A 113574-nucleotide genomic window follows, 5' to 3' on the forward strand; every position below is an offset into this window, starting at 1 on the left:
GGCGCCGCGGCCACCGCGAGCGCGTGCTCTCCGCAGGCCCCGACCGGCCCGCGCGACTTCACGTTCTGGTCCTTCACCGGCATCGGGCAGAAGGCCGACGTCGAGCGCTACATGAGCGCCAACCCCGGCGTGACCATCAAGCTCACCGAGGTCGGCAGCTCCCAGGAGACCGCGCAGGCGCTCACCACCGCCATCGCCGGCGGCAAGGTGCCCGACCTCGCCCTCGTCCAGGCCGCCGACCTGCCCAAGTTCGCCCTGTCCCCGGACAACTTCGTCGACTACCGGCGCCTGGGCGGCGACGGCGTCGGCGCGCCCTACCTCGACTGGGTCATCGCGCAGGCGACCACGCGGGGCGGCCAGGTGATCGGCATCCCCACCGACGTCGGCGGGCTGGCCGTCGCCTACCGCAAGGACCTCTTCGCCGCGGCGGGGCTGCCCACCGACCGCGACGAGGTCAGCGCCCTGTGGCCGGACTGGCCGAGCTTCATCGAGACCGGCCGCCGCTACGTGGAGGCCACCGGGAACCCGTTCGTCGACAACGCCGCCACCTCGGTCTTCTACCAGGCGCTCGGGCAGGTCACCGAGCAGTTCTACGACGACGACGGGAACTACGCCTACACCAACCCGCAGGTCAGGCAGGCCTTCGACTGGTCGCTCGACGCGCTCGAGGCCGGCATCTCCGCGCGGGTGGACTCCTTCGGCAGCGCCTGGAACGCCGGCATCGGCCGCGGCGCGTTCGCCGTCACCTGCTCCCCCAGCTGGATGCTCGGCACGATCAAGTCCCAGGCGCCCGACCTCGAGGGCCAGTGGGACCTGGCCACCATCCCCAACGGCATCGGCAACTGGGGCGGCAGCTACCTGGCCATCCCCGCTGCGGCCGAGCGCAAGGAGGCGGCCTGGGAGTACGTGCGCAGCGTGCAGTCACCCGCCAGCCAGCTGCAGCACTTCATCGACGCGGGCTCGCTGCCCACCACGCCGGAGAACTACTCCAGGCCCGAGCTGACCGGCTCCACCGACCCCTACTTCTCCGACGCGCCCACCGGCGCGATCTTCACGAAGGCGGTGCTCGACATCACCCCGTTCCCCGTCGGCCGGTACACGGCCGAGATCGGCACCGAGCTGCAGAACGCCATCAAGGCCGTCGAGCTGAGCGCCGCCGACCCGGCGCAGGCGTGGGCCAAGGGCGTGCGCAACGTCGAGATCGTGGTGGGCGACCTGTGAGCGCCACCCTCACCCCGCAGGCGTCGCGCGCCACGCGCGGCACCACCGCCACCACGCCCGTCGAGAGCCGCTGGGAGCGCCTGGCGCCGTACGGCTACGTCGCGCCGTTCTACCTGCTGTTCGCGGTCTTCGGGCTCTTCCCGCTGCTGTTCACCTTCGTGGTGGCGCTGTTCGACTGGAACCCCATCGGTGAGCGCACGTTCGTGGGGCTGGACAACTTCGTCCGGCTCGGTGAGGACCCGCGGTTCTGGAACGCGCTGCGCAACACCTTCAGCATCTGGATCCTGTCGACGGTCCCGCAGCTGGTCATCGCCCTGGTGCTGGCGCAGGTGCTCAACAAGGCGCGGCTGCGGTGGGCGAACTTCTGGCGGATGTCGATGCTCGTCCCGTACATCACCTCGGTGGCGGCCACGACGATCGTCTTCGCGCAGCTCTTCGACCGCGACTACGGCCTGCTGAACTTCGTCATCGGCCTGCTGGGGTTCGAGCACATCGACTTCAAGAACACCGTGCTGGGCAGCCACGTGCTCATCGCCGTCATGGTGACCTGGCGCTGGTTCGGGTACACGACGCTGCTCTACCTGGCCTCCCTGCAGGCCGTGCCGCGCGACCTGTACGAGGCCGCCTCCGTGGACGGCGCCGGTGAGGTGAAGCAGTTCTTCAACATCACGCTGCCCTCCCTGCGCCCCGTGATCATCTTCACGGTCATCACCTCGACCATCGGCGGGCTGCAGATCTTCACCGAGCCGCTGCTGCTGCAGCCCACCTCGGGCACCACCTGCGGTGCGGAGCGGCAGTGCCAGACCCTCTCGCTGTTCCAGTTCGAGCAGGGCTTCGGCGTCTTCAACTTCGGCTACGGCTCCGCCATCGGCGTGGCCCTGTTCGCGATCATCGTGGTGGTCGCGCTCGTCAACTACCTGCTGTCCAGCCGTGTGGGGAGGCGTGCCTGATGGCCCAGCTCGTGGACGCTCCGGACCGCTCGTCGACCGCCGGGCGGTCCAGGGGCCCAGGACGACGGCGGGAGCCGCGCCTCGACAGGGTGGCGCGCTCGCGGCAGGTGGGGCGGGTGCGCTGGTACACCTACGCCGTCCTCACCCTGGCCGTGCTGGCGTGCCTGTTCCCGCTGTACTGGATGTTCGTCGTGGCCTCCGCCGGTACCGAGGCCGCCGCCGAGATGCCGCCGCGCGTCGTGCCGGGCGGCCGGCTGCTCGTCGTGACGCAGCTGGTCTTCGACACCATCCCGTTCCTGCGGTCGCTGTTCAACAGCCTCGTGGTGGCCGGGCTGATCGCCGTGGGGCAGGCGTTCCTGTGCGCCCTGGCGGGGTTCGCCTTCGCCAAGCTGGCGTTCAAGGGGCGCGACGCGCTGTTCCTGCTGCTGGTGCTGACCATGACCGTGCCGGCGTCGCTGTCCGTGATCCCGCAGTACATGGTCATCGCGCAGCTGGGGTGGGTCGACTCCCTGCAGGCGCTCGTCGTGCCCGGGCTCGTCAGCGCGTTCGGCATCTTCTGGATGCGCCAGCACATCTCGGCGACCATCGACGACCAGCTGCTGCAGGCCGCCCGCGTGGACGGCGCCAGCAGCTGGCAGATCTTCTCGAAGATCGCCTTTCCCATCGTGCGGCCCGCGGCGTTCGTGCTCGGGCTGCTGGGCTTCGTCAACGCCTGGAACGACTTCCTGTGGCCCTTCATCGTGCTGAAGTCGCCGGAGGTCTACACCGCGCAGATCGCCATCAAGGCGCTGCAGTCCAACCTCACGGTGGACCTGGGCCTGGCGATGGCCGGCTCCTTCCTCGTGACCGTGCCCCTGCTCGTGCTGTTCGCGTTCTTCGGCCGCCAGATGGTGTCCGGGATCATGGACGGCGCGTTCAAGGGCTGACCGACGGCGAGGCTCCCGCCTCCCGAGTCCCCGCTGCTGGAGCACCCCGGCAGCCCGCAGACGCACCACCACGGAGCACCACCATGAGCGAGAACCCCCTCTCGGCGGAGCAGGTCGAGGAGTTCCTGGCCACCGGCGTCGTCGTCGTCGAGGGCGCCTTCGACCCCGCGAGCCAGCCCCCGGGCTGGGTGTCGCGGGGGTGGCAGCGCCTCGGCGTGGACCCCGACGACCCGGGCACGTGGACGCGGCCGCGCGTGCACCTGCCGACCGAGCAGCGGGTCGACGCGGCGCAGCTGGCGCCCCGGGCGCACGCGGCGGCGCTGCAGCTGCTCGGCCACACACCCTCCGACCCGCGCGTGGACCTGCCGTGGGAGTGGGGCGACGGCTTCATCGCCAACCTGGGCGTCGGCGCCGACCGGCCGTTCGACCCGCCGACACCGCAGGTGCCGGGGTGGCACAAGGACGGCGACTTCTTCCGGCACTTCCTCGACTCCCCCGAGCAGGGGCTGCTGACGATCGTGCTGTGGACCGACGTGCTCTCCACCGGCGGCGGCACGTTCGTGGCGACCGACTCGGTCGGCGTGGTGGCGCGTCACCTCGCCGAGCACCCCGAGGGACTGCTGCCGACCGAGCTGCAGGAGACGCCGCTCATCAGCCGCTGCCGCGAGTTCACCGAGGTGACGGGGAAGGCCGGCGACGTGGTGCTCATGCACCCGTTCACGCTGCACGCGACGTCGCAGAACGTGCTGCGCGCGCAGCGGCTCATCACCAACCCGCCGATCGCGCTGGCCGAGCCGATGCGCTTCGACCGGCCCGCTGGCTCCGGACCCGGCGGGCACTCGCCCGTCGAGCAGGCGGTGCTGCGCGGGCTGGGGGTGGACTCGTACGCCTTCACGCCGACCGCTCCCCGCGAGGCCGTCGTGCCCGAGCGCCTGCGCCGGGCCTCCTGACCGGCTGCCCCGTGCCATCCAGGGAGTGGCGTGGATCCGCCCAGCGCGGAGCGGCGCGGTCAGGCGGCGGCGCTGACCTCGAGCAGGCTCTTCCACGGGTCCTCGAAGCGCAGCGTGCGCCCGTCGTCGCGGACGTCCACCCGCGCCGCGCGCAGCCGGTCGGCCAGGGCGTCGAGGTCGGAGCGCGCCGGCAGCACCAGCGAGACCTGCCCCAGCCCGAGCGTCGCGGCGCGGGCGCCGGCGCCGCGGCTCGACCACGTGTTCATGGCCATGTGGTGGTGGTAGCCGCCGGCGGCCACGAACAGCGCGCCGTGCCACTGCGCGGTCACCTCGAAGCCGAGGGCGTCCACGTAGAAGGCACGGGCGGTCTCGACGTCGCCGACCTTGAGGTGCACGTGGCCGACCTCGGCGTCGCCGCGCGCGGGCTGGTCGAGAGGTGCGGAGACGTGCTCGCGCAGGAAGGTGTTCGGGTCGAGCGGGGCGTTGTCCATGACCACGCGGCCGGCCCGCCAGTCCCACTGCTCGCGCGGTCGGTCCCAGTACAGCTCGATGCCGTTGTCCTCGGGGTCGGTGAAGTAGAACGCGTTGGACACGAGGTGGTCGGCGGAGCCGACGTAGCGCGACCGGGGGTGCTGGGCGGCGCGCGCGACGGCGTCGGCGAGCCCGGCGCGGTCGGGGAAGAGCAGCGCGGTGTGGAACAGCCCCGCCTCGCCGCGCTTCGGCGCCGGCAGCCCCGGGGTGTGCACGAGGACGACGAGCGGCGCGGTCCCCCGCCCGAGCACGGCGTGCTGCGCGCCGGCGGCGCCCGGGGTGGCCAGGTCGACAGCGGTGCGCGCCGCCGCGCCGTCGAGCTCCACCAGGCCGAGCGCGTCGCGGTAGTACGCGGCCATGCCGGGCAGGTCGGCCACGTGCAGCGTGACGGCGTCCATCGCGGTGGCGCCCGGGAGCAGCAGCTCGCTGGCGCCTGACGGGGTGGGGCTGGTCATGGCGGGTCCTCCGGGACGTCGACGAGCGGTGGAGGGTGGCCGACGTCCATGATCACGGACGGTCGTCGGTGGTCATGGGCGGCGGGCCACCTCCGGACGGGGTCAGAGCAGGCCGAGGGTGGCTCCGCCGTCCACGGCCACGGCGGTGCCGTTGACGAAGGCGGCGGGCTCGGAGCAGAGGAAGGCGACGACCTTCCCGAAGTCCTCCGGCGTCCCGGTGCGCGCGCCGGCGGGCACGCCGCGCTCGAGGAGCCGGTCGGTGGCGTGCAGGCCCGGCGCGGCGATGTTGATCGTCACGCCGCGGGCGGCGACGTCGGCGGCCGCCGTCTTGGTCCACGCCCACAGCGCGGTCCGCGCGGTGTTGGACAGCGCGAGGTCGGGGATGGGCTGCTTGACGCTGGCCGACGCGATGAACACGACCCGCCCCCAGCCGCGCTCGGCCATGGGCGGCACGGCCGCTCGGGCCAGCCGGACCGACGCCAGGGCGTTGGCCTGGAAGGCGGCGAGCAGCGCGTCGTCGTCGACGTCCAGGGCCCGCCCGGAGGGCGGACCTCCGGCGTTGCCGACCACCGCGTCGAGGCGGCCCCACCGCTCCAGCGCCGCGTCGACCAGGCGCTGCGGCGCGGCGGGGTCGGTCATGTCAGCGGGCACCGCGATCGCCTCGCCGCCGGAGGCGGTGACCTCGCCGACCACCTCGTCGAGGAGGTCGGCGGTCCGGGCGGAGACGAGCACGCGCGCGCCCTCCGCGGCCAGGGCCAGCGCGCTGGCGCGGCCCAGCCCCTTGGAGGCGGCGGTGACGACGGCGACGCGGCCGGAGAGTCCGAGGTCCATCAGGCGAGGCTCCCCTGCAGCACGGCGGCGGTCCAGCGGTGGAGGGCGACGACGACGTCGGCGGTCAGGCCGTGGCCACCGGGCGTGCGCACGGCGGTGAGGTCGGCGCCGGAGTCCTCGTGGAGGTAGCTCCAGGTGCGGCGCTGGAGCTCGGGCGGGATGACCGTGTCGGCGTCGCCCTGGGCGACGAAGACCGGGACGCCGGCGAGGTGGCCGGGCGTGGTGGGCACCCCCGCGTCGAAGGGCAGCGTGGCGAAGAGGGTGGCGAGTCCGACGTACCGGGCCGGGTCGGCCAGCAGCGCGCCGCCGGCGAAGGTCGCTCCCCCGCTGAACCCGACGAGCAGCACCTGGCGCGGGTCTGCGACGTCGAGAGGAGCCTCGGCGTCGAGCCACGCGCGGAACCAGGCGGTCGAGGCCGCGAGGGAGTCGGGCAGCGGGCGGCCGGTGCCGGCGTTGGCGAACCACGCGAAGCCGCCGCCCTCGGCGATGGGGGCGCGCAGCGCCACGCACTCGGGAGCGCCCGGGCCGGAGGGCAGGTGGTCGGCGAGGCCGATGACGTCGGCCTCGGTGGCGCCGCGACCGTGGAGCAGCACCACGAGCGGCGCGGACGGGTCGGCGCCAGCGGTGCTGCCGCGGCGCAGGACGACCGGTTCCACGGGGCTCCTCCACATGGTTGTCGCTTCAACTTCCGGGGTGACGCTAGCACTGAGAAGTTGAAGCGACAAGTAATCAGCGGCACCATGTCCCTGTGGACGTCCCCTGGCTCGACAGGACCCAGCTCGCCGCCTGGGTGCGCGTGGCCGCCCTCCTGGAGGTGCTGCCCGGCACGCTCGACAGCCAGCTGCGCCGCGACGCCGACGTCACTCTCTTCGAGTACTTCGTGCTCGCGATGCTGTCCGAGGCACCCGGTCGCGCCCTGCGCATGAGCGAGCTGGCCGCGCAGACCAGCGCCACCCTCCCCCGCCTCTCCCACGTGGTGAAGCGGATGGAGGCCCGCGGTCTCGTCCAGCGCCGGCCCGCCACCGACGACGGCCGCGCCACCGTCGCCGCGCTCACCGACGGCGGCCTCGAGCGGATCGAGCAGGCGGCGCCGGGTCACGTGCGGGCGGTGCGCGAGCACGTCGTCGACGTCCTCAGCCCGCAGCAGCTCGACCAGCTCACGGGCATCGCCGACGCGCTGCTGAGGAGCCTGGACACCAGCGGCGGGATGGCGGCGATGTACCGCCGCTACGACACCGCTCCTGCCGACGACGACGGCGGGGCCTGACCCTCAGGCGCGCAGGTACCACCGGCGCCGGTGCAGCAGCAGCGCGAGCGCCCACCAGCCCGCGAGCAGCGCGGCGCTGAGCCCGACCTGCGGACCGCCCAGCCAGGCGAGGTGCTCGGCGAGCGCCTGCGCGTGGCTCGGCTCCGCCGCCGGGTCCGGGCGCAGCGGGCGCAGCAGGAGGACGGCGGCGAGCACCTCGCTGCCCACGTAGACGAGCAGGCTGTTGCGCCCCAGCGCCACGAAGGGCTCCCGGAGCGCCCGGAGGACGGCTGCCGCAGCGGCCACCGCGACCGCCGGTGCACCAGGTCTCGACCGGCCGGCCCGGTGCCGGGGTCCTCCGGCGCGGGTCGCCGGGAGCGCGGGGCCCCGCACTGGTCGGCGCTCGACCCACGGCGCGTCGACGAGCAGGTGCACCGCCGCCACCAGCGCGATGGCGCCGGCGGCGACGGACAGGCCGAAGGGCGCCGTCCACAGCCGCTTCGCGGCGGGCACCCACAGGGACGCCACCAGCGCGCCCCCGGCCAGGACCGCGGCGACCACCACGAGCCGCCCCGCGGCGGGCACCGTCCCCGAGCTGCCGCCACGGCCGCGCAGGGCGTGAGCCGCGGCGACGCCGGCGGCGGTGGTGGCGCACGCCCCGAGCAGGGCGACGAGCCCTTCCGGGTCGTGGCCGGCAGCCATCTGCCAGTACAGGTGCTGCGCCGGCACGACGGCGGGGTCGATGCCGAGGGAGGGGTTGCACTCCGGCGTCACCTCCCCGCCGGGACACCCCGCGGCCCAGCCCGCCACCAGCACGGTGTGCCCGGCGGCGAAGGCCAGCGCGACGGCGGTCCAGGCCACCCAGCCCCGCACCACGAGGTGCACCACGGTGATGACGAGCGCCAGCAGCGCGAACAGCTGCAGCACCCCGGTCCACCGCAGCTGGTCGAGCTCGACCCCTCCCGCGCGGGCCCACTGGACGGCGGCGTTGTAGGCGAGCCCGGCCGCCAGCAGCACCAGCACCCGCCGGGGCAGCCGCGCCAGGTGCACGCCCCCCGCGCTCGCGAAGCCCAGACCCACGCCCATGAGCAGCACGAAGGAGGGGAACAGCAGGTCCAGCGGGTGCACGCCCGTCCAGGGCGCGTGGTCGAACCACGCGGGCGGCTCCAGCAGGCTGCCGCTCAGCACGATCGCCACCAGGAGCAGCCCCCGCACGACGTCGACGGCGGCCACCCGCTGCCGCGCGGGCCGCGGGGCGGGGCCCGCGCGCTGCGGCGTGCTCATGGGGCTCCAGGCGTCGTGGCGGGCGGTGCTGGTCCCCCAGGATGCGCACCGGCGGAGCCGCGACCTGCCGCGACGCGCGGGATGCCTCAGTCAGGACCGCGGCGGCGCGGCGCCGAGACCGCGCCAGACCCATCCGTCAGCCGTGCTGGTGGTGCCGAGCGCGAGGTCCGGCGTGGTCCGCTGCCCGCGCGTGAACACCGAGGTCCCCGACCACACCGCGCCGTCGCCGTCCTGCGACAGGTGGCTGTCCGCGCCGGTCGGGTCCACGAGGTGGCTCCAGCGGCCGGTGGCCGGGTCCCACGCGGCGCCGTCGTCGAACCGGGTCGGCTCCACGCCGGCGCAGCTCGCCGCCGGTGGGCAGGGCGGTTGCTGCTCGTCGACGCGGGACCCGCCGAGCAGCAGGAGCCGTCCCCGGTCCACACCGGCAGCGCTGCGCCGCGCGGCTCCAGCGGAGCGCCGCTCGTCGGCTCCCAGCCGCCCGCGGCCGCCGGCACCGGGGCGACCGTCGACGCCGGCTCCGGCTCCTCCGCCGGCTCCCCGTCCGGTGCGCCGCACCCGGCCAGCAGGGACACCAGGACGACGACGCCCGCCGCCGCGCTCCGGATGCCCACGCCCCCACGACGCGGTGGCCGCTCGTGGTGCCGCAGCGGGTCAGCCGCTGAGGACACCCTCGTCGAGGAGGTGCTGGCGCGCGCCGTCGGCGCCCTGCCAGACGTGGGCGCGCCAGCCGCGGGCGCGGGCGGCCTCGACGTTGACGGGCCGGTCGTCGAAGAAGACCAGCTGGTCGCCGGGCAGGTCGAGCGCCCGCTCCACGGCCTCGTAGACCGCCGGGTCCGGCTTGGCCACGCCGAGGGCGGCCGAGAAGACCAGCACGTCGAAGGGCTGCGACCACGCCGACGCGCGCACCACGCCCTCCAGCGACGCCGGGGCGTTGGACAGCACGGCCAGCTTCATCCCCCGCTCCCGGACCGCCGGGACCACCTCGGCCAGCAGCGCGTCCGCCTCGGGGCCCGTGCGGGCCCAGCGCTCCGCGTCCAGGGCGTCCAGCTCCGCGGCCCGGTCGCTGAGGTCGAGCCCGAGCCCGGTCCCGACGGCGTCCCAGTAGTCCGCCAGGGCACCGCCGGCGTCGTAGGCGTCGCGCGAGGGCCAGTACGCCGCACCGACCACCTCGACCGGCAGGTCGAGCGCCGCCGCCACCGCGGGCACCGCGCCCTCGGGAGCCGACAGCACCCCGCCGATGTCGAAGACCACGGCGGCGGCGGACGACGGGGACGCTGACGGCGGGGCGCTCTGCACGCGGCCGACGCTACCGACGCGCGCTCAGACGCCGGGCGCAGCGGCGGCCAGCTGTCCGAGCGCCGAGCTGTGGCGCAGGTGGTGCAGCGCCGCGGGGTCGCCGTGCAGACGCGCCGCCACGTCCTCGAGGACCTGCCGGGCGCGGTGGGGAGACACGTCGAGCACGGCGTCGAGCTGCTCCCAGGCGGCCACCGACCGGCCGGCGGGGCGGGCGTGAGCGCGAGCGCGGCACAGGTCCGCCACCCCGTCGAGGAGGTCGTCGCCGACGCCGTCCGGGTCGGTCAGGCGCACCACGGCCTCGACGACGTCCAGGTCCGCCGGGTCGGCGCCGGAGTCGGCCAGCCACGCCTCCGCGTGGGTGCGCACGGCGTCGTGGAGGCAGGGGTCGCCGAGCGCGCCCGCGGCCTCCAGCACGAGGCGGGAGACGGGCCCGTCGGCGCGGGCCAGCGCAGCACCGACGGCGGCGAGGGCCCGCGGGTCTCGGCGGTGCGCCAGCCCCAGCAGCGCCTCGTCGCGGACCTCCTCGTCGTCGTCCTCCTCCAGGCGGGCGGCGAGGGCGTCGCACAGGCCGGGGGCGTCGTGGTCGCGCCACATCGTGGCCAGGGCGAAGCAGGCGGCCTCCCGCACGCCGGCGTCGTCGTCGCCGACGAGCCGGGCGAGGGCGCTGACCAGCTCGGGCGCCGGTCCGGCGGCGCCGTGGGGCAGCAGCGGGAGGCGCTGGGCGAGGGAGGCGCGCACGGCGGGATGGGGGTGCTCGGTGAGGCCCACGAGGACGGCGAGGGAGCCGTCGGCGTTCGGGCGCAGGGTGCGCAGGAGGGCCTCGAGCGGCCTCCCCGGGACGACGTCGGCCAGGGTCAGCTCAGGCGCAAGCACGCCCGCATCGTCTCCTGAGCACCACCCGTCACACGCGTGCGCCACGCTGGGTGACCGCCACGGAGTGTGAGCACCACGGCCGGCGCAGGTGTCCCGCCCAGCACGCAGAAGTGCTCCCGCAGCCCCGCACCGGGCGTCGCCGGCGAGTTCTGCCTGCCCGGCGGGACGGTGCGCCCGGCGTCACACCCCGCCCGGTCCGCGCCCGTACGGTGGCGGCGTGGAGATCCCGTCGGCCAGCAGCGACCGGGCGACCGACGCGGCGGAGCGGGTGCGCCGGGTGGCCGTGGAGCTGGCGGCCCTCTCCCAGGACGGCGCCACGTTCGCGCAGGACCGCTACGACCAGGTGCGCTACGCGCAGGCGAACCGGCTGGCCGCGGAGCTCTTCGCCGTCCTGACGGACCGCCCCGCGGACGACCTGCACCTCGAGCTGGGGCGCGACAGCGGGTACGCCACCCCCAAGGTCGACGTGCGCGGCGTGCTCTTCGACGACGACGAGCGCGTGCTGCTCATGCAGGAGCGCTCCGACGGCATGTGGTGCCCTCCCGGCGGCTGGGCCGACCCGCTCGACACCCCGCGCACCGCGGTGCTGCGCGAGGTGCGGGAGGAGAGCGGCTACGAAGCCGAGGTGGTCAAGCTCTTCGCCTGCTGGGAGCGTGACGTGCAGGGCCACACCCCGCCGCTGCCGGTGGCGGTGTTCAAGCTGTTCTTCCTGTGCCGGGCCACCGGCGACGTCAGGCCGGCGCAGGAGCTGGAGACGCTCGACGTCGGGTGGTTCCCCCTGGACGCTCTGCCGCCGCTGTCACCGGGGCGGGTGACCGAGCGCCAGCTGCGGCGGGCCCTGGACCACCACCGCGACCCGGCGCTGCCGGTCGACCTCGACTGAGGGTCAGCCGGAGCGGCGCGACGCGCGGAACGGACCGTCGAGGGGACCGTCGTCCAGGGGGTCGACGGGACCGGCGGGGGCCCCACCCGGCGGCGGAGCCGCCACGGGTGCGCCACCGGAGCCGGCTCCGCGGGGCCGGGCCGGGAGACGCCGCTGCCCCGGCTCCTCCAGGGGCAGGCCGCGGGAGGAGGCGAGCGCGCGCACGGCGGCGGCGTCCATCCCCCGCAGCAGGAGCAGGCGGTGGCCGTCCCGCAGGACCAGGGCGCTCGCCCTGTCGTAGGGGCCCTGCGGGCGCAGGCGCTCCACCTGGTCCCAGGTGATGAGGCGGCCCCACCGGGTGCCGCTGCCCACGCGCAGGCCGTCGCCCTCGACGCGCGTCCCGAGCCGGCGGGGGGCCAGCTGCACGGCGAGCAGCGCGCCGGTCACGGCGGCCCAGGCGAGGGCCAGCCAGAACCGCCCCTCCACGGCGTGCACCAGCACGTTGTACGTGCCGAACCCCACGACCAGCCAGCGCAGCACCCGCGCGCCGCGGCCCTGCCGCACGAGGTGCTCGACGGGCTCCTCAGACGGCATCGCGCTTCTCCGCCTGCCGGCGGACCTCCTCCGAGCCGCCGCCGAAGCCGTCGCGCCCGCGCAGGTCGATCTCCGTCGCGCTCCCGGCGTGGTCCTCGGCGCCGCGCTCGGCGCGCTGCCCGACGGCGCGCACCAGCGGCCACAGGGCGCCGACCAGGGCGAGCACCGCCACCACGACACCGATGAGGGTCATGTCCACCCAGTGCTGCCAGCGCTCCTGGGCGTGCAGGACGAACTCGGACCCGCTGTCGCCGCTGCCCTGCAGCGCCGTGAAGTTGCTGTGCCAGTTGACCGCGGCGAGCAGGCTGCCCAGCGACCACACGAGGGCGAGCAGCACCACGGCGCGCGCCACCCGGTTGACCACCACCACGTGACGATCGTAAGCGGTGGCGGCCGCCCGGAACGCCGCCCGACCGCAGTCCGAGCGCACGCCGGCGCGTCAGTCCTCGCGGACGTCCGTGCTGGTGGAGACCGCGGCCCACGACTCCAGCTCGCGGCGGCGGGCCTCGTTGATCCCGCGCGCGGCCTCGAGCGCGTCGCTGCCCAGCAGCAGCAGCGCGGGCGGCTCGGGCGAGGTGACCGCGTCGATGATCGCGCGTGCGGCGAGGTCCGGGTCTCCCGGCTGCGTGCCGTGGACCCTGTCGTTCTCCTTGCGGCGCGCGTCGACGGTCTGGGCGTAGTCGTCGATGACCGTGGACGTCCCGGTCAGCGACCTGCCGGCGAAGTCGGTGCGGAAGCCGCCCGGCTCCACGGCCACCGCGGTGATGCCCAGCGGCGCGAGCTCGGCGCGCAGCGAGCCGGTGATGCCCTCGAGCGCCAGCTTGGACGCCGCGTAGTAGCCCGAGCCGGGCGGGCACAGCTGCGCGCCGATGGAGGAGATGTTGACGACCGCACCGCTGCGGCGCTGGCGCATGCCCGGCAGCACCGCCTTGGTCATGGCGACGGCGCCGTGCACGTTGGTGTCGAACAGGGCGCGCACGTCGTCGTCGTCGCCCTCCTCCACGGCCGACCGGTAGCCGTACCCGGCGTTGTTGACCAGCACGTCCACAGCGCCGAACCGCTCGACGGCGGCGTCGACGGCGGACCGCACCTGCGCCGCGTCCGTGACGTCGAGGGCCGCCGCGAGCGCCGTCTCAGGGTGCGCCTCGACGAGGTCGCGGACGGTCTCGGGGTCGCGGGCGGTGACGACCGCGTTCCACCCCCTCTGGAGGACGGCGGAGGCGAGGGCGCGCCCCAGGCCGGTCGAGCAGCCGGTGATGAGCCAGGTGGTCATGCCCCCATCCTGCGGGCTGCAGGGGCCCCCGGCCTGGGGACGTCCCCCGGCACCGGTCCGGGTGGCGACCGGTGATCACCCGTCCGAGACTGGCGAGGTGGCTGAGAACACCCGTGGGCGCACGAGCGCGCCCGAGAGCACCGACCGCCAGAGCACCGCTGACGCCGCGGCCTCGACCCCGGCACCGGACAGGGCCGCGGGTCGCGCCGACTTCACGCGCGTCGCCCTGGAGCGCGCCGCCCGCGCCGCGCACGACGCCGGTGACCAGCGCGAGACCCTCGCCCGCAAGGTCGAGGAGGCCAAGCAGGTCCGCAAGGCCGCCAAGGCCGTGCGGCGCGCCGCCCGCGCGCAGCTGGAGCTCGCCGACCGCGACGTCGCCGCGTCCCGCAAGGGCGTCGAGTCGCTCAAGGAGCAGCTGAAGATCGCCGCCAAGCACGCCGAGGCGGTGGGCAAGGACGCCGAGAAGGCCGAGCGCGACCACAACGACGCTCTGCGCGCCGCGTCGAAGAAGGCGAAGAAGTCCGGTGGGCCCACCAAGGGCGAGGAGACCGAGGACGGCGCCGTCGAGGGCACCGGGGCCACCCGCACCGCCGGGCGCGGGGGCGGGCTGGCCGCCAAGGCCGCCGACGTCGCCGAGAAGGCCACCGACCGCATCGCGGACGCCGCCGACAGCCTCGAGCAGAAGGCCGACGACGCCGCGGCCCGCACCCGGGGCAGCGGCCGCGGCGGCCGCGCCAGCTCCTCGGGCACGTCGCCGCGCACCCCCGCCCGCCGCGCGGCCCGCTCCAGGACGGGCGCCGCCGCTGGCACGGGCGCCGCAGCGGGTGGTGCCGCCGGTGCCGCCGCCGGCTCCACCACGAGCACCGACCCGGCGGCCGCCGGTGACACCACGGCCACCGACGCCACGGGCGCCCCGGCCGAGCAGCAGCGCGACGGCTCCTTCGACGTGGACGCCTCCTCCGAGCGGAGCGACGCCTGACCCTGGCCCACCCCGCACCGCCGCAGCGCCCCGCAGCCCGACCGGCTGCGGGGCGCTGTCGCGTCCTCCTGCAGGTCGGCAGCAGGTCGGCTGCGGCGCGTCGCGCCCTCAGAACCGCGCTGCGGCGCCCCCGCCGCCTAGCCTCGGAGGGTGCCCCTGACGACGCTCACCGCTCCTCCCCCCACGGCCACCGGCCGGGGGGCGGCGGGCGCTGCGCCGTCCGCCCTCCTTCCCGCCCCGAGCGCCCCGGCCGGCGTCCCGGCGCCGCGCGCGGGCGACGCCCCGTCCTTCCCCCGGTCCGCGCCGACCGGCCGGCCCCAGCGCCGCAGCCCCGAGGTCGTGGCGCGCGAGGTGCAGGCGCAGCTCGTGGAGGCCGCCCGCTACGGGCAGCTCCCCGGCCAGGCCGGGGAGGCCGTTCCGGAGCGCCTGCGCGCGAGCCTGGGCGAGCTGGTGGAGACCGCCTTCCCCCACCTGCGCGCGGGCACCACCGACTGGCGCGCCTCCGTGGCCCTGGCTGCGGTGCTCGCCGGCGACCTGCTCGGCCGCTACGCCGTGCCCCTCGCGGCGCTGCCCACGACGACGACGCCGGGCGCGCGCGAGGGCGTCACCGCGCTGTCGCGCGGCATCGACGCGCTGCTGGACGACGCTGGCGTCGGCGTCGTCCTCGACCTCGACGCCGGCACGGCGGCGTTCCGGGTGCGCACGCCGGCGGGGGCGACGCCCTCCTGCGGCCGGGCGGCCCTGCTCGCGACGTGCGTGGTGCTGCTGCACCTGCGCCTGACACAGCCGCTGGCCCTGGCCGCGCTGGTCACCGAGGGCGGCTCGTGGCTGCCGGTGTGGCGCGCGGCGCGCGACCTGTGGACCGTCAGCGCCTGAGGCGCTGACGGTCCGACCCGCCGCGGGGCGGGGCGTTCAGCGGGCGGTGGCCGCCTGCAGCTCCTCGACCTCGGCCAGCACGCGCGTGGCGAGCCGCCCGACGAGGTCCATCCGCAGGGACCGGACGGACTCCCCGGGCAGCAGCCCGAGCACGGCGCTGTCGGCCACGTAGCGCCCGTCGGCGTCGGCGACGAAGCGGCCTGCGGGGCTCATGACGGCGGCGGCCACCAGTGCCAGCTCCCCCGCTGCGGTGGCGCCGTCCACGGGGCCGGCCTGGTCGGTGACGAACCGGTCCAGGGAGAGCACCAGCGCCTCGGCGCAGCGCGGCTCCATCTCACCGGTGGACTGGGCGGCGGTGCCGGTGCTGTCGGCGCGGGCCGCTGCGGCCAGCCCCATCCACGCAGCCGTGGTGCGGTTCACGAAGGCCCGCACCACGGCGGCCTCCTGCGCGCTGAGGTCCTGGCGGACTGCCACGTCGGTCTCCCCTCACCGGCGGCCCGCGGAGGTGGTGGGGGGCTCGGCGCCCCTGCAGCCGGTCCCGCAGGCTAGAGCCGGGCCCGGCCCCGTGGAGGGGTGGGACCCCGACGTCGCGGGAGGCCTTGGTCACACGGCCGCGGCGCCGCGCGCACCGCCGTCGTCGTCGTGGTCCGGTGCCGTCCGGCTCAGGCGCCCGCGGGCACGAAGGCGCGGCGCAGCCGCCACATCGACTGCAGACCGGCGAGCTCCGCCTCCGGCGCGCCGGCGGGCGCGGTCCCGCGCTCCATGCGGTCGCGCAGGAAGGACACCTCGCTGGCCAGCTCCTGGAAGTCGCGCATGGCGCCCTTGGCCTGCGGGCCGAGCGCCCGCCCGGCCCAGTCGCGGGCCCGCGAGCGCTCGGACAGCGAGGACAGCATCCGCGCCTCCGCCGGCGTGATCCACCCCGCCTGCGCGTACCCGGCCAGGTGCCGGCGCAGCACGCGCCCCTCCCGGGTGCGGGCCACCACGGCCACGGCGACGGCGACGACGAAGATCGGCACCTGCAGCGCCACGTAGGTGCCGATGAAGCCCTGCAGCCCCTGGGAGGCGGTGAGGTTCCACAGCGCGTGCAGCGCCACCGCCACGCACCAGCCCAGCAGCGGGGCGAAGACCCGCAGCACGGGGTTGCGCCGGGAGGCCGCCACCCCGATGCCCACGCCGATGGCCGCGGTGAACAGCGGGTGCGCGAACGGGCTGAACAGGCAGCGCACCACGAACGTCACCGCGGTGACCCCGCCGCCGTCCTCGGAGAAGCTGCGGCCGAGGTAGAGCACGTTCTCCACGAACGCGAAGCCGACCCCGGCGAGGGCCGCGTAGACGATGCCGTCCACCACGCCGTCGAACTCGCGGCGCCGGAACAGCCACAGCAGCAGCACCGCCAGCCCCTTGGTGGTCTCCTCCACGAACGGCGCCACGAGCACGGCCGCGGAGTCGGGGTTCCCCCCGGCGGCGCGGATCAGCTCCATCGAGGAGGTGTTGAGCACCAGCGAGACGAAGGTCGCCACGAAGGCGCCCCAGGCGAAGGCGAACACCAGCTGGCCCGGCGGCTCGTGCTCGTACCTGTCCAGCCACAGGATGGCCGCGACCACCGGCACCACGGGCAGCAGCGCGAGCACCGCGCCCACCCCGAAGCCGGTGATGCCGGTGTCGCTGGCCACCAGCAGCACCGTGAGCAGCCCGCAGCCGGCGATGACGACGACGAGCGCGATCCGCACGAGCACGCGGCCGACCCCGGTGCGGCGCGCCCGCCGCTGGGGCAGGTGCAGGTGCGGCTCACCCTCACCCCGGAGGACGACGGCGGGGGCGGGCTCCACAGCCGACCACGCTAGCCGCGCGCGGGCCCCACGGCCCTGCGACGGGCCGGGCAGTCACTACAGTGACGCCGGTGGTGAGCCCCTCGGCCGAGCGCATCGTCTGGATCGACTGCGAGATGACGGGCCTGGACCTCGGCGTCGACGCCCTGGTCGAGGTGGCCGTGCTCGTCACGGACTCCGACCTCGAGGTCCTCGACGAGGGCATCGACGTCGTCATCAAGCCCTCGGACGAGGCCCTCGCGCAGATGCGCGACGTGGTCCGCACGATGCACACGACGTCGGGTCTGCTGGACGAGCTGGCCGACGGCGTCACGCTGGAGGAGGCCAACCGCCTCGTCCTGGAGTACGTGCGCCGCTTCGTGCCCGAGCCGCGCAAGGCGCCGCTGGCGGGCAACTCCGTCGGCACCGACCGCGGGTTCCTCGCCCGGGACATGCCCGAGCTCGACGAGCACCTGCACTACCGGATCATCGACGTCAGCTCCGTCAAGGAGCTGGCGCGGCGCTGGTACCCCCGCGCCTACTTCTCGGCTCCCGCCAAGAACGGCGGCCACCGGGCACTCGCGGACATCCGCGAGTCCATCACGGAGCTGAAGTACTACCGGGCCGCCGTGTTCGTCCCGGACCCCGGGCCCGACTCGGCGACGGCGAAGGCCGTCGCCGAGCGCGTCACCCGGGGCTGAGGCGCGGGCCCGCTCGGGCGGGGTCGGGCCCCGGTCAGGAGCGGTCGATCCAGGAGCCCTCGCCCGGCCAGCGCTCGTCGGCGAGGATCTCCTCGGAGTCCGGGCCGTCGGGCAGCGAGAGGTCGACCAGCAGCGACAGCGGCACCCCGCGCCTCAAGAGGTCCATCACGCTCGAGTCGGGCGTGTGCTCGACCACGAGGTCCGGGCCCGGCTGCTGCTGCACGTCTTGCTCCCTCCGAAGTCCGCGTCCGTGCGGTGCGTCTCCTTCACGAGGACCATCGGCAGCACTGCCCACGACCTTGGAGCGCACCACCCGCTCGGGCGAGGACCACTGCCCACGACGCGGGGGACGCGGACGCAGAACAGGCCCGGGCGCGGTGCCCGGGCCTGTTCGGTGGGGTGAGCGACGGGACTTGAACCCGCGACATCCGCGACCACAACGCGGCGCTCTACCAGCTGAGCTACGCCCACCATCTCGCCGCGCGAGCGCGGCTGAGCAAGGATCCTACAGGTTCGCGCCGGCCAGCTCGCGCGCGAGGGCCGCCGCCTGCTCGTGGGCAGCGGCGCGGTCGGCCCTGGCGCGCTCGGCGCCGGCGGCCAGCGCCTCCACGTGCTCGGACAGGGTGGCGCTGGTGGTGATGACGCGGACGTCCATGCCCAGGGCGTCTCCCAGCACGATCCTCAGCGGCGGGACCGCGTGGTCCCAGTCCTGCGTGGGCGTGCCCGGGTCGTACGTGCCGCCGCGGCTGGTGACGACCACGGCGGTGCGCCCGGCCAGCGGCTGCGCCTCGTGGCCGGGGAACGGCGTGGTGGTGCCCGGCACGTGGATGTTGTCGAGCCACACCTTCAGGGTGGACGGCAGGGAGTAGTTGTAGAGCGGAGCGCCGACGAGCAGCACGTCGGCGGCCAGCAGCTCCTCCAGCAGCCGGGCCTGCAGCGCCTCGGCGGCGGGGTCGGGGCTGGCCCCCTCCGGGCGCAGGGCCGGCGCCCAGTGCAGGTCGGGGTCGAGCAGGTGCGGCAGCGGCTCGGCGACGAGGTCGCGGTGGGTCACCGTGCGGTCCGGGCCGGCCTGCTGCCAGGCGGCGGCGAAGGTCGCGGTGATCTCGCGGGACCGCGAGGCGCCGGGGCCGGAGGCGGGACCGATGGAGGAGTCGAGGTGCAGCAGGTGCGGCATCACCCCATCCAACCCGGTCGGCCCGGAGCGCCAGCCGTCGAGGGGGTCGACCTGCACCGCGGGTCAGAAGCCGGCCAGCTCCTGCAGCTCGGCCGTGAGCGAGGCGGCGGCCGGGTGCTGGCTGACGGGCTCGCCGTCCAGCCGCACCACCCGCACCGGCCCGCGGACGGCGCTCGTCAGCAGCACCACCTGCGCCGCACGCAGGTCGGCGAGGGTGCCGTCGGTCTCCTCCGCGCGCCACCCCGCGCGGCGGGCGCGGTCGAAGAGCAGGTGCTGGGTGGTGCTGCCGAGGATGCCGTTGTCGCCCTGCGCCACGGTGCGCAGCTCGCCGGGCCCGGGCACCCACAGCACCGACGCGGTCGGCGCCTCGAGCAGCGACCCGTCGGCGGCGGTGAACAGCGCGTCGTCGGCGCCGCGGCGGGCCGCCTCGCGCTGGGCCGCGGTGTGGACGGCGTAGGAGAGCGTCTTGACCCCGCCGAGCAGCCACGGCGCACCGGCGAAGGCCTCGGGCCCGTAGCCGCGCGTCATCGACGCCACCGAGACCCCGTCGCGACGGGCCCGCGACGACCCGGCGTCCAGCGCGCTCACCGTGACCAGCACGGTCGGCTGCGGCGCCTCGCCGGCGGGTGCCGGACGGCCGCGGGTCACGGACAGCTTGACCGCGGCCTCGTGGTGCTCGGGGTGGCCCTCGGCCCACTGCTGTGCGGCCGCGTCCAGTGCCCGCGCCCACGGGGCGGGGTCGTCGGGGAGGTCGAGCGAGCGCGCTGAGCGCTGCAGCCGCGCGAGGTGCGCCTCCAGGTTGGGGACGGTGACGGCGCCGGGAGCACCGGCGGCGCCGCGCACGAGCCGCAGCCCCTCGAAGCAGCCGTCACCGCGGGTCAGGCCGAGGTCGTCGGCCGCCACCACCGGCTCGTCGACCCCGACGACGGCGGGCGCTCGGCCCTCAGCGGAGACGACGACGACGAGCAGCGCGGACACGGGCCACGACGCTACGCGCGCCCCTGTCCGGGCCCCGGACCAGCCCCACCGCTCCCCCGTCCCCCCGTGGTCACGGGGAGGGGGTGGGGTCGTCGGGGGTGACCACGCCGGCGCGGTAGGCCCACACCACCACCTGCACCCTGTCGCGCAGCCCCAGCTTGGCCAGCAGGCGGCCCACGTGGCCCTTGACCGTGGGCTCCGAGAGCACCAGCCGCGCAGCGATCTCGGCGTTCGACAGCCCCCGGGCCACCTCCGCGAGCACGTCGCGCTCGCGCGGCGTGAGCTGCTCCAGCTGCGCCTGCTCGGGACGCGCCGCGGCGCCGGGCGCGGCGTCCGGTGGAGCGCCGCCCCGCAGCCGCTCCTCGGCCAGGCGCAGCAGGTGGCGGGTCAGCCGCGGCGTCAGCACCGCGTCACCGGCGGCCACCGCGTGCAGGGCGCGGACCAGCTCGTCGGGCTGGGCGTCCTTGAGCAGGAACCCGCTGGCCCCGGCGCGCAGCGCGGCGAAGGCCAGCTCGTCGAGGTCGAAGGTGGTGAGCACCAGCACCCGCGCCGCAGACCCGGACTCCACGATCCGCCGGGTCGCCTCGATGCCGTCCAAGCCGGGCATGCGCACGTCCATGAGCACCACGTCGGGCTGCAGGGCGGCCACCATGCGCACGGCAGCGGCGCCGTCGCCGGCCTCCCCCACCACCTCCAGGCCCTCCTCGGGACCCGCCGACTCCAGCAGCATGCGGAACCCGAGCCGGACCAGCGCCTGGTCGTCGACCAGCAGCACGCGCAGCACGCGCTCCCCCTCGCTCACAGCGCACCAGCCTGCCCCTGCTCGCCCGGCTGCAGCGGCAGCACCGCGCGCACGCGCCACCCGCCGGTCGCCCGCGGTCCGGCGGTGAAGGTCCCTCCGAAGGCCTCGGCCCGCTCGCGCATGCCCGGCAGGCCGCGCCCCCGCCCCGGCCCCGGCCCGCCACCGCCGGCTCCGGTGGGTGCCACGCCGACGCCCACGCCGTCGTCGTCCACCACCACCTCCACCGACCGGCCGTCGCAGCTCACGGCCACCTCCGCCCGCACCCCCAGGCCGGCGTGGTCCAGCACGTTGGTCAGCGCTCCGGTGACGATGCGGTGCACGGCCAGACGCGTGGCGCGGCTCCAGCCGTCCTGCGGGCCGCTGCGGGTGAGCCGCACGGGCACGCCCGCGGCGCGGACCGCGGCGACCACGGCGTCCAGGCCGTCGTCGTCCTCCTCGGCTCCCGGCAGCGGCACCCGGTCACCGGAGGCGGCCTCACCGCGGGCCGGCTGCTCCAGCACGCCGAGCAGGCGGCGCATCTCCGCGAGCGCCTGGCGGGAGGTGGTGGTCATGGCGTCCAGGGCGCGCGCGTCCGGCGGGGCGGCGGGGTCGCGGCGGGCGCGGGCGGTCATGCCGTCGCCGAGGCGCACCACCACGGTGAGGGCGTGCGCGACCACGTCGTGGAGCTCGTGGGCGATGCGGGCGCGCTCGGCGGCCACGGCGATCTGCGCGCGCTGGTCGCGCTCGGCCCGCAGCTGCTCCGCGCGCTCGCGCAGCAGGCGCACCTGCTCGCGACGGGCCCGCAGGGTGGTGCCCAGGAACACGGCGGCGGCGAGCATCGGGCCGACCACCACCGGCGCGGCCCACACGGAGGTGGGTGGTGCGCCGCCGCCGCGGGCCAGCCGGTCGGTGGCGGCCAGGACGAGGACGACGGCGACGGCGGCCACCACGCCCACCCGCAGCTGCGCGCCGCGCCGGTGCAGCGCCAGGGAGACCACGCCGGCCAGCACCAGCACCGCCGGGAAGGCCGGACGGCCGCCCAGGGCGCCCCAGGCCGGGGCCACGAGGAGGCAGGTGACCAGCAGCGCGGCCAGGGGCGCCCGCCGGTGCCACCACAGCGGCAGCGCGCACACCAGCACGGCGGGCACGGCGTGCGGGCCCGAGCTGAGGTAGGCGTCGGGGACGAGCGGGAGCAGCAGCACCGCCGCCCACCCCGCGTCGCGCAGACGGGGGTGGGCGGCGGAGGCGGTGCGCAGGTCGATGCCGGGCTCCCGGAAGGGCTCAGGCGTCGCGGCGCTGCAGCGCCACCGCGCCCAGCGCGACCGGCACGACGGCCCAGCCGAGCAGCGTCAGCCAGGCGGCCACGTCGGACAGCACGCCGGTGCCCGTGGTCGACTGCAGCGAGGCCGCAGCGACGTCGGGGAAGCGGTGCGCGATCGCCTCCACCCAGTCCCAGGTGACCAGCTGCAGCAGCGGCGGGGCCACGAACACCACCGCCACGAGGAAGGTGATGGCGCCCGCGGTCGCCCGCAGCAGCAGGCCCAGGCCGAGGCCGAAGAGCGCGACCGCCACGAGGTAGGCGCAGTTGCCGAGCACGGCGGAGACCGTCTCGCCCGCGGTCCAGTCGATGGTGGCCGCGTCGCCGTAGACCACCTGCGCGATCCACAGCGCGCCCAGCGAGAGCACCAGGGTGAAGGGCACCAGCACCGCCAGGAGCACCGACGTCTTGGCCACCACCAGCGGCCAGCGGCGCGGGAGCGCCATGAGGCTGGAGGAGATCGAGCCGGTGGCGTACTCCCCCGAGGCCACGAGCGCGCCGAGCACGCCCAGCACGAGCGCGGAGAAGCCGGTGGCCCCCAGAGCCGCGGCCACCGGGTCGGCCAGTCCGTTCGCGCCGGGTCCGCCGCGCGGCTGGGCGTTCTCGGGGTTGGAGATCACCGCGGCGATGAGCGCGGCGAAGCCGATGGCCAGCGCGAGCGCGATGAGCAGCGTCCACCACGTCGAGCGCAGCGACCGCAGCTTGGTCCACTCGGCGAGCACGGCGCGGGGCAGCGTGGCGCCGGAGGGCGCGCTGCCGCTCGCGGCCCGGTGGTCCGAGCGGTGCCCGCGCGCGGCGGGGACGGCGCCCTGCTCGCGCGTCGTCGTCCTGCTCGTGTCGGTGGTCATGCTGCGACCTCCTGCTGCTGGTCGGCCCGCTGGGGCTCGTCGTCGGTGGTGTACTCGCGGGAGTCGCGGGTGAGGGCCATGTAGACCTGCTCCAGCGACGCCTTCTCGGTGTGCAGCTCGTGCAGGACGATGCCGCGCTCGGCGGCCACCTGGCCGATCCGCTCGGCGGTGGTGCCGGTGACGGACAGCTCCCCCACCTCGACGTCGGTGACGCTGGCGCCGGCGCTGACGAGCAGCCGGCCCAGCTCGCCGGCCTGCGGGGAGCGGACGACCACGGGGCGGTCGGTGGCGGAGGCGATGAGGTCGTCGACGGTGGTGTCGGCCAGCAGCCGGCCGCGGCCCACGATGACGAGGCGCTCGGCGGTCAGCGCCATCTCGCTCATGAGGTGGGAGCTGACGAACACGGTGCGGCCCTCGGCGGCCAGGCCGCGCAGCAGCGTGCGGATCCACAGCACGCCGTCGGGGTCGAGGCCGTTGACGGGCTCGTCGAGGATGATCGTGGCCGGGTCTCCCAGCAGCGCCGAGGCGATGCCGAGCCGCTGGCCCATGCCGAGGGAGAAGCCGCCGGCGCGCTTGCGGGCGACGTCGTGCAGGCCGACCAGGTCGATGACCTCGGCGACCCGCCGGCGGCCGATGCCCTGGCTCTGCGCGAGGGCGAGCAGGTGGTCGTGGGCGCTGCGGCCCTTGTGCACGGCCTTGGCCTCCAGCAGCGTGCCCACCTCGGCCAGGGGGGTGCGGTGCTCGGCGTACGGCTTGCCGCCGACGGTGGCGGTGCCGCTGGTGGGCCGGTCCAGGCCGACCACCATGCGCATGGTGGTCGACTTGCCCGCGCCGTTGGGCCCCAGGAAGCCGGTGACGTGGCCGGGCGTGACGGTGAAGCTGAGGTCGTTGACGGCGGTCTTGGCGCCGTAGCGCTTGACGAGGTTCCGGGCTTCGATCACAGCGTCGACGCTAGGCGGCGCGGGGCCGCCGGCGCGCCCTCCTGCAGGCCCGATCCGTCACCGTGCGAGGGCTGCCGACCCCCTCCCGAGGTAGGGGGTCCCCCTCCCTCCCACCCGTGATCATGGACCTCCGAAGCACCCTCCGACCGTGATCATGGGCGATCNNGGTGGCCGATCGCCCATGATCACGGCAGGGGTCAGGCGGCGGCGGGCTCCGGGGCCTGCGGAGCGCGGGGGCTGCGGGCGCGGCCGTCGGCGCGCAGCTGGTGCCAGCGCGCGGCGACCAGGGCCACCACCGCACCGGCCACGGCCCACGCGGCCACCACGAGCAGCCGCTGCCCGACGTCGGCGCCGTCGAAGTAGGCGATCCGGCGCACCGCGTCCACCGCGGCGCCGTTGGGCAGCACGCCCGACAGCCACGACCAGAAGGGCGGCAGCAGCGCCGGCGGGTACGCCCCGCCCGCGCTCGGGTTGCCGAGGACGACGAACAGCAGCACCGCCAGGCCGATCCCGACCGTGCCGGCGAGCACCTGCAGCGCCATGGTCACGGCGGCGGCCGCCACGACGACCAGGGCCCCGACCCCCGCGAGGGCCCAGGAGGTCGCGGCGTCGTCGGGCAGCGCGCCGAGCACCGGACCGACCACCAGGGCCCCGCCGATGCCGGAGAGCACCGCGTACGGCAGCACCGCGCCCAGGCGGATCACCGCGCGGCGCAGCGTGGCCGGCCGCGCGCCCCGCGCCACGCCGAGCAGCGCTGCGAGCAGGTACCCGCCGACCACCCAGCCGGTGACGAGGTAGAAGCCCGACAGACCGCGCGCGTCGCCGCTCGCGGCCGGGAGCACGTCCTGCACGGCCAGGGTGCGGCCCTGGGTCGCCTCGGCCCGGGTGAGCACCGTCTGCACGGCGGTGGCGGTGGCAGCGCCGCCGGCCGTGGTGACGAGCAGCTGGTCCTGGGTGGAGGTGGGGCTGGTGACGAGGACGGCGCTGGTGGTGTCGTCGGCGAGGTCGGCGCGCGCGGCCGCGGCGTCGGTGGTGCCGGTCGCCTCCAGCGGGCTCCCGTCGATGCCGTTGAGCGCGGCGGCGGTCTGGTCGGCCACCTGCTGCGTCGGCCCGACCACCGCCACGGAGACGTCGCGCGGCACCGGGTGGTGGAAGGCGCCGACGTAGCTGAGCACGAAGCCCAGCTGCAGCAGCAGGACGGCGACGACGAGCGCCACGGTGCGGGGCGCGACGGCGTCGCGGAGCTCGGCGCGCAGCGTGGGGCGCTCGGGCTCGAGGCGGTGGGCGTGGGGGTGGCTCATCGGGGGTCTCCGGGGGTGAGGACGGTGTCGACCAGGTGGTCGCAGAGCTCGTGGGTGAGGGGCTCGCCGCTGACGAGGCGGCGGTAGAAGAGGGGTCCGAGCAGGCGGGCGGCGACGACGGCGAGGTCGGCGTCCGCGGGGAGCAGCCCGGCACCGCGGACCGCCCGCAGCTGCTCCTCCAGCGGCTCCCGGTGGCGGGCGATGATCTGCGCCCGGTGCTCCTCCAGGGAGGGGTCGCGCGCCACGAGCTCCAGCAGCGCCGGCAGGGCGCGCACCCAGGCTCCGGTGGCCAGCTGGTCGGTGGTGGCGTGCAGGCGGCGGACCAGCGCCGCGCGCGCCTGGTGGGCGGTGGGCGCCTGGCCGGGGGCTGCGAGCGGCTCGGCCGGGACGCTGTCGGGCAGCACCGCGTCGACCGCGGCGCGCAGCACGTCGGTGCTGGTCGGGAAGTGGCGGTAGATGGTGGAGCGGGCGACGCCGGTGCGCTGGACGACGGCGTCGACGGTGACCGCCCCGGGGCCGTCCTCGAGCAGCAGCTCGGCGGCTCCGGCGACGACGGCGGCGCGGGAGCGCACCACCCTCGGGTCTTCGGACACGCCACCCTCCTCACGAGCTCGGGGAATTTCGGTACGAGACAGTATCGTACTGAAACTTCCCTGAGGCAACAGCGTCACCGGATCGCCGGTGGGCAGGCCGACGCCCGTCGGGCAGCCGGGAGCCCGGCCCTCGGGCCGGAACCGGGCCCAGGAGTCCCCACCGAGCCTCCGACCCCCCTGGGGAGCCAGGTCAGCGGACGACCGAGCTGCGGCCCGCTCAGTGGCCGCCGCGCACCTCAGCCGGTGAGGGCGGCCGCCGCCGCCGCGGCGACGGCACCCAGCGCGAGGCCCACGAGCACCTGCGCCGGGGTGTGGGCGCCCAGCCGCACGCGTGCGGCTCCCAGCACCGCCACCAGCGGCGCGCCGACCAGCGCCCACGGCCCCAGCGCCGCCACGAGGGCTCCCAGCGACGCGGCCGCGGCGGCCGCGTGCAGCGACACCTTCCACCGCGTGGACATGAGCACGAGCACGGCGAGGAGCACGGCCATCGCCGAGAAGAGCACGCGCAGCGCCGGCGGGGCACTCAGCAGCACCTGGAGCGCCGCGGCGGCGACCACGCCCACGAGCACGGCGCCCAGCACGCGCGGCCTGTCGGCCCGGTCCGGCAGGTGGTGGTCGACCACGCGGCCGCGGCGCACGAGGTGCACCACGAGCAGCACCCCGGGAACCACGGCCACCACCGCGCCGACGGCCGCCAGTGCGACCCCCGCCCACCCCGCAGCGGCGGCTCCGACCACGAGCGGCACCACCGCTGCCAGCGCGGCGGGCGCGAGCGCCTCCGAGGCCCACCGCGCCCAGCGCGGCGGCCCCGGTCGGTCAGCCACGCCGCTCAGGCGCCCTCGGCGAGCCCGCCGGCGTCGAGCGGGTCGGGCAGCACGCCGGCGCGCGGCACCTCCACCACGTCTCCGGCGATGTCGCGCAGGCGCACCGAGCGCACCCCCACCGACTGCACGGTCCACGGCTGCTGCCGCCCGGCACGCACCACCGTGGCGCCGGGGGCCGGCAGGTGGCCCTCCACGCCGGCGGCGTGCACCACGTGCAGCGCCGTGGACGCCGCCGCGTCCGCCGCCAGCGCCGCAGCGTCCTCGGCGTCTGCGGCGGCGGGCACGGCGAGGGTGAGCAGCACGGTCACCAGGCGCAGCTCGCCACCAGCGCCGGGCAGGTCGCCGTCGTCGTCGTCCACGGCGCACACGGTGGCACGCGCCACCGACAGCGGGGCGCTCAGCTGGTGGGGATCAGGCCCAGCGCGGTCGCGAGGGTCATGATCTTGCGGGCGCGGCCGAGGCGCGGCAGGTCGGAGCCGTCGCGCACCACGCGGCCGCGGGCCTCGAAGTCCGCGAGGAAGTCCTGCGCCCACGCGATGTCGGACTGCGTGGGGCTGATGACCTCGTTGATGACCGGCACTTGCTCGGTCTGCAGGCACAGCTTGCCCGTGAGGCCGAGCGCCACGGTGAGCGCCGACTGCTCGCGCAGCACGGCGTGGCTCGAGCCGACCGTGGGGCCGTCGATCGGGCCGGGCAGGCCGCCGATGCGGCTGGCGACGACGAGGCGGGAGCGCGGGTAGGCCATCGCCAGGTCGTCGGCGGCGGTGCCGGTGTCGCGGCGGTAGTCGCCGCTGCCGAAGGCGAGGCGGAACGCGCCCCGGGCGCGCGCGATGCGCACCGACTCCTCGATGCCGAGGGCCGACTCGACCAGCGCGATCACGGGCAGGGACCCGCCGAGCCGGTCGAAGGTCTCGGTGACGTGCTCGGGAGCCTCGGCCTTGGCGAGCATGACGCCGGCCAGCCCACCGCCGGAGGCGGCGGCGTGCGCGAGCTCGCGCACGTCGTCCTCCCAGAACGTGGTGGTCCTGTCGTTGATGCGGACCCACGCCGTGTGCCCGCTGGTCTCCAGCCACTCGACGACGCGCTTGCGGGCGTCGGCCTTGTTGGCCGGGTCGACCGCGTCCTCGATGTCGAGGATGACCTGGTCGGCGCGGGATCGGGCGGCGGGCTCGAAGTCGTCGGGGCGGCCGGCGTTCACGAGGAGCCAGGAGCGGGCGATCTGGGCGTCCACGCCACGGGTCTTGGGCATCGGGCGGTGCTCCTCGGTGGTGCGCTGCGCGTCGGGGCGCGGCGGCGGGTGTCAGCGGATCGCCCTGAGTCCTACCACGCGGAGCAGCCACCCATCGAACGCCGGCGGGGCCCGTCGAGACGGACCTCACGCCCGGCCGGGTGGCCTCAGGCGGCGCGGCGGGCGCCGGAGAAGGCCCAGGCGGTCAGCCAGACCGTGACGACCGTCGTGATGACGGCGCCGGGGACGTGCACGGCCAGGCTCGCGTGGTCGCCGGTCCAGGCCTGCGCGAAGCCGACCGCGAAGGAGAGCACGGCCAGCGCCGTCGGCCAGACCGGCCCGCGGGTGGCCCGCTGGAGCAGGAGGGCGGCGACGACGACGAGGCCCTGCACCACGTGGAGGGCGATGGCGCCGCCGGCGTGCAGCCCCTCGGCGCCCCGCCCGCCGCTGAGCAGCTGTCCCGCGGTGACGAACTGCGCGAGGACCACGAGGACGGACAGGACGGTGGCGGCCTGCAGCAGGCGCAGGGCGCCGCTGGGAGCGGCGGTGCGGCCGGTGGTGCCGCGGGTGGTGCGGGCGGTGCTCGAGCTCACGGCTGGCCCCTCTCGGCGTCGCCCGACGGGCGATCACTACGACGTCGCGGGTAGTAGTGGAAAGCTTGATGACGACACTAGGTGACCACCCCGCCGCCGGCGAGGCCGCCGCGCTGGAGACAGCCCCAGGGCCGTGCCCCTCCACGGTGCGGCGAGGCAGCCCCGCGCGCACCGCGGGGCCCGGGGGGTGCGGCTCAAGGCGGAGGCCGCTCGTGCCGATGCCCGGTCCATGGCCGCCACGCTCGCTGCGCACGTCGACCGCTGGGCCCACGAGATCGTGGCCTCCGGGACGCCCGTCGAGGTGCTCCCCGACCACGGCGCCAGCCTGGCCCAGGCCTGCCGCGGCGAGCACGCGACCGACCTGCCGTCGGCGCTGGTCGCGGTCGCCCGGCGACTGCCCGACGGGGACCTCGCCTCCCTCGAGGCGCGCCTGGCGCGCAGCATCGCGCGCGCCTCCGCCTGAGCCCCCCCTTCCCGCCGGTGCCGGCGGGAGGCCCAAAAGCCGTTGCACCGCCCCGCACGATGGAGGGGTGGAGAAGATCAACGGCAGGCTGCTGTCCTGGGCCTCGATCCTCGAGGAGGAGACCAGGGCGCAGGCCCTCGCGACGTCACGGATGCCCTTCGTGTTCCCGCACGTCGCCCTCATGCCCGACGCGCACCTCGGCAAGGGCGCGACCGTGGGCTCCGTCATCCCGACCGACCGCTCGCTCATCCCCGCCGCCGTGGGCGTGGACATCGGCTGCGGCATGGACGCGGTGCTCACGCCGCTGACGGCTGACGACCTGCGCGCACGGGGCTCGCTCGCCCCGCTGCGGGAGGCGGTCGCGCGCGCCGTCCCCCTGTCGGCGGGCCGCTACAACGAAGCGCTGACGACGACGGCGGCCGCGCGCGTCACCCAGCTGGAGGCGCTCGCCGAGCAGGCGCGCTTCGACCCGGGCGCCACGGCCGGCAACTGGCGCCTCCAGCTCGACTCGCTCGGGTCCGGCAACCACTTCATCGAGGTCTCCCTCGACGAGCAGATGCGCGTCTGGGTGTTCCTCCACTCGGGCTCGCGCGGCGTCGGCAACAAGATCGCGCAGCGGCACATCGCCGTCGCGGCGGAGCTCTGCCAGAAGTGGTGGATCGACCTGCCGCACCCCGACCTCGCCTACCTCGTGGAGGGCACCGACGAGTTCTGGGCCTACGTCCGCGAGCTGAGGTGGGCCCAGGAGTTCGCGCGGCTCAACCGCGCGGAGATGGTCGACAGGGTCATGGACTGCGTGGCCGAGTTCGTCGGTCACGACGTCGAGCGGCTCGAGGAGGTCTCCTGCCACCACAACTACACCGAGCAGGAGGAGCACTTCGGCCGGAAGGTGTGGCTCTCGCGCAAGGGCGCGATCTCCGCGAAGGAGGGCGAGCTCGGGCTCATCCCCGGGTCGATGGGCGACAGGGCGTACGTCGTCGTCGGCAGGGGCAACCGGGTGGCGCTGGACAGCGCGCCGCACGGCGCGGGCCGGGCCCTGTCGCGGGCGAAGGCGCGGCGGACCTTCACCCAGGAGGACCTCCGCGAGCGCATGGCGGGTGTCGAGTGGGACGCCGCGTCCACGGCGTTCCTCGACGAGCACCCGGGCGCCTACAAGCCCATCGACGTCGTCATGGCCGACGCCGCGGACCTCGTGGAGGTCCGGCACGAGCTGCGGCAGGTCGTCAACGTCAAGGGCGACTGACCCCCGTGATCATGGGCGTCCGCCACCTGGGGGTGGCGGACGCCCATGATCACGGTCGGGTGGGGTGGTCGGGGTGGAGAGGATGGGCGCGTGCTCCTGACGATCAGCGTGGCCGCGTCGCCGGTGATGCCGGTGGCGCGGGACCTCGGGTTCCTCCTGCACAAGCACCCCGACCGGGCGCAGTCCAGCGAGGTGTTCGGCGGCACCGCGCACGTGCTGTGGCCGGAGGCCGGCGAGGAGCGGGCCACGGCGGCGCTGCTGCTCGACGTCGACACCGCCGCCCTGCAGCGCGGTCGCAGCAGGGGGCAGACCCCCGAGGGGTTCGCCCTGGCGGACCACGTCAACGACAGGCCGTACGCCGCGAGCTCTCTGCTCGCCGTCGCGCTCGGGAAGGTCTTCAGGACGGCGCTGGCCGGGCGCTGTGACGCCCGCCCGGACCTCCCCGGCGAGGCGCTGCCGCTGGAGGTGCGCGTCCCGTCGCTGGTCAGCCGCGGTGGCGCGCCGATGGTGCAGCGCCTGTTCGCGCCGCTGGGGTGGGACGTCGACGCGCGCCCGCAGCCGCTCGACCCGCAGGTGCCCGGGTGGGGCGACAGCCGCGTCGTCGACGTCCACCTGCGCGGCACCGTGCGGCTGGCCGACGCGCTGGCCCAGCTGTACGTGCTGCTGCCGGTCCTCGACGACGCCAAGCACTACTGGGTCAGCGCCGACGAGGTGGACAAGCTCGTCCGCGCCGGCGGCGACTGGCTGCCCGCGCACCCCGACCGCGAGCTGGTCATGACGCGCTACCTGCGCCACCAGCGGTCGCTGGTGCGCGACGCCGTCGCCCGCCTCGACGACGTGGAGGACATCCCCTCCCCGACCCTCCTCGCGGAGGAGGCGGCCGAGGAGCGCCCGACGCCGCTGGCGGTGCTGCGGCGCGAGGCCGTGCTGGGCGTGCTCCGCGAGGCGGGCGCGGCCAGCGTCGTCGACCTCGGCTGCGGCGAGGGCGGCCTCGTGCGCGAGCTGCTGCGCGACCCCCGCTTCACGCGCGTGGTCGGCGCGGACGTCTCCGCCCGCGAGCTCGAGCGGGCCGCCCGCCGCATCGGCACCGACCGGCTCCCCGACACCGTGGCCGCGCGCCTGGAGCTGCTGCAGACCTCCGCGACCTACCGCGACGACCGCCTCGCCGGCGTCGACGCCGTCACGCTCGTGGAGGTCGTCGAGCACCTCGACCCACCGCGGCTGCCGGCGCTGGAGCGCAGCGTCTTCGCGCACGCCCGCCCGCGGACCGTCGTCGTCACCACGCCCAACGCCGAGCACAACGTCCGCTACCCGGCCCTGGCCGCCGGGGACTTCAGGCACCCGGACCACCGCTTCGAGTGGACGCGCGCCGAGTTCGCCGCGTGGGCCTCGGAGGTGGCCGAGCGCCGCGGCTACGCCGTCGTCGTGGAACCGGTCGGGCAGGACGACGACGAGGTGGGCCCGCCCACGCAGATGGCCGTCTTCACCCGGCGCGACGGCAGCGAGGAGGCAGCGTGAGCGAGAAGGTGCTCGACGTCCCCGACCTCAGCCTCGTGGTGCTGGTCGGCGCCAGCGGCTCCGGCAAGTCGACGTTCGCGGCGCAGCACTTCGGCCCGTTCGAGGTGGTCTCCTCCGACCACTGCCGCGGGCTCGTCGCCGACGACGTCAACGACCAGGCCGCCACGGCCGACGCCTTCGACGTGCTCCACCACATCGCGGGGGTGCGCCTGCGCCGCGGCCACCTCACCGTGGTCGACGCGACCAACGTCCAGGCCGACGCCCGCCGCCAGCTGGTGGCACTGGCCCGCGAGCACGACGTGCTGCCGGTGGCGATCGTCCTCGACCTGCCGGAGCGGGTCTGCGTGGAGCGCAACGCAGCCCGGCCCGACCGCGACGTCGGCGCGCAGGTGGTCAAGCGCCACCGCGACGCGCTCCGCCGGTCGCTGCGGTCCCTGCGCCGCGAGGGGTTCCGCACGGTGCACGTGCTGAGCTCGGTGGAGGAGGTGGCGGCCGCGCGGATCGTCAGGACGCCCCTGCGCTCCGACCGGCGCGGCGAGCACGGCCCGTTCGACGTCATCGGCGACGTGCACGGCTGCCGCTCGGAGCTGGAGACCCTGCTCGGCGCCCTCGGCTACGTCGTCACGCGCGACGGGCGCGGCCGCCCCGTCGACGCCGCGCACCCCGAGGGCCGGCGCGCGGTGTTCCTCGGCGACCTCGTCGACAGGGGCCCCGACACCCCCGGCGTCCTGCGCCTGGTCATGGGCATGGTGCAGGCGGGGCACGCGCTCGCCGTCCCCGGCAACCACGAGGCCAAGCTCGTCCGCGCCCTCGACGGCCGCGACGTCACCGTCAGCCACGGCCTGGAGACCACGCTCGCCCAGATCGAGGCCATCGAGGACGACGACGAGCGGCGCGCCTTCCGCGAGCGCGTCCGCGGCTTCGCCGACGGCCTGGTGAGCCACCTGGTGCTGGACGACGGGAAGCTCGTCGTGGCGCACGCCGGGCTCAAGGAGGCGTACCACAACCGGGCGTCCGGGCGGGTGCGCAGCTTCGCCCTCTACGGCGACACCACCGGCGAGTCCGACGAGTTCGGGCTGCCGGTGAGGCTGGACTGGGCGCGCGACTACCGCGGCCGCGCGACCGTGCTCTACGGGCACGTGCCGACGCCGGAGCTGGAGTGGGTCAACGGCACGCTCTGCCTCGACACCGGCGTGGTCTTCGGGGGCGCGCTGTCAGCGCTGCGCTGGCCGGAGCGCGAGCCGGTGCAGGTACCGGCGGAGGCAGTGCACTACGAGCCGGTGAGGCCGCTCGTCGCCGCGCAGCCGGTGCGGGACGACGACGACCTCGCGCTCACCGACGTCGTCTCGACCGACGGCGCGGGCCGCGGCGTCGAGACGCGCCTGGCGGGGCGGGTCGCCGTGGCCGCGGAGCAGGCGGCGGGGGCGCTGGAGGTGATGAGCCGGTTCGCGGTGGACCCGCACCTGCTCTGGTACCTCCCGGCGACCATGGCCCCTGCCGGCAGCTGGGCGGACGCGCCGGAGCTGCTGGAGCACCCGCAGGCGGCGTTCGAGGCGTACCGCAAGGTGGGCGTCACGGACCTGCTGTGCGAGGAGAAGCACATGGGCTCGCGGGCGGTGGTGCTCGTGGCGCGCTCGCGCGACGGGCTCGCGCCGTGGTCGAGCACCGGCGGTGCGGTGCACACGCGCACCGGGCGCTCGTTCTTCGGCGAGGAGCTGACGGTCGCCCTCCTCGACCGGGTGCGCGCCGCGGCGGAGCGGGCCGGGCTGTGGGACGAGCTGTGCGGCCCGGCTGACAGCGCGACCGAGGACCAGTGGGTGCTGCTCGACGCCGAGCTGCTGCCGTGGTCGGCGAAGGCCGAGGAGCTGCTCCGCACGCAGTACGCCGCGGTCGGCGCAGCGGCGAGGGCGGCGCTGCCGGCCGCCGTCGTCGCCCTGGAGCAGTCAGCGGCCCGCGGGCTCGACGTGGGCGCGCTGCTGGAGAAGACCCGCCAGCGGGAGGTGGACGCCACCGCGTTCACCGAGGCGTACCGCCGGTACGTGTGGCCGACCGGCGTGGCCGAGGGCCGGCTCGACGGCGTGCAGCTGGCCCCCTTCCAGCTCCTCGCCGCGTCCGGCGTCCAGACCTTCGGCGACCGCGACCACGGCTGGCACCTCTCCGTGGCCGACCGCCTGGTCGAGGCCGACCCGCAGCTGTTCCGCACCACCCGGCGCCACCGCGTCGACGCTGCGGACGCCGCGTCCTGCGAGGCCGGCACCGCCTGGTGGACCGACCTCACGGCTGCCGGCGGTGAGGGGATGGTCGTCAAGCCGTTCGCCGGAGCCGCGCTGCGCGGGCCGAAGGGCGTCGTCCAGCCGGGCACGAAGGTGCGCGGCGCGGAGTACCTGCGGCTCGTCTACGGCCCCGGGTACACCCGCGACCTGGAGCGCCTCAGGCAGCGCCAGCTCGGCCGCAAGCGCGGCCTGGCGCTGCGCGAGCACGCGCTGGGGGTCGAGTCGCTGGCCCGCCTGGCCGACGGCGACCCGCTGTGGCGCGTCCACGAGGCGGTGTTCGCCGTGCTCGCGCTGGAGTCCGAGCCGGTCGACCCCCGCCTCTGACCTCGCTCGCCCTGCTCCCCCGCAGCCGAGTGCCCGGTTGCGGTGCTCGAGCGCTGGTCAGCGGCTCGTGGAGGTGAGCTCCTCGCGCAGCAGGGCGGTCCCGGCCACCAGGGCGCTGAGCTTGTCCTGCGCCACGGAGCGCGGCAGCGGCGCCATGCCGCAGTTGGTGCTGGGGATCAGGTGGTCCGCGTCGACGAACGCCAGCGCGCTCCGGAGCGTGTCGGCGACCTCGTCGGGGGTCTCCACCCGCTCGCTCGCCACGTCGATGGCCCCGAGCATGACCTTCTTGCCCCTGACCAGCTCGATCAGCTCCAGCGGCACGTGAGAGTGGTGTCCCTCCAGCGAGACGATGTCGATGCTCGACCGCTGCAGCAGCGGGAAGGAGTTCTCGTACTGGCGCCACTCGGGTCCGAGCGTCGCCTTCCAGTCGGTGTTCGCCTTGATCCCGTAGCCGTAGCAGATGTGGACGGCCGTCTGGGCGCGGAGGCCCTGCGCCGCGCGCTCCAGCGCCGCCACGCCCCAGTCGCGCACCTCGTCGTGGAAGACGGTGAAGGCGGGCTCGTCGAACTGGATGACGTCCACCCCGGCGGCCTCCAGCTCGCGCGCCTCCTGGTTGAGGATCGTCGCGAACTCCAGCGCCAGCTGCTCCCGGCTGCGGTAGTGGCGGTCGTAGAGGGTGTCGACCATCGTCATCGGGCCGGGGAGCGCCCACTTGACCGGCTGGTCGGTCTGGCTGCGCAGGAACGCCGCGTCGTCGACGAAGACCGGCCGCTCACGGCTGACGGCGCCGACGACGGTCGGCACGCTCGCGTCGTACCGGTCGCGGATGCGGACCGTCTCCCGCTGCTCGAAGTCGACCCCGGAGAGGTGCTCGATGAAGGTCGTGACGAAGTGCTGCCGGGTCTGCTCGCCGTCGCAGACGACGTCGAGCCCACGGCGCTGCTGCTCCAGCACCACGGCGCGCAGCGCGTCCCGCTTGCCCTCGGCCAGCGCCTCCCCCTCCAGCCGCCACGGCGCCCAGAGGGTCTCCGGCTGCGCGAGCCACGAGGGCTTCGGGAGGCTGCCGACGATGGCGGTGGGGAGGAGTGCGGACACGGTCGGGGGCCCTTCGCTGGTGGACGGGGTGCTCGAGGGGGTGCTCACCCGACGAGCGCCGAGCGGCCGGCGACCCACCGCTCGAGGAGGTCGCGGTGCGGTTCCACGAAGTGCTCCTCGGTGAAGCGGCCCTGCGTGACGGCGAGGCGGCTGCGCTCCTCGCGGTCGTACTCGACCTGCGTGCGGGAGAAGTCCTCGTGGGCGAGGCTCGGCGTGTACACGCTCCCCGCCGCCGAGTTCGCGTTGTAGATCTCCGGCCGGTAGATCTTCTGGAACGCCTCCATCGTGGCGGTCGTGCCGATGAGCTGCAGGTCCGTGTAGTCGCCCAGCAGGTCGCCCCGGAAGTAGAACGCGAGCGGTGCCACCGCGCCGCGGGGCATGAAGAAGCGGACCCCGAGCCCCATCTTCGCGAAGTAGGCGTCCGTCAGGGAGTGCGCGTCCTGCAGGTACTCGACACCGAGCACGGGGTGCTGGTTCTCCGTCCGGCGGTAGGTCCGGCTCGTCGAGACGCTGATGCAGATCACCGGCGGCTGCGAGAAGCGCTGCCGGTAGGCGCTGGAGTCGAGGAACTCCGCGAAGAGCTTCCCGTGCAGGTCGCCGAAGTCGTCCGGCAGGGCGGTCCCGGGTGCACCCCCCGTGATCGAGGGCAGCCGCACGCTGAAGTCGTAGTCGCGGACGTAGGAGGAGAAGTTGTTCCCCACGATGCCGCGGTGGCGCTGTCCGCTGCGCCGGTCCACGACCTGGAGGTCCAGCACCTCGATCAGCGGGAAGCCGTCGCCCCCGCCGTCCTCGGCGAACCGCAGCTCGACGGAGACGATCTCCAGCTCCACCGCGTACCGGTCCTGCTCCGGGTTGTCCCAGTCGGCGAGGTCGTTGAACCGGCGGTCGATCATCGTCAGCACGCGGCGCAGGTTCTGCTGGCGCTGCGGCCCCCGGGCGAGGTTGGCGAAGTTCGTGGTGGCGCGGGAGCCGCTCGACGGCTCGTAGTCCTCGTCGAAGCGGGTGGTGGTGATGGTGAAGTCGAAGCCGTTCGCCACGTGCGCCCCCTGCGGATCCCTGACCAGCCGGGCCGGCCCTGCGGTCGTCGAGCCCCCATCGTGGGGCTGGACCCCGATCATCAGGTAATCCGCGAACAGGATCGCGTCCTACAGTCAACGGCTATGGCGCGACGGTCCAGCGGTGTGACGCTGCAGCAGCTGCAGTACTTCATCGAGGTCGCGGCGGAGGGGTCCATCTCCGCCGCCGCCGACCTGCTCTACGTCGCGCAGCCGACGCTGTCCGCCGCCATGAAGGAGCTCGAGGCCCGGGTGGGTCGTCCCCTCCTCCTCCGCTCGGCCCGCGGGGTCACGCTCACCACCGACGGGGCGGAGTTCCTCGGCTACGCCCGGCAGGTGGTCGAGCAGGTCGCGCTCCTCGAGCAGCGCTACCTCGGCGGGCCGCCGTCGCGGCGGCTGCTCGGGGTGTCGACGCAGCACTACTCGTTCGCCGTGGACGCCTTCGTCCGGATGGTCCGCCGCGCCGACAGCGCCCAGTACGAGTTCTCCCTGAGGGAGACGCGCACCTGGGACATCATCGAGGACGTCCGCACGCTGCGCAGCGAGGTGGGCATCATCTACCGCAGCGACTTCAACCGGGCCGTCATCGACAAGCTGCTGCGGGACTCCGGGCTCGAGTTCCGGCCGCTCTTCCTCGCCGAGCCGCACATCTTCGTCTCCCGCAAGAACCCGCTCGCCGCCCGGGAGCGCGTGACCCTGGACGACCTCGCGGACCTCCCGCGGCTCACCTTCGACCAGGGGACGAACAACTCCTTCTACTTCGCCGAGGAGATCCTCTCCACCCTGTCGAGCGCGCGGGAGATCCGCGTCTCCGACCGCGCGACGATCTTCAACCTCATGATCGGGCTCGACGGCTACACGATCTCGACGGGCATCATCAGCGACGACCTCGACCCCTCGATCGTCGCCGTCCCCCTCGACGTCGACGAGCGCATCGAGATCGGGTGGATCGACCACTCCGCCATCCCCCTCACCGAGCAGGCGCAGCGCTACCTCGACGAGGTGCGTGCCGTGGTCGCGGGCTTCGGCGTCACGCTGCTCGGGCAGGAGCCAGGACCGCAGCCGCCCGGCTCCCGGGCACCCGCCGGGCGCGGGGCCCAGCGAGGGGCTTCACTCGGTGCGTGAGGTGGGAGGCATGACGACGGACGGCAGCGGCGGCCGCGGCGCGGTGGCCGCCCTCGAGGCGGAGCAGGTGTCGGTGAGGCTGCGGGCCGCGATGGCCCTGGGCACGTGGCCGGACGTGGAGCACCTGGACGCCGTGGTGAGGCGCAGCGCGGTGGAGCCCGACCCCTTCGTGCGCGACACCCTGGCGTGGGTGCTCACCCGGCTGCCGGCGGCACCGGTCCTCGCGAGGGTGCGCCCCGAGCTGGACGACCCGAGGCCGCAGGCGCGCGCCCAGGCGCTGCACGCGCTGTCCAAGGTGCTCGACCGCTCGACGCGGTCGTGGATCACGCCGGAGCTGATCGCCGACCTCGACGACACCGTCGCCCGCACCGCGTGGAGGGCAGCCGTGGCGCTGACCCCCCGGGACGACCTCGAGGACGGACGGGAGGTCGACGCCGCGGCGGAGGCCGAGCGGGCGGAGCTCGCCGAGCTGCTGGGCCGGCAGCTCGGCCGCGGTGACCGCGAGGTGCAGCGCGCCCTGAGCCGCGCCCTCGAGCAGCTCGGGCCGGCCGCCACCGCCGTGCTGCGCCGCGCGACCGGCTCGTCCCGCCCCGAGGTCGCCGAGCACGCCCGGACGGCGCTGCTGGTGGCGCACGACCCGCAGGCGGCGTTCGCCTTCGACGTCCAGTCCGCCGAGCGCGCCCAGGGCCGGGCCGGCGACTGATCAGCCGGCGGGCAGTCGGCGGGGGGTCCCGCCGGTGGACGCGGCCAGCTGGTCGGACGCGCAGGTGCTCCCGCGCGGCTCCGCGCTCGCGGAGGCGATCACGGCGCGGGAGGGTGGCGCCGTGGCCGAGGAGACCGTCGACGGCATCGAGCGCGCGACCTTCGGCGCCGTGCCCCTCGCCGTCGTCGACGACTGGCTGCGCCGGCACGTGCGCGCCCGCCTCGGCACGGACCTCGACGCGGTGGAGCTGCGCTCGGGCCGCGTCGACGCCGTGTTCGGGCTCCGCCTGGCGGACGGGCGGCGCGTCGTCGTCAAGGTCCACCGCGGCGAGCTCGACGCCTCCCGCACCGCGTCGCTCGCGGCCGCGGTGGAAGCCCAGCGGCTGCTCGCCGCGGCCGGCTACCCGTGCCCCGTCCCGCTCGACGGTCCCGCCGCCACCGACGGCCTGACCGCCACCACCGAGACCTGGCTCGACGACGGCGCGCCCGGCAACGCCCACCGCGCCCCCGTGCGCCGGGCGCTGGCGGTCAGCCTCGCCGAGCAGGTCCAGCTGCTGCGCGCCCTGCCCGCCCACCACCGCGACGCGCTGCGGCACCCCCCGGCGTGGGCCGTCCACCAGCACGGGCCGTGGCCGACCCCGCACGACCCGATCTTCGACTTCAGCACCACCCGGCCCGAGCACGCCTGGCTGGACGACCTCGCCGGCCGCGCCTCGGCCGCCATCAACCGCCCCGGCGCCCCGCAGACCGAGCGCGTGGTCGGCCACAGCGACTGGTGCTGCGGCAACGTGCGCTTCTCGCCCGCCGCTCAGGACGACGACGGACGCGGCGAGGTCCGCGTGGTGAGCGCGTGGGACTGGGACAGCGTGGTGGTCGAGTCCGAGGCGGTCGTCGCCGGCATGGCCGCGGCGTCCTTCCCCGACAGCAGCACGAGCGGCCCACAGGCGCCGACGCCCGCAGAGGCCGCCGCCTTCCTGGCCGAGTTCGCCGACGTCAGGCGGCGCCCGTTCTCGCAGGAGGAGCAGGTGACCGCCGCGGCGACCGTCGCGTGGACGCTGGCGTACAACGCCCGGTGCCTGGTCAGCGCCACCGACATGGGCTTCGCCGTCCCGGGGGGCTCCACGCTGGAGGCCCTCGCCGCGCAGGGCGAGGCCTACCTCGCGCTGCGCTGGTGAGGTTCGAGGGTCAGCGGGTGCTCAGAGGGAGCCACGCGAGCACGTCCTGGACGGTCCGGTCCCAGTAGTCCCAGGTGTGGGCGCCCGGGTCGAAGCCGTCGGTGACGTCGAAGCCCCGCTCGCGCGCGGCCGCGGCGAACCGGCGGTTGGATTCCACGAGGCCGTCCTCGGTGCCGCAGCGGACGTAGAGCTTCGGCGCGGTGGCCGGGTCGACCCGGTCGAGCAGGGCGAACAGGTCCGCCGAGGTGCCCGCCAGCGGTGCGTCCGCCACGTGGGAGAACACGTCGAGGGCGTCCTCGCGCTGCAGCTCCGCGGCGTCCAGCGCACCCGACAGGCTCGCTGCGGCGGCGAACCGCTCCGGCTGGCGCAGAGCTGACAGCGCGGCGCCGTACCCACCCATCGACAGGCCCGCCACGAAGGTGTCCTCGCGGGCGTCCGAGACCCGGAAGAAGCGCTGGACGACGGCCGGCAGCTCCTCGGACAGGAACGTCCAGTACGCCCCGGTGTGCGCGCCGTCGAGGTAGAAGCTGCGCGCCACCTGCGGCATCACCACGGCCAGGCCGAGCTCGGAGGCGTACCGCTCGACCGAGGTGCGGCGGGTCCAGGTGGTGCAGTCGTCGGAGAGCCCGTGCAGCAGGTACAGCACCGGCGGCGGCTCGTCGCCGCCACTGCCGCCCATGCCGATCTGGGAGGCGGTGGGCTGCGGGAGCACCACCTGCATCGACGTGGAGAGGGCCAGGGCGTCGGAGAAGAAGTCGCAGCGGACCAGGGCCATCGTCAGCACTCCTCGTCGGGTCGGGGACGACCGCCTCAGCAGACCAGACGTCGTACCGGCGCGCGAGGCGCGGGCGGCACCCCTGCGGACCGGTCGGCGTCTCGACGCAGCGGTCAGGGGCCGGCGTGCCCGCTGGCCGGCCCCGCCCCCGCCGGCGGCGCCGCACCGGGCCCGGCGCCCGGCCCGGCGCCAGAGCCAGCCGCGGGTCCCGGCGGAGCAGCCGGCGCTCCCCCGCCGGGAGCCGGGGCCCCCGCTGCCGGTCCCTCCTGGACCTCCGGCTGCTCCGCCGCGGCGCCGGGGTCTGCACCGACGCGGACGGAGCCCTGCGGCTGCGCCTCCCCCGCTGTCGACCCGCCCTCGACCACCGGCGCGGTGGTCCGCTCCTGCGTGGCCCGCGGGCCGTTCCCGTCCAGGGCGGCGCTCACCGCTCCGGCGCCGCCGAGCAGCACGAGGCCGACGAGCAGTCCCGCCGGCACGCGCACCCGGCGCGCGCGCCCGGCGCCCCGCCGGACTGCCCGCCAGGCCCCGCCGTGCGTCCGCGACCGCAGCACGCTGCCGTCCACCACCGGCGGTGGGCCCTGCTCCGCCGACCGGTGCCGCACGTCGGCGAGGTCGAGGTCGAGGGTGTCGTGCCGCCAGTCGGGTGGCGGTGGGGCGTCCGCCCGCTCCTCGGCCAGGTGGCGCTCGCGGTCCGCGCGCAGCTGGTCCAGCGGGTTCCCCCTGTTCGGCCGCCCGAGGTCAGCAGCCACCGCTCGTCCCTCCGCCCGTCGTTCCCGTCGCCGAGGAGGCTCGACCGCTGGCCGAGGCCTCGAGGCCGGCCCGGACCGACGGCAGCGTCAGCGCGCACCCGGTGCCGTCGCCGGTCAGGCCGACGGCGTCGACCACGCCGAGCGCCGTGCCCGAGGTGCCGGCTCCGGTGGGCAGGGCCGTGCGCACGCCGTCGACGACGCTGCGCGCCCGCGGCACGACCTCCACCGCCGCGCGCGCCTGCGGCACGACCTCCACCGCCGCGCGCGCCTGCGGCACGACCTCCACCGCCGCGCGCGCCTGCGGCACGACGTCGGCGAGCTCGGAGACCACGCTGCTGCGGGCCACCGCGCTGGACGGCGGCGCGAGCGCCAGCACGAGCCCGGCCAGGGCCGAGCAGACGACGAGGGCGACGACCGCGCGCACTCCCGCCCCCGCCGTCCTGTCGACCAGCCCGAGGTGCAGGCGGCCCAAACCCCGGCCGAGCAGGTCTCCCGCAGCGCCCCCGAGCGCCGCCCCGACGAGGGCGCCGCCGAGCACGCACACGGCCACGAGCAGCAGGTGCACCAGGGGGGACAGGTGCGCGCCCACCAGCCACGCCGACAGCGCCAGTCCGACGACGGCGCCGCCCACGAGGCCGGCGAGGGAGAGCACCGAGCGGCTGGCGCCGGTGCGCCACCCCGCCCGAGCTCCGAAGAGCACCGCCGCCAGCGCGAGGAGGGCGACGGCGAGGTCGAGCAGCGTCCCGGGGGCGGGGGGCGTCACGGCCGGCCCGCCCAGGCGCGTCTGGGGTCCATGCGACGAGCCTGGGCCCCGCCTCTGAAGCCCACCTGAAGCGGCCTGCGGTCGTGGAACGGTGCCGGTGTCAGGTCCCTCTGGCGGGGGCGGGGGCACGCAGCGCGAGCAGGACGTTGCGGTCGAGCGGTCCTCCCGAGGCGGGAGAGGCGAAGTCGGCGCCGGGGACGTTGCCGGCCAGCTCGCGGTGCAGGCCCGCCAGGTCGGAGGTGGAGGACAGCGGGCCCGTCGCGGGCACCACGCGCCCGTCGTGGTCGAGCATCGTGCACGCGAGCACGAGGACGCCTTCGCCCGCGTCGAGCAGCTCCAGCACCCTCGCCTGGCACGGCCAGTCCATGACCGCCGACGTCGTGATCTCCCACAGCCCGCCGCCTGGGCGCTGCGGGTCGGGGTGGGCGTGGACCGCGTTGCGGTGCGTGTGCCCGTTCACCCAGGCGAGGACCTGGCCGCTGCGCAGCAGCCTGTCCACCAGCTCCGAGCCGCCGGCGAGCGTGGTGGAACCGTGGTGGCTGAGCACCACCACCCACCGCCGCTCGTGCGCCGCACCGGCCAGCTCCCGGTCGAGCCACCGCAGCTGGGCCTCGTCGAGCGCGCCGTCGGCGCCCCCCGCGGCCACGGTGGTGTCGAGGGTGAGGAAGCGCACCGGGCCCGCGTCGTGGGCGTAGTAGGCGGACGCCTCCGCGGGGCCGGCTCCGAGGTTGCGGGCGCTGAACCCGTGCCCGTCGGGGCGGCCACCCGCGGCGAGGTGCGCCTCGACGAAGTCCCGGCGGCTGACGGGCCGCCGCTCGGGGTCGGGGACCACCGCCACGTCGGTCCGGGCGTCGAAGAACTCCTGCGCCCGGAGGGTGAAGGTCTCCAGCGCGCGGTCGCGGGCGAGACCGGGAGGCAGGCGGGACGGCTTGCGGCCGGAGACCATGAGGACAGCGAGCTCGGGGGTGACCACGCCGACGCCCTGGGTCAGCGCCTCGTGATTGCCGTAGCAGGCCAGCCACGGCACGGCCAGGCCCTCGGAGTCGAACTCCGCCAGCGCGGCCCGCAGCAGGCCGGGACGCGTGGGGAAGCCGTACCCGGCGGTCCAGACGTCGTCCAGCCCCGCCGGGCCGCCCGGCGGGGGGCCGTCGGGGCGCCAGAAGACGTCGTCGGGCAGCAGCGGCCAGGTCGGGGCCTGCACCCCCTCGTAGGTCGGGCCCCCGGAACCGGGACGCACCGCTCCGCCGCCGAGCAGGGCCAGCCAGTTGCGCAGCTCGTTCCACTGCGCGTTGTCGATGGCGTCACCGGTGGTGACCACGGTGTCCAGGCCCCGGCCGGACAGCGGGGCGCCGTCGGCGTGGAGGCGGTTGAGGGTCCGCACCATCGCGTGCATCGCCCGCGCCGCGAGCGCCTCCTGGGGCCGCTGGACCGGCACGAGCTTGGCGAAGAGGGGGTCCGCGGCCTCGCGGTTGAAGAACTCGCACCGCGCGGTCGACTCGACGTCGGCCAGCTGCAGGTCGGTGACGTGAGCGAACGCCAGCAGCGGGCGCAGCCGCGCCTGCGCGACCGACTCGGCCGCGGAGATCCCCACGAGGTCAGCGCGCACCCGGTGCGGCTCGCCGGGCTCCACGGCGACCCGCCGGTAGGGGCGCAGCGACCCGCGCCGCACCACCTCTCCGGGGCCGAGCCGCCACCCGGTGGTGAGGCCGCCGTGGCCGTGGTCGCCGCTCACGCCCCGGTGGCCCGCTCGGGACCGTCACCGGGGACGACGACGACGGGGTCGGGCCGCAGCTCGACCACGGCCGGTGCGCCCACCGGGAAGTGCTCGGCGTCCCAGGTGGCCACCTGGGCCACCACCCGGCCGGTACCCGGCAGCTCGACGGTCACCCTGCTCATGGACCCCAGGAAGGCGCAGGAGACCACGGTGCCCCGCCGGGGTCCGGCCTCGCCCTCCTCGGGCCGGCGCAGGGCGACGGCCTCCGGCCTGACGACCGCCACGCCGGAGGAGGAGCCGGCCTCGAGGCCACCCGACCGCGGCACCACGGGGATCCGCTGGCCCAGCACGACCGCCTCGAGGCCCTCCACGGTGGCGGGCAGCCGGTTGCTGAGGCCGACGAACTGGCTGACGAACGGGGTGGCGGGCCGGTGGTAGACGTCAGCGGGGCTGGCCAGCTGCTCCAGCCGGCCCTGGTTCATGACCCCCACCCGGTCGGCCACCGCGAGGGCCTCCTCCTGGTCGTGGGTGACGAAGAGCGTGGTGGTGCCGACCTCGAGCTGGATGCGCCGGATCTCGTCGCGCAGCTGCACCCGGACCTTCGCGTCCAGCGCCGACAGCGGCTCGTCGAGGAGCAGCACCGTCGGCTCGACGGCGAGGGCGCGCGCCAGCGCCACCCGCTGCTGCTGGCCCCCGGACATCTGGTGGGCGTACCTGTGGACCTGCGCGCCGAGCCCCACGAGCTCGAGCACCTCCAGCGCCCTGGCCCGGCGCGCCGAGGCGGCCACCCGGCGCAGCCGCAGCCCGAACTGCACGTTCTCGGACGCCGTCATGTGGGGGAACAGGGAGTAGGCCTGGAAGACCATCCCCATCCCCCGGCGGTTGGGCGGCTGGTCGCCCACGTCGCGGCCACCGACCAGGATGCGCCCGGCGTCGGCGTCCTCCAGACCGGCCAGGAGCCTGAGCGCCGTCGTCTTGCCGCAGCCCGAGGGGCCGAGCAGGGCGACCATCTCGCCGGGCGCGATGGTGAGGTCGAGCCCGTCGAGGGCCGTCACGGAGCCGTAGCTGCGGCGCAGGCCCTCGAGCCTGACCTCCACCCCCTTGCGTCCCGCGGCACCGGGTGCCTCGGCCTCCTTCGCGGACACGACCGCCATCACCGACCTCCCTTGCGCCCGCGCTGCGGGCTCGGCACGAGCTGTAGGACCAGGAGCAGCAGGAACACCACGAAGAGGGACCCCGCCGCGGCCGCCACGGCGGTCCGCGCGTTGGCCTGCGACAGCTCGTTCATGGCCACCTGGAGGGTGTCGTAGTTCAGCAGGGAGGCGACCGTGAACTCCCCGAGCACGAGCGCCACGGAGAGCAGGGCTGCGTTGAGCAGGGCGCTGGCCGTGTTGGGGGCGACCACCCGCAGCAGCACGGTCGGCCAGCTGGCGCCGAGGCTGCGGGCCGCCTCGGACAGGGTCTTGACGTCGATGGCGGACAGCCCGGCGTCCAGGGTGCGGTAGGCGTAGGGCAGCACCAGGACCACGTAGGCGAAGACCAGCACGAGGGGCGAGCCCTGCAACGGCCGCGGGCTGAGGTAGTCGACCCACAGGTAGATGGGCGCCCACCCGACCACCAGCACGATCGCCGGGATGGTCAGCGGGAGCAGGCACAGGAACTCGACCACCCGCGAGACCTGCGGCAGGCGCAGCCGGACCCACACCATGGTGGGCAGGAGCAGGAGCAGGGAGAGCACGGAGGTCAGCACCGCGAGCTGCGCGGAGGCGGTGATCGCGTCCAGCAGCCCCGGGGCCTGGGGGATCTGGCGCCAGCCGTCGAGCGTGCGGGGGCCGCCACCGGTGCCGCGGGTGCTGAACTCCACCAGCGACAGCAGCGGGACCAGGAAGAACACCGCGAACGCAGCGAGCACGACGACGCGCACGGCCGCCGCGCGGCGCGAGCGGGTGGCGTGGACGGCGCGCCTCGGGCCCGGGGAGGGCGCGACGTCGGCGGCGCCGGAGAGCTCCGCGACCGGCCCCGCGGCCTGCCCCGCGGTCACCCGAGCCACCTGGCGGACCGGCGCTGCACCAGCGCGTACAGCCCCATCACCGCGGCGACCACCACGACCATGCCGAGCGCCAGGGCCTTGCCGACGTTCTCCTGCCCCAGCACCACCTCGCTGGTCAGCGCCGTGCGGATCTGCAGCGGCACGATGACGGCGCCCTGGCTGACCAGCGCCGCGGCGGTGGCGTAGGCCGCGAAGGCGTTGGCGAACAGCAGCAGGAAGGAGCCCAGGAAGGGCGGCGTCAGGATCGGCACCGCCACGTGCCGCAGGTAGTCCCACGCGGTGCCGCCGAGCGTCTCGCAGGCCTCGCGCCACTGCGGCCGGACCCCGTCGAGAGCCGGGGTGAAGGTCAGCACCATGAGGGGGATCTGGAAGTAGGTGTAGATGACCACCAGCCCCGGCATGGCGTACAGCCAGCCGGTCTGCGGCGAGGCGCCGAGGTCGCGCAGCAGGATGGTCAGCAGCCCCTGCGCACCGACGGTGACGATGAACGCGAAGGCCAGGGTGATGCCGCCGAACTGCGCCAGGACGCCGCACGCGGAGGTCACCACCCGGCGCAGCAGCCCGTCGGGCCTGCCGCTGACCACCACCCACGACAGCAGCGCCCCCAGGAGGGCGCCCGCCAGGGCGCTGGCCAGCGACAGGACCAGCGAGTTCCAGAAGGCCCCGAGCACCACCGGCTGGAGCAGCGCCGCGACGTTGCCGAGCGTGGGCCGGCCGTCCGGAGCGGTGAAGGACTGGACCACGACCAGGCCCGTCGGCAGCAGGAGGAACAGGGCGGTGTACCCCAGGAAGGGGAGGACGCCGGTCCCCGCTGCGAGGTCCCTGGTCAGGCGCCTGGCCTTCCCGCTGCCGACGGGGGTCATGCGATGGCCCCGGCCCAGTTCGCCGCGACGGTGGACTTGGCGGCCGTCGCCTGGGCGTCGGTGAGGAACACCGGGGTGCCCTGCACCTGGGGCAGCTTGGCGGCGGCCGCGGCGTCCACCGAGCCCGCCTCCTCCATGGCGGGCATCCTCACCGGGCGCGCGCCGCCGGCCAGCCAGAGGTTCTGGCCCTCGTCGGAGTAGAGGAACTCCTGCCACAGCCGGGCGGCGGCCGGGTGCGGCGCGTTCTTGTTGATGGCCTGCGCGTAGTACCCGCCGAGCACGGCGCCGCTGGGCACGAAGACCTTCCAGCTGGGCACCTGCGTGGCGTTGGCGGCAGCCAGGTAGTCCCAGTCGAAGACCACGGGGGTCTCACCGCTGACCACGGTGGCGGAGGTGGCCTGCACCGGGATGAAGTTGCCGGCCTGCTTGAGCCTGGCGAAGAAGTCGATGCCCGGCTGCACGTCGTCAGCACTGCCACCGCTGGCCAGCGCGGCCATGACCACGCCGTTGAGGGCGGCGTTGGCCTGCGTCGGGTCGCCGTTGAGCGCCACCGAGTTCTTGAACGCCGAGCCCATGAGGTCCTCGAGCGAGGTCAGCGCGGGGAACTTGGAGGAGTCGTACCCGACCGCCATGTAGCCGCCGTAGTCCTGCACCCACAGCCCCGTCGGCTCCTTCTGGGCGGCGTCGATGTCCGCCCAGGTGGCCACCTGGTACGGGGCGAACAGGTCGGTGTTGGCCAGCGCCACGGACATGCCCACGTCCAGGGTGTCGGGCGCCCGGCTGGTGGTGCCGAGCTGCTTGACGGCGTTGATCTCGTCCTGGCTGGAGGCGTCCGGCTGGTCGGAGCTGACCTTGATGCCGTACTTGTCCCCGAACGCGGTGATGATCGCGCCGTAGTTCGCCCAGTCCGGCGGGAGGGCGATGACGTTCAGCTGCCCCTCGGCCTTGGCGGCCGCCACCAGTGCGTCCATGCCGCCGCCCGCCTCGGCGGAGGTCGCGGCGGCCCAGTCGCCGCCGGAGGAGCTGCCACCGGACGACGCACCCGAGGGCGGAGGGGAGCACGAGCTCAGGGCACCCGCGGCGCCGAGGGCGCCGATGCCGAGGAGGAGTCCCCGTCGGGAGACGGGAGTGCTGCGGTCGACGTTCACGGGCTACCTCCGCTGGCGTGTCAGAGATGTATCAGGCGGAGGATGACCTGGCGTGGCACCACCTGGAAGGTGCGTAACCGAATATTCATTTTCGGATCTTTGAGCCTCCTCCTGCTCGCCGCTCGGAGGACGCGGTCCGGCCCGCCCCGCTGCACCCCGGGAATGCTCTGGACCTCAGGACGCCGCGCGTCCCCAGCGCCGACCATGGGCCGGTGACCTCCGACCTGCACGAGCACTCCGCTCACGGTTCCGGGCACGACCCGGGCCTCGCGGCGCACGCGGGGCACGGGCACGTCCGCCCCGACGGCTCCCGCCCCGGCGACGACGTCCGGGTGGGCGCCCTCGCCCGGCGCGTCGTCGTCGTCCTCGCGGTGGCGTGCGCGCTGGCGTCAGTGCTGGGGGTGGCGCTGCTGTGGCCGCCCTCCGGCGCCCTGTCGGCGCTTCGCGACCAGGTCAGCGCAGGAGGGTCGGTGGTCACCGACGTCGAGGCGCGAGCGGTGTCGCTGGAGCGGAGGACGTGCCCGGGCACCACGCTGGACCGGCTGCCCGACGGCACGGTCCCGGCCACCGCCAGCTGCCCGACCCTCACCGCGACCGTGCTGGAGGGCCCCTCGGAGGGCCAGCTGGTGCAGGTGGAGGTGCCCGCGCAGGTGGCCGAGGGCGGCATCAGCCCCGGCGACCGGGTGGACCTCGGCTACTTCCCGCCCACCCCCGGCTACGACGCGACGTGGCAGTGGGTGGACTTCTCCCGCACCCGCCCGCTGGCGCTGGCCGTGGGGGCCTTCGCACTGCTCACGGTGCTCGTGGCGCGCAGGCGCGGGCTGGCGGCCCTCGGGGGCATGGTGCTGGCCGGCGCGGTGCTGGCCTTCTTCATGATCCCCGCGCTGCTGGCGGGGCGACCGGCGCTGCTGGTCTCCGTCACGGGGTGCACCGCGATCATGTCGGTGGTGCTCTACCTCACCCACGGCTTCAGCCTGCGCACCGCGGCGGCGCACCTGGGCACCGTGAGCGGGCTGGCGCTCGTGGGCGTGGCCGCGCACGTGGCGGTCGGTGCCACCCACCTGCAGGGGCTGTCGGACGAGGACTCCGCCTACCTGGGCCAGCTCACCTCGATGGAGACGCTGCGGGGGCTGGTGGTCGCCGGGATCGTGCTCGCCGGCGTGGGGGTGCTCAACGACGTCACCATCACGCAGGCCTCCGCCGTGTGGGAGGTCCGCGAGCACGCGCCCGGCGCCACGTTCACCACGCTGGTGCGCTCCGGCATGCGCGTCGGCCGCGACCACCTGGCCTCCACCGTCTACACGGTGGCGTTCGCCTACGCGGGCGCGGCGCTGCCGGTGCTGGTGATCCTCGCCGTGACCGACCCGCGCTGGGTCGACGCCGTGAGCTCGTCCGCGCTGGCCGAGGAGGTGGTGCGGACGGCGATCGGCGGGATGTGCGTGGCGCTGTCCGTGCCCATCACGACGGCGGTGGCGGCGGCCGCCGTGGCGAGCGCCTCGGTGCGGGGTGCGGGTCGGCCGAGCGCTCCGGACGACGGGCGCCCGGGTGCTCAGGACCCCGGACCGCGGCTCTGGGAGCCGTCGCCGCGGCAGGAGCCCCAGAGCCCCGGACGGCGAGCACGGCGGGCAGCAGCGCAGCAGGCACGTCGCCGGCGCCGCTGAGCGAGCCGTGCGCGCCCAGCTCGGCCACCCACGCGGCCAGCTGCTCGCGGCGCGCGGCGTCGAGCTGGCCCAGCCAGACCACGAGGTCGGGCCGCTCCCGGCCCTCCACCCGCTGGCCGACCGCGGCCACGGGCGCCTGCGCGCAGCCGCCGACGCAGGGGCTCGACACGAGCACCCCGCCGCGGGTGCCGCGGACGGCCTCCCGCAGCGAGGCGTCCACGTCGTCGTGCTCGCCGTCCAGGCGCCGCAGGGCGGCGCACCGGTGCCCGGTGCACACCGCCACGAGCGGCCCCGCCGGCGCACCCGGTCCCGAGGTCGACGAGGACGACGACGGGGGCGCGGTCACTGCTGGTCGGCGGGCCGCTGCCCGTAGCGGCGGCGGAACTTCTCCACGCGGCCCTCGGAGTCGAGCACGCGGGCGCGGCCGGTCCAGAACGGGTGGCTGGCGGAGGAGACGTCCACGTCGACGACGGGGTAGGTCCGACCGTCCTCCCACTCGACGGTGCCCCGCGCGCGCGAGGCGGCGGTCGAGCGGGTGAGGAACGCGGTGCCCGCGGTGCCGTCGCGGAAGACCACGGGGCCGTACTCGGGATGCAGGTCCTTCTTCACATCGGGCTCCAGGTGCTCGTCGGTCTACCAGCTGGACTTGGTCACGCCGGGCAGCTCGCCCGCGAGCGCCTTCTCGCGCAGCCGGACGCGGGACAGCCCGAACGTGCGGTAGAAGGCGCGGGGGCGGCCGTCCACGGCGTCGCGGTTGCGCAGCCGGGTGGGGCTGGCGTCGCGCGGCAGGCGCTGGAGGGCGGCGCGTGCCTCGGCCCGCTGCTCCTCGGTGGACCCGGCCGCGGTGGCGAGGCGCTTGAGCTCGCTGCGGCGCCCGGCCCAGCGGGCCACCACCTCGCGGCGCTGGGCGTCCTTGGCGATCTTGCTCTTCTTGGCCATGCTCAGCGCTCCTCGCGGAAGTCGACGTGGCGGCGCACGACGGGGTCGAACTTGCGCAGCACCATGCGCTCGGGGTCGTTGCGGCGGTTCTTGCGCGTCACGTAGGTGAAGCCGGTGCCCGCGGTGGAGCGCAGCTTGATGACCGGACGCACGTCCTGGGCCCTGGCCACGGTCAGACCACCTCTCCGCGAGCGCGCAGCTGGGCGACGACGGCGTCGACGCCGAGCCTGTCGATGACCCGCATGCCGGCGGGGGTGAGGTCGAGCCGGACGTGGCGCCCGAGGGACGGCACCCAGTAGCGCTTGGACTGGGTGTTGGGCTCGAAGCGGCGCCTGGTGCGCCGGTGCGAGTGCGAGATGGCGTTGCCGGAGCGCCCGCGGCGCCCGGTCACCTGGCAGGGGCGGGTCATGGCGGTGCGGCTCCCCTCAGCCCTGGCGGGCCTTGAAGCGCGGGTTGAGCTTGTTGATGACGTAGAGGTGGCCGCGGCGGCGGACCACCTTGGAGCCGGGCTGGCGCGCGAGCGAGCGCAGCGAGGAGCGGACCTTCACGGGTGACCTCCGGGAGACGAGCAGGCGAGAACCGTTCTCGCCGCATGTGCCACTCTAGGCGAGAACTGTTCTCACTTCGACACCCGGAGCACCCCGTGAGCGCTGCCGCCCGCCCGCCCGTCCTGCCCGTCACCGCCGTCACCGCCGTGGACGCCGCCTCCCGCGACGCCGCGGTGCTCAGCGTCCAGCTGGACGCCCCCGACGCCGTGGTGGTCCGCCACGACATCGCCGGCGCCGGCCAGGGGCTGCTGCGCCGCGTGGTCAGCGACGGCACCGGCGTGCTGGAGGACGTCGTGGTCCCCCTCGAGCACGCCTGCCTGGCCTGCGCGGTCCGCGAGGACCTGCTGCCCGCCCTGGTGCGGCTGGCGGAGGGGGGCCGCTGGAGCGCCGCGCTGCTGGCGCTGCCCCTGGCGAGCGAGCCGGTGCCGGTGGTGCGGGGGCTGCTGGGCCTGCTCGGCGGCGCCTCGCAGGAGCGCGCGGTGCGCGGGCGCCTGTCGCTGGCCGGCGTGGTCGCCGCCGTGGACGGCACCACCGCGGTCGAGGACCTCCTCGGCGACGACCTGCTCGACGAGCGCGACCTCGAGCACGGCGACGACGACGCCCGCAGCGTCGGCGAGGTGCTCGCCCGGCAGCTGCGCGGCGCCGACCTCGTGCTGGCGCCCGGCGCGGACGACCGCGCGCGCACGCTGCTGGAGCACCTGGCCCTGCCCGGCACCGTGGACGCGCGGGACGCCAGCGACCTGGGCGCCGGCCACCTCCTGCAGCACCGCCACGACCCGCGCGCCTCACGGCTCTGGGACGACCCGCGCGCGGTCGCCCCCAGCGGTGCCCCCGACGCCCGCGGCGTGTGGACGCTGGACCTCCACGACTGGCGCCCGGCCCACCCCGAGCGCCTGCGCGAGCACCTCGAGGCGCTGGCCTCCGGCCGGCTGGTGGGGCGCGGCAGGTTCTGGCTGCCCACGCGCCCGGGCTCGGTCGGCGCGTGGGACGGCGCGGGCGGCCAGCTCAGCGTGGGCGACGCGGGCCCGTGGGACGCCACGCCCGCGGCCGCGGAGCGCAGCACGCGGCTCGTCGTCACCGGGGTGGACGAGGACCCGGCCCGCGTGCGCGACGCGTTCACCGCCAGCCTGCTCACCGACGCCGAGCTCGCACGGGGCCTGGCCCGGTGGACGGGACGCAGCGACGGCTTCGAGCCGTGGCTGGGCGAGGTGGTGGCCGACGGGGCCGCGTGACGGCCGAGAGGGGGACACGCCCCTCACCTCGAGACCGGACGTGCCGATCCGTGGGGCATGAGCCAGGCGGCGGGGACCTCCGCGACAGCGGAGGCGACCGCGCGCGTCGCAGCGCTGGAGGCGCAGCTCGCCCGGGCCCACCGGGAGGCGGAGGAGGCCCACCGCGCGGCAGACCGCGCGGTCCGCTGCCTCAGCGCCATCGCCCAGCCGTCGGCGCTGCCGGAGGCGGTGCTCGAGACGGCCCTCAGCGCGCTCGCGCGGGCCTTCGACGCCGACGTGGCCTGCCTGGTGCGGTCCGCGTGGGACGTGGAGCGCGGGGCCCCCGTGCACGTCGCCTTCTCCCCCACCGGCACGGCGGTCGGCGCCGGGCAGGTGCTGCCGCCGCTGCCGGGCGCGCTCGCCCCGTGGGGGGACGGGCTCCCCCGCGCCACCGGCTGGGCGGACGACGGCGCAGCGCGCGCCACGGACGCACCGGGCCGCGGCGGCGGCTCCGCGCCGCCAGCGCTGGAGCTGGGCGGCACGAGGGTGCGCTCCGGCGCCCGGCTCGTGCCGGACCCCGACGACCCGACGGCCGCGGCCGTGCTGCTCCTGCGGGCCGACCCCTCGCCCTTCACCGACGTCGAGCTGGACCTGCTCGCCTCCCTGGCGGACCGCCTCCTCAGCGCCGCCCGCGCCGCCGAGGGCCGCCGCTGCGCCGAGCTGCTGGCGCGCTCCGGCGCGCAGTGGGGCGGTCACCGCTCGCCGCTGCACCCCGACGTCGCCGCGCTGCTGGCCGAGCTCACCGGTGCCACCTGGGTGGGGCTGCTCGAGCGGACCGGGGCCGGCGCGGCGGTGCTGCGCGCCCAGGCCAGCCCCCTCGGCCTGTCCGCGCCCGAGGGCTGGTCGCTGCCGCCCCAGCAGCGGTTGGGCGCCGCGCCCCCCCGCGCGGGCCGGCCCGGCGGCGACGACGACAGGCGTCCGCTCGTCGTCCACGACCTCACCGGGAACCCCGGCGCCCCCGCGCCGCCCGTGGCCGCGGCCGTGCGCTCCCTGCTCACCGTGCCGGTGCTCGTCGACGGCGCCCCCGCGGCGCTGCTCGTGGCCGTGCACGAGCTGCCGGGCGCCTTCTCGCCCACCGTGGTGGAGGCCACCACCACGATGGCCGGCTCGGTCGCCGCCACCCTGGTCACCTCGCGCCTGCACGAGGAGCTGGCCCGCAGCGAGGAGCTGGCCCGCCACCGCGCCACCCACGACGACCTGACGGGCCTGCCCAACCGCGCCCTCGTCAACGACGCGCTCGAAGGGCTGCTGGAGGGCGGCGCGGCGGGGCCCGGCGGGTCAGCGGGCCAGGTCGGGGTGCTCTTCTGCGACCTCGACGACTTCAAGGTGGTCAACGACAGGTTCGGCCACGACGCGGGCGACCAGCTGCTGCGCTCCGTCGCCGGGCGCCTGTCCGCGGCGCTGCGGCCGGGCGACGTGCTGGCGCGGCTCGGCGGTGACGAGTTCGTCGTCGTCCTCCCCGGTGCCGCCACCCCGGGTGAGGTCCAGGCCGTCGGGGAGCGCCTGCTGGCCGCCGTCACCGAGCCGTTCGCGCTGCGCGGCCCGCTCGGCACCACCGAGACGGTCTCCGTGGGCGGCTGCTTCGGCGGGGCCGTCGGCGCGCGGGGCGCGGACGGGGCGCGGCGGGCCTCCCGGCTGCTGCGGGACGCCGACGCAGCCATGTACGAGGCCAAGCGCGCCGGCGGGCGCCGCGTGCGGACCTTCGACGAGGCCGCGGCCCGCGAGCTGCACCGCCGCCTCGCACTGGAGGCGGACCTGCCGGCCGCGGTGGCCTCGGGGGCGCTGCAGGTGCACCACCAGCCCGTCTGGGACCTCCTGACGGACCGCGCGGTGGGCGTGGAGGCGCTCGCGCGGTGGGAGCACCCCGAGCAGGGCTGGGTGCCACCCGACGTCTTCGTGCGCATCGCCGAGCGCACCGGGGAGGTGGTGGACCTGGGGTCCTTCGTGCTCCGCCGCGCCTGCGCGGACCTGGTGGGGTGGGGGGCGGCGGCGGAGCACCTGCGGCTGTCCGTCAACGCCTCCCCCGTGGAGCTGCGCCTGCCCGGCTACGCCGACGGCGTGCTGGCGGTGCTGGCCGAGCACGGTCTCGCGCCGTCCCGGCTGGCCGTGGAGGTCACCGAGGGCCTGCCCCTGGACGGCCCCGAGGCGCAGCAGCTCCGGCGGCTGCGCGCCGCCGGCGTGGCCGTGCTCGTGGACGACTTCGGCGTCAGCCACTCCGACCTGGCCCGGCTCAAGGCCATGCCGCTGGACGGGCTGAAGATCGACAGGTCGCTCCTGGTGGGGCTCACGACGGCCCCCACCGCGCACCCCCTCGACACCGGGCTCGTCGAGGCGATCGTCACCCTCGCCCGCGCCGGGGGGCTGTCCGTCGTGGCCGAGGGCGTGGAGACCCAGGAGCAGCGCGACGCGCTGGTGGCGCTCGGCTGCCGCACGGCGCAGGGGTGGCTGACGGGCCGCCCGGTGCCCGCGGACCAGCTGCCGGCGGCCCTCGGCGGCGCGCTGGCCGGCTCGGACTGAGGCCGGGAACGCCACCAGGACACCCCCCGGGGGTATCTTGGTGGCATGGACGAGGCGTCGCCGCACGGGTACTCGCACGCCAAGGAGGCCCACCTCAAGCGGCTGCGCCGCATCGAGGGCCAGGTCCGCGGCCTGCAGCGCATGGTCGACGAGGACCAGTACTGCATCGACGTCCTCACCCAGGTTTCGGCGGCCACCAAGGCGCTGCAGCAGGTCGCGCTCGGGCTCCTCGAGGAGCACCTGTCCCACTGCGTGGTCGACGCCGCCCGCCGCGGCGGCCCCGAGGCCGAGGAGAAGGTCCGCGAGGCCTCGGACGCCATCGCGCGCCTCGTCCGCTCGTGAGCGGCCGCCCGCGCCGCGGACCTCGACGATGACGACGGCGAGCGCCGCCGGCCGGCTGCCGCTGCGCCGCGCGCTCCTGGTGCTGGTGGCGCTGCTCGGCGTGGTGGCCATGCACGCCCACGCCGGCGCGCCCACCGCGTCCGCCGCCCAGCCGGGGGCCCACGCCCACGCGGCCGACCCGGCCCACGCGGTCGACCCGGCCCACGCGGTTGACCCGGCCCACGCGGCCCCCGCTCGGCCGGCACCCCAGCACGAGCACCGGTCCCCGGGTCCGGACGGGCCCGGACACCACGGCAGCGGTCCAACGACCTGCGACCTCAAGGCCGGCGGCGCCGCCAGCGGCATCGCTCCCCTGGTCGCGGCCCTGGCCGGCGAGCCCGCACCTCCCGGCGCCTGCCCCGGGTCCCGCCCGGGGACGGTCCCGGGCGACCCGGGGCTGCCCCCCACCACCGGCCCACCCGGTCCCGCCTCCTCCTGCGTGCTGCGGACGTAGCAGCGCCACGGCACCGGCCGCGCGCCCCGCGCCGCCGGTGCTGCCGCGCGCCCACCGCCACCTGCAGCACCACGGAGGACCCCATGACCAGCTCCACCCGCCCCGCCCCGTCCGCACGCTCGCGCCGCACCCGCCGCTCGGCGGTCCTGCTCACCTGCGCGGCGGCCACCGCGATGCTCCTCGCGGGCTGCGGCGGCCCGCCGTCCGCGGGAGCGCACCACGGGGAGGCCGGCGCGGAGCACGCCGGCCCCTCGGCCAGCACCACGACGAGCTCCCCGGCCAGCCCCACCGCCAGCCCCACCGGTGCCTCGCCGGCGCAGGGCGCGTCCGCGCACGGCGACGCCGACGCCGCCTTCGCCCGCGACATGGTGGTGCACCACGAGGGCGCGCTGGAGATGGCCCAGCTGGCCGTCCAGCGGGCGTCCACGCCGGAGGTACGGGCCCTCGCGGAGCGCGTGGTGGCCGCGCAGCAGCCGGAGATCGACCTCATGCAGGGGTGGCTGGCGGCGTGGGGCGAGGACGGCACCGACGGCCAGCACGACGGCCAGCACGGCGGCACGGACATGAGCGCGATGGGCATGTCGGAGCAGGACGCCACCGCTCTCCGGACGGCGACCGGCACGGCCTTCGACAGGCTGTTCCTCGAGCAGATGACGGCGCACCACCGGGGGGCCGTGCAGATGGCTCAGCAGGAGCTGGCCTCGGGGACCGACCCGGAGGCCAGGGCCCTCGCGCAGCGCATCGAGGCCGACCAGACCGCTGAGATCTCCGAGATGGCCGCCCTCCTGGCGGCGCTGCCCGCCTGAGCGCCTCCCCGGGGGCCGGCGCCTGCGGCCGGCCCCCGGGGGACGCCCTCTCATAACGAAGGCGTAACGACCCTTGCTCAACCGGTTAAGTGAGTGTTCTGGTTCTCCCCGCGGCACCGCAGCCGCGGACTCGATCGGAGCGGCGACGGCGCCGCCCATGAGGAGGACACCTGTGACGTTCACCAGCCACCGGCGCGCCCTGACCGTCGCCGCAGGCAGCATCGGGCTCGCCATCGCCCTGTCCAGCTGCGCCAGCGCCGAGGAGTCCGGAGCGGCCAGCGCGGAGAACACCGCCGGACAGGCGGTCGCCAGCTCGGAGATCGACTGCTCGCAGTTCGACGAGTTCGGCGGCAAGGACGCCCTGGACGGCAAGGAGGTCGAGGTCTACACGACCATCGTCGCTCCCGAGGACCAGCCCTTCATCGACACCTTCGCCCCCTTCACCGAGTGCACGGGCATCACGGTCAACTACAACGGCTCCAAGCAGTTCGAGGCGCAGCTGCCGGTCCGCGTCCAGTCCGGCGACGCCCCCGACATCGCCTTCCTGCCCCAGCCCGGCCTGCTGCAGCGCATGGTCGCCACCGGCGCCGTCGCGGAGCCGCCCGCCTCGGTGACCAAGAACGTGGACGAGAACTGGACCGCGGCGTGGAAGGAGTACGGCAGCGTCGACGGCACGTTCTACGCGGCCCCCCTGGGCGCGAACGTGAAGTCCTTCGTCTGGTACTCCCCGAAGGCGTTCTCCGACGCCGGCTACGAGATCCCCAAGACCTGGGACGAGCTGATCGCCCTGAGCGACACGATGGCGGCCGACAACCCGGACGTGAAGCCGTGGTGCGCCGGCATCGGGTCCGACGCGGCGACCGGCTGGCCGGCCACCGACTGGCTGGAGGACACCGTCCTGCGCCAGCACGGACCCGACGTGTACGACCAGTGGATCGCCCACGAGATCCCCTTCAACGACCCGCGCATCGTGCAGTCGCTCGACACCGTCGGGCAGGTCCTCAAGAACGAGGAGTACGTCAACGGCGGCCTCGGCGGCGTGACCTCCATCGCCACGACGCCCTTCCAGGACGCCGGCCTGCCGATCCTGCAGGGGCAGTGCATGATGCACCGCCAGGCCAGCTTCTACCAGGCCAACTGGCCCGACGGCACGACCGTGGCCGAGGACGGCGACGTCTTCGCCTTCCCGTTCCCGGAGTTCAGCGCGGAGGTCGGCCAGGGCATCGTCGGCGGTGGTGAGTTCGTCGCCGCGTTCAACGACGAGCCGGCCACCCAGGCGCTGCAGTACTACATCTCCACCAGCGACTGGGCCAACCTCAAGGCCAAGGCCACCGGCCCCGGCTGGTTCAACGCCAACAAGGGCCTCGACCTCGACAACCTGTCCTCCCCCATCGACAGGCTGGCCGCCGAGCAGCTCCAGGACGACTCGGTGACGTTCCGCTTCGACGCCTCCGACCTCATGCCGGCGGCGATCGGCTCCGGTGCCGAGTGGACGCAGCTGACGGCGTGGATCGCCGAGGGCAAGTCGTCCCAGGAGGTCGCCGACGCCGTCGAGGCCGCCTGGCCCGCCTCCTGAGCGGCGGTCCGGCGGGGTCGGCCACCTGGCGCACGACCCCGCCGGACCCCACCTGCCCCCGGGCCCCGCCCCCGGACCGACCTCCGGTGCGGGCGGGGCCCGGGCGCCCCCGCACCAGACCCACGCCTCAGAGAGGAGGACCAGGTGGACTGGTTCCTCGACGCGGAGACCACCCCGCACAAGATCGCCCTGATGCTGGTCGCCATCGCCCTGTTCGCCGGCGTGATGGCGCTGATCCTCTTCGCCGTCGACAGGCCCAAGCGGGTGCCCTCGTGGGTGGTCGCGGCCGGCTTCTGCGGCCCCGCGCTGCTGCTCGTGACGGTCGGCCTCATCTACCCGGCGCTGGCCACCATCCGGAACTCCTTCCGGGGGCCGGACCTGTCCAGCTCGGTGGGGCTGGCCAACTACCGGGCCATCTTCACCACCGACGGCCTGCAGCAGGTGCTCGGCAACACCGTCCTGTGGGTGGTGCTCGTGCCGCTCATCTCCACCGCGTTCGGCCTGGTCTACGCCTACGTCGTGGACCGCACGCGCTTCGAGAACCTCGCCAAGACCCTGATCTTCCTGCCGCTGGCGATCTCCGGCGTGGCGGCCGGCCTGATCTGGAAGTTCGTCTACGAGTACCGGCCCGACCAGCCCGGCATCGAGCAGATCGGCCTGCTGAACCAGGTGGCGGTGTGGCTGGGCCTGGAGCCGCAGCAGTGGCTGCTCAACCAGCCCTGGAACACCTTCTTCATCATCGCGGTGATGATCTGGATCAACGCGGGCTTCGCGATGACCGTGCTGTCGGCCTCGATCAAGGCCATCCCGGACGACATGGTCGAGGCTGCGCGCCTGGACGGCGTCTCCGGCTGGGAGATGTTCCGCTACGTCACCGTCCCGGCGATCCGCCCGGCCCTGGTCGTCGTGCTCACCACCGTGGCCATCAGCACGCTGAAGGTCTTCGACATCGTCTTCGTCATGACCGGCGGCAACTTCGGCACCTCGGTGGTGGCCAACGAGTTCTACCGGCAGTCCTTCGTGCAGGCCAACCAGGGCCTGGGCGCCGCCCTCGCCGTGCTGCTCTTCGTGCTCGTCGTCCCGATCATCGTCTACAACGTCCGCCAGATGCGCCTCGCCGAGGAGGTCCGATGAGCAGCCAGGCGACCCGCGCCGGCGACCCGACCGACGTCGAGGCGGTCACGCAGGAGCAGGCGTTCCGCGCTCCGCGCAAGCTCACCCGCGCCGAGAAGCGGGCCATCGACGCCAAGGCCCGGCTGACCTCGCCCGCGGCGTCCTGGATCGCGCTGGCCGTGGCGGTGCTGTGGACCATCCCCACCGTGGGGCTCCTGGTCACGTCCGTCCGCACCCGCAACGACGTCCAGGCCGACGGGTGGTGGAACGCCTTCGTGCGCCCGCTGTTCACCGGCTTCAACTACCAGCAGGCGCTCGAGGGCGGCCTGCTCGACGGCTTCGTCAACTCCTTCGTCATCACGATCCCCGCCGTCGTCATCCCCATCACCATCGCGCTGCTGGCCGCCTACGCCTTCGCCTGGATCCAGTTCCCGGGCAGGGACCTGCTCTTCGTCGCGGTCTTCGCGCTCCAGGTCGTCCCGATCCAGGTGACGCTCATCCCGCTGCTGACGATGTACGTGGACATCGGCATCAACGGCAGCTTCTGGCCGGTGTGGCTCTCGCACACGATGTTCGGCCTGCCGCTGGCCATCTTCCTGCTGCACAACTTCATGAAGGACGTCCCGGCCTCGCTGGTCGAGGCGGCCCGCGTCGACGGCGCCGGGCACGTGACGATCTTCTTCAAGGTGCTGCTGCCGCTGCTGGTGCCCGCCATCGCCGCCTTCTTCGTCTTCCAGTTCCTCTGGGTCTGGAACGACCTGCTCGTGGCCCTCGTCTTCGCCAACAACGACGCCTCCCCGCTGACCGCGCGGGTGGCCGACCTCGCCGGCACCCGCAACAACGCGTGGTACCTGCTGGCCTCCGGCGCGTTCATCGCCATGGTGGTGCCGCTGGCGGTGTTCCTGGGCCTGCAGCGCTTCTTCGTGCGAGGCCTGCTCGCGGGTTCGGTCAAGGGCTGACCCGGCCGTGCGCCGCACCGACCTGTCCAGCGCCGCCGGCGCGCAGTGGGAGCTGCGCGCCGGCGACGGCCCCCTGCCCGACGCGCTGGCGCACCTGCGCCGGCGCGGGGTGCCCGCCCGGGTCCCGGGCGAGGTCCACACCGACCTGCTCGCCGCGGGGCTGGTCCCCGACGTCTTCGACGGCGACAACGAGCGGCTGCTCTCCTGGGTGGGGCGGACGGACTGGACGTGGACGGCGCGCTTCACCGCCGCCCTCGGCGACGAGCGCCACCACGAGCTCGTCGCCGAGGGCGTCGACACGGTCGCCCGCCTGGTGCTCAACGGCACCGAGGTGGCCCGCACCGCCAACCACCACCGGACCCACCGCGTCGACGTCACCGGGCTGCTGCGCGAGGGCCCGAACGAGCTGCGCGTCGAGGTGAGCGCTCCCGTGCCCGCCGCCGAGGCCGCCCGCGACCGCCTCGGCGCCCGGCCGCAGGTGAACCACCACCCGTACAACGCGCTGCGCAAGACGGCGTGCAGCTACGGCTGGGACTGGGGCGTCGACGTCGCCACCTCGGGCGTGTGGCGGCCGGTGCGGCTGGAGTCGTGGAGCGCGGCGCGCCTGGCGTCGGTGCGGCCGCTCGGGCTCGTCGAGGACGGCACGCCCGTGCTGGAGGTCCACGCCGACGTGCTGCTCGGCGCCGGCTCGGACGCCGGCTCGGACGCCGGCTCGGACGTCGGCTCGGACGTCGCGCTGCGCGTGCGCCTCGGGGAGCACGAGGTGCACGCCCCCGTCTCCGCCGCCGGCGCGGTGGTGCGCCTGGAGGCGCCCGGCGCGGGGCTGTGGTGGCCGCGCGGCCACGGTGAGCCCGTCCTGCACGAGGCCCGCGTCGACCTGCTGGTCGGCGGGTCCGTCGTCGACGGGTGGGCCGGGCGCGTGGGCTTCCGCACGGTCGAGCTCGACCAGACCCCCGACGACCTGTCGCCGACCCGGCCCGGCGGCGCCCGCAGCCGGCGGTTCCAGCTGCGCGTCAACGGGGAGGACGTGCACGTGCGCGGCGCCAACTGGATCCCCGACGACGCGCTGCTGACCCGCGTCGACGACGACGACGTCCGCCGGGCGCTGGACGACACCTGCGAGGCGGGCCTGAACCTCCTGCGGGTCTGGGGCGGGGGACTGTACGAGTCCGAGGCCTTCTACCGCGCGTGCGACGAGCGCGGCGTGCTGGTCTGGCAGGACTTCCTGCTCGCCTGCGCGGCCTACGCCGAGGAGGAGCCCCTGCGCTCGGAGTTCGAGGCGGAGGCCCGCGAGGCCGTCGCCCGGCTGTCCGCCCACCCGAGCCTTGCGCTGTGGTGCGGCGGCAACGAGAACCTCTGGGGCCACGAGGACTGGGGGTGGCAGGAGGAGCTGGCCGGTCGCAGCTGGGGCGAGGGCTACTACCGCGAGCTCTTCCCCGCCGTCGTCGCCGAGCTCGACCCCCGCACCCCGTACGTGCCGGGCAGCCCCTTCAGCCCCGACGCCGGGGCGCACCCCAACGACCCCGCGCAGGGCCCGGTGCACGAGTGGGAGGTGTGGAACCGGCAGGACCAGGACCGCTACCGGGACCTGCACCCCCGGTTCGTCTCGGAGTTCGGCTTCCAGGGCCCTCCCGCGTGGTCGACCCTGACGTCCGTCGTCCACGACGACCCGCTCGACCCGTACGGGCCGCAGATGCTGGTCCACCAGAAGGCGGAGGACGGCAACGGCAAGCTCGAGCGGGGGCTGGGTGCCCACCTGCCCCGCTGGCGGGACGTGGACGAGTGGCACTGGGTCACCCAGCTCAACCAGGCGCGGGCCGTGGCGCTCGGCCTGGAGCACTGGCGCTCGCTGTTCCCGCTGTGCAGCGGGGCCGTGGTCTGGCAGCTCAACGACTCCTGGCCCGTGGTGTCCTGGGCCCTGGTCGACTCCGCGGGCGTGCGCAAGCCGGTCTGGTACGCCGTGCGGGACGCCAGCGCCGAGGTGCTCGTGACGCTGCAGCCGCGCGCAGGGCGCCCCGCCCTGTGCGTGCACAACGACTCGCCGGCCCCGTGGCGGGGCCGGGTGCGCCTGGCCCGCACGAGCACCGCGGCGGGCTCGCCCGTGCTGGCCGAGGAGCAGCTCGAGGTGGGCGTGGCCCCGCGCAGCGCCGTCGTGCTGGAGCTGGGCGACGCGGTCGCCGTGCCGGACGACGAGCGCCGGGAGGTGCTCCGCGCGGTCGCCGTCCCCGTCGAGGGCTGCGGTGGGGCGCGGCCCGCCGTGTGGCGGTGGGCCGAGACGGCCGACCTGGCGCTGTGCGCGCCGCAGGAGGCGTGGACGGCGTCGGCGCAGCTCGACGCGACGGCGCGCTCGGTGCGCGTCACGGTCACCGCGGCGGCCTACACCGAGGACCTGTGCCTCTTCCCCGACCGCATCGACCCCGGCGCGCGCGTCGACTCCGGGCTGGTCAGCCTCGTCGCCGGCCAGCAGCACACCTTCACCGTCACGACATCCCGACCGTGGTCACCTGGGGAGGTGGACGACGTGTGCGCACCCCCGGTGCTCCGCTGCAGCAACGACCTCCTCGCGGCCCGGGCATGACGGCCGCCAGCCCCGAGCACGAGCCGGCCCGGCGCGCCACCATCGCCGACATCGCCCTGCGGGTCGGGGTCACCAAGGGGGCGGTCTCCTACGCCCTCAACGGCAAGCCCGGCGTGTCGGCGGAGACCCGGCGCCGGGTGCTCGAGGTCGCGCGCGAGCTGGACTGGGTGCCGAGCAGCGCCGCGCGGATGCTCGCCGGCAACCGGACCTCCACGGTGGGCCTGGCCCTGACCCGGCGTCCCGAGACGCTCGGCGACGAGCCCTTCTTCATGGGTTTCGTGGCCGGGCTGGAGGCGGCCCTCCAGCCGCGCGGCTACGGGCTCCTGCTGCAGGTGCCCACCCACGCCGAGGCCGAGCTCGAGACCTACCGCGCCTGGGCGGGAGAGCGACGGGTCGACGGCGTGGTGGTGCTCGACCCGGTGAGGGCCGACCCGCGCCCCGACGCGCTCCGGGCCCTCGGCCTGCCGGGCGTCGTCGTCGGCCAGGCCCGTCCCGGCGAGGGCCTCGCCGGCGTGGTCACCGACGACGCGGCCGTCATGAACGCGGTCGTCGACCACCTGGCCGACCTGGGCCACACCCGCGTGGCCCGCGTCGCCGGGCCCGCCCACCTGCTGCACACCGGGCGCCGCGACCGGGCGTTCACCGCTGCGTGCCGGCGCCGGGGACTGGAGGCCCGGACGGTCCACGCCGACTACAGCGGCGACCAGGGCGCCGAGGCGACCGCCGCCCTGGTGGGCACCGCCGGCGGGGCCCCGCGCCCCACGGCCGTCGTCTACGACAACGACCTCATGGCGGTGGCGGGGCTGTCGTGGCTCGCGGGCACGGGCCTGCGCGTCCCGGAGGACGTGTCGCTGGTCGCGTGGGACGACTCGGCGACCTGCCGCGCCACGCACCCGGCCCTGACGGCCACCGGCCACGACGTCGTCGCCTTCGGGCGCGCCGCCGCCGAGGCGCTCTTCCGCCTCCTCGACGACGACCGCGCGACCAGCACTACGACCACTCCCGAGCTGCGGGTCCGCGCCAGCACCGCGCAGGCCCCGTCCACGACCGCAGGAGCACGACCATGACCCACCCCGCCGCAACCACCCGCACCTTCCCGCACGGCTTCACGTTCGGCTCGGCGACCGCGTCCTACCAGGTGGAGGGCGCCGTCGCCGAGGACGGCCGCACCCCCTCGATCTGGGACACCTTCTCGGCGACGCCCGGGAAGGTCCTCGGCGGTGACACCGGGGAGGTGGCCTGCGACCAGTACCACCGCTACCGGGAGGACGTCGCGCTCATGCGCGACCTGCGGCTGGGCGCCTACCGGTTCTCGGTGGCCTGGCCGCGGATCACCCCGCACGTCACCCCCGACGCCCTCGGCCCGGTCGAGCAGCGCGGGCTGGACCACTACTCCGCCCTGGTCGACGAGCTGCTCGCGGCCGGCATCGCGCCCGCGGTCACGCTGTACCACTGGGACCTGCCGCAGGCCCTGGAGGACGCCGGCGGCTGGGCCGACCGCCGCACGGCGGAGCGCTTCGCCGAGTACGCCGCCGTGGTGGCCGAGGCCCTGGGCGACCGCGTGCGGACCTTCATCACGCTCAACGAGCCCTGGTGCGCGGCCTACCTCGGGTACGCCGCCGGCGTGCACGCCCCCGGCCGCACCGAGCCGGCCGCGGCGCTCGCCGCCGTCCACCACCTCAACCTCGCCCACGGGCTGGCCGCCCGCGCCGTGCGCGAGGCCGCCCCGGGCGCGCAGGTGGCGCTCACCCTCAACCTGGCCTGGGTGCGCCCCGAGGACGAGGCCTCCGAGGCCGACGTCGACGCCGCCCGCCGCATCGACGGGCTCCAGAACCGCGTCTTCCTCGACCCGGTGCTGCGCGGCACCTACCCCGCGGACGTCCTCGCCGACACGGCGTCGGTCACCGACTGGTCGTTCGTGCACGACGGCGACCTCGACGTCGTCGCCCAGCCGCTGGACGCGATCGGCCTGAACTACTACTCCCCCACCGTGGTGCGCTCGGTGACCTCCCCGCGGGCCACCGTCGCGCGTCCCGGCGCCGACGGCCACGGCGCGGGCGCGGCCTCGCCGTGGGTGGGCTCGTCTCACCTCGTGCAGTTCGTGGACCTGCCGGGCCCGCGCACCGAGATGGACTGGGCCATCGACCCGCGGGGCATGACCGAGCTGCTGCTGCGCCTGCACGCCGAGGCCCCCGGCGTGCAGCTGCAGGTCACCGAGAACGGCGCGGCCTTCCCCGACGCCGTCGGCGAGGACGGGGTGGTCCACGACGACGACAGGACCGCCTACCTGCAGGCGCACCTCGCGGCGGTGCTGGACGCCGTGGTCGCCGGGGCGGACGTGCGCGCCTACTTCGTGTGGAGCCTGCTGGACAACTTCGAGTGGGCCTACGGGTACTCCAAGCGCTTCGGGGTGGTCCACGTCGACTACGGCACCCAGGTGCGCACCCCCAAGGACAGCGCCCGCTGGTTCGCCCGCCTCGCCGCCTCCGGCGAGGTGCCCGGCTGACGGGTGCGCGGTGTCGGCGCCCGGGGCTAGCGTCTCGGGCACGAGAGGCACCCGCAGCCGGGAGGCACCATGACCACGCTGGAAGACCGTCCGCAGACCGCGCTGCTCGTCGTGGACGTGCAGAACGACGTCGTCGGGGAGGCGCCCCGGCGCGACGAGGTCGTCTCGGCCATCGCCGGCCTGGTCGAGCGGGCCCGCTCCGAGGGCGTGCCGGTCGTCTGGGTGCAGCACTCCGACGAGGGGATGCCGCAGGGCAGCGACGCCTGGAGGATCGTCGACGCCCTGCAGCCCGCCGGCGGTGAGCCGGTGGTGCAGAAGCAGTACGGCGACAGCTTCGAGGCCACGGACCTTGAGGAGGTGCTCGCCGAGCGCGGGGTCGGGCGGCTCGTGGTGACCGGCGCGGAGACCGACGCCTGCATCCGCTCCACCATCCACGGCGCCTTCACCCGCGGGTACGACGTGACCCTCGTCGGAGACGCCCACACCGCGGGCGACAAGTCGGCGTGGGGCGCCCCGCCGGTGGCCGACGTCGTGGCGCACACCAACCTGTACTGGAGCTTCCAGAGCGCACCCGGGCGCACCGCTGAGGTCGTGCGCGCCGCCGACGTCGCCCTGGGCGCGGGCGCGACGGCCGGGTGACGACCCGCCGCGGCCTGCTGGCCGCCTCGGCGGCCGCGGGGTCCGCGCTCCTGGCCGCCTGCGACCCCGGGGGGGCCGGCCCCTCGCCCTCCCCGACCGGGTCGACGACGGCGCCGTCCCCGGAGCCGGCGCCCACCAGCAGCGCCGCGCCGCCGGGCACCTCCGCGGCGGGCGGTGCCCGGGTGCTCACCGACCTGGCCTACGCGGACGCGGTGGAGCGGGCGCACCTGCTCGACCTGTACCTGCCCGACCCCGCCACCGCGCCCGGGCCCTGGCCGGTGGTGCTGTTCTTCCCCGGCTCGGCCTGGCGCAGCGGGGACGCGAAGGGCGGTCCCACCGAGCTCAGCGGCGGCACCACGGCGGCGCTGCTGGCGCAGCGCTGGGGCCCGCAGGGCTTCGCCGTGGCGGGCGTCAACGTGCGCAGCAGCGCGCAGGCCGTCTTCCCCGCGCAGCTGCACGACGCCAAGGCCGCGCTGCGGTACCTGCGCTCGCGCGCTGCCGAGCTGGGCCTGGACGCCAGCCGGTTCGCGACGGCGGGCACGAGCAGCGGCGGCTGGTGCGCCACGATGGCCGGGCTGGTCAGCGGGGTGGCCGACCTCGAGGGCGGCGACCTGGGCCACGCCGACCAGAGCAGCGCGGTGCAGGCGGTGGTGGACCTGTTCGGCCCCACGGACTTCACGGCCATGGACTCCCAGCTCGTCCCCGGGGGCCAGAGCCACGACGGCGCTGGCTCCCCCGAGTCGGCGCTGATGGGGTTCCCGGTGCAGTCCGACCCGGAGGCGACGCACCGGGCCGACCCGACGCGCTACGTGGCAGCGGGCAGTCCTCCGCTGTGGATCGCTCACGGCACCGCCGACGGCTCGGTGCCCCCCGGCCAGTCGGAACTGCTCTTCGCCGCGTGCGAGCGCGCCGGCGCCACCGCGACCCTCACGCTGGTGGCCGGGGCGGGCCACACGGACTCCTACCTCGCCGAGGGCGCTCCCGACCGCGAGGTCCGCACGACCCGGGCAGGCCGCACCAGCACGAGCCGCGACCCCGACCCGACCTACGACGCCGTGCTCGCCTTCCTGCGCGAGGCGCTGGGCTGACGACGACGGAGGGCCCGACCTCACGGTCAGGCCCTCCGTCTGCTGTGCGCCCCCTGGGACTTGAACCCAGAACCCGCGGATTAAGAGTCCGCTGCTCTGCCAATTGAGCTAGAAGCGCGTGATGCGAGGAAGACTCTACCAGCCCCCCGGCACGGCCTCACCCCGGTGGTGCGCGGCTGCCCACGCGACGAGCTCCGGCGCGGTCATCGGCGCCGCGTGCCAGTACCCCTGGGTCTCGTCGCAGCCCAGCTCGGCGAGCCGGGCCAGGGTGGTGGGGTCCTCCACGCCCTCGGCCACCACGCGCAGCCCCAGGGCGTGCGCCAGGTCCACCGTGCTGGCGGTGATGGCCGCGGCGCGCTGGTCCGTGAGGAGGTCGAGCGTGAAGGACCTGTCGAGCTTGAGCTCGCTGAAGCGCATGCGGTGCAGCTGCGCCAGGGACGACCAGCCGGTGCCGAAGTCGTCGATGCTCGTCGCCACTCCGAGCTCGGCCAGCTCGGCCAGCACCTGCGTGGCGCGGGCCTGGTCCCTCGCCAGCGTCGTCTCCGTGACCTCCAGCACCAGCCGCGAGGCCGGCACCCGGTGCTCCAGCAGCAGCTCGCCCAGCCGGTGCGGCAGGTGGCGGTCCAGCAGGTCCGTGGCCGAGACGTTGACGGACACCCGCAGGTCCAGGCCCCGCCTGCGCCAGTCGGCGCACTGGCGCACGGCGCCGCGCAGCACCACACCGGTGACCTGACCGATCAGGCCGTGGTCCTCGGCCACCTGCAGGAACCGCCCCGGGGGCAGCAGCCCGTGCACGGGGTGCCGCCAGCGCACCAGCGCCTCGACGCCGACGACAGACCCGTCGGCCACGCCGACCTGCGGCTGGTAGTGCAGCACCAGCTCACCCGCCTCGAGCGCGCGGCGCAGCTCCTCGGCGGTGCGCAGGGCGTGCTCCCCCTCGCCGTGGACCTCCGGGTCGTGGACGGCCCACCCGCCACCGCGGCGCTTGGCGGCGTACATCGCGGCGTCAGCGCGCCGCAGCAGCTCCGACCGCAGGCCCACCAGGTCGCCGTCGTCCGGCTGCGCCCCCGTGTGGACCACGAGCCCGGTGCTGCCGGTCACGTGGACGATCCCGCTCCCGACGTCGTACGGGGGCGCCATGGCCCGCACCAGCAGCTCCCCCCAGGCACCGGTGGCGCTGCGCGCGGCCCCACCACCGCCACCGGCGTCCACCGAGGGCGGCAGCGGGAGCAGCAGGGCGAACTCGTCGCCGCCCAGCCTGCCGACCTCGGCCCCGGCCCCGGCGGCGGCGCGCAGCCGCGCGGCGGCCGCCACGAGGAGCGCGTCACCGCTGGCGTGCCCCAGCGCGTCGTTGACCTCCTTGAACCTGTCGAGGTCGACCAGGGCGAGCGCGAAGGGCGCGCCGCGCTCCAGCATCGCGTCGGTCCGGTCCAGCAGTCCCCGGCGGTTGGCCAGGCCCGTCAGCTCGTCGGTCCGCGCCTGGTGGTGGGTGTCGGCCAGCTGGTCCAGCTCGCCGAGGTTGAGCAGCAGCCGGCTCGCCGCCCCGACCGCCCCCAGGGCCGCCGTGAGCACGGTCCACCGCTGGGCCACGACGTCCTCGGCTCCGGCGCCCGTGACGCCCGCCACGGCCGCCACGGCCACGGCGAGCACGATCACGCCGTAGGCCCCGACGGTGGCCGGGGCACCGCGCACCACCTCCGGCACGGCGAGCGCCGAGCGGTGGGCGCTCGCGAGCACCAGCAGCAGCAGGCCCGCCCCGAACGCGGTGAGCGTCCCCGGCGCCGGGGCGCCCGTCGGGTCGACGGCCACCCCCACCACCCCGGCGGCCACGGGCAGGCCCGCAGCCGTGACCAGCCAGGTGCTGGGCTCGCGTCCGCCGCGGGTCAGCAGGGCCGTGGAGAGCGCCGTGCCACCGAGCACGATGATCGCGGCGGTGGCGGCGAAGAGCAGCTGCGCCTGCCACCACGGCAGGAGGTCCAGCGGCCCTCCGGCCAGCTCGGAGACGAGGCCGAGGAGGGCCTGGCCCGCCAGCACCGCGCTGACGGCGTTCAGCCGGTCGTCGGGGTCGGCGGAGTGGGTGCGGGTGAGGTTCCAGCGGACGAAGGCGCCGTAGACGGGCAGGAAGCAGGCCAGCAGCGCCGCGGCGACGGGTACCCACGCCAGGGCCGAGGGGGTGTCGACGGGCAGGGCCTGCGCCAGCAGCGGCTGGGCCGCGAGGGTGGCCCCGACGGTGCCGACGAGCAGGGCCACGGCGCGCCACAGGCGCCGGTCGGCGCTCGCACGGCGAGCGCGCGCGGCCACCGCCCCGGTGCCGAGCAGCCACAGCACGACCAGGCCCAGCACCACCGCGCCGGGAGCCGGCAGCGTCCGCGCCACCCCACCGGTCAGCTCGCCGAGCAGCACCACCGCCAGCGCCAGGCAGGCGCCGGCGCGCACCAGTCCCCGCGGCGGCGCGGCGGCGAGGCCGTCGTGCTCGTCCTGTCGCGTCACAGAGCCCCCCAGCTCGTGGTCGCGGTCGCTGCGTCTGCACCCGCACCTGGAGATCGGCGGTCCGGAGCTCCGGGTTGAGCCACCGGTCCGACCGCGCTCAGGGCGGCGGGGCGGGCCTCCCCCGTTCGGCGGGTGGGGGCGGGGCCGTGCGGGGCACCAGCCGCAGGAGCAGGCCGTGCCGGGGCCGCAGGGTGACGAGCGCCTCGAGCTCCGGCTCGTGGCCGGGGGCGGGGTGCACCGCGCGGTCGCGCAGCAGGGCGGCCAGCACCAGCACCGCCTCGGTGAGGGCGAAGTCCCGGCCGATGCACAGCCGCGCCCCGGCCCCGAACGGCAGGTAGGCGCCGCGCGGCACCGCCGGGCCCTCGCCGGTGAAGCGGCCGGGGTCGAAGCGCTCGGGGTCGGGGTGGGCGTCGGCCCGGCGCTGCAGCAGCCACGGGCTGACGATGACGAGCGTCCCCGCGGGCACCGCGACGCCGTCCACCACGTCGTCGGCGTCGGCCCGGCGGGTCACCACCCACGCCGGCGGGTACAGGCGCAGCGACTCGTCGACCACGGCGCGGGTCCACGGCAGCGCGCGCAGGTCCTCCCACGTCGGCGGCCTCAGCGCGGCGGTGGCAGCACCGGCGGCGCCGGGTGCTGCCGGGTCCGCGAGGACGGCGTCCAGCTCGGCGTGCAGCCGCTCCTGCGCCTCGGGGTGCCTGGCGAGCAGGTGCAGCGTCCACGTCAGGCACGAGGCGACCGTCTCGTGGCCGGCGATGACCATGGTCACCAGCTCTCCGCGCACCGCCTCCGGAGGCAGGCGGCCCTCGTCGACGGCGGCGAGCAGCAGCCCCAGCAGGTCCTCACCGAGCTCGCCGGTCGCGCGGCGCCGGGCGACCACCCGCTCGACCACCTCGTCCATGACGCGGTTGGCGCGCCGCAGCCGCCGCCGCGACGGCGTGGGCAGCCACCCCGGCACGGGCGTGCGCGCGCGGGAGACCACCACACCGAGGGCCTCCAGCACCGCGGCGACCACGCGCTCGCCGTCGTCGACGCCCTCGGCGGTGACGTCACCGCCGAAGAGGGTGCGGCCGACCACCTCGAGCGTGGCCTGCAGGGCGGCCGCGTCGACGTCGACCACTCCCCCCGCGCCGCCGGGGCCGCCGCCCGCGGCGTCCCACCGGGCGCGCAGGCGCTCGGCGGCCGCCACGGACTGCTCGGCGACGGCGGTCAGCCCCGAGCGGTGGAACGCCGGCTGCGCCACCCGGCGCGCCTCGCGCCAGGCGCTGCCGTCGCTGGTGAGCAGCCCGCTGCCGGTGACCAGCGAGAGCGCGCCGTACTGGACGGTCCGCTTGGACCAGGCCCCGGCGTTCTCCACGAGCACCCGGCGCGCGCCCGCGACGGTGTTGACGAACAGCACGGGCGTGGTCGGCAGGGGGAAGGCGACGTGGTCACCCCACCGCTGGACGGCGCCGCGCAGGTAGGCCAGCGGGTCGCGGCGGATGCCCAGCAGGTCCCGCAGCATGTCCCGCGGCAGCGGCCCGGGCGCGTCCAGCACCGTGTACCGCGCGTTGGGGCGCCCGGGGCCCCGCTGCGCGCCCGGGTCCGCGGCCCGCCGGGACGTGCTCAGAGGTACAGACCGGTGGATCCGGCCTCCACGCGGGGGGCGGCCACGGCGTGCAGGTCGCGCTCGCGCAGCAGCACGAAGTCGCGCCCCGACAGCTCCACCTCGGCGCGGTCCTCCGGGTCGAAGAGCACCCGGTCGCCCAGCTGCACCTGCCGCACGTGCTGGCCGACGGCCGCCACCTCGCCCCACGAGAGGCGCTTGCCGACCGCCGCGGTGGCGGGGATGACGATGCCCGCCCCCGACCGCCGCTCCCCCGCCTCGCGGTCCAGGGCGACCAGCACGCGGTCGTGCAGCATCCGGATCGGCAGGCGGCCGTCGTCCCCGGGCGCGGTGCTCGAGGAGGACGGGCTGCCGGGCGTGGTGCTCACCCGCCGAAACTACCGCCGGTCGGCGGTGGGCTCAGTGGCGGCGCCGGACGGCCAGGCCGGTGAAGAGCCCGACCACGGCGACGACGGCGCCGCCGACGGCCGCGACCCGCTCGACGCGCACGGCGCCGTCGGAGTCGAGCACCAGCTCCTTGGCCTTCGTCTTGGCGCTCTCGACGCCCTGCTGCGCCAGCGCCTTGGGCGCGACGCGGGCGGCGAGCTCGTCGACGGTGGCAGCGAGGTGCTGCTGGTGGAGGCTGATCTCGCGCTCGAGGCGCGCGGGCTCGTCGGGCGGGACGCTCATGCTCGGCGACGCTAGTGGCAACAGCGGCCTCCGGCAGCCCCGGCCCACCTGCTCGGACGCTCCCTGCTGAGGATCGTGGGGACGCTCGGACGCTCGGGCGCCCGTCGAGGGGGCGTCCGATAGCCTCTCCGCGTGGCAGAACGCCTCGAGCCGGGTGACCTCGCCCCGGACTTCACGCTCCCCGCGACCCACGGCGGCAGCTGGACGCTCTCCGAGCACCGCGGCCGCTCCGTCGTCGTGTACTTCTACCCCGCGGCGGGGACTCCGGGCTGCACCACGCAGGCCTGCGACTTCCGCGACAACCTCGCGTCGCTGACCTCCGCCGGCTACGACGTGGTGGGCGTCTCACCGGACCCGCTGGCGAAGCTCGAGGCGTGGTCGGAGGAGGAGCACCTGCCGTTCCCCCTCGCCAGCGACACCGAGCGCGGCGTCGTGCAGCGCTGGGGGGCCTGGGGCGAGAAGACGATGTACGGGCGCACCACCACCGGCCTGCTGCGCTCGACGGTCGTCGTGGGCCCCGACGGCGTGGTCACGCACGCCTCGTACAACGTCAAGGCGACGGGCCACGTGGCGCGGCTGCGCAAGGAGCTCGGCGTCGACTGACGCCCCAGACGTCCCGGCCGGGCTCCGGCCGGGGTGGCGCGAGTGGTGAAACTGGCAGCCACGCAGGGTTTAGGTCCCTGTGCCTCCGGGCGTGCGGGTTCGAGTCCCGCCTCGCGCACGCGGTCCACGGCACCACCGCTGCGGACGCCGCGGGGCCAGCGGTGCGGGGGCCAGCGGTGCGGGGGCCAGCGGTGCGGGGTCAGCGGTGTGCGACCACGCGCAGGGCCAGCAGGGCGACGTCGTCCTCGGGCTCCTCGGGCAGCACCCGCGCCAGCACCGCGTCGCACAGCTCCTCCAGCGGCAGGTGCCCCTCGAGCTCCAGCGCGGCGCGCAGGTCCTCGAGGCCGGCGTCCAGGGACGTGCCGCGGCGCTCGACCAGCCCGTCGGTGAAGAGCAGCACGGTGCTGCCCGGGGGCAGGTCCGTGCTGCGCTCGCGCCGGGGCGTGCCGGGGTCGATGCCCAGCAGGAGGTCCGTCTCGTCGTCCTCCAGCACCACCGCGGTCCCGTCGGGCCGGCGCAGCAGCGGCGGCGGGTGCCCCGCGTTCGACCAGACCAGCCGGCGGGCGGCGGCGGCGGGGACGCCGCTGGTGTCGGAGCAGCCGGCCCAGGGGTCGAGGCGAGCGACGACGGCGGTGGCCGAGGTGGCCAGCTCCAGGCCCTCCACCGCCTCGTCGACGCTGGTCAGCACCTCCGCCGGCGGGTGGCCCGTGGCGTGCGCGATGCCGCGCACCAGGCCGCGGACCTGGCCCATCGCCGCAGCGGCGCGGGAGTCGTGGCCGATGACGTCCCCGATCACCAGCACCGTGCTGCCGTCGCGCTGGCGGAAGGCGTCGTACCAGTCGCCGCCGATCCGCGCCTCGACGGCGGCGCTGACGTAGCGGACGGCCAGCTCCACGCCGGGCGGGCTCGGCGGCGCGGTGAGGAGGCTGCGCTGCAGCGCGGAGCTGAGCTCGGCCTGCTCCCCGTAGAGGCGGGCGTTGTCGAGCGCCAGCCCGGCGCGCCGGGCCACCTCGCGGGCGGTCTCCACCTCGGCCTCGGTGCGCTCGGCAGCCGGGTCGGTGCGGACCAGGGCCATCGCCCCGAGCGTCCTGCCACCGGCGTTCAGGGGGACCACCAGCACGGACGCCGGGGTCAGCACCTCCAGCAGCGCCCGCGCCTCGGCGTCGCCCACCCAGTCGGCCAGGGGCGGCAGCGCGGGCACGAAGACCTCCTGGCCGGTGCGCAGGCACACGGCGATCGCCGCCTCGCGGCTCATGGTGGCCGCCTGGTAGCCGGCGTAGCGCTCGAGCACGGGGTCGAGCTCGGGGTCGCGGTGGGCGAAGCCCAGCGTGCGCCGCAGGCGGCCGGTCTGCACCAGCGTGACCGTGCACCAGTCCGCCAGCTCCGGCACCACGAGGTGGGCCAGCTCGCCGACGGCGATGCCCTGTCCGGACCCGTGGGAGAGCAGCTCGCTGACGGCGCCGAGCAGCTCCAGGCGCTCCACCGTGCGCTGCAGCTCCTCCTGGGCGAGGCGCCGTTCGGTGGCGTCGAGCAGGTGCACGTGGAGGGCCTCGCCCTCGGGCACCGCGTGCACGGACAGCCACCGGTGGACCGTGGTGCCCCACGCCTCGAAGGCCACCGGCTCCCCGGTGCACCGCGCCTGCGCGTACGCGGGGCCGAAGTCGTGGTCGCGCGCGTGGGGGAAGACGTCCCACAGGGACCTGCCGAGCACCTGCTCGCGGGGCACGCCGAACAGGGCCTCCGCGGGCCGGTTCATGCCGGTGACGCGGTCCTCGGGGTCCAGCCGCACCCACGAGGGGGCTACGGCTTCGGGCAGCCCGTGGTGGTCCGGCTCGTCTGGCACGCCTGCTCCTCCCCCGGTCGTGGTGCCTCCGCTGCCGGGCCGCGCGGTCGCGGCCCCGGGGCCGCGCCATCCTGGCAGGGGCGGCGGCCTGCGGGGCCACGTCCGGGTCTGCGGGCGACCGCACGGCGCAGCGCCGGGCCGGACGAACGACCGTCCGGCCCAGCGGACGGCTCAGCGCGGTGACGAGCGGACGGCGTCGGCGAGGTGCGGCGCGAGCGCGCGGAACGCCTGGCCGCGGTGGCTGACGGCGTCCTTCTGCTCCGGCGCCAGCTCCGCGCAGCTGACCTGCGAGCCCTCGGGGACGAGCACCGGGTCGTAGCCGAAGCCGCCCGCGCCGCGGGGCTCGCGTGCGAGCGCGCCGCGGAGCTCACCGAGCTCGACGTGCTCGCGGCCGTCCGGGGTGACCATCGCAGCGGCGCAGACGAAGGCGGCGCCGCGGTGCTCGTCCGGGACGTCGGAGACCTGCGCGAGCAGCAGCGCCAGGTTGGCGGCGTCGTCGCCGTGCCGCCCGGCCCACCGCGCCGAGAAGATGCCGGGCGCGCCGCCCAGCACGTCCACCGCGATGCCGGAGTCGTCGGCGACGGCGAGCAGCCCGGTGGCCGCGGCCACGGCACGCGCCTTGAGCAGGGCGTTGCCGGCGAAGGTCACCTCCGTCTCGGCGACCTCCGGGACCTCCGGCAGCGACGGGTCTCCCACCGCGAGCAGCTCCACCCGCACGTCGGCGGGCAGGTGGGGCGCGAGGATCGCGCGCAGCTCCCCCACCTTGTGGGCGTTGCGGGTGGCCAGCACCACGCGCACCGGCTCGTGGACGTGGTCGCCCTCAGCACCCCCGGCCCGTCCCGCGACCCCGCTCACAGCCCCAGGGCCTCGCGCTGCAGGCGCGTCAGCTCGGCGCAGCCGCCAGCGGCCAGCTCGAGCAGCGCGTCGAGCTCGGCCTTGGCGAACGGCTCGCCCTCGGCGGTGCCCTGCACCTCCACGAAGCGGCCGTCCCCCGTCATGACGACGTTCATGTCGGTCTGGGCGCGGACGTCCTCCACGTACTCCAGGTCGAGGACCGGCTGTCCCCTGTCGATGCCCACGCTCACCGCGGCCACGGACCCGCGCAGCGGGTCCTTCCTGACGATGCCCTTCTCGCGGGCCCAGGTCACGGCGTCGTGGAGAGCCACGTACGCGCCGGTGATGGCCGCGGTGCGGGTGCCGCCGTCGGCCTGGAGCACGTCGCAGTCGAGCACGACGGTGTTCTCACCGAGCTTCGTCACGTCCACGGCGGCGCGCAGGGAGCGGCCCACCAGGCGGCTGATCTCCTGGGTGCGGCCGCCGACCTTGCCCTTGACCGACTCGCGGTCGCTGCGGGTGTTCGTGGCGCGCGGGAGCATCGCGTACTCGGCGGTGACCCAGCCGGAGCCGCTGCCCTTCTTCCAGCGCGGCACGCCCTCGGTGAGGGAGGCGACGCAGAGGACCTTCGTGCGGCCGAACTCGACGAGGACGCTGCCCTCACCGGCCTCGAGGTAGCGCCGCGTGATGGTCACGTCGCGGAGCTGGTCGGGACGCCGTCCGCCGGGCCTGCTGGTGCTCTCAGCCATGCTGCCGAGCCTAGGACCCGCCCCTGACACCCCCGACCACCCCGCACTTGCCGCGGGAAGTGCGGGAAGGAGGGGCGTTGGAAGCGCACTTGCCGCGGAAAGTGCGGGCTGAGGAGGGTGAGGGCGACGACGAGCGGGACGTGCGGCGAGGCAGCCCCGCGTCAGAGGTGGTGGACGGCGCCGGGGCGGGCGAGGTCGGCGGGACCGTCGAAGCGGGAGCGGACCTCCGCGAGCACCGCGTCGGCGTCGGCCCAGGGCGTCAGGTGCGTCGCCAGCACCGCCCGCACCCGCGCGCGGGCGGCGACGTCCCCGGCCCGGGCGCCCGAGAGGTGGATGCCCCGCTCGAAGGGCAGGTCGTCGGTGAAGCTCGCCTCGGTGAGCAGCAGGTCGGCGTCGGCGGCGAGGTGGTCCAGGCCGGGGCAGTCGTCGGTGTCGCCGGTGTAGGCGAGCACCGCCGTCCCGCCCCCCTCGGCGGGTCCGGTGACGCGCAGCCCGTAGGCCTCCACGGGGTGCTCGACCAGCACCGGCTCCGCGGTGAAGGGCCCCACCGCGACCGGCTGGCGGTCCACCCAGGCGCCGAAGGCGTACTGCTCGGTCATGCCCGGGCCATCCTCGGGGAGGTCGTAGGCGCGCGCCAGCCGCTCCGCCGCACCCGTCGGCGCCCACAGCGGCACCGGGTCCCGGGGCTCGCCGCGGTGGGCGGCGGGCCCGTACTTGATGGCCACGTAGAGCGCCGTCGTGTCGAGGCAGTGGTCGGCGTGCAGGTGCGAGAGCAGCACGGCGTCCAGCGCGGTGAGGTCGCCACCGGGCAGGTGCCGCTGCAGCGGCCCCGAGGCGCCGCTGCCGAGGTCGAGCACCACCCGCCAGGTGCGCCCGTCAGCGGGGTCGTCGGCCTCCAGCAGGTAGCACGACGCCGGGGAGTCCGGCCCCGGCACGGACCCCGAGCTCCCGATGACCGTCAGCCTCACGCCACGTCCCCCTCTAGCGGTTGCGCGCCAGCGGCGCCGTGATCTTGGGCAGCAGCCCGGTGTGCAGCACCGTCTCGCGCCGCTCGGCGCGCAGCTGGGCCGGCGCCGCCGTCCCCAGGAACCGCCGGGCCAGCACCGCGAACCGCTCCGGGTCCGCCGTGGTGAGCCACCGGTGCTGCGGCTCGGGGAACCCGTCGGGGCGCAGCGCGCCGCGAGCGGTCAGCTCCCGGTACACCGCCTTGGCGGTCTCCTCCGCGCTGGAGACCAGCGTGACGCCGTCGCCCATGACGTAGGAGATGACACCCGTGAGCAGCGGGTAGTGCGTGCACCCCAGCACGAGCGTGTCGACCCCGGCCTCCTGCACCGGCGCCAGCTGCTCGCGCGCCGCCTCCACCAGCTCCGGGCCCGAGGTGATCCCCGCCTCGACGAAGTCGACGAAGCGCGGGCACGGCGTCGTCGTCGTCGTGATCCCGGGTGCGGCGGCGAAGGCGTCGGCGTAGGCACCGGACGTGGCCGTCGCCGCGGTGCAGATGACGCCCACGCGCCCGGTCCGGGTGCTCGCCACCGCGCGGCGCACGGCGGGGCGGATCACCTCGACCACGGGCACGGAGTAGCGCTCGCGCGCGTCGTGCAGCACCGCCGCGCTGGCGGTGTTGCAGGCGATGACCAGCAGCTTCACCCCGGAGGCGACCAGCTCGTCCAGGCACTCCAGCGCGTAGGCGCGCACGTGGGCGAGCGGGCGGGGCCCGTACGGGGCCCGCGCCGTGTCACCGAGGTAGACCACCGCCTCGCCGGGCAGCTGGTCCAGCACGGCGCGCGCCACCGTGAGCCCGCCGACGCCGGAGTCGAAGATGCCGATGGGCGCCGCGGGGCCTGGGTGCACCCCCGCAGGCTAGGACGGGACTACGCGGTGAGCACCATCCGGAAGCGCGGGCGCCCGGCCATCATGGCGTCGAAGGCGTCCTGCGCGTCCTCCAGCGGCGCCTCCTCGACCATGGGCCGCACGCCGGTGAGCGCGGCGAAGCGCAGCGCGTCCTCGGAGTCCTTGGAGGTGCCGCTCGCGTGGCCGGCCACCGTGCGGCTGCCCAGGATGAGGTTGACGGCGTCCAGGGCCAGCGGCTGCTCCGGCACGCCCAGCACCACGAGCCGGCCGCGGGGGCGCAGCCCGGCGGCGGTGCCCGCGATGGCCTCGGCGTCGGTGACGGTGGCCAGGACCGCCGCGGCGCCGCCCAGGCGCTGCAGGGCCCCGGCGACGCCGCCCTCGCCGGGGTCGGTGGAGTCGACGTAGTGGTGGGCGCCGAGCTGCTCGGCGAACTCGCCCTTCTCGGCCCCGCGGGCCACCGCGACCACCTCGAAGCCCATCTTGGCGGCGTACTGCACCCCCAGGTGACCGAGGCCGCCGAGGCCGATGACCGCCACGAGGTCACCCGCGAGCGCCCCGGAGGTGCGCAGGCCGTGGAAGGTGGTGACGCCGGCGCACATGAGCGGTGCGGCCTCGGCGTCGGTGAGCCCGTCCGGGACGGCGGCGAGCGCGTCGGCGGGTGCCAGCACGTGGTCGGCGTAGCCGCCGTCGGAGGACAGGCCCGTGACGCGGCCCTCGACGCAGGAGATGAGGTCACCGCGGCGGCAGGGGTCGCAGCGGTAGCAGGCGCCGCCGAACCAGCCGATGCCCACGCGCTGGCCGACCTGCCACTGCGGCACGTCCTCGCCGACCGCCTCCACGCGGCCGGCGACCTCGTGGCCGGGCACGCGGGGGAAGCCACCCATCCCGCCGACCGCCATGGCGTCGCTGTGGCAGACGCCGCACGCGGCGACGCGCACCAGCACCTGCCCGCGCCCCCGCCGGGGCACCTCCCGCTCCACCAGCTGGAGGCCTGAGTCCGGACCGCTGACCTGGATCGCTCGCACACGACCGTTCTACCCGGCCCCGGCCGTCCCGGCCCGTCGAGCTGCCGGGGGCGAGGAGGACGACGACGGACGACGACGGAGCGGCGCGGTCAGCGCCCCGGCCGCCCGCGGCGCGCGGTCAGCGCCCCGACGAGGGACTCCTGCAGCCAGGTGAGGAAGTCGTAGACGGACGCCATCCACACGCGCGGGTCCTCCGGGTCGCGCGAGGCGGCGTCGGCGAGCACCTGCTCGGCGTCGTCGTCGGTGCGCAGCCCCAGCCGCTCGGCCAGCACCAGGCGGACGTCGGTCAGGGACACCAGCCAGGCGTGCGCCTCGTCCGGGTCCAGCACGAAGACACCCGGGCGGTCGAGGGTGGCCCGGGCCCGCTCGAGCGCCTCGCGCTTGCGGGCGCGCAGGCCCTTCTCGGTGAGGCGGCGGAACTCGCGGGCGGCGTCGGGGTCGTCCGTGGCGCCCTGCGGCAGCAGCCGGGCGACGGCGGGGTCGGAGGGCGGCGTCGTGGGGCCGCCGGTGCCGACGAGGGCCTCCAGCGGGTCCTCGGACGGCACCGTCCCGTCGTCGAGGAGCTCGGCCACCTCGCCCATGAGGCCGGCGAGCAGCGCGCGCTCGTCGTCGTCGAGGGTCGCGGTGACCCCGCGCCGGGTGCTCTCGAAGCGGCGGGCCACGTCAGGCGTCCTTCGTGAAGGTGGCCCACAGGCCGTAGGCGTGCATGGCCTCGGTGTCGCGCTCCATCTCCTCGCGGGTGCCGCTGGAGACCACGGCGCGGCCGGCCTCGTGGACGTCGCGCATGAGCTTCTCGGCCTTCTCCTTGGAGTGGCCGAAGTACGTCTGGAAGACGTAGGTCACGTACGACATGAGGTTCACGGGGTCGTTCCAGACGATGGTGACCCAGGGCTTGGCCACCTCGCCGTCGGGCGCCTCGACGCGCTCCTCGGCCTCGGCCGGCGCGGCCGTCGCGACGACGTGCGACGCAGCGGCGGCGACCAGCACGCGCTGTCGCCCGCCGATCACCGTGCGTCCGTCCGGTGGGTGCTCACGCGCCCCCATCCTACGGTGGCCCTGTGGAGACGACCCCGTCGAGCGGCACCGGGAACCTGCCCAGCACCGCCCTGCTGACCGACGCCTACGAGCTGACCATGCTGGAGTCGGCGCTGCGCAGCGGCGCCGCCGGCCGGCACTGCACCTTCGAGGTGTTCGCCCGCCGGCTGCCCGACGGCCGCCGCTACGGCGTGGTCGCCGGCACCGCCCGGGTGCTCGACGCCCTGGAGCGGTTCCGGTTCGACGAGCCGGTGCTGCAGGCGCTGCGCGAGGCCGGCCGGCTGTCGGAGGAGACGCTGGCGCACCTGGCGGGCTGGCGCTTCACCGGCGACGTCGACGGCTACGCCGAGGGCGAGGTGTACTTCCCGGGCTCCCCCGTGCTGACGGTCACCGGCAGCTTCGGGGAGGCCGTGGTGCTGGAGACGCTGGTGCTCGCCATCCTCAACCACGACTCCGCCGTCGCCTCCGCGGCGGCGCGGATGGCGGTGTCCGCAGCGGACCGCCCGATCATCGAGATGGGCAGCCGGCGCACCCACGAGGAGGCCGCCGTCGCCTCCGCCCGCGCCGCGTACCTGGCGGGCTTCGCCTCCACCTCCAACCTCGAGGCGGGACGCCGCTACGGCGTGCCGACGTCGGGCACCTCCGCGCACGCGTTCACGCTCCTGCACGACTCCGAGGAGGAGGCGTTCCGCGCCCAGGTGGCGGCCCTGGGCACCGGCACGACGCTGCTGGTGGACACCTACGACATCCACGCCGGGGTGGAGACCGCGGTGCGGGTGGCCGGCCCCGGGCTCGGCGCGGTGCGCATCGACTCCGGCGACCTGGCCGTCCTCGCGGTGCAGGTGCGCCAGCAGCTCGACTCCCTCGGCGCCACGGGCACGCGCATCGTGCTCTCCGGGGACCTCGACGAGTTCGGCATCGCCGCGCTGCGCGCCGCCCCCGTCGACGCCTACGGCGTGGGCACCTCGGTGGTCCAGGGCTCCGGCTCGCCCACCGCCGGGATGGTCTACAAGCTCGTCGAGGTCGACGGGCGCCCGGTGGCCAAGCGCTCGGAGTCGAAGGCGAGCCACGGCGGCCGCAAGCTGGCCGTGCGCCGCCACCGCAGCTCCGGGACCGCCACCGAGGAGGTCGTCAGCGCCGGTGGCCCGCCGCCCGCCGAGCCGGGCGACCGCCCGCTGCAGGTGCCGCTGGTGCGCCGCGGGGAGCGCGTCGGGCCCGCGTCCAGCGGCGACGGCCTGGCCGCGGCGCGCGAGCACCTCGGCGAGGTGCTCATCAGCCTGCCGTGGGAGGGACTCGCCCTGTCCAAGGGGGACCCGGCGGTGCCCACCCGGGTGCTGCCGCCGGTCTGAGACCCGGTGCCGCGTCCGGCCGCCGTCGGAGCAGGCCGACGACGGCGCGGCGGTGCGTCAGTGGGCTGCGCCGCCGCGCCCGAGCGGCTCGGCCTGCGGCAGGCCCTCCCGGACGCGGGCAATCCGCTCCTCCTGCTTGCGCTTGGCGGACACCCGGGCCGACCACAGCAGGCCGATGCCGCCCAGCACGATGCCGCCGAACTTGGAGAGGTCGTGCCACAGCGTGATGTCTCCGTTGAGCAGGCCGAGGAAGACCAGCACGGAACCGACGCCCATGAGCGTGAAGGGGATCGCCACGCCCTGATCCTGCCAGGTGCCGACCGCCGGGCGCTCGCGCGCCCCGCGGTCGGCCGCGCGTCAGCCGACGTCGAGGGCGAGCAGGTCGTCCTCGGTCTCGCGGCGCACCAGCACGCGGCTCTCGCCGTCCCTGACCGCCACCACGGGCGGACGGGGCACGTGGTTGTACTGGCTGGCCATGCTGTGGCAGTACGCGCCGGTGGCGGGCACCACGAGCAGGTCGCCGGCGGCGAGGTCGTCGGGGAGGAACTCGTCCTTGACCACCACGTCGCCGCTCTCGCAGTGCTTGCCCACCACGCGGCTCAGCACCGGGCGCGCGGACGAGCGGCGCCCGCCGAGCGTGGCGGAGTAGTCGGCGTCGTAGAGGGCGGTGCGGATGTTGTCGCTCATGCCGCCGTCGACGGCCACGTAGCGCCGGTGCAGGCCGCCGTCGAGGGCGACGTCCTTGGTGGACCCCACCCGGTACAGCGTCACGCCCGCCGGGCCGGCGATGGCGCGCCCGGGCTCGACGGAGACCTTCGGCACGGCCACGCCCAGCTGCGCGCACGCCGCGGTCACCACCTCGGCCATGCCCCGGGCGAGCTCGGCGGGGGCCAGCGGTGCGTCCTGCGTGGTGTAGGCGATGCCGAAGCCGCCGCCGAGGTCGATCTCGGGCAGCTCCACGCCGTGCTCGGCCAGCACCTGGGCGTGCAGGCCCAGGAGGCGGCGGGCGGCCACCTCGAAGCCGGACACGTCGAAGATCTGGCTGCCGATGTGGCTGTGCAGGCCGCGCAGCTCGAGCTCCGGTCGCGCGAGCACCCGCCGGACCGCCTCGGCGGCCTGGCCGGAGGCCAGCGACAGCCCGAACTTCTGGTCCTCGTGGGCGGTGGCGATGTAGTCGTGGGTGTGCGCCTCGACCCCGACGGTGGTGCGGATGAGCACGCCCTGCCGGACCCCGGCCTCGCGGGCGGCGTCAGCGGTCCGCTCGATGTCGTGGAAGCCGTCGACGACGACCTTGCCGACCCCCGCCCGCACGGCGCGGGTGATCTCGGCGTCGGACTTGTTGTTGCCGTGCAGCAGCACGTGCGCGGGGTCGGTGCCTCCGCGCAGCGCGACGGCCAGCTCGCCGCCGGTGCAGGCGTCGTAGCGCAGGCCGTCCTCGGCGAGCCAGCGCGCCACCGTCGTGCACGTGAAGGCCTTGGCGGCGTAGTAGACGTCGGCGCCGCCGCAGGCGTCGGCGAAGGCCTCCGCGAAGGCGTCGCGGAAGGCGGTGGCGCGGGCCCGGAAGTCGGCCTCGTCCACGACGTACGCGGGGGTGCCGTGCTGCGCGGCCAGCTCGGTGACCGGGACGCCGCCGACGCTCACGACGCCGTCGGCTCCCCGTCGAGCCGTGCTCGGCCAGAGCGCGGGCAGGAGGTCGTTGGCGTCGTCGGGCTCGCTCAGCCAGCCGGGGCCGCCGAGCCCCGCGGCGTGCTGGGGACCGGCCGGGTGGGCCCTCACATCCGCTCCGGGGCCGAGACGCCGAGCAGGGCGAGGCCGTTGGCCAGCACCGTGCGGGTGGCGTCGTTGAGCCACAGGCGGGTGCGGTGCACGTCGGTGACGGCCTCCTCGCCCATCGGCGTGACGCGGCGCTCGTCGTACCACTTGTGGTAGCTGCCGGCGAGGGACTCCAGGTAGCGGGCCACGCGGTGCGGCTCGCGCAGCTCGGCGGCCTGCGCCACCACCCGGGGGAAGTCGCCGAGGGCGGCGAGCAGCGTCGACTCGGTGGCGTGGTCGAGCACCGCCGGGTCGAAGCCGTCCTCCGTGCGCACACCGAGGTCGCGGGCGTTGCGCCCGACGCCGGAGGTGCGGGCGTGCGCGTACTGCACGTAGAAGACGGGGTTGTCGTTGGTCCGCTTGACCAGCAGGTCGAGGTCGACGTCGATCTGGGAGTCGACGCTGGAGCGCACCAGGGCGTAGCGGGCGGCGTCCACGCCGACGGCCTCGACGAGGTCCTCCATGGTCACCACGGTGCCGGCGCGCTTGCTCATGCGGACGGGGACGCCGTCGCGCACGAGGTTGACCATCTGGCCGATGAGCACCTCGACCACGGCCGGGTCGTCGCCGAAGGCGGCGGCGGCGGCCTTGAGGCGCGCGACGTAGCCGTGGTGGTCGGCGCCGAGCAGGTAGATGCACAGGTCGAAGCCGCGGGCGCGCTTGTCGCGCAGGTAGGCGAGGTCACCGGCGACGTAGGCGGGGTTCCCGTCGGACTTGATGACCACGCGGTCCTTGTCGTCGCCGAACTCCGTGGAGCGCAGCCACCAGGCGCCGTCCTCCTGGAAGAGGCGGCCCGAGTCCTTGAGCTGCTGCACCACGGACGCCACGGCGCCGGAGGTGTGCAGGGAGTCCTCGTGGAAGTAGACGTCGAAGTCGACGCGGAAGTCGTGCAGGCTCTGCTTGACCTCGTCGAACATCAGCGCCACGCCGCGGCTGCGGAACGCCTCCAGGGCCTCCGCCTCCGGCAGGGTGCTCGGGTCGGGCTCACCGGCGGCGAGGGCGTCGCGGACGATCGTGGAGGCGATCTCCTCGATGTAGTCGCCGCCGTAGCCGTCCTCGGGGGCCTCCTGGCCGAGGGCGCGGGCCAGCAGCGACCGGGCGAACCTGTCGATCTGGGCGCCGTGGTCGTTGAAGTAGTACTCGCGGGTGACGTCAGCCCCGACGGCCTCCAGCACGCGGGCGAGGGAGTCCCCGACGGCGGCCCAGCGGGTGCCGCCCAGGTGCACCGGGCCGGTGGGGTTGGCGGAGACGAACTCGAGGTCCACCCTCCGCCCGGCCAGGCCGTCGGTGCGGCCGAACGCGGGCCCGGCCTCCACGACGGAGCGGGCGAGCTCGCCGGCCGCGGCGGCGTCGAGGACGACGTTGAGGAAGCCCGGGCCCGCCACGTCGACGCTCTTGACGCCGGCCACGCCCGACAGGCGGGCGGCCAGCACCTCGGCGACCTTCCGCGGGGGCAGGCCGGCGGGCTTGGACAGCTGCAGCGCCACGGAGGTGGCCCAGTCGCCGTGGTCGCGGTTGCGCGGCCTCTCCACCTTGACGGCCTGCGGGACGGCGCCCGCCGGGAGGCTCAGCTCACCGGCGTCGACGGCGCCGGTGAGGCAGGCGCGGATGGCTGCCGACAGCTCCTCGGGGGTCACTCCCCCAGGTTACTGGCGGGAGGCGGCGGCCCCGGCCGCGCTGGCGCCCCTCGGCGGCCTGCCGGCGGCGGCCAGGTCCTCGACCACCTGGATCAGCGCCGTGGGCTCGAAGGGCTTGGCCACCAGCGCGTCGACGCCCACCTGCACGGCGCGGGCGCGCTGGTGGGCCTGCACGCTGGCGGTGACCATGACCACCGGGATGTCGGACAGGGCCGGGTCGCGGCGGATCTCCGCGACGGCGCTCCACCCGTCCCGGGGCTCCATGACGGCGTCCATGGTGACGACGTCGGGGCGCGGCGCCCCGGGGTCGCGCAGCCGGACCAGGCACTCCTCGCCGTCGGCGGCCTCGTCCACCTCGTGGCCCTCGAGCTCGAGGTTGAGGCGGATGAGCATGCGGATCTGCGCCGTGTCGTCGACGACCAGCACGAGAGCCACGCGTCAAGGGTAGGAGCGGCACCTGGGGGCCGCCCGGTGACCCGCTGTGCGGGTCCTCCGGGCGGCAGACGCCTCACCAGGCCACGGACAGGTACTGCGTCTCCAGGTACTCCTCGACGCCGGCACGGGCCCCCTCGCGGCCGATGCCGGACTGCTTCATCCCCCCGAAGGGCGCCGACGGGTCCGAGACCAGGCCGCGGTTGACGCCGACCATGCCCGCCTCCACCTCCTCGGCCAGGTGCAGCGCGTCGCCGAGCGGACCGAAGACGTACGCCGCCAGGCCCGTCTCGGTGCCGTTGACGGCGGCCAGCAGCCGGTCCCACCCGGTGCCGGCGCCCCAGGAGTCGTCGAAGACGACGACGGGCGCCACGGGCCCGAACAGCTCCTCGGCGAGCACGTCGGCGTCGGCGGGCACGTCGGCGAGCACCACCGGCGCCAGGAAGTGGCCGCTCAGGTGCTCGGGGACGACGGCGCGCGCCGCCACGCGGGCACCCTGCGCCAGCGCCCCCTGCACCAGGGCCTCGACGCCGGCGCGCTCGCGCTCGGAGATCATCGGCCCCACCTGCGCGCCGGTGCTCGCCGGGCCGACGGTGAGCGCCTCGACGGCCGCGGCGAACCGGGCCGTGAACTCCTGCGCGAGCGAGGCGTGCACGTAGAACCGGTTGGCCGCCGTGCACGCCTGGCCGCCGCCGCGGAACTTGGCGGTCATCGCCCCGGCCACCGCCGCCTCGACGTCGGCGCCCGGCAGCACGACGAACGGGGCGTTGCCGCCCAGCTCCATCGAGGTGGTCAGCACGCGGTCGGCGGCCTGGCGCAGCAGCACCCGCCCGACGCCGGTGGAGCCGGTGAAGGAGACCTTGCGGACGCGGTCGTCCGCCAGCCAGGTGGAGACCACGTCCCCTGCGGCCGTCGTCGGCACGAGGTTGACCGCGCCGTCGGGCACCCCCGCCTCGGCGAGCAGGCGCACCACGGCGACGGCGGTGAGCGGGGTCTGCGCCGCGGGCTTGAGCACCACCGTGCAGCCCGCCGCGAGCGCCGGGGCGATCTTGCGGGCGGCCATGGCGGCGGGGAAGTTCCACGGCGTCACCAGGGCGGCCACCCCGACGGGCCGGTGCGTCACGAGGGTGCGCGTGCCACCGGCCGGCGAGCTGCCGTAGTCGCCGTGGGGGCGGACGGCCTCCTCGGCGTACCAGCGGAAGAACTCCGCGGAGTACAGGACCTCTCCGCGGGCGTCGGCCAGCGACTTGCCGTTCTCGGCGCTGACCAGGGCGGCGAGGCGATCGGCGTCGCGCACGAGCAGCTCGAAGGCACGCCGCAGCACCTCGGCGCGCTCGCGCGGCGGGGTGCGCCGCCAGCCGTCGAAGGCCGCCGCCGCGGCGTCGACGGCTGCGGTCGCGTCGGCCGCGGTGCCGTCGGCGACGCGGGCGAGCACCTCGAGGGTGGCGGGGTCCTCCACGGGGAAGGTCCCCGCACCGGGCAGGGCCCGCCCGCCGACGAGCACCCCGTGCGCGGGGTCGAGCTCGGCGAGCAGCAGCTCGAGGTCGGTGGAGGTGCCGGTCGAGCCGGTGGTGGCGGTCACGGGTAGAGCCCCCTCTGGGTGTGGGCCTGCGCCACCCGCTGGACGGCGAGGCTGGTGGCGGCGGCGCGCAGGTCCACGCCGTGCCGCTGGGACTGGGCGAGCACCTGCTGCCAGGCCGAGGTCATGCGGTCGGCGAGGCGGGCCTCCACCTCGGCCTCGGACCACCAGTACGCCTGGTTGGCCTGCACCCACTCGAAGTAGGAGACGATCACACCGCCGGCGTTGGCGAGGATGTCCGGCACCACGAGCACCCCGCGCTGCGCGAGCAGCTCGTCCGCGGCCGCGGTGGTGGGGCCGTTGGCGCCCTCCACCACGAGGCGCGCGCGCACACCACCGGCGTTGCCCTCGTGCAGGACGCCCTCCACCGCGGCGGGCACGAGCAGGTCGACGTCGGCGGTGAGCAGGTCCGCACCGTCGAGCGGGACCCCGCCGCGGAAGCCGGCCACGGAGCCGGTGGCGTCCACGTGCGCCTCGAGCGCGACCACGTCCAGCCCGGAGCCGTCCGCCGACGGCGCTGCGGCCACAGCGCCGTACTGGTCGCTGACGGCGCGCACGGCCACGCCGGCCTCGGCGAGGAACCTCGCGGTGCCGCGCCCGACCTTGCCGAAGCCCTGCACCGCGGCGGTGGAGCGCGCCGGGTCCAGGCCGAGGTGGCGCAGGGCGGCGAGCGCCACGTGGACGACCCCGCGGGAGGTGGCCGAGGCCCGTCCCAGCGACCCGCCGAGGGAGATGGGCTTGCCCGTCACCACGCCCAGCACCGTGTGGCCCGCGCCCACGGAGTAGGTGTCCATCATCCAGGCCATGGTCTGCTCGTCGGTGCCGACGTCGGGGGCGGGGATGTCCTGGACGGGGCCGATGAGCGGGGAGATCTCGCTGGTGAAGCGGCGGGTGACGCGCTCGAGCTCGGCGGTCGAGTACTGGCGCGGGTCGATCCGCACCCCGCCCTTGGCGCCGCCGTAGGGCACGTCGAGCAGGGCGCACTTCCAGGTCATCCACATCGCCAGGGCGCGCACCTCGTCGAGGTCGACGTGGGGGCTGAAGCGGACGCCGCCCTTGCCCGGACCGCGGGAGTAGTTGTGCTGCACGCGGTGGCCGGTGAGCACCTCCACGCTGCCGTCGTCGCGGCGCAGCGGGATGCTCACCGTCACCTCGCGGCGGGGCACCGACAGCAGCTCGTAGGTGCCCCGGTCGTACCCGAGGAGCTCCACGGCGGCGGCCAGCTGCGCGCGGGCGTCGGCCAGGGTGGCCGCACCGCCCGTCAGCGCCGTCGGCGCCGCCGGCGCGGTCAGCGCCGCCTGCGGCGGGGCCGCGGACCGGTCGTGCACGGCGGTCACCGGGCGGCCGCCGTCGTCGTCGTGGTGGTCGCGAAGGCGGCGTCCAGCACGTCGAAGGCGTCGTGGAGCAGCTCGTCGCTGGTCGACAGCGGCGGCAGGAAGCGCAGCACGTTCCCGTGGGTGCCGCAGGTCAGCACGATGACGCCCTGCGCCTTCGCCGCGCCGGCCACGGCGGCGGCCAGCGCGGGGTCGGGGGTGAGTCCGTCCTCACCGACCAGCTCCACGCCCAGCATCGCGCCGCGGCCGCGGACGTCGCCGACGCGGGGGTCGCGGGCGGCGAGGGCGTGCAGGCGGCCCTTGACCAGCCGCTCGACCTCGCGGGCCCGCGCGAGCAGGCCGTCGCGCTCGACGGCCTCCAGCGCGGCGAGCGCGGCGGCGCAGGCGACGGGGTTGCCGCCGTAGGTGCCGCCCAGGCCGCCGGTGTGCACCGCGTCGACCAGCTCGGCGCGGCCGGTGACGGCGGACAGCGGCATGCCGCCGGCCACGCCCTTGGCCACCACGACGAGGTCGGGGACGACGCCCTCGTGGTCGCAGGCGAACCAGTCGCCGGTGCGCCCGACGCCGGTCTGCACCTCGTCGGCCACGAACAGCGCGCCGTTCTCGCGGCACCAGGCGGCCAGCGCGGGGAGGAACCCGGGGGCGGGCTCGATGAAGCCGCCCTCGCCCTGGACGGGCTCGATGACGACGCAGGCCACCTGGTCGGCGCCGACCTGCTTCTCGACCACGTCGATCGCGCGGGCCGCGGCCTCAGCTCCGGACAGGCCGCCGTCGCGGAAGGGGTAGGACAGCGGGGCGCGGTAGACCTCGCCCGCGAACGGCCCGAACCCGCTCTTGTAGGGCATGGCCTTGGCGGTCATGGCCATCGTGAGGTTCGTGCGGCCGTGGTAGGCGTGGTCGAAGACGACGACGGCGTCGCGCCCGGTGGCGTGCCGGGCGATCTTCACGGCGTTCTCCACGGCCTCGGCGCCGGAGTTGAACAGGGCCGTCCTCTTGGCGTGGTCGCCGGGGGTGAGCGCGTTGAGCCTCTCGGCCACGGCCACGTACGGCTCGTAGGGGGTGACCATGAAGCAGGTGTGGGTGAACTGCTCCACCTGCGCCTGCACGGCCGCGACGACGGCGGGGTGGCTCGCGCCGACCGTGGTGACGGCGATGCCCGAGCCGAGGTCGATGAAGCGGTTGCCGTCGACGTCCTCGACGATCCCGCCGCCGGCCCGGGCCGCGAAGACGGGCACCGTGGTGCCGACGCCGGCGGCCACCGCGGAGGCCTTGCGGGCCATGAGGGCGCGCGAGCGCGGGCCCGGCAGCTCGGTGGCCAGGTGGCGCGACTGCGGCAGCTCGGTCCCGGGGGGCGCGGCGGTGTCGGGGGTGCGGTCGGCCAGCTGGGTCACAGGGCTCTCCTCGTCGAGGTCCGGGTGAGGACGGGCAGCGCGCCCGCCGTGCTGGTGCCAGCGTGGACTCGCGCCTCCCATGCCGTCCAATGCCGGTCTCCTTTCGGCTCCATGCCCGTGGGGCATACGAGCGAGGGCATCGCACCTGCCTGGACGGGGCGCCCCGCCGTCTGGCAGAACAGCCTCCGTGGAGCTGCGCACCCTGGGCTACTTCGTCGCGACCGCCGACGCCGGCACGGTCAGCGCCGCCGCCGAGCGCGTGCACGTGACGCAGCCGTCGCTGTCGCGCCAGCTGCGCGGGCTCGAGCGGGAGCTGGGCGTCGACCTCTTCGAGCGCGGGCAGCGGCGCCTGGAGCTCTCCCCCGCCGGCCGGGCGCTGCTGCCGCGCGCCCGGGCCCTGCTGGACGACGCCGAGGCGCTGCGCCGCGCCGCCCGCGTCCACGCCCGCGGCGCGCTGGAGCGGGTGACGGTGGCAGCACCGGCCACCACGCTCACCGACGTCGTCTCGCCGTTCCTCACCACGCTGGCCCCGGCCGACCCGGTGCCCTCGGTCCGCGAGACCGACGGCTCCTCGGCGCAGGAGGCGCTGCGCGCGGGCGCCGACCTGGTCATCGTGGCCGGGCGCCCGCCGCGGCCGCTGGCCTCCCGCGCGCTGCCGCCCCTGCCGGTGTGGGCCTACCTGCCCGGCGACCACCCCTGGGTCGGCGAGCGGCGCGTCGGCCTGGCCGAGCTCGCCGGCCAGCCGCTCGTCGTCCTGCCCTCCACCCACCCCGCCCGCCGGGTGCTCGACGCGGCGCTGACCACAGCCGGCCTGGACGCACCCCGGCTGCTCGAGGCGAGCAACGGGACGGTGGCGCAGGCGCTGTGCGCCGCCGGCCGCGGCGTGGCGGTGGTCTCGGACGACCCCCGCTTCGACCTGGCCCGCGTCGCGGTCGCGCTCTCAGGCGACGACGACGACGAGCTGCGCGTGCGGCTCCACTGCGCCTGGGACACGCGCCACCCCGCCGCGGAGGTGCTGGCGGAGCTGGCCGGGCGCATCGGCGACTTCGTCGTCGCCCGCTACCCCTCCTGACCGCGCCCCCGCACCCCCTCCCTGACCGTGATCATGGGCGATCGGCCACCTCTCCGGGTGGCCGATCGCCCATGATCACGGCGAGGGGGTGGGTCAGCCGGCGACGCGGATGAGCTTCTTGTTGACGAACTCGTCCGCCGCCAGGGTGCCCATCTCGCGCGAGGTCCCGCTGCGCTTGACCCCGCCGAAGGGCAGCTCCGGGGAGTCGGCCAGCACGCAGTTGACGAAGACCATGCCGGCCTCGATCTTGTCGGCTACCCGCTCGGCCTGCGCCGCGTCGGTGGTGAAGACGTACGAGCCCAGGCCGTAGGCGGTGTCGTTGGCCAGCTCCACGGCGTCGTCCTCGTCCGCGACGCGGTAGACCACCGCCACCGGGCCGAACAGCTCCTCGGAGTACGCCGGGTTGCCGGGGACCACGTCGGTGAGCACGGTCGGCGCGTAGAAGGCGCCGTCGCGGGTGCCTCCCGTGACCAGGGTCGCCCCGGCCGCCACGGCGCGGTCCACCTGGTCGGCGAGGCGCTCGGCCGCCGCCAGCGAGCTCAGCGGGCCGAGGTCGGTGCCGTCGGCGAAGGGGTCGCCCGTGGTGGCCTCGGCCATCTTGGCGGTGATCTTCTCCACGAACGGCTCGTAGAGGTCCTCGACGACGATGAAGCGCTTGGCGGCGTTGCAGGACTGCCCGGTGTTGTCCAGGCGCGCGGCCACCGCCTGCTCGACCACGGCGTCGAGGTCGTCGGTGGACAGCAGCACGAACGGGTCCGAGCCGCCCAGCTCCAGGGCCACCTTCTTGAGGTGGCGCCCGGCGATCTCCGCCACGGCCGCACCGGCCCGCTCCGAGCCGGTCAGCGAGACGCCGGCCACCCGCGGGTCGCCGATGACCGCGGCGGCCTGGTCGTTCGACAGGCGCACGTTGACGTAGGCGCCGGCCGGCACGCCGAGCTCTGCCGCGGCGTCGTCGAAGGCCTTCTGGATGAGCTCGGCCGAGACCGGGCACTGCGGGGCGTGCTTGAGGATGATCGTGTTGCCCACCACGAGGTTCGGGCCGGCGAACCGGGCGACCTGGTAGTAGGGGAAGTTCCACGGCATGATCCCCAGCAGCGGGCCCAGCGACGCGCGGCGCACCACCGCGGTGCCCTCGCCGCCGAGCAGGTCGATGGGCTGGTCGGCCGTGAGCTGCTCGGCGCGGTCGGCGTAGTACTCGTAGATGTCCGCGGCGAAGTCGACCTCGCCGAGCGCGGCCTCCTTCGGCTTGCCCATCTCCCGCACGATCGCGTCGGCCAGCTCCTCGCGGCGCTCGCGGTGCAGCTGGGCCACGCGGCGCACCAGCTCACCGCGCTGCACGGCGGTGCTGGACCGGGACCAGCCGCGGTGGGCCTCGGTGGCGGCGGCGATGGCCGCCTCGACCTCCTCGTCCGTGGCGGTCGGGTAGGAGTCCAGCTCCTGGCCGGTGGCGGGGTTGACGACCCGGTACTCGCTGCTGGTGCTCATGCGTGCTCCCTGTCGGTGAGGTCGGCAGTGCTGCCTGAGGTGGCGTCGGCGGTGGTGTCCGAGGTGCTGTCGCTGCGCCGCAGCGTCTCAGAGCGGAAGAACGCCGGTCGAGCCAGGCGCTGCGCGACCATCAGGACGGCGCCCACCGCGATGACGCCGACGCCCAGCACGAAGACCAGGCCGACCCCGCCGACCGACGAGCCGCTGCCGTAGGCGGGGTCGGTGCTGTCGACGAGGGTGGTGACGAACAGGACCGCGAGCACCAGCCCGCCCACCAGCGGGCACACCAGCGTGAACAGGGCGCTGCGCGCGGAGGCGGACCACTGGCGGCGGAAGTACCAGACGCACGCGAAGGCGGTGGTGCCGTAGTAGAAGCAGATCATCATGCCGAGCGCGGTGATGGTGTCCCACAGGACGTTCTCGCTGACCACGCGCATCACGGCGTAGAACGCGGCCGCGACGGCCGCGGCGGCCACCGTGGCGTTGCCCGGGGTGGCGAAGCGCGGGTGCACGCGGCCGAACCACGCCGGCAGCGCGCCGTAGTGGCCCATGGCCAGCAGGGTCCGGGCCGGGGAGACGAACGTCGACTGCAGGGAGGCCGCCGAGCTGGTGAGCACCGCGAGGGACACGAGGGCGGCCGCCGGCCCGAGCACCGGGCCCGCGAGGGCGGAGAAGGCGTTGTCCTGCAGCTCGGGGTTGTTCAGCCCGTGCCCAGTGTCGCCCGTCCCGGCGAAGGCGAGCAGGCAGACCGCGAGCAGCAGGTAGACCGCCACGATGACCGCCACGGTGACCATCGCGGCGCGGCCGGGCGTGCGGTCGGGGTCGGCGGTCTCCTCGTTCATCGTCAGGGTGACGTCCCAGCCCCAGAAGATGAAGATCGACAGCGACAGGCCCGCGGCGAACGCCGAGGTGCTGGACACGGCCGTCGGGTCGAACCAGTCCAGCGCGACCTGCGCGCTGCCCTGTTCGCCGTGGGTGGCCCGCCACAGCGCGACCCCCGCGAAGAGCACGAGCACGGCCAGCTGGAAGGCGACCATGACGAGCTGCACCCGCTGCGTGGTCTGCATGTCGCGGTAGGCGACGGCGGTGGCGGCCGCCACGAACGCCAGGCAGACCAGCACGTTGACGGCGGTGTTCGACGCCAGGTCGGCCAGCCCGGCGCTGCCCGTGACCTGGGCCAGCAGCAGGAAGAGGAAGTCGACGGCGATGCCGGCGAGGTTGGACAGCACGAGCACCGTCGCGGCCACCAGGCCCCAGCCGGCCATCCAGCCCACCCACGGGCCGAACGCGCGGGTGGCCCACGTGAAGGTGGTGCCGGAGTCTGGCATGGCCCGGTTGAGCTCCCGGTACCCGAGCGCGACCAGCAGCATCGGCAGGAACCCGACCAGCACCAGCGCCGGCACCTGCTGGCCCACCTCGGAGACCGTCGGGCCGAGCGCCGCGGTCATCGTGTAGGCGGGTGCGATCGACGACAGCCCGATGACCACTGCACCGACCAGGCCGACGGTCCCGACGCCCAGCCCCTTGCCCGACAGGCCCCTGGCTCGCAGCTCCGCCTCGGCGGGCGGAGGCGCCTGCTGGACGCTCACCGCGCCGCGCCGACGGGGACGGGGACGGCCAGCTCGGCGGCGATCCGCTCGGCGACGAGGTGGCCCATCCGGATCGCGCCGTCGACGTGCTGGTACCCGAGGCCGGCGAGGTCGGAGCAGGCGAAGCTCACCGGGCCGACGGGGGTGCGCAGGTCGGCGCCGTAGCGGTGCAGGCCACCGAGGTCGAAGCTGGCGGCGTAGGCGCCGCGGGTCCACTCCTCCGAGCCCCAGTCGCTCTCGTAGTACACGACCGGGTGCTTCGCCTGCTCCCCGTAGTAGTGGGCGAGGGACTCCAGCACCCGCTCGCGCCGCTCGTCAGCGGTCAGGGCGAGCACCTCGTCGGCGCGGACGTCGGAGACGAAGCCGACCAGGGTGCCGCGGGCGTCGCCGTGGTTGGTGTTGTCGTACGCCTCGTGGCAGAGCTCGTGCGGCCCGAACGCGGTGCCGGACAGGCCGTCGGCGCGCCAGAACGGGGTGTCGTAGACGGCGTGCACCTTGATGACGAAGCCCATCGACAGGTGCTGGTGGAGCTGCTGCTGGCGGAGCGGCAGCGGCGGGTCGAAGGTGATGCGCGGCAGCAGCACCGGCGCCAGGGCCAGCACGGCGCGGCGGGCGCGGACCACCGCACCGCCGTCGGCCTCGGCCACGACGCTGCCGCCGTCCTCGCCCTCACCGGCCGACCAGCGCAGGGTGCGGACCGGACGGCCCAGCAGCACGTCCCCGCCGAGGCGCTCGGCCAGGCGCAGCGGCACCTGCTGGAGCCCCCCGACCACTCGCCGGTCGAGGATGAAGTCGGGGTCCACCAGGTGGGAGAAGCTGCCGGCGCTGGCCGCCATGAGCAGCGCCTGCAGCACGGAGAAGGCGTGAGCGGGCTTGGTGAGCATGGCGCCGGCCACGAAGAGGGCCACCTGCACGCGGGCCTGCTCGTCGTCGGTCTGGTCGGCGAGCCAGGCCTCGAAGCTCGTGCGGTCCAGGCGCTCGGCGTCGGGGTGCTCCCAGGGCCGGTCCGGGTCGACCTGGGCGACGAGCGCGTCGAGGACCCCGGTCAGCCGGCTGACCTCGGCCTCGGTGCGCGGGTCGCACGGCAGCACCTCGCCGGTGTAGCGGGTGCGCGTCCCGTCGGCGTCCACGAACACGGAGTCGCCCTCGCGGAAGCGGGGGTGGGTGGTCAGGCCGAGCTCGTCGAGGGTGGCGAGCAGGGCCGTCTGGTCCGGCGAGACCCACTGCCCGCCGACCTCCAGCACCGCGCCGTCCACGACGTCGGTGTGCAGGCGCCCGCCGACGCGGTCGCGCGCCTCCAGGACGACGACGGACAGGCCCGCCCGGCGCAGGTCCGTCGCCGCGGTCAGGCCGGCGGCGCCGGCTCCCACGACGACGACGTCGACGTCGAGCTCGACGGGGTGGTGGCTGTGCTGCACGGGGTCCTCCGCGGGTCGTCCGGGCGCTCGCTGCGAGCGCGTCGCGCGCCGGCGCCGCCCGGCCGGGCGGACGCGGTCCGCGGGCTCGGTGTGCTGACGACGCCGTCGCGCACTGCTGAGCAGCGTGGAGCGGGGCGGCGGTGCCCGTCCAATGCCTGCTGGCGGGCCCTCGGATGCCTCCTGGGCATGGGCGCAGGCGCGCCGAGCCGGACGGGTGCACGACGGAGGGCGCACGGCGGGCGCTGCGGGAAGCGGGAGCGCGGCGGAGGGGCGCGTCGCGGTGGTGGGACTGCCGCCCGGGGGTGCCCCCGGCAGGATTCGAACCTGCGCACCCGCCTCCGGAGGGCGGTGCTCTATCCCCTGAGCTACGGGGGCGGCTGCCGCGCTCACGCGGCCCGATGAGACTACCAGCGGGTCGACCGGCCGCCGACGGCGACCGGTCGGGCGCCGCCGACCGGGGTGCCCCGGGTGGGGGTCACTCCCCCGCCACGAACTCCCAGTGCCACGGCTCGTACGGGCCGCCGCCGCCCTTGCGGGCCCACACCGGGTGGTCCCAGCCGTACTTGGGGGCGTTCTCGATGAGCCAGTCGTAGTGCTCGTCGCTGTTCTGCACGCCGTCGCCGAGGTCCACCGCGAGTCCCCAGCCGTGCTCGCTGGTGCCGGGCACCGCGGCGAGCCCGGGCTTCTTGCGCCGCACCGCCACCTGGGCCGCGTAGGAGCGGTAGGAGTCGGTGATGACGATGTCCTTGCCGAAGTGGTCGCGGTAGGCGAGGTTCAGCTCGGCGAAGGCGACGGCCGCGTCGGAGCGGAGCTGGTGCCCGTTCGTCCACAGGTCGCACATCTGGCCGTCGGTGAGCCGCCCGTTCCTCGTGCCGCCCATCGCCGGCCGGTCACCGCTGCACTGGCCCACCAGCTGCTCCACGGCGGCCTGGTGGTCGGCGGCGGCCTTCGCGGCCGCCTCCTGCTCGGCCAGCTGGCGCTGCTGCTCCTCCTGGAGCGCCAGCGCGGCCGCTTCGGCGGCGGCCTTGGCGGCGCTGGCCCGCTCGGCGGTGGCCTGCACGCCGGCCTCGCGGGCGGAGTCCCGCGAGAGGGCCAGGGCCCGGGTGGCGCGCTCGGCCACGAGGTCGGTGGCGCTGGCCAGGCTCGCCGCGGCCGCGGCCCTGGCCGTGCTCGCGCCGGCGTCAGCGGTGGTGCCGGAGGCGGTGTCGGCCTCGGCCCGCAAGTGCGTGCCGACCAGCGGTGCGACGAGCGTCGCCACGCCGAGGGCGCTGACCACGGCCACGTGCGGCAGGGCGACGCGCACGCGGCGGGGCAGGCGGTGGGCGCCGCGGCCGCGGCGCGGCGTGAACGCCGTGGTGGCGGGCGTGCCCGGCTCGGCGAGCAGCGCCTCGGCGACGGCGGCCGCGGCGGGTACCGGCGCCAGCACCACGGGGGTGATCTCCACCGGCTGGGTCCAGGGGGCCGGCGCGGCCTCCGCGGACGGGGCGGAGGGCGCGCTGAGCACCTCGGCCGGCGCGACCGGCGGCGCGACGGGGGCCGCCGGGACGACGGGCTCCGAGCCGAGGCGCGTCCAGCCGGGACCAACGAGGAGCGGGTCGGTGCGCAGGTCGAGCTCGGAGGGCGCCAGCGGCTCCCAGGCCGGCGCGGCGGCGGGCTCGGCGAGGAGCGCCTCGAGCCGGGCCAGGACGTCGGTGTCGGAGGAGGTGGGCTGCTCGCGCTCCGTCCGGCTCCACGCGGGCTCGTCGCCGGCGGGGGTCCGCAGGGCCGGGAGGTCGTCGGGCGCCGTGCTCGGTGCGGCAGCCCCGGAGGAGAGGGCGGCCTGCTGGCGCAGGGCGCGGCGGCTGCCGGGGCGGGCCGGCTCCGCGGAGCGCGGCTGCAGGTCGACGGGGCCCTGCGCGGCGCGGCGCGCCCGGCGAGTCAGGGGCTCGACGGGAGCGGCGGGCTCGGCGGCCGGGCGGCGGACGACGGGCGCCGGGCTGTCAGCGGGGGCCGGGACCGACCACGGGGCGGGGGCCGGGACGGCCGGCGCCACCGCGGGCTGCGCGGCGGGAGCCACCGGCGCGCCGGCGCGCGCCTCGACCGGGGCCGGACCGACCGGAGCGACCGGCGCGGAAGGGGACTCCACCAGCCCGTCGGCGGGCAGGGAGGACGCCCGGCGGCGGCGGCGCAGCGGCGCCTCGAGCGCGGCGATCTCGTCGGTGCTGGGCCAGCCCCCCGCGAAGGCGGCGGGCACCGCTCCCCCGGAGCGGCCTGCGGGGGCGGTCGGAGCGGGCACCGGAGCCGGCACCGGAGCGGAGGGGTGCGCGGGGGGCATGCCCTCCGACCAGTCCCGCGCCCACGACGGCGGCGCGGTGCGCTGGCCGGGCAGGCCCAGGAGCGCCGCCAGCTCGGCGAAGCCGTCCGGAGGGGTGGCCAGGGCGGTGGTGGAGCGCTGCGAGGGCACCGACGCCGCCGGCCGGCCGGCCGACGAGGGCTCTCCTGCTGCGCCCGGGTCCGTCAGCGCGGAGCGCCGGCCGCTGCGCGCGGCGAGCTCCTCGCGGGAGGCCCGGCTGTTGGGCCAGCTGCCGCGCGTCCGGGCCGCCGACGGCCGCTCGCGCACGTCCACCGGAGCACCGGGAGACTCGACGAGCCCTCCCTCGGCTCCGCGGTGAGACGGCACAGCGGGACCTCCACGGGGCTCGGGCAGCGGTGGGCGCACGACCGCGCCCCGCCTTTGACGTGCGGCGGAGCGTCTCGGCCGCGGCTTCGACGACTGCGAGACTAGGTGAAAGGCCGACGCCGGTCGGGGACTTCCGGAGTTCCTGTGGAAAAGGAGTTGCACGACTGTCGTTCACTGCAGGTCACAGACGTGCAACGCAGCGACACGCCACGCCGACGCGCCGGAGCACCGGGCCAGGGGTGGGTCAGGACCCCTCCGCCGGGTCCGGCCCGCCGCCTCGGGGGGCGCGGCCCCGCGTCACCAGCCCGCGGGCAGCGGGCGGCCCTCCTGGTACCCGGCGTCGGACTGCAGGCCCACCACGGCGCGCTCGCGCAGCTCGCCGAGGTCGCGGGCGCCGGCGTAGGTGCACGCGCTGCGCACGCCGGAGGTGATCTGGTCGAGGAGGTCCTCCACGCCCGGGCGGCGCGGGTCGAGGTGCATGCGCGAGGAGGAGATGCCCTCCTCGAACAGCGCCTTGCGCGCCCTCTCGAACGGGCTGTCGGTGCGGGTGCGCGCGGCGACGGCGCGGGCCGACGCCATGCCGAAGCTCTCCTTGTAGGCGCGCCCGTCGGCGCCCACCATGAGGTCGCCGGGGCTCTCGTGGGTCCCGGCGAACCAGGAGCCGACCATCACCTGGCTGGCCCCGGCGGCCAGCGCGAGGGCCACGTCGCGGGGGTGGCGCACGCCGCCGTCGGCCCAGACCCGGGCACCGAGCTCGCGCGCCGCGGCGGAGCACTCCAGCACCGCGGAGAACTGCGGCCGGCCCACCCCGGTCATCATGCGCGTGGTGCACATGGCGCCCGGCCCGACGCCCACCTTGACGACGTCGGCGCCGGCCTCCACGAGGTCGCGCACGCCGTCGGCGGTGACCACGTTGCCGGCCACCACGGGGACGTCGGGGTGGGCGCCCCGCACCGACGCGACGGCCTTGAGCGCCGAGAGCATCCGCTCCTGGTGGCCGTGCGCGGTGTCCACCACGAGCACGTCCGCGCCGGCCTCCAGGACGGCGGCGGCCGTGGCGGCGACGTCACCGCCCAGGCCGATGGCCACGCCGATGCGCAGCCGGCCCGACGCGTCCAGCGCGGGGGCGTAGATGCGGGAGCGCAGGCAGCCCGTGCGCGTGAGCGCGCCGAGCAGCCGGCCGTCGTCGTCGACCACCGGGGCGAAGGAGCGGCGGGAGGAGTCCAGGGCGGTGAAGGCGCGCTCGAGGCCGCCGCCACCCAGGACGTCGTCGCCGCGGAGCACGAACGGCTCGCGCGTCATGACCTCGCCGACCTGCGTGAACCTGTCCACGCCGCGGCAGTCGGCCTCGGTGACCACGCCCACCGGCACGCGGTCGCCGTCGAGGACCACGGCTGCGCCGTGGGAGCGCTTGGGCAGCAGGTGCAGCGCGTCGGTGACGGTGTGGGTGGGGCTCAGCTCGACCGGCGTCTCGAGCACCGGGTGGCGTCCCTTGACCCAGGCGACGACGTCGCTGACGACGTCGAGGGGCAGGTCCTGCGGCAGCACGGCGACGCCGCCGCGGCGCGCGGTGGTCTCCGCCATCCGCCGGCCCGAGACCGCCGTCATGTTGGCGACGACGACGGGGACGGTCGTGCCGGTGCCGTCGTCGCTGGACAGGTCGACGTCGAGGCGGGAGGTCACCGCCGACCGGGACGGGACGAGGAAGACGTCGTTGTAGGTCAGGTCCGTCGCGGGCCGCTGGCCGGGCAGGAATCGCACGTGGACCCAGGGTAGCCGAGCGCGTGCCCCGCGGCGGCCGCTCGAGCGCGGCCCGGTCCCGCCGTCGTCCCGGTCTCCGCCCGGCGGTCCCGTCGGTGCCGCCACGGCGCTCGGAGAGGGCGGGTAGGGTTGGGGACCAAGAACTTCGCCAGCGCCGACACGTGGAAGTGGGCGATCCTCGCCGTGACGCAGACACCGACGACCGGTGGACGCCAGGACGGGCCGGGGTTCGACCCCGCTGCCGCGTTCGGCGCCAACGAATGGCTGGTCGAGGACCTCTACCAGCAGTACCTCCGCGACCGCTCCTCGGTCGACCCCGCGTGGTGGGACTTCTTCGCCGGCTACGCCGCGGACGGGTCCTCCGGGAACGGCGCGGGCGACGGGCCCGCCAGCGGCTCGGGCAGGAGCTCGGGCAACGGCAGCGGCGCCCCGGCGCCCGCCACGCAGGCCGCCCCCCAGGCCGCCCCCCAGGCCGCCCCCCAGGCCGTCGCTCCGCCGCAGCCCGCGGCCGCCGAGCGGACGGCGCCGGCCAAGGCTCCGGCCTCCGCCACCGACGCCCCCGCCGTCCCGGGGGCCCCCGGGCCCTCGCGGCCCGCCGAGCGGCCCGAGCCCCGCAGCAGCAGCGCCAAGCCCGCGCAGCCCGCCCGCCCGGCTCCGGCGCCGGCGGCGAAGGAGGCGGCCGACGCGCCGACGCAGGTGCGCCTGCGCGGCCCCGCGGCGCGCGTGGTCACCAACATGGAGGCCTCGCTGGCCGTCCCGACCGCCACGAGCGTGCGGACGGTGCCGGCCAAGCTGCTCATCGACAACCGCATCGTCATCAACAACCACCTCAAGCGCGCCCGGGGCGGGAAGGTCTCCTTCACCCACCTCATCGGGTACGCGGTGGTCGAGGCGCTGCGCGAGATGCCCGAGATGAACTGGGCCTACGCGGAGGTCGACGGCAAGCCCGGCATCTCCCAGCCGGCCCACGTCAACTTCGGCCTGGCCATCGACCTGCCCGCCAAGGACGGCTCGCGCCAGCTGCTCGTGCCGTCCATCAAGAACGCGGAGACGCTCGACTTCGCGCACTTCTGGGCCGCCTACGAGGACCTCGTCCGCCGCGCCCGCTCCGGCGCGCTGGGGGTGCCGGACTTCGCGGGCACCACGATCAGCCTCACCAACCCCGGCACCATCGGCACCGTCCACTCGGTGCCGCGCCTGGTGCAGGGCCAGGGCACGATCATCGGCGTCGGCGCCATGGACTACCCGGCCGAGTACTCGGGTGCCTCCGCGGAGACGCTCGCCCGCCTCGCCGTCAGCAAGACCCTCACGCTGACCAGCACCTACGACCACCGCATCATCCAGGGCGCGCAGTCCGGGGAGTTCCTGCGCCTGGTGCACGGCAAGCTGCTGGGCGACGACTTCTGGGACGGGATCTTCACCGCCCTGCGGATCCCCTACGAGCCGGTCCGCTGGGTGCAGGACATCTCCGTCTCCCACGACGACGAGATCGGCAAGACCGCGCGCGTGGTCGAGCTGGTGCACGCCTACCGGGTCCGCGGCCACCTCATGGCCGACACCGACCCGCTGGAGTACCGCCAGCGCCGCCACTACGACCTCGACATCCGCAACCACGGCCTGACGCTGTGGGACCTCGACCGCGAGTTCCCCACCGGCGGCTTCGGCGGCAAGCCGCTGATGAAGCTGCGCGACATCCTCGGCGTGCTGCGCGACTCCTACTGCCGCACCGTCGGCCTGGAGTACATGCACATCCAGGACCCGGCGCAGCGCCGCTGGATCCAGGACCGCGTGGAGCGCCCCTACACGCCGCTCAGCCGCGAGGGCCACCTGCGGGTGCTCAAGCGCCTCAACGACGCCGAGGCCTTCGAGACGTTCCTGCAGACCAAGTACGTCGGGCAGAAGCGGTTCAGCCTCGAGGGTGCGGAGTCCGTGATCCCGCTGCTGGACGCGGTGCTGTCCGAGGCCGCGCACGCGGGCATCGAGGAGGTCGGGATCGGGATGGCCCACCGCGGCCGCCTCAACGTCCTGGCCAACATCGCCGGCAAGAGCTACGCGCAGATCTTCCGCGAGTTCGAGGGCGTGCAGGACCCGAAGTCCGTGCAGGGCTCCGGCGACGTGAAGTACCACCTCGGCACCGAGGGCGTCTTCACCGCCGAGGACGGAGCGCAGACCAAGGTCTACCTCGCGGCGAACCCCTCCCACCTGGAGGCCGTCGACCCGGTGCTCGAGGGCATCGTGCGCGCCAAGCAGGACCGCATCAACCTCGGCGGCTCGCGCTTCCCGGTGCTGCCGGTGCTCGTCCACGGCGACGCGGCCTTCGCGGGCCAGGGCGTGGTCGCGGAGACGCTGAACCTGTCCCAGCTGCGCGGCTACCGCACCGGCGGCACCGTGCACGTGGTCATCAACAACCAGGTCGGCTTCACGACGGCGCCGGCGAGCTCGCGCTCGTCGTTCTACTGCACCGACGTCGCGCGGATGGTGCAGGCGCCGATCTTCCACGTGAACGGCGACGACCCCGAGGCGTGCGTGCGCGTGGCCAAGCTGGCCTTCGCGTTCCGCGAGGAGTTCGCCAAGGACGTCGTCATCGACATGGTCTGCTACCGCCGCCGCGGCCACAACGAGGGCGACGACCCGTCCATGACCCAGCCGCTGATGTACGGCCTCATCGAGGCCAAGCGCAGCACGCGCAAGCTCTACACCGAGGCCCTCACCGGCCGCGGCGACATCACGGTCGAGGAGGCGGAGAAGGTCCTCGACGACTACCGCCAGCAGCTCGAGCGCGCCTTCGAGGAGACCAAGGACGGCGCGGAGCCGCAGGCGCCCGCCGGTGCCTCCGGCGACGGCACCACGGCGGGGCTGGACCGGCCCGCCTCCCAGCGCGACGACTCGGTGGCCGACCCCTCGCAGACGGCGGTCGAGGAGCAGCTGGTGCGGGCCATCGGCGCCGCGCACACCGAGATGCCCGAGGGCTTCACGGTGCACCCCAAGCTGCGCCCGATGCTCGAGAAGCGCGCGCAGATGACCCGCGAGGGCGGCGTCGACTGGGCCATGGGCGAGCTCATGGCCATCGGCTCGCTGCTGTCGGAGGGCACCGGCGTCCGCCTGGCGGGCCAGGACAGCCGTCGCGGCACCTTCGCCCAGCGGCACGCCGTGCTCATCGACCGGGTCACCGGCGACGAGTGGACGCCGCTGCAGAAGTTCGCCACCGGTGACGCGCGCTTCTGGGTGTACGACTCGCTGCTGTCCGAGTACGCCGCGATGGGCTTCGAGTACGGCTACTCGGTGGAGCGGCCCGACGCGCTCGTCATGTGGGAGGCCCAGTTCGGCGACTTCGCCGGCGGCGCCCAGACGATCATCGACGAGTTCATCTCCTCCTCCCAGCAGAAGTGGGCGCAGCGCTCCTCCGTGGTGCTCCTGCTGCCCCACGGCTACGAGGGGCAGGGGCCCGACCACTCCTCCGCGCGCATCGAGCGGTTCCTCCAGCTGTGCGCCGAGGAGAACATGACCGTGGCGATGCCCTCGACGCCCGCGTCGCACTTCCACCTGCTGCGCCGCCAGGCGTACGCGCGGCCCCGCCGACCGCTGGTGGTCTTCACGCCCAAGTCGATGCTGCGCCTCAAGGCCGCCGGCTCGCCGGTGTCGGCGTTCACCGAGGGCGGTTTCCAGACCGTGCTCGGCGACGACCCGAGCGCGGTGGACGCCTCCTCGGTGGACCGGGTGCTGCTGTGCTCGGGCAAGGTCGCCTACGACCTGCTCGCCGAGCGGGAGCGCCGCGGCGACCGGCGCACCGCCGTCGTCCGCCTCGAGCAGCTGTACCCGGTGGACGGGCGCGGGCTCAGCGAGGTGCTGTCGGCGTTCCCGACCTCGGCCGAGCTGGTGTGGGTCCAGGAGGAGCCGGCCAACCAGGGCGCGTGGCCCTTCCTCGGGTACGCGCTGGCGGAGGTGCTCGCCGACAGGTCGGTGCGCAGGGTCAGCCGGCCCGCGTCGGCCTCCCCGGCCACGGGCCGGTCCAAGGCCCACGCGGTGGAGCAGAAGAACCTGGTCTCGGAAGCGCTCGACCGTTGAGCCGACTCCCGAGCCGGCGGTGAGAGCACCGGCCACGCGGGTCTGCGTGGTCGGTGACGACCTCGTCGCCGGGGTGGGCGACCCGCGCGCGCTCGGGTGGGTGGGGCGGGTCGCCGCCCGCACCCGCACCGAGCACGACGCGGTCGCCGCCACCGTCATGGCCCTGGGGGTGCCAGGGGAGTCGACGTCGGGGCTGCGGGAGCGGTGGTACGCCGAGGCGTCCCGCCGCTGGGGCGGGACCGACGACCGCCTGGTCGTGGCCCTGGGCCACGCCGACGCGGCCGCCGGGTCGTCCTTGGCGCGCAGCCGGCTGAACCTCGCCGACGTGCTCGACACCGCGGCCGCCGCCGCCGTGCCGGCGTTCGTGGTGGGACCGCCGCCTCCGCTCGACCCGTCGCTGCGCGCGGCGGTGGCCGAGCTGGCCGGCGGGTGGGCCGACGTGTCGAGCCGCCGCGGGGTGCCCTACGTCGACTGCTTCGGCCCGCTGCTGGCCCACGACCAGTGGATCGCCGACCTCGAGGCCGGTGACGGCGTGCACCCCGGGCAGGTCGGCTACGGCCTGCTCGCCTGGCTGGTGCTGCACGGCGGCTGGCACGCCTGGCTGGGCCTGCCCCTCACCCCCTGACGCCCGCTCCGTTCCGCACTTTCCGCGGAAAGTGCGGAACCCGCGTCTCCCTTCCCGCACTTTCCGCGGAAAGTGCGGGAATGACGGGGTCCAGGAGCGCACTCTCCGCGGAAAGTGCGCAAGGACTCCGGGCGGGGGGTCAGGGGCGGACGACGAGCTTGCCGAACACCTCTCCGGCCTCGAGGCGGCGCAGGCCCTCGGCGGCGTCGGCCAGGGGCAGGACCTCGTCGACGAGGGGGCGCACCCCCGTCGCGGCGCACAGCTGCGCGAGGCGGCGCAGCTCCTCGCGGCTGCCCATCGTCGAGCCGACGACGCGCAGCTGCGTGAAGAAGACGCGGGTGAGCTCGGCGGGGGCGTCTCCGGTGGTCGCGCCGCACACCACCACCGTGCCGCCGGGCCTCAGGGAGCGCAGCGAGTGCCCCCACGTGGCCTTCCCCACGCTCTCCATCACCGCGTCGACGCGCTCGGGCAGCCGCTCCCCCGGCGCGAACGCCGCGTGCGCCCCCAGCTCCAGCGCCCGGGCGCGCCGCTCCTCCGAGCGGCTGGTCACCCACACCCGCAGCCCCGCCGAGGCCGCCAGCGCCACGAGCGCGGTGGAGACGCCTCCCCCGGCGCCCTGCACGAGCACGGTGTCGCCCGGGGAGGTCCCGGAGTTCGTGAACAGCATGCGGTAGGCGGTCAGCCAGGCGGTGGGCAGGCAGGCGGCCTCCTCGAAGCTCAGCTCTGCCGGCTTGTCCACGAGGTTGCGCGCGGGCACCCGCACCACCGGCGCCAGGGTGCCGGGCCAGCGCTCCGACAGGAGCGTGCGCCGCGGGTCGAGGGTCTCCTCCCCGGCCCAGTCCGGGTCGGACAGCACGGCGTGCACCACCACCTCGCGCCCGTCCTCGGTGGTGCCGGCGGCGTCGCAGCCGAGCACCACGGGCAGCGCCTCGGGGTGCACGCCCACGCCGCGCAGGGTCCACAGGTCGTGGCGGTTGAGCGCGGCGGCGCGCACGCGCACCGGCACCCACCCGTCAGGCACGGGAGCGGGCTCGCCCTCACCGACCTCGAGGAACTGCAGCGGGTCGGCGTCGGGTCCCGACGGCGAGGTGGACGTGCGGACGGCGCGGGCGGCCAGCATCCGCCCGACGCTAGCCGTCAGGCGACCGGCTCGCCGCGCCGCACCAGCTCCGCGACCTCGCGGCGGGTGGCGATGAGCCGTCCCGCCTGCTGGGTGGCCACGTAGCCGAGCAGCGCCACGAGGTGCAGCAGCCACACCCACAGCAGCACGGCGGTCCACCCGCCCACGGCCTGGTTGCCGCCGAAGGGGGCGCCCAGGTCGATGGGCAGCCACAGGAACAGCGTGAACCCCTGCAGGAACCCGGAGATGAACGCTCCGGTGGCGAACCCGCCGATGAGCGCGAGCCGCCAGGACGGCGGGTCGGGCGCCACCACCCGGAAGGACCACGCCAGCGGCACCGACACCGCGATCCAGTCGACGTTGAGCGCCACGTAGACCCCGAGGGCGGTGGCGGCGGGCCGGCCCTCGGAGAAGAGCGTGGCCAGCAGCGGGGTGATCCCGAGCACCGCCAGCAGCAGCAGGGGGGCCGCCGCGAGGACCGGCAGGACGGCGATGCGCCCGCGCCAGCCGGTGCGGCTCTCGGTCACCCGGTCCAGCGAGCCGTAGGCGCGGCGCAGGCCCTCGCCGTACAGGCTGGCCGCGAACGCCGCGAAGAGCGCCACGAACCAGCTGGTGGACGCGGCCTGCTCGATGACCGTCCGGGCCACCGGCCCCGCCCCGGACCCGCGGGGCAGCGCCGCCTCGAGCGTGGTGGACAGGTAGCGCACGCGCTCCTCGCCGACCACGAGCGTGGCCAGCCGCACGGCGAGCATGAGCATGGGCACGCCGGCGATCGCCGCGTAGAAGGTGACCGCGGCGCCGTGCAGCAGGAGGTCCTGCCGGCTCAGCTGCGACCTCACGGCCCAGGGCAGCGCGCCGAGCACCTCCCGCCAGGGCGCCCGGCCCGGCCGGCGCTCGCTGCGCGCCACCGCTGTGCTCACGCCCCCATGCTCTCCCGTCCCGGCCCCGGGTGCGGCGGTGGAGCCGCAGGACGCCGCGGTCGCGTCGTCGCCCGCTCGCCCCCGGGGCGGTCTCAGCCGCCGACGCCGAGGCGGCGCAGCTCCACCGCGAGGTCGTGCGGGTGGCTGGCCACGCCGAGCGCGTCGTCCTCCGAGACCACGCCGTCGCGGACCAGGGCCACCAGGGCCTGGTCGAACGTCTGCATGCCGTAGAAGGCGCCGTCGGCGATGAGGTCGTGCATGCCGGAGGTCAGGGCGGGGTCCGTCACCGCCTGCGCCACGCGCGGGGTGTTGACCGCCACCTCCAGGACCACCACGCGGCCCTGACCGTCGCAGCGCTGCACGAGGCGCTGGCAGACGATGCCGCGCAGCGAGCCCGCCAGCCCCAGGCGCACCTGCTGCTGCTCGTGCGGGGGGAAGAAGTCGACGATGCGGGTGACGGTCTCGGTGGCGTCGGTGGTGTGCAGCGTGGACAGCACCAGGTGACCGGTCTCGGCGGCCGACAGCGCCGCGCGCACCGTCTCGGCGTCGCGCATCTCACCCACGAGGATGACGTCGGGGTCCTGGCGCATCGCGGCCCGCAGGGCGCTGGCGAAGTCGCGGGTGTCCACCCGCACCTCGCGCTGGTTCACCATGCCCAGCTTGTCGGTGTGGAGGACCTCGACCGGGTCCTCCAGCGTCATGATGTGGCACTCGCGAGTGCTGTTGACGTGGTCGATCATGCTCGAGAGCGTGGTCGTCTTGCCCGAGCCCGTGGGGCCGGTGACGAGCACCAGCCCGCGGGGCTCCAGGGCCAGGGAGGAGACCACCGGCGGCAGGCCCAGGTCGTCCAGGCTGACGGGCGTGGTGGAGACCCGGCGGAACACCAGGCCGACGGTGCCGCGCTGGCGGTAGGCGTTCACGCGGAAGCGGCCCACCCCGGGGACGGAGTGGGCGAAGTCGGCCTCGTTGGTCCGCGCGAACTCCTCGGCGAGGTCGGGGCGCAGCACCTCGGCCACCATCCGCTGCGTGTCCGCGGGCACCAGCTCGGGGGCGCGCAGCTTGCGCAGCCGGCCGTCGATGCGCACCCGCGGCGGCGAGCCCACCTTGCAGTGCAGGTCCGAGCCCGACAGCTCCACGAGCGCGCGCAGGTACTCCTGCACCCCCGACGACGGGGCGCTGCTGGGGGGTGCCTGGAGGGGCACGCGCGCCCCTTCGCTGACCTGGCTCACCTCCGGGCCATCGGCTCGTGTCGGCGCCGACCTGAGCCTGTGGGACCATCGGGGTGAGCCTGACGACGACGACGGGCAGCCTGCACAGACTCGAGACGGGTGAGGAGGTCCGCCATGAGCAAGCGCGCACGCAAGCGCCGCGACCGGAAGAAGGGTGGCGCCAACCACGGCAAGCGCCCCAACTCCTGAGGGAGCGGGCAGCACCCTGCTGCTGGTCGCACGAGAGGCCGGGACCCGATCGGGTCCCGGCCTCTCGTCGTCCTGCTGCCGGTCGGTGCGCCGGCGCTCAGCCCTCGACGCTGGTGGTGCGGGTCACCCGCGCCACCACCGCGGAGCCGTCCGCGGAGCGCGCGGTCACCGTCGTCTGCACCGTCTCCACGCGGGTGATGGACGCGACGATCTTGGCCCTCAGCGCCGCCGGAGCCTGCTCGGCGCAGCACCGGCGCACCAGGGCCTTGAGCGCCGCCTCCACCTCGTACTCCTCGAGGCACGGAGGGCACGCCTCGAGGTGGTGGTGGATGTCGGCCAGCTCGGCGGCCGACACCTCTCCGTCCAGGGCGGAGTAGATCCGCTCCAGCACCCCGTCGCACTCGGCGCTCACGACGGGTCCCCCGTCCCGGCGGACGTCGCGGCGGGAGCGGCCCCGGCGGGGATGAGACCGCGCTCGCGGGCGTAGTCCTGGAGCTGGGTGCGCAGGATGCGGCGCCCACGGTGCAGGCGCGACATCACGGTGCCGATCGGCGTTCCCATGATCTCGGCGATCTCCTTGTACGCGAAGCCCTCGACGTCCGCGTAGTAGACCGCCATCCGGAAGTCCTCCGGGACGGCCTGCAGGGCGCGCTTGACGTCGGAGTCCGGCAGGTGGTCCAGCGCCTCGGTCTCCGCCGAGCGCAGGCCCGTCGAGCTGTGCGCCTCGGCGCGCGCCAGCTGCCAGTCCTCGATCTCGTCGGTGCCCGCCTGCTGGGGCTGCCGCTGCTTCTTGCGGTAGGTGTTGATGTAGGTGTTGGTGAGGATCCGGTACAGCCAGGCCTTGAGGTTGGTGCCCGGGCGGTACTGGTGGAAGCTCGCGAACGCCTTCGCGAACGCCTCCTGCACCAGGTCCTCGGCGTCCGCGGGGTTGCGCGTCATGCGCAGCGCGGCGGAGTACAGCTGGTCGAGGTGCTGCAGCGCCTCGGCCTCGAACCGGGCCGTGCGCTCCTCGGGGGTCTCCTCGGGAGCCCGCACCGTCTCGTCGGTGCCGGCGTCAGCACGGGTGGCCGGGTCGTCGCTCATCGACCCCCACGATAGTGGCGGGGGCGGCACGAGGGCCTCTCCCAGCGGTTCGGCGACGAGCACGCGCTCCTCCTGCTCCGGCGGGTCGGGTGTCCGCCACGCCGTGCAACGCGGTCCGCCCGGCCCTTGTTCCGGGCCGGCTCGCGCACGGGTTCCGCACGAGTCCCGCACGAGTCCCGTCGGAGGGAGGCCCCCGTGGTGGCGAGCGGTCGCCGGGTGCGGTAGACCGGCTGCATGAGCCTCGTCCGTCGTCTCGCCCGACCGCTGCTCGCGGCCCCGTTCGTCTACGGCGGCATCGACCAGCTCCGCAAGCCCGCCGCCAAGACCGACGGCGGCGGCCCGATCATCCCGGCGCTCAAGGGTCTGGCCGTCGGCCCGGTCACCCTGCCCAGCGACGACGCGGGCCTGGTCCGCCTCAACGGCGCCCTCATGACCACGGCCGGCCTCGCGCTCGCCACGGGCAAGGCCCCGCGCGCGTCCTCCGCCGTGCTGGCCGCCTCGCTGGTCCCCACCACCCTGACCGGGCACCGGTTCTGGGAGGCGCCCGACGCGAAGACCCGCCAGCTGCAGCTGGTGCAGGCCCTCAAGAACGCCGCGCTGTTCGGCGGCCTGCTCATCGCCGCCGTCGACCTGGACGGCAAGCCCGGGCTCGCCTGGCGCGCCCAGCACGCCGCCAAGACCACGCAGCGCTCCGCCAAGGCCGCCACCGCCGCGGGCACGGCCGTGGCCAAGCGCGCCCAGAAGAAGGCGTCCAAGAGCGCCAAGCGCGCCCAGAAGAAGCTGAACAGGGCGCACGGCTGAGCCCACCCGCACCGGCACGGGGCCGGCCACCGCGACGCAGCGCGGGGGCCGGCCCCTCGTCGTCGCGGGATCCCCGCCCGGCCGCTCGGCCGTGGCAGCGCCGTCGGCGGGAGCCGTAGGCTCGGTGGTGATGAGCCCCTCCGCCAGCACGGCAGCCACCGCCCCCCTCGACTGGGCGGCGCCCACCGGCGAGGCCCCCGTCGACGCCGAGGTCCGCCTGCCGGGGTCGAAGTCGCTGACCAACCGCTACCTGGTGCTGGCGGCGCTGGCCGAGGGCCCCTCGGAGCTGAGGGCGCCGCTGCGCTCGCGCGACACCCTGCTCATGGCCGCCGCGGTGGCCTCCCTGGGCGCCCGCGTCACCGACGTCCCCGCGTCCGACCCGACGGAGGTGGACGCGTGGCGGGTGCAGCCGGGGTCCCTGCGCGGGGCCGGCTCGCTCGACTGCGGCCTGGCGGGCACGGTGATGCGCTTCCTCCCGCCCGTCGCCGCCCTCGCCTCCGGCGACACGACCTTCGACGGCGACCCGCACGCCCGCACCCGCCCGATGGCTCCCCTGCTCGGCGCCCTGCGCGACCTCGGGGCCCGCGTCGACGACGACGGCCGCGGCCTCATGCCCTTCACCGTGCACGGCGCCGGCCGCCTGCCCGGCGGACGGGTGGTCATGGACGCCAGCGCCTCCAGCCAGTTCGTCTCCGCGCTGCTGCTGGCGGGCGCCCGCAGCGACACCGGTGTCGAGGTGGTGCACGAGGGGCCGCCCGTCCCCAGCGCCCCCCACCTCGTGATGACCGAGCAGGTGCTGCGCGACGCCGGTGTGGAGGTGGAGTCCGACCTGCCTTCCACCGGCGGCGCCTCGGGCACCCGCTGGCGGGTGGCGCCCGGGCGCGTGGGCGCCCTCGACGTGGACGTGGAGCCCGACCTGTCCAACGCGGCGCCGTTCCTCGCGGCCGCCCTGGTCACCGGTGGCCGGGTCACGGTGCCGGGCTGGCCGCAGCGCACCACGCAGGCCGGTGACGCGCTGCGCGACCTGCTCGACGAGATGGGCGCCGACGTCGACCTCACCCCCGAGGGCCTCACCGTCCGCGGCGGGGACGGCGTCTCCGGCATCGACGCGGACCTGCACGACGTCGGAGAGCTGGCCCCGGTGCTCGCCGCCGTCGCCGCGCTCGCCGACACCCCCACCCGCCTGCGCGGCATCGCGCACCTGCGCGGCCACGAGACCGACCGGCTGGCAGCGCTGGCCACCGAGCTGAACGCCCTCGGCGGTGACGTCTCCGAGACCGAGGACGGCCTGCTCATCAGGCCGCGCCCGCTGCACGGCGGCCGCTTCTCCACCTACGGCGACCACCGCATGGCGACGGCGGGAGCGGTGCTCGGGCTGGCGGTGCCCGGCGTCGTCGTCCTCGACGTGGGCACCACCGCCAAGACGCTGCCCGACTTCCCGGGCCTGTGGACGGGGATGCTCGCCCGCTGATGGCCGGACCGACGGACAGGCAGGTGGGGGACGAGCGCCGGCGCACCTCCGGCTACGACGAGCGCGACGTCAGGGTCCGGCCCAACCGCCGCGGCTCGCGTCCGCGCACCAAGGACCGGCCGGACCACGCCGACGCCGTGCCCGCGCGCGTGCTCACCATCGACAGGGGCCGGATCACCACCCTCGTCGCGGAGGGCACCGGTGACGAGCGCGAGGTCGTCGCCATGCGCGCCCGCGAGCTGGGGCGGGCGGGCATCGCCGTGGGCGACCGCGTGGGGGTGGTCGGCGACACCAGCGGCGCCGTCGACACCCTGGCGCGGATCGTGAGGATCGACGAGCGCAGCTCGGTGCTGCGGCGCACCGCCGACGACACCGACCCCGTCGAGCGCGTGCTCGTGGGCAACGCCGACCAGCTGCTCGTCGTGACGGCCGTGGCCGACCCCGCCCCGGTGCAGCGCATGGTGGACCGGTGCCTGGCCGCCGCCTACGACGGCGGGCTGCAGCCGGTGCTGGTGCTCACCAAGGCGGACCTGGGCGACCCCGCCGAGGCGCTGGCCGCCTGGGCCGCGCTGGACGTGCCGGTGCTCGTGGTGCGCCGCCGGGTGCTGGAGGACGGCACCCGCGTGCTCGAGGGCGTCGAGGCGGTCCGCGAGCGCCTCACCGGCCACGAGAGCGTGCTGGTCGGCCCGTCGGGCGTGGGCAAGTCGACGCTGGTCAACGCGCTGGTGCCGGGGGCGGGCCGCGCGACGGGCTCGGTCAACGAGAGCACCGGCCGCGGCCGGCACACCTCCAGCTCCGCGGTGGCGCTGTCGCTGCGCGACGAGGACGGCGAGCGGACCGGCTGGGTCATCGACACCCCCGGCGTGCGCAGCTTCGGGCTGGCGCACCTCACGCCCGAGCGCCTGCTGCGCGCCTTCAGCGACCTCGAGCCCGGCACGGCGGACTGCCCCCGGGGCTGCACCCACGACGACGCCGAGACCACCGAGTGCGCCCTGGACGCCTACGTCGCCTCCGGGGCGGCCGGGGAGGCGGGTCCGGCACGGCTGGACTCGCTGCGGCGCCTGCTGCGCAGCCGTTCCGGGGAGACCGACACCCGCTGACCCTCGTGGTCAGGGACCTCCCGAGGACGTCCGGGCCAGGGTCAGGCGCGGTCAGGAGGCAGGCCGAGGGCGCGGCGCTCCAGGGCGGCCAGCGCCCGCGTGGTGCGCGGGTCCCCGCCGCGCACGTCGGCGAGGGGGTCCGGGCTCACGGCGGCCAGCGCCGTGAGCGGCTGGTTCGCCAGCGCGCGCCAGGCCAGCAGCTCGGTGCGGCTGCGCCCCGTCGGGCCCGCCCCGGCGCCGTCGTCGTCGAGCCAGGCGCGCGCGGCACCGGCGCGCCGCGCGAAGCGCAGCCGCACCGGCAGCCACAGCGCCACGACCAGCAGCACGGGCAGCACCGCGACAGCGACCCCCAGCACGGTCGCGAGGTGGTCGACCGTGGTCGCCAGGTCCGTCCCCGCGGCGGCGAGGTCGCCGGCCGAGCCGCTGGCGCCGGTCAGCGGCGAGGCCAGCTCGTCGCCGACCAGCGGGACGCGCCCGGCGGCGTCGGCAGCGCCGCCCAGCTGGTCGCGGAGCCCTCCGGCACCGCTCGCCAGCGACCTCGCCGGCTCGGCGAGGGCCGCGACGGCGCCGTGGACCACCACGCCGGTCAGCACGCACACCACCGACCAGAGCAGGACGGCGACGTCAGCGGTCACCTGGCGGGCGCGGCGGACGGGGCTGGCGGCGTAGGGCTGCAGCGGCATGCCCCGATCCTGTGCGGGAAGTCCATGATCACGACCCGAAGTGCTCGGGAAGCCCAACGGGGAGGGTCAGAGGTCGACCGAACCGCCGGTGCGCCAGTAGACGCCGTCGGCGCGGTCGAGGAAGCCCTCGTCCACGAGGTAGCGGCGCAGCGCGGCGACGTCGTCGTGGAAGGCGCGCAGCAGGGCGTTGACCTCCAGCTCGGGGTAGCGCTCCCCCGGCTCGAAGACCCTGGCGAGGAGGTCGAGCACCACGAGGCGCTTGGCGCGCTTGGCGGGGATGCTCGTCAGCCTGCCGTCGGCGTCGAGGAAGGCGCGCAGCACCTTCTCGCGGGCGACCAGGGCCTGCTGCAGGGGCTCACCGATGGCGCCGTCCGTGCTGCCGTCAGGTGCGGGGACCACGCCACCCAGGGTAGAAGCGACCGCTACGGTGCCACGTGTGCCCGGTTACGACGACGACCTGAGGCTCGCGCACGTCATCGCCGACGCCGTGGACAACCTCACCACCACCCGCTTCAAGGCGCGCGACCTCGTGGTCGAGGCCAAGCCCGACCTCACCCCGGTCACCGACGCGGACCGCGCGGCGGAGGAGATCGTCAGGTCGCAGCTCAGCCGCACCCGCAGCCGCGACGGCTTCGTGGGCGAGGAGAGCGGGGTCTCGAAGGGCTCCTCGGGGCGCCAGTGGGTGGTCGACCCGATCGACGGCACCAAGAACTTCGTGCGCGGCGTGCCGGTGTGGGCCACGCTCATCGCGCTCCTGGACGACGGCGTGCCCGTGCTCGGCGTGGTCTCAGCCCCGGCGCTGAACCGCCGCTGGTGGGCGGCGCAGGGCACCGGGGCCTACACCGGCCCCCGCCTGAGCTCGGCCAAGCGGCTGCAGGTCTCGAAGGTCTCCGCCCTCGGCGACGCCAGCCTGAGCCACTCCGAGATCTGGGAGTGGGAGGAGGCCGGGCGCTTGGAGGGCTTCCTCGACCTCACGAAGAAGGTGTGGCGCACCCGCGGGTACGGCGACTTCTGGAGCTACACCCTGGTGGCCGAGGGCGCCGCCGACATCGCCTGCGAGCCCGAGCTGGAGCTGTACGACATGGCGGCCCTGGTGCCCGTGGTCACCGAGGCGGGCGGCCGGTTCACCTCGCTGGCCGGCGAGGACGGGCCGCACGGCGGGAACGCGGTGGCCACCAACGGGCTGCTGCACGACGAGGTGCTCGGGCTGCTCCAGCGCCGCTGAGGCGCTCGACCGCGGAGCCCGGGGCCGGGACACCCCGGTCCTGGCCCTGGGCTCCGCGGTCGACCCCCGGTCAGCCGGCCGTCACGTGTACCAGCTGGGCTCGGGCACCTCGTCGAGCAGCACGTAGCCGCCCACCTCGCGCTTCTTGTACGGCAGCGGGTCGTGCAGGCTGTGCGTGCGCAGGTTGCGCCAGTGGACGTCGAGCCCCACGGCGTTGGCGCTGGCCCGGGCGCCGGTGAGCTCGTACACCTTGGTCGCCACCTCGAGCCCGTCGTCGACGGCGCGGACCTTCGCCGCCGCGATGCGGACCGCCAGCTCGCCGCGGCGGCGCTCGGTGAGCTCCTCGCGCGGGGCGTGCAGCACCGCGCTGGCCTCAGCTCCCACGGCGTCGAGGAGGGCCTCGTCGGCCCACAGCTTCGAGGCCAGCTCGCCGTACCCCTCCAGCACGTACCACTCCTGCGTGGCGGACTCCTTGTCGTCACCGCCGTACGGCCAGGCGCGCGTCGTCGTCCTGGTGTACTCCGCGGCCCGCTC

112 protein-coding genes and 4 tRNA genes (1 of these 116 only partly in view) are annotated in these 113574 nt (G+C 75.8%); 41 read left to right on the forward strand and 75 right to left on the reverse strand.

Annotation, left to right across the window (positions count from 1 at the left end; genetic code table 11):
• The 4 genes from FHN55_RS19120 to FHN55_RS19135 form a co-directional block, all read left to right on the forward strand.
• Positions 1–1221 (forward strand): ABC transporter substrate-binding protein (locus FHN55_RS19120; protein WP_139714005.1); only part of this gene is annotated, 1221 nt, incomplete at its 5' end.
• A complete protein-coding gene (locus FHN55_RS19125; RefSeq protein ID WP_139714006.1) occupies positions 1218–2171 on the forward strand; it encodes a carbohydrate ABC transporter permease in 954 nt (317 codons plus the stop codon). The genes FHN55_RS19120 and FHN55_RS19125, both read left to right, overlap by 4 nt.
• Positions 2171–3097, forward strand: coding sequence for a carbohydrate ABC transporter permease (locus FHN55_RS19130; RefSeq protein ID WP_139714007.1), 927 nt, complete (start codon positions 2171–2173; stop codon positions 3095–3097). The genes FHN55_RS19125 and FHN55_RS19130 overlap by 1 nt, the downstream gene beginning before the upstream one ends.
• 83 nt (positions 3098–3180) lie before the next feature.
• Positions 3181–4047, forward strand: a complete 867-nt coding sequence (locus tag FHN55_RS19135; protein WP_139714008.1) for a hypothetical protein — start codon at positions 3181–3183, stop codon at positions 4045–4047.
• Between the two features lie 59 nt (positions 4048–4106).
• Here the strand turns inward: FHN55_RS19135 and FHN55_RS19140 are convergent, their stop codons facing one another.
• From FHN55_RS19140 to FHN55_RS19150, 3 genes are all read right to left on the reverse strand, one after another.
• Complete coding sequence (locus tag FHN55_RS19140) at positions 4107–5033, reverse strand: VOC family protein (RefSeq protein WP_139714009.1); 927 nt, start codon at positions 5031–5033, stop codon at positions 4107–4109.
• Between the two features lie 102 nt (positions 5034–5135).
• Complete coding sequence (locus FHN55_RS19145) at positions 5136–5864, reverse strand: SDR family oxidoreductase (RefSeq protein WP_139714010.1); 729 nt, start codon at positions 5862–5864, stop codon at positions 5136–5138.
• Positions 5864–6520 carry an alpha/beta hydrolase gene (locus FHN55_RS19150; RefSeq protein WP_218974831.1) on the reverse strand — a complete coding sequence of 219 codons (657 nt, stop codon included), beginning with the start codon at positions 6518–6520 and terminating at the stop codon, positions 5864–5866. The genes FHN55_RS19145 and FHN55_RS19150 overlap by 1 nt, the downstream gene beginning before the upstream one ends.
• Positions 6521–6612: 92 nt before the next feature.
• On the opposite strand from FHN55_RS19150, the gene FHN55_RS19155 reads away from it, so the two are divergent.
• Positions 6613–7131, forward strand: a complete 519-nt coding sequence (locus FHN55_RS19155) for a MarR family winged helix-turn-helix transcriptional regulator (protein WP_139714012.1) — start codon at positions 6613–6615, stop codon at positions 7129–7131.
• 3 nt (positions 7132–7134) lie between these two features.
• Here the strand turns inward: FHN55_RS19155 and FHN55_RS19160 are convergent, their stop codons facing one another.
• The 4 genes from FHN55_RS19160 to FHN55_RS19175 all read right to left on the reverse strand — a co-directional run bounded on the left by FHN55_RS19160 (position 7135) and on the right by FHN55_RS19175 (position 10563).
• Positions 7135–8394 carry a heparan-alpha-glucosaminide N-acetyltransferase domain-containing protein gene (locus FHN55_RS19160; RefSeq protein ID WP_139714013.1) on the reverse strand — a complete coding sequence of 420 codons (1260 nt, stop codon included), beginning with the start codon at positions 8392–8394 and terminating at the stop codon, positions 7135–7137.
• 90 nt (positions 8395–8484) lie between these two features.
• Positions 8485–8949 carry a hypothetical protein gene (locus FHN55_RS19165; RefSeq protein ID WP_139714014.1) on the reverse strand — a complete coding sequence of 155 codons (465 nt, stop codon included), beginning with the start codon at positions 8947–8949 and terminating at the stop codon, positions 8485–8487.
• A gap of 96 nt (positions 8950–9045) precedes the next feature.
• Positions 9046–9690: an HAD family phosphatase gene (locus tag FHN55_RS19170; RefSeq protein ID WP_139714015.1), complete on the reverse strand. Its 645-nt coding sequence runs from the start codon at positions 9688–9690 to the stop codon at positions 9046–9048.
• A gap of 24 nt (positions 9691–9714) precedes the next feature.
• The gene (locus tag FHN55_RS19175) at positions 9715–10563 is read right to left on the reverse strand and encodes a HEAT repeat domain-containing protein (RefSeq protein WP_139714016.1); all 849 of its coding nucleotides are present in this window, start codon (positions 10561–10563) and stop codon (positions 9715–9717) included.
• A gap of 217 nt (positions 10564–10780) precedes the next feature.
• Here FHN55_RS19175 and FHN55_RS19180 point away from each other — a divergent pair, with 217 nt between their 5' ends.
• Entirely contained in the window at positions 10781–11446 is a 666-nt protein-coding gene (locus tag FHN55_RS19180; RefSeq protein WP_218974832.1) for an NUDIX hydrolase N-terminal domain-containing protein, read from the forward strand.
• Positions 11447–11449: 3 nt separating this feature from the next.
• On the opposite strand, the gene FHN55_RS19185 is transcribed toward FHN55_RS19180, so the two are convergent.
• From FHN55_RS19185 to FHN55_RS19195, 3 genes are all read right to left on the reverse strand, one after another.
• Positions 11450–12019 (reverse strand): hypothetical protein, encoded by a 570-nt coding sequence (locus tag FHN55_RS19185; protein WP_139714017.1) that lies wholly within the window; start codon positions 12017–12019, stop codon positions 11450–11452.
• Positions 12009–12389 carry a hypothetical protein gene (locus FHN55_RS19190; protein ID WP_139714018.1) on the reverse strand — a complete coding sequence of 127 codons (381 nt, stop codon included), beginning with the start codon at positions 12387–12389 and terminating at the stop codon, positions 12009–12011. Before FHN55_RS19190 ends, FHN55_RS19185 begins: the two co-directional genes overlap by 11 nt.
• Positions 12390–12458: 69 nt before the next feature.
• Positions 12459–13292, reverse strand: coding sequence for an oxidoreductase (locus tag FHN55_RS19195; protein ID WP_139714019.1), 834 nt, complete (start codon positions 13290–13292; stop codon positions 12459–12461).
• Positions 13293–13389: 97 nt separating this feature from the next.
• Between FHN55_RS19195 and FHN55_RS19200 the strand changes: the two genes are divergently transcribed.
• Complete coding sequence (locus tag FHN55_RS19200) at positions 13390–14271, forward strand: hypothetical protein (RefSeq protein ID WP_139714020.1); 882 nt, start codon at positions 13390–13392, stop codon at positions 14269–14271.
• A 150-nt stretch (positions 14272–14421) separates the two neighbouring features.
• Complete coding sequence (locus FHN55_RS19205; protein ID WP_139714021.1) at positions 14422–15147, forward strand: hypothetical protein; 726 nt, start codon at positions 14422–14424, stop codon at positions 15145–15147.
• Positions 15148–15183: 36 nt separating this feature from the next.
• On the opposite strand, the gene FHN55_RS19210 is transcribed toward FHN55_RS19205, so the two are convergent.
• Entirely contained in the window at positions 15184–15621 is a 438-nt protein-coding gene (locus FHN55_RS19210) for a hypothetical protein (protein WP_139714022.1), read from the reverse strand.
• Between the two features lie 188 nt (positions 15622–15809).
• Positions 15810–16976 carry a PrsW family intramembrane metalloprotease gene (locus tag FHN55_RS19215; RefSeq protein WP_139714023.1) on the reverse strand — a complete coding sequence of 389 codons (1167 nt, stop codon included), beginning with the start codon at positions 16974–16976 and terminating at the stop codon, positions 15810–15812.
• Positions 16977–17047: 71 nt separating this feature from the next.
• On the opposite strand from FHN55_RS19215, the gene orn reads away from it, so the two are divergent.
• Positions 17048–17656 (forward strand): oligoribonuclease, encoded by a 609-nt coding sequence (orn, locus tag FHN55_RS19220; RefSeq protein WP_257571133.1) that lies wholly within the window; start codon positions 17048–17050, stop codon positions 17654–17656.
• 34 nt (positions 17657–17690) lie between these two features.
• Here orn and FHN55_RS19225 read toward each other — a convergent pair whose 3' ends face one another.
• The 14 genes from FHN55_RS19225 to FHN55_RS19290 form a co-directional block, all read right to left on the reverse strand.
• Positions 17691–17879 (reverse strand): hypothetical protein, encoded by a 189-nt coding sequence (locus tag FHN55_RS19225; RefSeq protein ID WP_139714024.1) that lies wholly within the window; start codon positions 17877–17879, stop codon positions 17691–17693.
• Positions 17880–18051: 172 nt separating this feature from the next.
• Positions 18052–18127: transfer RNA gene (locus FHN55_RS19230), tRNA-His, on the reverse strand.
• Positions 18128–18161: 34 nt separating this feature from the next.
• Positions 18162–18830 (reverse strand): FMN-dependent NADH-azoreductase, encoded by a 669-nt coding sequence (locus FHN55_RS19235; RefSeq protein ID WP_139714025.1) that lies wholly within the window; start codon positions 18828–18830, stop codon positions 18162–18164.
• Between the two features lie 63 nt (positions 18831–18893).
• The gene (locus FHN55_RS19240; RefSeq protein WP_139714026.1) at positions 18894–19808 is read right to left on the reverse strand and encodes an aminotransferase class IV; all 915 of its coding nucleotides are present in this window, start codon (positions 19806–19808) and stop codon (positions 18894–18896) included.
• 70 nt (positions 19809–19878) lie between these two features.
• Positions 19879–20592: a response regulator transcription factor gene (locus tag FHN55_RS19245; RefSeq protein ID WP_139714130.1), complete on the reverse strand. Its 714-nt coding sequence runs from the start codon at positions 20590–20592 to the stop codon at positions 19879–19881.
• A 14-nt stretch (positions 20593–20606) separates the two neighbouring features.
• The gene (locus FHN55_RS19250; protein ID WP_139714027.1) at positions 20607–21791 is read right to left on the reverse strand and encodes a sensor histidine kinase; all 1185 of its coding nucleotides are present in this window, start codon (positions 21789–21791) and stop codon (positions 20607–20609) included.
• Positions 21792–21870: 79 nt separating this feature from the next.
• Positions 21871–22755 carry an ABC transporter permease subunit gene (locus FHN55_RS19255; RefSeq protein ID WP_139714028.1) on the reverse strand — a complete coding sequence of 295 codons (885 nt, stop codon included), beginning with the start codon at positions 22753–22755 and terminating at the stop codon, positions 21871–21873.
• Positions 22752–23696 carry an ATP-binding cassette domain-containing protein gene (locus FHN55_RS19260; protein ID WP_139714029.1) on the reverse strand — a complete coding sequence of 315 codons (945 nt, stop codon included), beginning with the start codon at positions 23694–23696 and terminating at the stop codon, positions 22752–22754. The genes FHN55_RS19255 and FHN55_RS19260 overlap by 4 nt, the downstream gene beginning before the upstream one ends.
• A 197-nt stretch (positions 23697–23893) precedes the next feature.
• Positions 23894–24997, reverse strand: a complete 1104-nt coding sequence (locus FHN55_RS19265; RefSeq protein WP_139714030.1) for a DUF3533 domain-containing protein — start codon at positions 24995–24997, stop codon at positions 23894–23896.
• The gene (locus FHN55_RS22910; protein ID WP_180357960.1) at positions 24994–25590 is read right to left on the reverse strand and encodes a TetR/AcrR family transcriptional regulator; all 597 of its coding nucleotides are present in this window, start codon (positions 25588–25590) and stop codon (positions 24994–24996) included. The genes FHN55_RS19265 and FHN55_RS22910 overlap by 4 nt, the downstream gene beginning before the upstream one ends.
• 236 nt (positions 25591–25826) lie before the next feature.
• A complete protein-coding gene (locus FHN55_RS19275) occupies positions 25827–26414 on the reverse strand; it encodes a phosphoesterase PA-phosphatase (RefSeq protein ID WP_139714032.1) in 588 nt (195 codons plus the stop codon).
• A gap of 5 nt (positions 26415–26419) precedes the next feature.
• Complete coding sequence (locus tag FHN55_RS19280) at positions 26420–26773, reverse strand: hypothetical protein (RefSeq protein ID WP_139714033.1); 354 nt, start codon at positions 26771–26773, stop codon at positions 26420–26422.
• Between the two features lie 38 nt (positions 26774–26811).
• Positions 26812–27663, reverse strand: coding sequence for a CoA ester lyase (locus FHN55_RS19285; protein WP_139714034.1), 852 nt, complete (start codon positions 27661–27663; stop codon positions 26812–26814).
• Between the two features lie 146 nt (positions 27664–27809).
• Positions 27810–28235 carry a hypothetical protein gene (locus tag FHN55_RS19290; protein WP_139714035.1) on the reverse strand — a complete coding sequence of 142 codons (426 nt, stop codon included), beginning with the start codon at positions 28233–28235 and terminating at the stop codon, positions 27810–27812.
• Between the two features lie 229 nt (positions 28236–28464).
• Between FHN55_RS19290 and FHN55_RS19295 the strand changes: the two genes are divergently transcribed.
• From FHN55_RS19295 to FHN55_RS19310, 4 genes are all read left to right on the forward strand, one after another.
• Entirely contained in the window at positions 28465–28698 is a 234-nt protein-coding gene (locus FHN55_RS19295) for a hypothetical protein (protein WP_139714036.1), read from the forward strand.
• A 67-nt stretch (positions 28699–28765) separates the two neighbouring features.
• The gene (locus tag FHN55_RS19300) at positions 28766–29941 is read left to right on the forward strand and encodes an RtcB family protein (protein WP_139714037.1); all 1176 of its coding nucleotides are present in this window, start codon (positions 28766–28768) and stop codon (positions 29939–29941) included.
• Between the two features lie 90 nt (positions 29942–30031).
• Positions 30032–31459, forward strand: coding sequence for a 3' terminal RNA ribose 2'-O-methyltransferase Hen1 (locus FHN55_RS19305; protein WP_139714038.1), 1428 nt, complete (start codon positions 30032–30034; stop codon positions 31457–31459).
• Positions 31456–34056, forward strand: coding sequence for a polynucleotide kinase-phosphatase (locus tag FHN55_RS19310; protein WP_139714039.1), 2601 nt, complete (start codon positions 31456–31458; stop codon positions 34054–34056). Before FHN55_RS19305 ends, FHN55_RS19310 begins: the two co-directional genes overlap by 4 nt.
• A gap of 57 nt (positions 34057–34113) precedes the next feature.
• Here FHN55_RS19310 and FHN55_RS19315 read toward each other — a convergent pair whose 3' ends face one another.
• Together FHN55_RS19315 and FHN55_RS19320 are read right to left on the reverse strand one after the other, a co-directional pair.
• Complete coding sequence (locus tag FHN55_RS19315; RefSeq protein ID WP_139714040.1) at positions 34114–35151, reverse strand: methionine synthase; 1038 nt, start codon at positions 35149–35151, stop codon at positions 34114–34116.
• 44 nt (positions 35152–35195) lie between these two features.
• Entirely contained in the window at positions 35196–36188 is a 993-nt protein-coding gene (locus tag FHN55_RS19320; protein ID WP_139714041.1) for a putative oxygenase MesX, read from the reverse strand.
• Between the two features lie 123 nt (positions 36189–36311).
• Between FHN55_RS19320 and FHN55_RS19325 the strand changes: the two genes are divergently transcribed.
• Genes FHN55_RS19325 through FHN55_RS19335 form a run of 3 tightly spaced genes read left to right on the forward strand, consistent with a single transcriptional unit; the run spans position 36312 to position 39208 of the window.
• Positions 36312–37331, forward strand: coding sequence for a LysR family transcriptional regulator (locus FHN55_RS19325; RefSeq protein WP_139714042.1), 1020 nt, complete (start codon positions 36312–36314; stop codon positions 37329–37331).
• Positions 37332–37341: 10 nt separating this feature from the next.
• Entirely contained in the window at positions 37342–38034 is a 693-nt protein-coding gene (locus FHN55_RS19330) for a HEAT repeat domain-containing protein (RefSeq protein ID WP_139714043.1), read from the forward strand.
• Positions 38035–38068: 34 nt separating this feature from the next.
• On the forward strand, positions 38069–39208 hold the full coding sequence (locus FHN55_RS19335) for a hypothetical protein (protein ID WP_139714044.1): 1140 nt from the start codon (positions 38069–38071) through the stop codon (positions 39206–39208).
• A gap of 10 nt (positions 39209–39218) precedes the next feature.
• On the opposite strand, the gene FHN55_RS19340 is transcribed toward FHN55_RS19335, so the two are convergent.
• The 8 genes from FHN55_RS19340 to FHN55_RS19375 form a co-directional block, all read right to left on the reverse strand.
• A complete protein-coding gene (locus tag FHN55_RS19340) occupies positions 39219–39983 on the reverse strand; it encodes an alpha/beta hydrolase family protein (protein WP_139714045.1) in 765 nt (254 codons plus the stop codon).
• Between the two features lie 113 nt (positions 39984–40096).
• Positions 40097–40732, reverse strand: a complete 636-nt coding sequence (locus FHN55_RS19345) for a hypothetical protein (protein WP_139714046.1) — start codon at positions 40730–40732, stop codon at positions 40097–40099.
• On the reverse strand, positions 40722–41495 hold the full coding sequence (locus tag FHN55_RS19350; RefSeq protein WP_180357961.1) for a CvpA family protein: 774 nt from the start codon (positions 41493–41495) through the stop codon (positions 40722–40724). The genes FHN55_RS19345 and FHN55_RS19350 overlap by 11 nt, the downstream gene beginning before the upstream one ends.
• Positions 41496–41595: 100 nt before the next feature.
• A complete protein-coding gene (locus tag FHN55_RS19355) occupies positions 41596–43227 on the reverse strand; it encodes a TIGR03767 family metallophosphoesterase (RefSeq protein ID WP_139714048.1) in 1632 nt (543 codons plus the stop codon).
• Entirely contained in the window at positions 43224–44363 is a 1140-nt protein-coding gene (locus FHN55_RS19360; protein ID WP_139714049.1) for an ABC transporter ATP-binding protein, read from the reverse strand. The genes FHN55_RS19355 and FHN55_RS19360 overlap by 4 nt, the downstream gene beginning before the upstream one ends.
• Positions 44363–45250, reverse strand: coding sequence for an ABC transporter permease subunit (locus FHN55_RS19365; protein ID WP_218974833.1), 888 nt, complete (start codon positions 45248–45250; stop codon positions 44363–44365). Before FHN55_RS19365 ends, FHN55_RS19360 begins: the two co-directional genes overlap by 1 nt.
• A complete protein-coding gene (locus FHN55_RS19370; RefSeq protein WP_139714050.1) occupies positions 45247–46122 on the reverse strand; it encodes an ABC transporter permease subunit in 876 nt (291 codons plus the stop codon). The genes FHN55_RS19365 and FHN55_RS19370 overlap by 4 nt, the downstream gene beginning before the upstream one ends.
• Positions 46119–47270 (reverse strand): ABC transporter substrate-binding protein, encoded by a 1152-nt coding sequence (locus tag FHN55_RS19375; RefSeq protein WP_139714051.1) that lies wholly within the window; start codon positions 47268–47270, stop codon positions 46119–46121. The genes FHN55_RS19370 and FHN55_RS19375 overlap by 4 nt, the downstream gene beginning before the upstream one ends.
• A 212-nt stretch (positions 47271–47482) precedes the next feature.
• Here FHN55_RS19375 and FHN55_RS19380 point away from each other — a divergent pair, with 212 nt between their 5' ends.
• Positions 47483–48931 carry a YibE/F family protein gene (locus FHN55_RS19380; protein ID WP_139714052.1) on the forward strand — a complete coding sequence of 483 codons (1449 nt, stop codon included), beginning with the start codon at positions 47483–47485 and terminating at the stop codon, positions 48929–48931.
• 342 nt (positions 48932–49273) lie between these two features.
• On the opposite strand, the gene FHN55_RS19385 is transcribed toward FHN55_RS19380, so the two are convergent.
• The 5 genes from FHN55_RS19385 to ykgO are packed head-to-tail and all read right to left on the reverse strand — an operon-like array spanning position 49274 to position 50418.
• Positions 49274–49540, reverse strand: a complete 267-nt coding sequence (locus FHN55_RS19385) for a type B 50S ribosomal protein L31 (protein ID WP_139714053.1) — start codon at positions 49538–49540, stop codon at positions 49274–49276.
• Positions 49541–49564: 24 nt separating this feature from the next.
• A complete protein-coding gene (gene rpsN / locus FHN55_RS19390; RefSeq protein WP_139714054.1) occupies positions 49565–49870 on the reverse strand; it encodes a 30S ribosomal protein S14 in 306 nt (101 codons plus the stop codon).
• Between the two features lie 2 nt (positions 49871–49872).
• Entirely contained in the window at positions 49873–50040 is a 168-nt protein-coding gene (rpmG, locus tag FHN55_RS19395) for a 50S ribosomal protein L33 (protein ID WP_139714055.1), read from the reverse strand.
• 2 nt (positions 50041–50042) lie between these two features.
• Positions 50043–50279 carry a 50S ribosomal protein L28 gene (gene rpmB / locus FHN55_RS19400; protein ID WP_139714056.1) on the reverse strand — a complete coding sequence of 79 codons (237 nt, stop codon included), beginning with the start codon at positions 50277–50279 and terminating at the stop codon, positions 50043–50045.
• A gap of 16 nt (positions 50280–50295) precedes the next feature.
• Positions 50296–50418 carry a type B 50S ribosomal protein L36 gene (gene ykgO / locus FHN55_RS19405; protein WP_109773426.1) on the reverse strand — a complete coding sequence of 41 codons (123 nt, stop codon included), beginning with the start codon at positions 50416–50418 and terminating at the stop codon, positions 50296–50298.
• A gap of 95 nt (positions 50419–50513) precedes the next feature.
• On the opposite strand from ykgO, the gene FHN55_RS19410 reads away from it, so the two are divergent.
• From FHN55_RS19410 to FHN55_RS19470, 13 genes are all read left to right on the forward strand, one after another.
• Positions 50514–51650, forward strand: coding sequence for a GTP-binding protein (locus FHN55_RS19410; RefSeq protein ID WP_218974834.1), 1137 nt, complete (start codon positions 50514–50516; stop codon positions 51648–51650).
• A gap of 57 nt (positions 51651–51707) precedes the next feature.
• On the forward strand, positions 51708–54206 hold the full coding sequence (locus FHN55_RS19415) for a bifunctional diguanylate cyclase/phosphodiesterase (RefSeq protein WP_139714058.1): 2499 nt from the start codon (positions 51708–51710) through the stop codon (positions 54204–54206).
• A gap of 45 nt (positions 54207–54251) precedes the next feature.
• A complete protein-coding gene (locus tag FHN55_RS19420) occupies positions 54252–54548 on the forward strand; it encodes a metal-sensitive transcriptional regulator (RefSeq protein ID WP_139714059.1) in 297 nt (98 codons plus the stop codon).
• A gap of 28 nt (positions 54549–54576) precedes the next feature.
• Positions 54577–55041, forward strand: coding sequence for a hypothetical protein (locus FHN55_RS19425; protein ID WP_139714060.1), 465 nt, complete (start codon positions 54577–54579; stop codon positions 55039–55041).
• A gap of 83 nt (positions 55042–55124) precedes the next feature.
• Positions 55125–55847, forward strand: coding sequence for a DUF305 domain-containing protein (locus FHN55_RS19430; protein WP_139714061.1), 723 nt, complete (start codon positions 55125–55127; stop codon positions 55845–55847).
• A 172-nt stretch (positions 55848–56019) separates the two neighbouring features.
• The gene (locus FHN55_RS19435) at positions 56020–57423 is read left to right on the forward strand and encodes an ABC transporter substrate-binding protein (RefSeq protein WP_257571134.1); all 1404 of its coding nucleotides are present in this window, start codon (positions 56020–56022) and stop codon (positions 57421–57423) included.
• Positions 57424–57567: 144 nt separating this feature from the next.
• Positions 57568–58557 (forward strand): carbohydrate ABC transporter permease, encoded by a 990-nt coding sequence (locus FHN55_RS19440; protein WP_139714063.1) that lies wholly within the window; start codon positions 57568–57570, stop codon positions 58555–58557.
• A complete protein-coding gene (locus FHN55_RS19445; protein WP_139714064.1) occupies positions 58554–59495 on the forward strand; it encodes a carbohydrate ABC transporter permease in 942 nt (313 codons plus the stop codon). The genes FHN55_RS19440 and FHN55_RS19445 overlap by 4 nt, the downstream gene beginning before the upstream one ends.
• 7 nt (positions 59496–59502) lie before the next feature.
• The gene (locus FHN55_RS19450; RefSeq protein WP_257571135.1) at positions 59503–62073 is read left to right on the forward strand and encodes a glycoside hydrolase family 2 protein; all 2571 of its coding nucleotides are present in this window, start codon (positions 59503–59505) and stop codon (positions 62071–62073) included.
• Positions 62070–63140, forward strand: coding sequence for a LacI family DNA-binding transcriptional regulator (locus FHN55_RS19455; protein ID WP_139714065.1), 1071 nt, complete (start codon positions 62070–62072; stop codon positions 63138–63140). The genes FHN55_RS19450 and FHN55_RS19455 overlap by 4 nt, the downstream gene beginning before the upstream one ends.
• On the forward strand, positions 63137–64579 hold the full coding sequence (locus FHN55_RS19460) for a glycoside hydrolase family 1 protein (RefSeq protein WP_139714066.1): 1443 nt from the start codon (positions 63137–63139) through the stop codon (positions 64577–64579). Before FHN55_RS19455 ends, FHN55_RS19460 begins: the two co-directional genes overlap by 4 nt.
• A 69-nt stretch (positions 64580–64648) precedes the next feature.
• A complete protein-coding gene (locus tag FHN55_RS19465; RefSeq protein ID WP_139714067.1) occupies positions 64649–65218 on the forward strand; it encodes an isochorismatase family protein in 570 nt (189 codons plus the stop codon).
• On the forward strand, positions 65215–66306 hold the full coding sequence (locus tag FHN55_RS19470; RefSeq protein ID WP_139714068.1) for an alpha/beta hydrolase: 1092 nt from the start codon (positions 65215–65217) through the stop codon (positions 66304–66306). Before FHN55_RS19465 ends, FHN55_RS19470 begins: the two co-directional genes overlap by 4 nt.
• A 45-nt stretch (positions 66307–66351) precedes the next feature.
• On the opposite strand, the gene FHN55_RS19475 is transcribed toward FHN55_RS19470, so the two are convergent.
• From FHN55_RS19475 to FHN55_RS19495, 5 genes are all read right to left on the reverse strand, one after another.
• Positions 66352–66424 (reverse strand) — tRNA-Lys (locus FHN55_RS19475).
• Positions 66425–66441: 17 nt separating this feature from the next.
• A complete protein-coding gene (locus FHN55_RS19480; RefSeq protein WP_139714069.1) occupies positions 66442–68796 on the reverse strand; it encodes a bifunctional diguanylate cyclase/phosphodiesterase in 2355 nt (784 codons plus the stop codon).
• Between the two features lie 97 nt (positions 68797–68893).
• Entirely contained in the window at positions 68894–70333 is a 1440-nt protein-coding gene (locus FHN55_RS19485) for a cytochrome P450 (protein WP_139714070.1), read from the reverse strand.
• A 68-nt stretch (positions 70334–70401) separates the two neighbouring features.
• Entirely contained in the window at positions 70402–70698 is a 297-nt protein-coding gene (locus tag FHN55_RS19490) for a co-chaperone GroES (protein WP_139714133.1), read from the reverse strand.
• Between the two features lie 103 nt (positions 70699–70801).
• The gene (locus FHN55_RS19495) at positions 70802–71071 is read right to left on the reverse strand and encodes a DUF3618 domain-containing protein (protein WP_139714071.1); all 270 of its coding nucleotides are present in this window, start codon (positions 71069–71071) and stop codon (positions 70802–70804) included.
• A gap of 132 nt (positions 71072–71203) precedes the next feature.
• On the opposite strand from FHN55_RS19495, the gene FHN55_RS19500 reads away from it, so the two are divergent.
• Together FHN55_RS19500 and FHN55_RS19505 are read left to right on the forward strand one after the other, a co-directional pair.
• The gene (locus FHN55_RS19500; RefSeq protein ID WP_139714072.1) at positions 71204–71674 is read left to right on the forward strand and encodes a peroxiredoxin; all 471 of its coding nucleotides are present in this window, start codon (positions 71204–71206) and stop codon (positions 71672–71674) included.
• 36 nt (positions 71675–71710) lie between these two features.
• Positions 71711–71792: transfer RNA gene (locus FHN55_RS19505), tRNA-Leu, on the forward strand.
• A gap of 81 nt (positions 71793–71873) precedes the next feature.
• Here FHN55_RS19505 and FHN55_RS19510 read toward each other — a convergent pair.
• From FHN55_RS19510 to clpS, 8 genes are all read right to left on the reverse strand, one after another.
• Positions 71874–73517, reverse strand: coding sequence for a SpoIIE family protein phosphatase (locus FHN55_RS19510; RefSeq protein WP_139714073.1), 1644 nt, complete (start codon positions 73515–73517; stop codon positions 71874–71876).
• A gap of 171 nt (positions 73518–73688) precedes the next feature.
• Entirely contained in the window at positions 73689–74372 is a 684-nt protein-coding gene (gene rdgB / locus FHN55_RS19515) for an RdgB/HAM1 family non-canonical purine NTP pyrophosphatase (RefSeq protein ID WP_257571136.1), read from the reverse strand.
• The gene (gene rph / locus FHN55_RS19520) at positions 74369–75100 is read right to left on the reverse strand and encodes a ribonuclease PH (protein WP_139714074.1); all 732 of its coding nucleotides are present in this window, start codon (positions 75098–75100) and stop codon (positions 74369–74371) included. The genes rdgB and rph overlap by 4 nt, the downstream gene beginning before the upstream one ends.
• Before the next feature lie 161 nt (positions 75101–75261).
• Positions 75262–76068, reverse strand: a complete 807-nt coding sequence (locus FHN55_RS19525; RefSeq protein WP_139714075.1) for an MBL fold metallo-hydrolase — start codon at positions 76066–76068, stop codon at positions 75262–75264.
• Between the two features lie 13 nt (positions 76069–76081).
• Positions 76082–76951, reverse strand: a complete 870-nt coding sequence (murI, locus tag FHN55_RS19530) for a glutamate racemase (RefSeq protein ID WP_139714076.1) — start codon at positions 76949–76951, stop codon at positions 76082–76084.
• A gap of 20 nt (positions 76952–76971) precedes the next feature.
• A complete protein-coding gene (locus FHN55_RS19535) occupies positions 76972–77976 on the reverse strand; it encodes an alcohol dehydrogenase catalytic domain-containing protein (RefSeq protein ID WP_139714077.1) in 1005 nt (334 codons plus the stop codon).
• An 89-nt stretch (positions 77977–78065) separates the two neighbouring features.
• Positions 78066–78638 (reverse strand): DUF2017 domain-containing protein, encoded by a 573-nt coding sequence (locus FHN55_RS19540; RefSeq protein WP_139714078.1) that lies wholly within the window; start codon positions 78636–78638, stop codon positions 78066–78068.
• Between the two features lies 1 nt (position 78639).
• Positions 78640–78876, reverse strand: coding sequence for an ATP-dependent Clp protease adapter ClpS (gene clpS / locus FHN55_RS23915; RefSeq protein WP_257571145.1), 237 nt, complete (start codon positions 78874–78876; stop codon positions 78640–78642).
• Between the two features lie 233 nt (positions 78877–79109).
• On the opposite strand from clpS, the gene FHN55_RS19550 reads away from it, so the two are divergent.
• Entirely contained in the window at positions 79110–80360 is a 1251-nt protein-coding gene (locus tag FHN55_RS19550) for a nicotinate phosphoribosyltransferase (RefSeq protein ID WP_218974845.1), read from the forward strand.
• A 57-nt stretch (positions 80361–80417) separates the two neighbouring features.
• On the opposite strand, the gene FHN55_RS19555 is transcribed toward FHN55_RS19550, so the two are convergent.
• The 7 genes from FHN55_RS19555 to gabT all read right to left on the reverse strand — a co-directional run bounded on the left by FHN55_RS19555 (position 80418) and on the right by gabT (position 88545).
• Positions 80418–80657, reverse strand: a complete 240-nt coding sequence (locus FHN55_RS19555; protein WP_139714080.1) for a hypothetical protein — start codon at positions 80655–80657, stop codon at positions 80418–80420.
• A gap of 60 nt (positions 80658–80717) precedes the next feature.
• Positions 80718–82136, reverse strand: a complete 1419-nt coding sequence (gene lysA, locus FHN55_RS19560; RefSeq protein WP_139714081.1) for a diaminopimelate decarboxylase — start codon at positions 82134–82136, stop codon at positions 80718–80720.
• The gene (argS, locus tag FHN55_RS19565) at positions 82133–83809 is read right to left on the reverse strand and encodes an arginine--tRNA ligase (RefSeq protein WP_139714082.1); all 1677 of its coding nucleotides are present in this window, start codon (positions 83807–83809) and stop codon (positions 82133–82135) included. The genes lysA and argS overlap by 4 nt, the downstream gene beginning before the upstream one ends.
• 9 nt (positions 83810–83818) lie before the next feature.
• Entirely contained in the window at positions 83819–84244 is a 426-nt protein-coding gene (locus FHN55_RS19570; protein WP_257571137.1) for a response regulator, read from the reverse strand.
• 73 nt (positions 84245–84317) lie between these two features.
• Positions 84318–85823, reverse strand: a complete 1506-nt coding sequence (locus FHN55_RS19575) for an NAD-dependent succinate-semialdehyde dehydrogenase (protein ID WP_257571138.1) — start codon at positions 85821–85823, stop codon at positions 84318–84320.
• On the reverse strand, positions 85820–87157 hold the full coding sequence (locus tag FHN55_RS19580) for a Glu/Leu/Phe/Val dehydrogenase (RefSeq protein WP_218974835.1): 1338 nt from the start codon (positions 87155–87157) through the stop codon (positions 85820–85822). The genes FHN55_RS19575 and FHN55_RS19580 overlap by 4 nt, the downstream gene beginning before the upstream one ends.
• Entirely contained in the window at positions 87154–88545 is a 1392-nt protein-coding gene (gene gabT / locus FHN55_RS19585) for a 4-aminobutyrate--2-oxoglutarate transaminase (RefSeq protein WP_306821826.1), read from the reverse strand. Before gabT ends, FHN55_RS19580 begins: the two co-directional genes overlap by 4 nt.
• Positions 88546–88732: 187 nt before the next feature.
• On the opposite strand from gabT, the gene FHN55_RS19590 reads away from it, so the two are divergent.
• Positions 88733–89617, forward strand: coding sequence for a LysR family transcriptional regulator (locus FHN55_RS19590; RefSeq protein WP_139714083.1), 885 nt, complete (start codon positions 88733–88735; stop codon positions 89615–89617).
• A gap of 93 nt (positions 89618–89710) precedes the next feature.
• Here the strand turns inward: FHN55_RS19590 and FHN55_RS19595 are convergent, their stop codons facing one another.
• The 6 genes from FHN55_RS19595 to FHN55_RS19620 all read right to left on the reverse strand — a co-directional run bounded on the left by FHN55_RS19595 (position 89711) and on the right by FHN55_RS19620 (position 98529).
• A complete protein-coding gene (locus tag FHN55_RS19595) occupies positions 89711–91102 on the reverse strand; it encodes an NAD-dependent succinate-semialdehyde dehydrogenase (protein ID WP_139714084.1) in 1392 nt (463 codons plus the stop codon).
• Positions 91099–92691 carry an APC family permease gene (locus FHN55_RS19600; protein WP_180357962.1) on the reverse strand — a complete coding sequence of 531 codons (1593 nt, stop codon included), beginning with the start codon at positions 92689–92691 and terminating at the stop codon, positions 91099–91101. The genes FHN55_RS19595 and FHN55_RS19600 overlap by 4 nt, the downstream gene beginning before the upstream one ends.
• A complete protein-coding gene (locus FHN55_RS19605) occupies positions 92688–94109 on the reverse strand; it encodes an NAD(P)/FAD-dependent oxidoreductase (RefSeq protein WP_139714085.1) in 1422 nt (473 codons plus the stop codon). The genes FHN55_RS19600 and FHN55_RS19605 overlap by 4 nt, the downstream gene beginning before the upstream one ends.
• Positions 94110–94412: 303 nt before the next feature.
• Positions 94413–94484 (reverse strand) — tRNA-Arg (locus FHN55_RS19610).
• A gap of 100 nt (positions 94485–94584) precedes the next feature.
• Complete coding sequence (locus tag FHN55_RS19615) at positions 94585–96714, reverse strand: M15 family metallopeptidase (protein WP_139714086.1); 2130 nt, start codon at positions 96712–96714, stop codon at positions 94585–94587.
• A 351-nt stretch (positions 96715–97065) separates the two neighbouring features.
• Positions 97066–98529, reverse strand: a complete 1464-nt coding sequence (locus tag FHN55_RS19620) for a GuaB1 family IMP dehydrogenase-related protein (RefSeq protein ID WP_139714087.1) — start codon at positions 98527–98529, stop codon at positions 97066–97068.
• 183 nt (positions 98530–98712) lie between these two features.
• Here FHN55_RS19620 and FHN55_RS19625 point away from each other — a divergent pair, with 183 nt between their 5' ends.
• Positions 98713–102594: a multifunctional oxoglutarate decarboxylase/oxoglutarate dehydrogenase thiamine pyrophosphate-binding subunit/dihydrolipoyllysine-residue succinyltransferase subunit gene (locus FHN55_RS19625; RefSeq protein WP_139714141.1), complete on the forward strand. Its 3882-nt coding sequence runs from the start codon at positions 98713–98715 to the stop codon at positions 102592–102594.
• A 19-nt stretch (positions 102595–102613) separates the two neighbouring features.
• Positions 102614–103219, forward strand: coding sequence for a GDSL-type esterase/lipase family protein (locus FHN55_RS19630; protein WP_139714088.1), 606 nt, complete (start codon positions 102614–102616; stop codon positions 103217–103219).
• Positions 103220–103358: 139 nt separating this feature from the next.
• Here the strand turns inward: FHN55_RS19630 and FHN55_RS19635 are convergent, their stop codons facing one another.
• The 3 genes from FHN55_RS19635 to FHN55_RS19645 all read right to left on the reverse strand — a co-directional run bounded on the left by FHN55_RS19635 (position 103359) and on the right by FHN55_RS19645 (position 106461).
• Positions 103359–104339 carry a zinc-binding dehydrogenase gene (locus FHN55_RS19635; RefSeq protein ID WP_139714089.1) on the reverse strand — a complete coding sequence of 327 codons (981 nt, stop codon included), beginning with the start codon at positions 104337–104339 and terminating at the stop codon, positions 103359–103361.
• A 17-nt stretch (positions 104340–104356) separates the two neighbouring features.
• Complete coding sequence (locus FHN55_RS19640; protein ID WP_180357963.1) at positions 104357–105259, reverse strand: YhjD/YihY/BrkB family envelope integrity protein; 903 nt, start codon at positions 105257–105259, stop codon at positions 104357–104359.
• 92 nt (positions 105260–105351) lie between these two features.
• The gene (locus tag FHN55_RS19645) at positions 105352–106461 is read right to left on the reverse strand and encodes a type IV pilus twitching motility protein PilT (protein ID WP_218974836.1); all 1110 of its coding nucleotides are present in this window, start codon (positions 106459–106461) and stop codon (positions 105352–105354) included.
• A 141-nt stretch (positions 106462–106602) separates the two neighbouring features.
• Between FHN55_RS19645 and FHN55_RS24335 the strand changes: the two genes are divergently transcribed.
• A complete protein-coding gene (locus FHN55_RS24335; RefSeq protein ID WP_370591786.1) occupies positions 106603–106677 on the forward strand; it encodes a 50S ribosomal protein bL37 in 75 nt (24 codons plus the stop codon).
• Positions 106678–106774: 97 nt separating this feature from the next.
• Here the strand turns inward: FHN55_RS24335 and rsrA are convergent, their stop codons facing one another.
• Positions 106775–107089, reverse strand: coding sequence for a mycothiol system anti-sigma-R factor (gene rsrA, locus FHN55_RS19650; protein WP_139714091.1), 315 nt, complete (start codon positions 107087–107089; stop codon positions 106775–106777).
• Positions 107086–107760: a sigma-70 family RNA polymerase sigma factor gene (locus FHN55_RS19655; protein ID WP_139714092.1), complete on the reverse strand. Its 675-nt coding sequence runs from the start codon at positions 107758–107760 to the stop codon at positions 107086–107088. The genes rsrA and FHN55_RS19655 overlap by 4 nt, the downstream gene beginning before the upstream one ends.
• Before the next feature lie 234 nt (positions 107761–107994).
• Between FHN55_RS19655 and FHN55_RS19660 the strand changes: the two genes are divergently transcribed.
• The 3 genes from FHN55_RS19660 (at position 107995) to rsgA (ending at position 111132) form a co-directional block, all read left to right on the forward strand.
• Positions 107995–108561 carry a DoxX family membrane protein gene (locus tag FHN55_RS19660; protein WP_139714093.1) on the forward strand — a complete coding sequence of 189 codons (567 nt, stop codon included), beginning with the start codon at positions 107995–107997 and terminating at the stop codon, positions 108559–108561.
• A 130-nt stretch (positions 108562–108691) separates the two neighbouring features.
• A complete protein-coding gene (aroA, locus tag FHN55_RS19665; RefSeq protein WP_139714094.1) occupies positions 108692–110032 on the forward strand; it encodes a 3-phosphoshikimate 1-carboxyvinyltransferase in 1341 nt (446 codons plus the stop codon).
• Positions 110032–111132 carry a ribosome small subunit-dependent GTPase A gene (gene rsgA, locus FHN55_RS19670; RefSeq protein ID WP_139714095.1) on the forward strand — a complete coding sequence of 367 codons (1101 nt, stop codon included), beginning with the start codon at positions 110032–110034 and terminating at the stop codon, positions 111130–111132. The genes aroA and rsgA overlap by 1 nt, the downstream gene beginning before the upstream one ends.
• A 41-nt stretch (positions 111133–111173) precedes the next feature.
• On the opposite strand, the gene FHN55_RS19675 is transcribed toward rsgA, so the two are convergent.
• Both FHN55_RS19675 and FHN55_RS19680 read right to left on the reverse strand, forming a co-directional pair.
• Entirely contained in the window at positions 111174–111815 is a 642-nt protein-coding gene (locus tag FHN55_RS19675) for a hypothetical protein (RefSeq protein ID WP_139714096.1), read from the reverse strand.
• Positions 111816–111881: 66 nt separating this feature from the next.
• The gene (locus tag FHN55_RS19680; protein WP_257571139.1) at positions 111882–112214 is read right to left on the reverse strand and encodes a DUF2087 domain-containing protein; all 333 of its coding nucleotides are present in this window, start codon (positions 112212–112214) and stop codon (positions 111882–111884) included.
• Between the two features lie 37 nt (positions 112215–112251).
• Here FHN55_RS19680 and hisN point away from each other — a divergent pair, with 37 nt between their 5' ends.
• Positions 112252–113040, forward strand: a complete 789-nt coding sequence (gene hisN, locus FHN55_RS19685; RefSeq protein WP_218974837.1) for a histidinol-phosphatase — start codon at positions 112252–112254, stop codon at positions 113038–113040.
• An 81-nt stretch (positions 113041–113121) separates the two neighbouring features.
• Here hisN and FHN55_RS19690 read toward each other — a convergent pair whose 3' ends face one another.
• Positions 113122–113574, reverse strand: partial view of an acyl-CoA dehydrogenase family protein gene (locus tag FHN55_RS19690; protein WP_139714099.1) — the 3' end only. 858 nt of this gene lie beyond the right edge of the window; the window shows 453 of its 1311 coding nt (coding positions 859–1311); its start codon lies beyond the right edge, outside the window; it ends in the stop codon at positions 113122–113124.

The organism is Streptomyces sp. NP160 (assembly GCF_006335115.1).
Lineage (GTDB): Bacteria > Actinomycetota > Actinomycetes > Actinomycetales > Quadrisphaeraceae > Quadrisphaera.

Excerpts from the sequence above, each read along its gene's own strand:
- FHN55_RS19255 (WP_139714028.1), bottom strand. The coding sequence starts at position 22,755 with ATGACCACCGACACGAGCAGGACGACGACGCGCGAGCAGGGCGCCGTC.
- FHN55_RS19160 (WP_139714013.1), bottom strand. The coding sequence starts at position 8,394 with ATGAGCACGCCGCAGCGCGCGGGCCCCGCCCCGCGGCCCGCGCGGCAG.
- rph (WP_139714074.1), bottom strand. The coding sequence starts at position 75,100 with ATGGCTGAGAGCACCAGCAGGCCCGGCGGACGGCGTCCCGACCAGCTC.
- FHN55_RS19340 (WP_139714045.1), bottom strand. The coding sequence starts at position 39,983 with ATGGCCCTGGTCCGCTGCGACTTCTTCTCCGACGCCCTGGCCCTCTCC.
- FHN55_RS19430 (WP_139714061.1), top strand. The coding sequence starts at position 55,125 with ATGACCAGCTCCACCCGCCCCGCCCCGTCCGCACGCTCGCGCCGCACC.
- FHN55_RS19370 (WP_139714050.1), bottom strand. The coding sequence starts at position 46,122 with ATGACCCCCGTCGGCAGCGGGAAGGCCAGGCGCCTGACCAGGGACCTC.
- FHN55_RS19140 (WP_139714009.1), bottom strand. The coding sequence starts at position 5,033 with ATGACCAGCCCCACCCCGTCAGGCGCCAGCGAGCTGCTGCTCCCGGGC.
- FHN55_RS19415 (WP_139714058.1), top strand. The coding sequence starts at position 51,708 with ATGAGCCAGGCGGCGGGGACCTCCGCGACAGCGGAGGCGACCGCGCGC.
- FHN55_RS19145 (WP_139714010.1), bottom strand. The coding sequence starts at position 5,864 with ATGGACCTCGGACTCTCCGGCCGCGTCGCCGTCGTCACCGCCGCCTCC.
- FHN55_RS19660 (WP_139714093.1), top strand. The coding sequence starts at position 107,995 with ATGAGCCTCGTCCGTCGTCTCGCCCGACCGCTGCTCGCGGCCCCGTTC.
- aroA (WP_139714094.1), top strand. The coding sequence starts at position 108,692 with ATGAGCCCCTCCGCCAGCACGGCAGCCACCGCCCCCCTCGACTGGGCG.
- FHN55_RS19235 (WP_139714025.1), bottom strand. The coding sequence starts at position 18,830 with ATGCCGCACCTGCTGCACCTCGACTCCTCCATCGGTCCCGCCTCCGGC.
- FHN55_RS19455 (WP_139714065.1), top strand. The coding sequence starts at position 62,070 with ATGACGGCCGCCAGCCCCGAGCACGAGCCGGCCCGGCGCGCCACCATC.
- FHN55_RS19655 (WP_139714092.1), bottom strand. The coding sequence starts at position 107,760 with ATGAGCGACGACCCGGCCACCCGTGCTGACGCCGGCACCGACGAGACG.
- FHN55_RS19595 (WP_139714084.1), bottom strand. The coding sequence starts at position 91,102 with ATGAGCACCAGCAGCGAGTACCGGGTCGTCAACCCCGCCACCGGCCAG.
- FHN55_RS19490 (WP_139714133.1), bottom strand. The coding sequence starts at position 70,698 with ATGCTGCACGACCGCGTGCTGGTCGCCCTGGACCGCGAGGCGGGGGAG.
- FHN55_RS19130 (WP_139714007.1), top strand. The coding sequence starts at position 2,171 with ATGGCCCAGCTCGTGGACGCTCCGGACCGCTCGTCGACCGCCGGGCGG.
- FHN55_RS19330 (WP_139714043.1), top strand. The coding sequence starts at position 37,342 with ATGACGACGGACGGCAGCGGCGGCCGCGGCGCGGTGGCCGCCCTCGAG.
- FHN55_RS19675 (WP_139714096.1), bottom strand. The coding sequence starts at position 111,815 with ATGCCGCTGCAGCCCTACGCCGCCAGCCCCGTCCGCCGCGCCCGCCAG.
- rpmB (WP_139714056.1), bottom strand. The coding sequence starts at position 50,279 with ATGACCCGCCCCTGCCAGGTGACCGGGCGCCGCGGGCGCTCCGGCAAC.
- FHN55_RS19495 (WP_139714071.1), bottom strand. The coding sequence starts at position 71,071 with ATGAGCGTCCCGCCCGACGAGCCCGCGCGCCTCGAGCGCGAGATCAGC.
- FHN55_RS19265 (WP_139714030.1), bottom strand. The coding sequence starts at position 24,997 with ATGAGCCACCCCCACGCCCACCGCCTCGAGCCCGAGCGCCCCACGCTG.
- FHN55_RS19295 (WP_139714036.1), top strand. The coding sequence starts at position 28,465 with ATGGCCGCCACGCTCGCTGCGCACGTCGACCGCTGGGCCCACGAGATC.
- FHN55_RS19185 (WP_139714017.1), bottom strand. The coding sequence starts at position 12,019 with ATGCCGTCTGAGGAGCCCGTCGAGCACCTCGTGCGGCAGGGCCGCGGC.
- FHN55_RS19460 (WP_139714066.1), top strand. The coding sequence starts at position 63,137 with ATGACCCACCCCGCCGCAACCACCCGCACCTTCCCGCACGGCTTCACG.
- FHN55_RS19285 (WP_139714034.1), bottom strand. The coding sequence starts at position 27,663 with ATGCCCAAGACCCGTGGCGTGGACGCCCAGATCGCCCGCTCCTGGCTC.
- FHN55_RS19195 (WP_139714019.1), bottom strand. The coding sequence starts at position 13,292 with ATGACCACCTGGCTCATCACCGGCTGCTCGACCGGCCTGGGGCGCGCC.
- FHN55_RS19550 (WP_218974845.1), top strand. The coding sequence starts at position 79,110 with ATGCTGGAGTCGGCGCTGCGCAGCGGCGCCGCCGGCCGGCACTGCACC.
- FHN55_RS19360 (WP_139714049.1), bottom strand. The coding sequence starts at position 44,363 with ATGGCGGTCGTGTCCGCGAAGGAGGCCGAGGCACCCGGTGCCGCGGGA.
- FHN55_RS19420 (WP_139714059.1), top strand. The coding sequence starts at position 54,252 with ATGGACGAGGCGTCGCCGCACGGGTACTCGCACGCCAAGGAGGCCCAC.
- FHN55_RS19445 (WP_139714064.1), top strand. The coding sequence starts at position 58,554 with ATGAGCAGCCAGGCGACCCGCGCCGGCGACCCGACCGACGTCGAGGCG.
- rsgA (WP_139714095.1), top strand. The coding sequence starts at position 110,032 with ATGGCCGGACCGACGGACAGGCAGGTGGGGGACGAGCGCCGGCGCACC.
- rpsN (WP_139714054.1), bottom strand. The coding sequence starts at position 49,870 with ATGGCCAAGAAGAGCAAGATCGCCAAGGACGCCCAGCGCCGCGAGGTG.
- FHN55_RS19465 (WP_139714067.1), top strand. The coding sequence starts at position 64,649 with ATGACCACGCTGGAAGACCGTCCGCAGACCGCGCTGCTCGTCGTGGAC.
- FHN55_RS19135 (WP_139714008.1), top strand. The coding sequence starts at position 3,181 with ATGAGCGAGAACCCCCTCTCGGCGGAGCAGGTCGAGGAGTTCCTGGCC.
- FHN55_RS19325 (WP_139714042.1), top strand. The coding sequence starts at position 36,312 with ATGGCGCGACGGTCCAGCGGTGTGACGCTGCAGCAGCTGCAGTACTTC.
- FHN55_RS19425 (WP_139714060.1), top strand. The coding sequence starts at position 54,577 with ATGACGACGGCGAGCGCCGCCGGCCGGCTGCCGCTGCGCCGCGCGCTC.
- FHN55_RS19635 (WP_139714089.1), bottom strand. The coding sequence starts at position 104,339 with ATGCTGGCCGCCCGCGCCGTCCGCACGTCCACCTCGCCGTCGGGACCC.